Origin of the sequence: Cellvibrio chitinivorans (genome assembly GCF_035117775.1) — a bacterium.
GTDB classification, from domain to species: domain Bacteria; phylum Pseudomonadota; class Gammaproteobacteria; order Pseudomonadales; family Cellvibrionaceae; genus Cellvibrio; species Cellvibrio chitinivorans.
Map to the genome: position 1 here is coordinate 346,030 of NZ_JAYKKN010000002.1, position 115,343 is coordinate 461,372.

At 46.0% G+C, this 115,343-nt stretch carries 94 protein-coding genes and 1 tRNA gene (2 of these 95 only partly in view); 68 read left to right on the top strand and 27 right to left on the bottom strand.

The window, feature by feature from the left end; genetic code table 11:
* The 15 genes from SPL68_RS08245 to SPL68_RS08315 form a co-directional block, all read left to right on the top strand.
* Window positions 1–1,971: the 3' portion of a flagellar hook-basal body complex protein gene (locus tag SPL68_RS08245; protein WP_323814614.1), read on the top strand. Its footprint begins 477 nt before the window's first position; the window shows 1,971 of its 2,448 coding nt (coding positions 478–2,448); the start codon falls outside the window, past its left edge; the stop codon is at window positions 1,969–1,971.
* A 278-nt stretch (window positions 1,972–2,249) separates the two neighbouring features.
* Window positions 2,250–2,993: a flagellar basal-body rod protein FlgF gene (gene flgF, locus SPL68_RS08250; protein WP_323814615.1), complete on the top strand. Its 744-nt coding sequence runs from the start codon at window positions 2,250–2,252 to the stop codon at window positions 2,991–2,993.
* Window positions 2,994–3,069: 76 nt separating this feature from the next.
* Entirely contained in the window at window positions 3,070–3,855 is a 786-nt protein-coding gene (gene flgG / locus SPL68_RS08255) for a flagellar basal-body rod protein FlgG (protein ID WP_323814616.1), read from the top strand.
* A gap of 15 nt (window positions 3,856–3,870) precedes the next feature.
* Window positions 3,871–4,572: a flagellar basal body L-ring protein FlgH gene (gene flgH, locus SPL68_RS08260; RefSeq protein WP_323814617.1), complete on the top strand. Its 702-nt coding sequence runs from the start codon at window positions 3,871–3,873 to the stop codon at window positions 4,570–4,572.
* Between the two features lie 68 nt (window positions 4,573–4,640).
* A complete protein-coding gene (locus SPL68_RS08265; protein ID WP_323814618.1) occupies window positions 4,641–5,744 on the top strand; it encodes a flagellar basal body P-ring protein FlgI in 1,104 nt (367 codons plus the stop codon).
* Window positions 5,745–6,911 (top strand): flagellar assembly peptidoglycan hydrolase FlgJ, encoded by a 1,167-nt coding sequence (gene flgJ / locus SPL68_RS08270; protein ID WP_323814619.1) that lies wholly within the window; start codon window positions 5,745–5,747, stop codon window positions 6,909–6,911. It abuts the gene before it with no gap.
* A 3-nt stretch (window positions 6,912–6,914) separates the two neighbouring features.
* Entirely contained in the window at window positions 6,915–9,683 is a 2,769-nt protein-coding gene (gene flgK, locus SPL68_RS08275) for a flagellar hook-associated protein FlgK (protein WP_323814620.1), read from the top strand.
* Between the two features lie 226 nt (window positions 9,684–9,909).
* Window positions 9,910–11,493, top strand: a complete 1,584-nt coding sequence (gene flgL / locus SPL68_RS08280; protein ID WP_323814621.1) for a flagellar hook-associated protein FlgL — start codon at window positions 9,910–9,912, stop codon at window positions 11,491–11,493.
* A 246-nt stretch (window positions 11,494–11,739) separates the two neighbouring features.
* A complete protein-coding gene (locus SPL68_RS08285; protein ID WP_323814622.1) occupies window positions 11,740–12,066 on the top strand; it encodes a flagellar protein FliT in 327 nt (108 codons plus the stop codon).
* Between the two features lie 206 nt (window positions 12,067–12,272).
* The gene (locus tag SPL68_RS08290) at window positions 12,273–14,018 is read left to right on the top strand and encodes a flagellin N-terminal helical domain-containing protein (RefSeq protein ID WP_323814623.1); all 1,746 of its coding nucleotides are present in this window, start codon (window positions 12,273–12,275) and stop codon (window positions 14,016–14,018) included.
* Between the two features lie 61 nt (window positions 14,019–14,079).
* Window positions 14,080–14,472 (top strand): flagellar protein FlaG, encoded by a 393-nt coding sequence (locus tag SPL68_RS08295; RefSeq protein ID WP_323814624.1) that lies wholly within the window; start codon window positions 14,080–14,082, stop codon window positions 14,470–14,472.
* A 440-nt stretch (window positions 14,473–14,912) separates the two neighbouring features.
* Entirely contained in the window at window positions 14,913–16,688 is a 1,776-nt protein-coding gene (locus SPL68_RS08300; protein ID WP_323814625.1) for a flagellin N-terminal helical domain-containing protein, read from the top strand.
* Between the two features lie 338 nt (window positions 16,689–17,026).
* The gene (locus SPL68_RS08305) at window positions 17,027–19,690 is read left to right on the top strand and encodes a CHASE domain-containing protein (RefSeq protein ID WP_323814626.1); all 2,664 of its coding nucleotides are present in this window, start codon (window positions 17,027–17,029) and stop codon (window positions 19,688–19,690) included.
* 293 nt (window positions 19,691–19,983) lie between these two features.
* Window positions 19,984–22,032 carry a flagellar filament capping protein FliD gene (gene fliD / locus SPL68_RS08310; RefSeq protein ID WP_323814627.1) on the top strand — a complete coding sequence of 683 codons (2,049 nt, stop codon included), beginning with the start codon at window positions 19,984–19,986 and terminating at the stop codon, window positions 22,030–22,032.
* A gap of 130 nt (window positions 22,033–22,162) precedes the next feature.
* Window positions 22,163–22,855 carry an acylneuraminate cytidylyltransferase family protein gene (locus SPL68_RS08315; RefSeq protein WP_323814628.1) on the top strand — a complete coding sequence of 231 codons (693 nt, stop codon included), beginning with the start codon at window positions 22,163–22,165 and terminating at the stop codon, window positions 22,853–22,855.
* An 89-nt stretch (window positions 22,856–22,944) separates the two neighbouring features.
* On the opposite strand, the gene SPL68_RS08320 is transcribed toward SPL68_RS08315, so the two are convergent.
* Entirely contained in the window at window positions 22,945–23,595 is a 651-nt protein-coding gene (locus SPL68_RS08320; RefSeq protein WP_323814629.1) for a hypothetical protein, read from the bottom strand.
* A 273-nt stretch (window positions 23,596–23,868) separates the two neighbouring features.
* On the opposite strand from SPL68_RS08320, the gene SPL68_RS08325 reads away from it, so the two are divergent.
* From SPL68_RS08325 to SPL68_RS08345, 5 genes are all read left to right on the top strand, one after another.
* Entirely contained in the window at window positions 23,869–24,618 is a 750-nt protein-coding gene (locus SPL68_RS08325; protein ID WP_323814961.1) for an electron transfer flavoprotein subunit beta/FixA family protein, read from the top strand.
* Window positions 24,615–25,589: an electron transfer flavoprotein subunit alpha/FixB family protein gene (locus SPL68_RS08330; protein WP_323814630.1), complete on the top strand. Its 975-nt coding sequence runs from the start codon at window positions 24,615–24,617 to the stop codon at window positions 25,587–25,589. Before SPL68_RS08325 ends, SPL68_RS08330 begins: the two co-directional genes overlap by 4 nt.
* A 120-nt stretch (window positions 25,590–25,709) precedes the next feature.
* Window positions 25,710–25,907, top strand: coding sequence for a DUF2788 domain-containing protein (locus SPL68_RS08335; RefSeq protein WP_323814631.1), 198 nt, complete (start codon window positions 25,710–25,712; stop codon window positions 25,905–25,907).
* Window positions 25,908–25,968: 61 nt separating this feature from the next.
* A complete protein-coding gene (locus SPL68_RS08340) occupies window positions 25,969–28,158 on the top strand; it encodes a response regulator (protein ID WP_323814632.1) in 2,190 nt (729 codons plus the stop codon).
* A gap of 168 nt (window positions 28,159–28,326) precedes the next feature.
* Complete coding sequence (locus tag SPL68_RS08345) at window positions 28,327–31,878, top strand: ThuA domain-containing protein (protein WP_323814633.1); 3,552 nt, start codon at window positions 28,327–28,329, stop codon at window positions 31,876–31,878.
* Window positions 31,879–31,945: 67 nt separating this feature from the next.
* Here the strand turns inward: SPL68_RS08345 and SPL68_RS08350 are convergent, their stop codons facing one another.
* Together SPL68_RS08350 and SPL68_RS08355 are read right to left on the bottom strand one after the other, a co-directional pair.
* Complete coding sequence (locus tag SPL68_RS08350; RefSeq protein ID WP_323814634.1) at window positions 31,946–32,371, bottom strand: secondary thiamine-phosphate synthase enzyme YjbQ; 426 nt, start codon at window positions 32,369–32,371, stop codon at window positions 31,946–31,948.
* Window position 32,372: 1 nt separating this feature from the next.
* The gene (locus tag SPL68_RS08355) at window positions 32,373–32,717 is read right to left on the bottom strand and encodes a HopJ type III effector protein (RefSeq protein ID WP_323814635.1); all 345 of its coding nucleotides are present in this window, start codon (window positions 32,715–32,717) and stop codon (window positions 32,373–32,375) included.
* A 157-nt stretch (window positions 32,718–32,874) separates the two neighbouring features.
* Here SPL68_RS08355 and SPL68_RS08360 point away from each other — a divergent pair, with 157 nt between their 5' ends.
* From SPL68_RS08360 to fadA, 5 genes are all read left to right on the top strand, one after another.
* Window positions 32,875–34,572 (top strand): NAD-dependent malic enzyme, encoded by a 1,698-nt coding sequence (locus SPL68_RS08360; RefSeq protein ID WP_323814636.1) that lies wholly within the window; start codon window positions 32,875–32,877, stop codon window positions 34,570–34,572.
* A gap of 429 nt (window positions 34,573–35,001) precedes the next feature.
* Complete coding sequence (locus SPL68_RS08365) at window positions 35,002–35,364, top strand: MmcQ/YjbR family DNA-binding protein (RefSeq protein ID WP_323814637.1); 363 nt, start codon at window positions 35,002–35,004, stop codon at window positions 35,362–35,364.
* A gap of 74 nt (window positions 35,365–35,438) precedes the next feature.
* Window positions 35,439–36,035 (top strand): helix-turn-helix domain-containing protein, encoded by a 597-nt coding sequence (locus SPL68_RS08370; protein WP_323814638.1) that lies wholly within the window; start codon window positions 35,439–35,441, stop codon window positions 36,033–36,035.
* A 122-nt stretch (window positions 36,036–36,157) separates the two neighbouring features.
* Window positions 36,158–38,308: a fatty acid oxidation complex subunit alpha FadB gene (gene fadB / locus SPL68_RS08375; RefSeq protein WP_323814962.1), complete on the top strand. Its 2,151-nt coding sequence runs from the start codon at window positions 36,158–36,160 to the stop codon at window positions 38,306–38,308.
* A 12-nt stretch (window positions 38,309–38,320) separates the two neighbouring features.
* A complete protein-coding gene (gene fadA / locus SPL68_RS08380) occupies window positions 38,321–39,499 on the top strand; it encodes an acetyl-CoA C-acyltransferase FadA (RefSeq protein ID WP_323814639.1) in 1,179 nt (392 codons plus the stop codon).
* A 128-nt stretch (window positions 39,500–39,627) separates the two neighbouring features.
* On the opposite strand, the gene SPL68_RS08385 is transcribed toward fadA, so the two are convergent.
* The 4 genes from SPL68_RS08385 to SPL68_RS08400 form a co-directional block, all read right to left on the bottom strand.
* Window positions 39,628–40,377, bottom strand: a complete 750-nt coding sequence (locus tag SPL68_RS08385; protein WP_323814640.1) for a YciK family oxidoreductase — start codon at window positions 40,375–40,377, stop codon at window positions 39,628–39,630.
* 68 nt (window positions 40,378–40,445) lie between these two features.
* Complete coding sequence (locus SPL68_RS08390) at window positions 40,446–41,114, bottom strand: HAD-IA family hydrolase (protein WP_323814641.1); 669 nt, start codon at window positions 41,112–41,114, stop codon at window positions 40,446–40,448.
* Window positions 41,114–41,818 carry a bifunctional 2-polyprenyl-6-hydroxyphenol methylase/3-demethylubiquinol 3-O-methyltransferase UbiG gene (ubiG, locus tag SPL68_RS08395; RefSeq protein ID WP_323814642.1) on the bottom strand — a complete coding sequence of 235 codons (705 nt, stop codon included), beginning with the start codon at window positions 41,816–41,818 and terminating at the stop codon, window positions 41,114–41,116. The genes SPL68_RS08390 and ubiG overlap by 1 nt, the downstream gene beginning before the upstream one ends.
* A gap of 45 nt (window positions 41,819–41,863) precedes the next feature.
* Window positions 41,864–43,201: a TRZ/ATZ family hydrolase gene (locus SPL68_RS08400; protein WP_323814643.1), complete on the bottom strand. Its 1,338-nt coding sequence runs from the start codon at window positions 43,199–43,201 to the stop codon at window positions 41,864–41,866.
* Window positions 43,202–43,577: 376 nt separating this feature from the next.
* Between SPL68_RS08400 and gyrA the strand changes: the two genes are divergently transcribed.
* The 12 genes from gyrA to ihfB all read left to right on the top strand — a co-directional run bounded on the left by gyrA (window position 43,578) and on the right by ihfB (window position 57,734).
* Entirely contained in the window at window positions 43,578–46,226 is a 2,649-nt protein-coding gene (gyrA, locus tag SPL68_RS08405) for a DNA gyrase subunit A (RefSeq protein ID WP_323814644.1), read from the top strand.
* A 4-nt stretch (window positions 46,227–46,230) separates the two neighbouring features.
* Entirely contained in the window at window positions 46,231–47,340 is a 1,110-nt protein-coding gene (gene pheA, locus SPL68_RS08410) for a prephenate dehydratase (protein WP_323814645.1), read from the top strand.
* A gap of 6 nt (window positions 47,341–47,346) precedes the next feature.
* Complete coding sequence (locus SPL68_RS08415) at window positions 47,347–48,255, top strand: prephenate dehydrogenase/arogenate dehydrogenase family protein (RefSeq protein ID WP_323814646.1); 909 nt, start codon at window positions 47,347–47,349, stop codon at window positions 48,253–48,255.
* A gap of 140 nt (window positions 48,256–48,395) precedes the next feature.
* A complete protein-coding gene (cysD, locus tag SPL68_RS08420; RefSeq protein ID WP_078042741.1) occupies window positions 48,396–49,304 on the top strand; it encodes a sulfate adenylyltransferase subunit CysD in 909 nt (302 codons plus the stop codon).
* 54 nt (window positions 49,305–49,358) lie between these two features.
* Entirely contained in the window at window positions 49,359–50,777 is a 1,419-nt protein-coding gene (gene cysN, locus SPL68_RS08425; protein ID WP_323814647.1) for a sulfate adenylyltransferase subunit CysN, read from the top strand.
* A 171-nt stretch (window positions 50,778–50,948) separates the two neighbouring features.
* Window positions 50,949–51,266, top strand: coding sequence for a ComEA family DNA-binding protein (locus tag SPL68_RS08430; protein ID WP_323814648.1), 318 nt, complete (start codon window positions 50,949–50,951; stop codon window positions 51,264–51,266).
* Window positions 51,267–51,370: 104 nt separating this feature from the next.
* Window positions 51,371–52,072: an orotidine-5'-phosphate decarboxylase gene (gene pyrF, locus SPL68_RS08435; protein ID WP_323814649.1), complete on the top strand. Its 702-nt coding sequence runs from the start codon at window positions 51,371–51,373 to the stop codon at window positions 52,070–52,072.
* A gap of 37 nt (window positions 52,073–52,109) precedes the next feature.
* Window positions 52,110–52,781, top strand: coding sequence for a (d)CMP kinase (cmk, locus tag SPL68_RS08440; protein WP_323814650.1), 672 nt, complete (start codon window positions 52,110–52,112; stop codon window positions 52,779–52,781).
* A 141-nt stretch (window positions 52,782–52,922) separates the two neighbouring features.
* On the top strand, window positions 52,923–53,816 hold the full coding sequence (gene galU, locus SPL68_RS08445; RefSeq protein WP_323814651.1) for a UTP--glucose-1-phosphate uridylyltransferase GalU: 894 nt from the start codon (window positions 52,923–52,925) through the stop codon (window positions 53,814–53,816).
* Window positions 53,817–53,877: 61 nt separating this feature from the next.
* Window positions 53,878–55,296 carry a mannose-1-phosphate guanylyltransferase/mannose-6-phosphate isomerase gene (locus SPL68_RS08450; RefSeq protein WP_323814652.1) on the top strand — a complete coding sequence of 473 codons (1,419 nt, stop codon included), beginning with the start codon at window positions 53,878–53,880 and terminating at the stop codon, window positions 55,294–55,296.
* Window positions 55,297–55,631: 335 nt separating this feature from the next.
* Complete coding sequence (gene rpsA / locus SPL68_RS08455; protein ID WP_323814963.1) at window positions 55,632–57,311, top strand: 30S ribosomal protein S1; 1,680 nt, start codon at window positions 55,632–55,634, stop codon at window positions 57,309–57,311.
* Between the two features lie 129 nt (window positions 57,312–57,440).
* The gene (gene ihfB / locus SPL68_RS08460) at window positions 57,441–57,734 is read left to right on the top strand and encodes an integration host factor subunit beta (protein WP_323814653.1); all 294 of its coding nucleotides are present in this window, start codon (window positions 57,441–57,443) and stop codon (window positions 57,732–57,734) included.
* A gap of 60 nt (window positions 57,735–57,794) precedes the next feature.
* Here the strand turns inward: ihfB and SPL68_RS08465 are convergent, their stop codons facing one another.
* On the bottom strand, window positions 57,795–59,048 hold the full coding sequence (locus tag SPL68_RS08465; RefSeq protein ID WP_323814654.1) for an MraY family glycosyltransferase: 1,254 nt from the start codon (window positions 59,046–59,048) through the stop codon (window positions 57,795–57,797).
* Between the two features lie 180 nt (window positions 59,049–59,228).
* Between SPL68_RS08465 and SPL68_RS08470 the strand changes: the two genes are divergently transcribed.
* Window positions 59,229–60,503 carry an ammonium transporter gene (locus SPL68_RS08470; RefSeq protein ID WP_323814964.1) on the top strand — a complete coding sequence of 425 codons (1,275 nt, stop codon included), beginning with the start codon at window positions 59,229–59,231 and terminating at the stop codon, window positions 60,501–60,503.
* Between the two features lie 78 nt (window positions 60,504–60,581).
* On the opposite strand, the gene rlmB is transcribed toward SPL68_RS08470, so the two are convergent.
* From rlmB to SPL68_RS08500, 6 genes are read right to left on the bottom strand one after another with little or no spacing between them, the layout of a single operon-like run.
* Window positions 60,582–61,355 (bottom strand): 23S rRNA (guanosine(2251)-2'-O)-methyltransferase RlmB, encoded by a 774-nt coding sequence (gene rlmB / locus SPL68_RS08475; RefSeq protein WP_323814655.1) that lies wholly within the window; start codon window positions 61,353–61,355, stop codon window positions 60,582–60,584.
* 36 nt (window positions 61,356–61,391) lie between these two features.
* A complete protein-coding gene (locus SPL68_RS08480) occupies window positions 61,392–62,165 on the bottom strand; it encodes a pyridoxine 5'-phosphate synthase (protein WP_323814656.1) in 774 nt (257 codons plus the stop codon).
* Complete coding sequence (locus SPL68_RS08485) at window positions 62,146–62,805, bottom strand: peptidylprolyl isomerase (RefSeq protein ID WP_323814657.1); 660 nt, start codon at window positions 62,803–62,805, stop codon at window positions 62,146–62,148. The genes SPL68_RS08480 and SPL68_RS08485 overlap by 20 nt, the downstream gene beginning before the upstream one ends.
* 10 nt (window positions 62,806–62,815) lie before the next feature.
* Window positions 62,816–63,475, bottom strand: a complete 660-nt coding sequence (locus SPL68_RS08490; protein WP_323814658.1) for a TIGR04211 family SH3 domain-containing protein — start codon at window positions 63,473–63,475, stop codon at window positions 62,816–62,818.
* A gap of 35 nt (window positions 63,476–63,510) precedes the next feature.
* Window positions 63,511–63,810: a YciI family protein gene (locus SPL68_RS08495; RefSeq protein ID WP_323814659.1), complete on the bottom strand. Its 300-nt coding sequence runs from the start codon at window positions 63,808–63,810 to the stop codon at window positions 63,511–63,513.
* Between the two features lie 49 nt (window positions 63,811–63,859).
* The gene (locus SPL68_RS08500) at window positions 63,860–64,597 is read right to left on the bottom strand and encodes a VC0807 family protein (protein WP_323814660.1); all 738 of its coding nucleotides are present in this window, start codon (window positions 64,595–64,597) and stop codon (window positions 63,860–63,862) included.
* A 71-nt stretch (window positions 64,598–64,668) separates the two neighbouring features.
* On the opposite strand from SPL68_RS08500, the gene SPL68_RS08505 reads away from it, so the two are divergent.
* From SPL68_RS08505 to rluB, 5 genes are all read left to right on the top strand, one after another.
* Window positions 64,669–65,511, top strand: coding sequence for a PHP domain-containing protein (locus tag SPL68_RS08505; protein ID WP_323814661.1), 843 nt, complete (start codon window positions 64,669–64,671; stop codon window positions 65,509–65,511).
* A 23-nt stretch (window positions 65,512–65,534) separates the two neighbouring features.
* A complete protein-coding gene (locus tag SPL68_RS08510) occupies window positions 65,535–66,161 on the top strand; it encodes an L-threonylcarbamoyladenylate synthase (protein ID WP_323814662.1) in 627 nt (208 codons plus the stop codon).
* A gap of 245 nt (window positions 66,162–66,406) precedes the next feature.
* On the top strand, window positions 66,407–67,243 hold the full coding sequence (locus tag SPL68_RS08515; protein WP_323814965.1) for a segregation and condensation protein A: 837 nt from the start codon (window positions 66,407–66,409) through the stop codon (window positions 67,241–67,243).
* Window positions 67,240–68,169 carry an SMC-Scp complex subunit ScpB gene (scpB, locus tag SPL68_RS08520; RefSeq protein ID WP_323814663.1) on the top strand — a complete coding sequence of 310 codons (930 nt, stop codon included), beginning with the start codon at window positions 67,240–67,242 and terminating at the stop codon, window positions 68,167–68,169. The genes SPL68_RS08515 and scpB overlap by 4 nt, the downstream gene beginning before the upstream one ends.
* 14 nt (window positions 68,170–68,183) lie before the next feature.
* Window positions 68,184–69,296 (top strand): 23S rRNA pseudouridine(2605) synthase RluB, encoded by a 1,113-nt coding sequence (gene rluB / locus SPL68_RS08525; RefSeq protein ID WP_323814664.1) that lies wholly within the window; start codon window positions 68,184–68,186, stop codon window positions 69,294–69,296.
* A 67-nt stretch (window positions 69,297–69,363) separates the two neighbouring features.
* Here the strand turns inward: rluB and SPL68_RS08530 are convergent, their stop codons facing one another.
* The 3 genes from SPL68_RS08530 to SPL68_RS08540 form a co-directional block, all read right to left on the bottom strand.
* Complete coding sequence (locus SPL68_RS08530; RefSeq protein WP_323814665.1) at window positions 69,364–70,293, bottom strand: GGDEF domain-containing protein; 930 nt, start codon at window positions 70,291–70,293, stop codon at window positions 69,364–69,366.
* Between the two features lie 295 nt (window positions 70,294–70,588).
* Window positions 70,589–71,986, bottom strand: coding sequence for an ATP-binding protein (locus SPL68_RS08535; protein WP_323814666.1), 1,398 nt, complete (start codon window positions 71,984–71,986; stop codon window positions 70,589–70,591).
* Window positions 71,986–72,693: a response regulator transcription factor gene (locus SPL68_RS08540; protein WP_323814667.1), complete on the bottom strand. Its 708-nt coding sequence runs from the start codon at window positions 72,691–72,693 to the stop codon at window positions 71,986–71,988. The genes SPL68_RS08535 and SPL68_RS08540 overlap by 1 nt, the downstream gene beginning before the upstream one ends.
* A gap of 186 nt (window positions 72,694–72,879) precedes the next feature.
* Between SPL68_RS08540 and SPL68_RS08545 the strand changes: the two genes are divergently transcribed.
* Window positions 72,880–73,383 (top strand): Spy/CpxP family protein refolding chaperone, encoded by a 504-nt coding sequence (locus SPL68_RS08545; protein ID WP_323814668.1) that lies wholly within the window; start codon window positions 72,880–72,882, stop codon window positions 73,381–73,383.
* 161 nt (window positions 73,384–73,544) lie between these two features.
* Window positions 73,545–74,087, top strand: a complete 543-nt coding sequence (locus SPL68_RS08550; protein WP_323814669.1) for a flavodoxin — start codon at window positions 73,545–73,547, stop codon at window positions 74,085–74,087.
* A 67-nt stretch (window positions 74,088–74,154) separates the two neighbouring features.
* Here SPL68_RS08550 and cmoB read toward each other — a convergent pair whose 3' ends face one another.
* Window positions 74,155–75,132, bottom strand: coding sequence for a tRNA 5-methoxyuridine(34)/uridine 5-oxyacetic acid(34) synthase CmoB (cmoB, locus tag SPL68_RS08555; RefSeq protein WP_323814670.1), 978 nt, complete (start codon window positions 75,130–75,132; stop codon window positions 74,155–74,157).
* A gap of 14 nt (window positions 75,133–75,146) precedes the next feature.
* Entirely contained in the window at window positions 75,147–75,881 is a 735-nt protein-coding gene (gene cmoA / locus SPL68_RS08560; protein ID WP_323814671.1) for a carboxy-S-adenosyl-L-methionine synthase CmoA, read from the bottom strand.
* Between the two features lie 192 nt (window positions 75,882–76,073).
* Here cmoA and SPL68_RS08565 point away from each other — a divergent pair, with 192 nt between their 5' ends.
* The 6 genes from SPL68_RS08565 to SPL68_RS08590 all read left to right on the top strand — a co-directional run bounded on the left by SPL68_RS08565 (window position 76,074) and on the right by SPL68_RS08590 (window position 82,987).
* Entirely contained in the window at window positions 76,074–77,858 is a 1,785-nt protein-coding gene (locus SPL68_RS08565) for a bifunctional diguanylate cyclase/phosphodiesterase (RefSeq protein WP_323814672.1), read from the top strand.
* Window positions 77,859–77,942: 84 nt separating this feature from the next.
* Window positions 77,943–79,583, top strand: coding sequence for a response regulator (locus SPL68_RS08570; RefSeq protein ID WP_323814673.1), 1,641 nt, complete (start codon window positions 77,943–77,945; stop codon window positions 79,581–79,583).
* Window positions 79,584–79,588: 5 nt separating this feature from the next.
* Window positions 79,589–80,320, top strand: coding sequence for a sensor histidine kinase (locus SPL68_RS08575; RefSeq protein WP_323814674.1), 732 nt, complete (start codon window positions 79,589–79,591; stop codon window positions 80,318–80,320).
* A gap of 86 nt (window positions 80,321–80,406) precedes the next feature.
* A complete protein-coding gene (locus tag SPL68_RS08580) occupies window positions 80,407–81,291 on the top strand; it encodes an FHA domain-containing protein (protein WP_323814675.1) in 885 nt (294 codons plus the stop codon).
* A gap of 72 nt (window positions 81,292–81,363) precedes the next feature.
* Complete coding sequence (locus SPL68_RS08585) at window positions 81,364–82,677, top strand: DUF5610 domain-containing protein (RefSeq protein ID WP_323814676.1); 1,314 nt, start codon at window positions 81,364–81,366, stop codon at window positions 82,675–82,677.
* 61 nt (window positions 82,678–82,738) lie between these two features.
* On the top strand, window positions 82,739–82,987 hold the full coding sequence (locus tag SPL68_RS08590; RefSeq protein WP_323814677.1) for a glutaredoxin family protein: 249 nt from the start codon (window positions 82,739–82,741) through the stop codon (window positions 82,985–82,987).
* A 7-nt stretch (window positions 82,988–82,994) separates the two neighbouring features.
* Here SPL68_RS08590 and SPL68_RS08595 read toward each other — a convergent pair whose 3' ends face one another.
* A complete protein-coding gene (locus SPL68_RS08595; RefSeq protein ID WP_323814678.1) occupies window positions 82,995–84,230 on the bottom strand; it encodes an EAL and HDOD domain-containing protein in 1,236 nt (411 codons plus the stop codon).
* A 197-nt stretch (window positions 84,231–84,427) separates the two neighbouring features.
* Between SPL68_RS08595 and SPL68_RS08600 the strand changes: the two genes are divergently transcribed.
* Window positions 84,428–85,375, top strand: coding sequence for a chemotaxis protein CheV (locus tag SPL68_RS08600; RefSeq protein ID WP_323814679.1), 948 nt, complete (start codon window positions 84,428–84,430; stop codon window positions 85,373–85,375).
* Window positions 85,376–85,498: 123 nt separating this feature from the next.
* On the opposite strand, the gene SPL68_RS08605 is transcribed toward SPL68_RS08600, so the two are convergent.
* Entirely contained in the window at window positions 85,499–87,454 is a 1,956-nt protein-coding gene (locus SPL68_RS08605; protein WP_323814680.1) for a transglycosylase SLT domain-containing protein, read from the bottom strand.
* Between the two features lie 215 nt (window positions 87,455–87,669).
* Between SPL68_RS08605 and SPL68_RS08610 the strand changes: the two genes are divergently transcribed.
* Window positions 87,670–89,592, top strand: a complete 1,923-nt coding sequence (locus SPL68_RS08610) for an ATP-binding cassette domain-containing protein (RefSeq protein WP_323814681.1) — start codon at window positions 87,670–87,672, stop codon at window positions 89,590–89,592.
* A 31-nt stretch (window positions 89,593–89,623) separates the two neighbouring features.
* Here SPL68_RS08610 and SPL68_RS08615 read toward each other — a convergent pair whose 3' ends face one another.
* Window positions 89,624–90,085 carry a universal stress protein gene (locus SPL68_RS08615; RefSeq protein ID WP_323814682.1) on the bottom strand — a complete coding sequence of 154 codons (462 nt, stop codon included), beginning with the start codon at window positions 90,083–90,085 and terminating at the stop codon, window positions 89,624–89,626.
* Window positions 90,086–90,174: 89 nt separating this feature from the next.
* On the opposite strand from SPL68_RS08615, the gene SPL68_RS08620 reads away from it, so the two are divergent.
* Window positions 90,175–90,672: a hypothetical protein gene (locus SPL68_RS08620; RefSeq protein WP_323814683.1), complete on the top strand. Its 498-nt coding sequence runs from the start codon at window positions 90,175–90,177 to the stop codon at window positions 90,670–90,672.
* Here the strand turns inward: SPL68_RS08620 and SPL68_RS08625 are convergent, their stop codons facing one another.
* A complete protein-coding gene (locus SPL68_RS08625; protein WP_323814684.1) occupies window positions 90,673–91,365 on the bottom strand; it encodes a hypothetical protein in 693 nt (230 codons plus the stop codon).
* Between the two features lie 338 nt (window positions 91,366–91,703).
* Between SPL68_RS08625 and topA the strand changes: the two genes are divergently transcribed.
* The 9 genes from topA (at window position 91,704) to SPL68_RS08670 (ending at window position 103,914) form a co-directional block, all read left to right on the top strand.
* Entirely contained in the window at window positions 91,704–94,325 is a 2,622-nt protein-coding gene (gene topA, locus SPL68_RS08630; protein WP_323814685.1) for a type I DNA topoisomerase, read from the top strand.
* A gap of 70 nt (window positions 94,326–94,395) precedes the next feature.
* Window positions 94,396–94,929 carry a DUF6586 family protein gene (locus SPL68_RS08635; protein WP_323814686.1) on the top strand — a complete coding sequence of 178 codons (534 nt, stop codon included), beginning with the start codon at window positions 94,396–94,398 and terminating at the stop codon, window positions 94,927–94,929.
* Between the two features lie 154 nt (window positions 94,930–95,083).
* Window positions 95,084–95,168: transfer RNA gene (locus SPL68_RS08640), tRNA-Leu, on the top strand.
* A gap of 73 nt (window positions 95,169–95,241) precedes the next feature.
* On the top strand, window positions 95,242–96,555 hold the full coding sequence (gene tig, locus SPL68_RS08645) for a trigger factor (RefSeq protein WP_323814687.1): 1,314 nt from the start codon (window positions 95,242–95,244) through the stop codon (window positions 96,553–96,555).
* 176 nt (window positions 96,556–96,731) lie between these two features.
* The gene (clpP, locus tag SPL68_RS08650) at window positions 96,732–97,370 is read left to right on the top strand and encodes an ATP-dependent Clp endopeptidase proteolytic subunit ClpP (protein ID WP_323814688.1); all 639 of its coding nucleotides are present in this window, start codon (window positions 96,732–96,734) and stop codon (window positions 97,368–97,370) included.
* 129 nt (window positions 97,371–97,499) lie between these two features.
* Window positions 97,500–98,798: an ATP-dependent Clp protease ATP-binding subunit ClpX gene (gene clpX, locus SPL68_RS08655; protein ID WP_323814689.1), complete on the top strand. Its 1,299-nt coding sequence runs from the start codon at window positions 97,500–97,502 to the stop codon at window positions 98,796–98,798.
* A 155-nt stretch (window positions 98,799–98,953) separates the two neighbouring features.
* Complete coding sequence (gene lon / locus SPL68_RS08660; RefSeq protein ID WP_323814690.1) at window positions 98,954–101,371, top strand: endopeptidase La; 2,418 nt, start codon at window positions 98,954–98,956, stop codon at window positions 101,369–101,371.
* 212 nt (window positions 101,372–101,583) lie between these two features.
* Window positions 101,584–101,856: an HU family DNA-binding protein gene (locus SPL68_RS08665; RefSeq protein ID WP_323814691.1), complete on the top strand. Its 273-nt coding sequence runs from the start codon at window positions 101,584–101,586 to the stop codon at window positions 101,854–101,856.
* A gap of 189 nt (window positions 101,857–102,045) precedes the next feature.
* Entirely contained in the window at window positions 102,046–103,914 is a 1,869-nt protein-coding gene (locus SPL68_RS08670; protein WP_323814692.1) for a SurA N-terminal domain-containing protein, read from the top strand.
* Window positions 103,915–103,967: 53 nt separating this feature from the next.
* Here the strand turns inward: SPL68_RS08670 and SPL68_RS08675 are convergent, their stop codons facing one another.
* Window positions 103,968–104,933, bottom strand: coding sequence for a GGDEF domain-containing protein (locus SPL68_RS08675; protein WP_323814693.1), 966 nt, complete (start codon window positions 104,931–104,933; stop codon window positions 103,968–103,970).
* A gap of 14 nt (window positions 104,934–104,947) precedes the next feature.
* Complete coding sequence (locus SPL68_RS08680) at window positions 104,948–105,565, bottom strand: histidine kinase (RefSeq protein WP_323814694.1); 618 nt, start codon at window positions 105,563–105,565, stop codon at window positions 104,948–104,950.
* A 266-nt stretch (window positions 105,566–105,831) separates the two neighbouring features.
* Here SPL68_RS08680 and SPL68_RS08685 point away from each other — a divergent pair, with 266 nt between their 5' ends.
* Genes SPL68_RS08685 through SPL68_RS08700 form a run of 4 tightly spaced genes read left to right on the top strand, consistent with a single transcriptional unit; the run spans window position 105,832 to window position 110,917 of the window.
* Window positions 105,832–107,469 (top strand): peptide ABC transporter substrate-binding protein, encoded by a 1,638-nt coding sequence (locus SPL68_RS08685; protein WP_323814695.1) that lies wholly within the window; start codon window positions 105,832–105,834, stop codon window positions 107,467–107,469.
* A gap of 3 nt (window positions 107,470–107,472) precedes the next feature.
* Entirely contained in the window at window positions 107,473–108,408 is a 936-nt protein-coding gene (locus SPL68_RS08690) for an ABC transporter permease (protein WP_323814696.1), read from the top strand.
* A 2-nt stretch (window positions 108,409–108,410) separates the two neighbouring features.
* A complete protein-coding gene (locus SPL68_RS08695) occupies window positions 108,411–109,301 on the top strand; it encodes an ABC transporter permease (RefSeq protein WP_323814697.1) in 891 nt (296 codons plus the stop codon).
* A 2-nt stretch (window positions 109,302–109,303) separates the two neighbouring features.
* Window positions 109,304–110,917: an ABC transporter ATP-binding protein gene (locus SPL68_RS08700; RefSeq protein ID WP_323814699.1), complete on the top strand. Its 1,614-nt coding sequence runs from the start codon at window positions 109,304–109,306 to the stop codon at window positions 110,915–110,917.
* A gap of 83 nt (window positions 110,918–111,000) precedes the next feature.
* Here SPL68_RS08700 and glgA read toward each other — a convergent pair whose 3' ends face one another.
* Both glgA and glgB read right to left on the bottom strand, forming a co-directional pair.
* Window positions 111,001–112,443, bottom strand: a complete 1,443-nt coding sequence (gene glgA / locus SPL68_RS08705) for a glycogen synthase GlgA (protein WP_323814700.1) — start codon at window positions 112,441–112,443, stop codon at window positions 111,001–111,003.
* Between the two features lie 33 nt (window positions 112,444–112,476).
* On the bottom strand, window positions 112,477–114,684 hold the full coding sequence (glgB, locus tag SPL68_RS08710; protein ID WP_323814701.1) for a 1,4-alpha-glucan branching protein GlgB: 2,208 nt from the start codon (window positions 114,682–114,684) through the stop codon (window positions 112,477–112,479).
* Window positions 114,685–115,062: 378 nt separating this feature from the next.
* Here glgB and glgC point away from each other — a divergent pair, with 378 nt between their 5' ends.
* Window positions 115,063–115,343, top strand: the start of a protein-coding gene (gene glgC / locus SPL68_RS08715) for a glucose-1-phosphate adenylyltransferase (RefSeq protein WP_323814702.1). 985 nt of this gene lie beyond the right edge of the window; only the first 281 of its 1,266 coding nucleotides appear in the window; it begins with the start codon at window positions 115,063–115,065; the stop codon falls past the right edge of the window.

The window sequence follows — 115,343 nt, forward strand, 5'->3', positions numbered from 1 at the left end:
AATTTGGATTCCAATGAATTAGTGCTTGAGTCAACCGGTCAGCGTTTTGACACCAATGGTACCGGTGTTAGCAATGCGATGCTGGGCTTGAAAGAAGCGACTACGTCAACTGTTGATGTTGTCTCAGCAACGGCTTCTGCTGCATCGCCTATCGTGGTTGACCCAGTGCCTGCCGCTGCAACTGTGTTACAACTTTCACGTACGGTGCCAGGAAATGTTACTCCAGAAACTGTTGATATTCCCATCAGTGCTGGAACTTATAACAACCTGACCGCTGTTGCGAATGAAATTAACAACCAAAACTTTAGCAGCCCAGTACCACTGAATGTACAAGCATTTGTTGATACTGATGGTCGTTTGAAAATGCGCGATTTGTCATCCGGTGTTTCTTCGGTGCTAGATATTTCTGTTGTTAGCGGAAGCAATGCGTTAACAACTGCGATAAACAATATCAACAACACAACTGATGTCACTGTAGGTGAGCCTGAAGTGACCAATGATTACGCATCTCATACTCTGGTCATTCAAGGGCCAGATAATGCAGCACCCATCACTTACATAAGTAAATATGGTGCGGGTGCAGATGAAACTGCATCGGAATTAAATTCATTGGCGGGTATCAGTGCAACGGCACGTACCACTGCAACTGTTTTGCGTGAAATTCCTGCAACCGCAACTAGTCCTGCCATACCTTTCACCAATAACACGGGAACTTTTACGATCAATGGTGTAACCCTGACATCATCCACTGTTGCTGATATGACTGAATTGGCTGATGAAATCAATGCGCTCAGTAGCTCGACTCTGTTTGGTATCACTGCAAGTGTGAATGAGTTGACTGGCGATCTTGAAGTGGTTTCTGCAACTGGCCGTGATCTGGAATTTTCATTCGCAGCAGCAGGTGATGCTGTCGGCATCATCGGTGCTCAAGGGGTTTACTCTGCATTAGATACAGTTGCCAATCCAAGCTTGGTTAATAGTGCAGTTAAAGTGGGTGGAGAGGTGACTATCACCATGCAAGAAGGCTACTCAATTGCGAGCAGCCAGCCAACCACGCCGGTTTCTGGTGGGATTTTATTTGGTGCGATTGGTGATCCAACGTTCTTCACTCCAGTTCCAATCAATGCATTTGATCCTAACGATCAAGATACCTTTAACCACGCGACCACTACACCTGTGTACGACAGTTTGGGTAATGTGCATTCAATGCGTCAGTATTTTGTGAAGCAGGCTTACGATCCGGCCGATCCAACCACATCAGCTAACCACTGGAAAATGTACGTACAAATCGATGGGCAAAACGTAGGTGATCCAGATCCAACCTTGCCGTCGCCACAAAATATTGAGCCGACAATGGCATCGTTTGATGTGCACTTCAATCCCGATGGCAGCCTTAATAGCAGCATGACGGATGCAATTTTGATTTCCAACTGGACGCCGATAGGTACTGATGGCGAACCAATAGGCGCACTTGGGCCACTGAACGTACTGCAAGGTGGAACTATTCCCGTTGCTGAGCCTCCTGCTAGCTCCAACTTTCAGATTGATCTTGAGGGCAGTACTCAATTTGGCAGTGTCTTTGCGGTAGAAGAGTTGGATCAAAACGGTTATGCCACTGGTCGTTTAGCGGGATTGGATATCAGCAACACAGGTATTGTGTTTGCACGTTTTACCAACGGTGAAGCGCAAGTATTGGGGCAGGTAGCATTAGCTAACTTTGCCAGTGTGGATGGTTTATCTCCCTCGGGCGATACCATGTGGGCGCAGACCTTTGAGTCTGGTGAGGCGATTGTTGGCGCGCCTGGCTCATCGCAGTTAGGTAATATCACTGCTGGTGCGGTGGAAGAATCCAACGTGGATTTGTCGGAGCAGTTGGTGAATTTGATTATTGCCCAGCGCAACTATCAAGCGAACGCAAAAACCATCGAAACCGCCAATGCGACTACGCAAACTATTCTCAACCTGAGATAAGTTTTCGCGCTCAGTTTCTGAATAAATGACTAAGCGGCAAAGGGCGGAAGCTCTTTGCCGCTTCATAATTTCCTCCGTATTTTTCTCCTCTTTCATGGTCGGACTCTTGCCGCTTGTTGGTAGTGCCTTCTGCTTTTATTCCCTTTAATTTCAATGTCTTAATGATATTTCTCAGATTGGCACTGCTCTTGCAAAACTCCAGATAACGGCAAATCTGCCAAAAAACCAACGCTCACTTTCGTTATGTGAATTCGCGTAGGTAACTCTGGAGAATCATTGTGGACAAAGCGCTTTTTATCGCTATGACCGGCGCCAAGCACAACATGTTGGCACAGGCCAATCGCGCCAATAACCTCGCTAATTTAAGCACCACCGGCTTTCGTGCTGACTTTGAGCAGGCGCGCAGCATGGGTGTTTATTACGGCGATGGTCAGCCAACTCGCGCCTACGCGATGACTGAATCACCACGTGCAGATTTCGCTACGGGGCCGATGATCGCCACCGACAGTCCTTTAGATGTTGCCATTCAAGGTGATGGTTTTTTTGCGGTACAAGCGCCCGATGGCACAGAGGCTTATACCCGCGCCGGTAATTTTATGACGGACGAAACCGGCATGTTGCGTACCGCTAATGGCTTGCCAGTATTGGGTGCTAATGGCCCGATCAATATTCCTGAAAATACCATCGTTCAAGTTGGCTCCGACGGCACTATTTCAATGGTTGGCCAAGGGCAAGGCCCGGAAGCAATGGTGGAAGTAGGGCGCCTGAAGCTCGTCAATCCTGATGTATTAGCTTTGGAAAAAGGTGATGACGGTTTGTTTCGTCAGCGCGATGGGTTGAACGCATTGCCCGCTGCTGAAGTAGTTGTGCGCGGCAATATGTTGGAAGGCAGTAACGTCAATGCGATTGATGAATTCACGCAAATTCTCAGCCTTGCACGCCAATACGAAATGCAAGTGAAAGTGATGAAAACGGCTGAAGAAAACTCGGCAAGTTCTGCTCAGTTATTACAAATGTCTTAGTCGATATTCGCTACAAATTAGCAATCAAATTTTTAACGATTGAGTTATCACCAGTCGTAAACCAGAGGAAAACATCATGCACGCCGCTCTCTATGTCAGTAAAACCGGCTTGTCGGCGCAAGATCGCCAGTTAACCACTATCTCCAATAATTTGGCGAATACCAGCACCATTGGTTTTAAGCGTGATCGCGCAATTTTTGAAGATTTGCTCTATCAAAACCAACGTCAACCCGGTGCTCAGCAAACGCAAGAAACTCAATTGCCATCGGGTTTGCAGTTGGGTGCAGGTGTGCGTGTGGTCGCCACTCAAAAAGAATTTACCCAAGGTACTTTGCAAGTCACCGAACAATCATTGGATGTGGCAATTGACGGTCACGGCTTTCTGCAAGTGTTAATGCCCGATGGCACGCTTGCTTACACCCGTAACGGGCAATTGCAAATAAATGGTGAAGGGCAGTTGGTCAATGCCGACGGTTTTTTTATTGAGCCGGCGATTATCGTTCCCGAAGGCACCACTAAAATTTCCATCGGAAAAACCGGAACAGTTGAAGCTTATACCCCAGGTCAGGTAGACCCACAACAATTGGGTGATATCACACTGGTGGATTTTGTTAATCACTCGGGTCTGCAACCCATCGGCGGAAACTTATTTGTTGAAACAGTTGCAAGCGGTAATCCGGTAGAAGGTACTCCGGGTGAAAACGGCTTGGGTGTTATTCAGCAGGGGATGTTAGAAAACTCCAACGTCGATATCGTAGAAGAAATGGTGAATATGATCACCACTCAACGCGCCTACGAAATGAATTCCAAAGTGGTGTCTACAGCTGACCAAATGCTGCAGTACATCACCCAAAATCTTTAATTGAGTGATTTTATTATGCGCACTCTTAACTCTAAAACATCACTGATTTCGGTATTGAGTTTAATTTTACTCAGCCTCAATTTGAGTGGTTGTTTTTCCAACAAAAAACCAGAGCCAGATGATCCTCGTTATGCGCCTACCATCGCTGCGACTATGCCAATTCCGCAGCGTACAGAAGGCTCTTTGTATCAGGATGCTTACGGACTGAATTTGTTTGATGACCGCAAAGCGCATTTTGTTGGCGATGTGATTACCGTTACCTTGAGTGAGCGTACTGTTTCCAGAAAATCGTCTGGCGTAGCGACAGGCAAAAAAAGCACAGTGGATTTTAATGCCGGGCCACTGTTGGGAGCGAACCCAACGTTTAAAGGACGTGAATTAACAACAACGCTGGAGCAGGATCGCACCTTTGATGGCAGCGCCGACGCGGATCAAAGCAACAGCCTGCAAGGCAACATCACCGTGACAGTGGCAGAAATTTTACCCAACGGAAATTTAATGGTGCGCGGTGAAAAATGGATTACCTTGAATCGCGGTGATGAATTTATTCGTATCAGCGGCATGATTCGCCCGGATGATATAGCGCCGGACAACACTATTCTTTCCACCCGTCTTGCCAATGCAAAAATTTCTTATAGCGGCACAGGCGAGCTGGCAAATTCTTCATCTATGGGTTGGTTGTCACGCTTTTTTAATAGCAGTTTGTGGCCGCTCTAATGTGTTATCAAAACTTGTGATCTACAGATCGCAAGAAAAAATGAAGTTGGATTTAACGAGGTTCTTTTATGCGTAGCATTTATTTTTTAATTATCGCGATTGCATTGCTGGCAAGTTCAGTTGTGCAAGCCGAACGCATTAAAGATATCGCCAGCGTAGCGGGTGTGCGCTCTAACCAATTAGTCGGCTACGGTTTGATTGTTGGCCTTGATGGCACCGGCGACCAAACCACCCAATCGCCTTTTACGATTCAGTCTTTCAATAGCATGTTGAAACAGTTTGGCATTACTGTACCCGAAGGTATGCGTATGCAAATGAAAAACGTTGCGGCGGTAATGATTCAAGCAGAATTGCCCGCATTTGCTAAGCCGGGTCAAACTATTGACGTAACTGTTTCATCCATCAGTAACGCCAAAAGTTTGCGTGGCGGCAGCCTGTTAATGACTCCATTAAAAGGTCTGGATGGAAAAGTTTACGCCATTGCCCAAGGCAATTTAGTGGTCGGTGGGTTAAGCGCATCAGGTAGTGATGGTTCAAAAATCACCGTAAATATTCCCAGCGCCGGGCGCATTCCCAGCGGTGCGATTGTAGAGCGCATGGTGGAAACCAATTTCGCTGGTGGCCAGCCGATTATTTTTAATTTGCACCGCGCCGATTTCACCACTGCAAATGCTTTGGCAAAAAGTGTAAATAATTTATTAGGACCAGATGTTGCGCGCCCGATAGATGCCGTTTCAATCATGGTGAATTCACCAGCAAATCCTGCGCAGCGTGTCGATTTTATTGCGATGCTGGAAAACCTGCAGGTCACTATGGGTGAAGAAGTTGCCAAGGTGATTATCAACTCGCGCACTGGCACCATTGTGGTGGGTAAAAATGTTCGCGTGTCTCCGGTGGCTGTCACACACGGCAGCCTCACTGTATCTGTTGCAGAAAGTTTGACGGTTAGTCAGCCCAACGAATTTGCCGGTGGCCGCACTGTGGTTGTGCCGAGCAGCAATGTGCAAACCGAAGAAGAAAATAACCCCATGTTTAAATTCGCTCCAGGCGCTAATCTCGACGACATTGTTAAGTCGGTCAATAACGTAGGTGCCTCACCAAGCGATTTAATGGCGATTCTTGAAGCGCTCAAACAATCCGGCGCACTTAAAGCTGAATTGGTGGTGATTTAAATGTTACCTATTGATTCTAGTAGTGGCGTTTCGCAGGTTCAGGATTCCTACCTTGATCCCAATTCGCTGAACTCTATTAAAGCGATGGGGCGCGATAAAGACCCGCAAGCTTTAAAAGAAATCGCAAAAAAATTTGAAGGTTTATTCGTACAACAAATGCTTAAAACCATGCGCCAAGCGAATGAAGCTTTTGGTGATGGCAATATGTTTGATAGCCAAACCACACGCTTTCACCGCGATATGCTTGACCAGCAAATGGTTATTAATCTGACTAGCGGAAAGGGCATAGGTTTAGCGGATCACTTTTATCAGCAGATGATGCAGAACTACGGTTCAGGTATGCGCAAAGAACCCGCAGCTGAGTCAACCGAAAATATCGGTGACTTGCCAAATGCGGTTCAGTACCGCCACGCACTTCAAGAGCAAGCAGTTGCGGATAATGCTGAAGCTAATGCGTCCAACATGGATGCTTGGATCGATGATTTCCTGCGCATGAGCGATAACACCCATATGCAGGCAGCATTAGGTGGCGACGAGCAGCCGCAATATGCACAACCGCCTATGTATCCAACCCAATACTCAATGGTGCCAGCGCTTTTGAGCAAACCGCAGGCGATGACGTATCGCGGTGGCCAAAAATCCAGCATCAGCGAAAGTCAGGAAAACTTTGTGATGATGCTCAAGCCACACGCTGAAAAAGCAGCGGCTGAATTGCAAATCAATCCTGATGTATTAATCGCACAGGTTGCGCTGGAAACAGGTTGGGGCAAGCACGTTATTCACGATAAGCAAGGCACTAATAGTTTCAATCTCTTCAACATTAAAGCGACTGGCCAGTGGCAGGGCGATAAAGTGAATGTCTCCACGCTTGAATATCGCGATGGCATTGCCGCCAATGAAAAAGCCGATTTCCGTAAATACACGGATTATGCAGAAAGCTTTTCAGATTATGTGCGTCTGATGAAAAACAATCCGCGTTACCAGCAAGCTCTGGATGCAGGTGCTAATTCATCTGCCTATGCCGATGCCTTGCAGTCGGCTGGTTACGCTACCGATCCGCAATACGCGAAAAAAATTAAACAATTGCTCAATAGTGATTTGTTAAAAAGCTTGGGTGATTTTTCATCTTTATCACTAGCGGCTAGTGGCCGTCAGTTAATGGAGTAATCTATGACAGGCCTTCTTTCAAACGCCATTTCCGGTTTGCAGGCCAGCCAGAATGCTCTGCGTACTGCTGGCCACAATATTTCCAATGCAAACACGGCTGGCTATTCGCGCCAGGAAGTTAATTACGCAACTCGTACAGAACAGAGTATTGGCTCTGGTGGATTTATTGGTTCGGGTGTCTCGACGACTTCAATCGAGCGTGTAGTTAGTGAATTTGTGACCACCCAACTGAGATTGGATACGTCTACCTACAATCAATTAAATACCTACAATATCAATATTGGCAAAGTCGATAAATTACTTGCCGATGTCAGCACCGGTTTGTCCGGTGCATTGCAATCATTTTTCTCTGCAATGCAAAACGGCGCGAACGATCCTGCATCTACACCTGGTCGTCAGTTGATTGTTACCGAAGCACAAAGTTTGAGTAATCGTTTTAATAACTTGTCGCAACGTTTTCAAGATGTTGAAAAGTCCGTAAACAGTGAGGTGCGTACCGTTACAGCACAGGTCAACTCGCTGGCCAGCTCTATCGCCTCACTTAACCAATCTATTGGTGAAATGCGTGCATCGGCCGACGGCAATCAGCCGAATGACTTAATGGATAAACGCGATGAAGCCTTACGTCAATTATCTGAATTGGTTTCTGTACAAGTGGTTAATCAGGGTGATGGCAACGTTAATGTTTTTATTGGCAACGGCCAGCCTTTAGTTGTCGGTATTAAAGCTAGTACTTTTTCTACGACTACCGATGGATCAATCCAACTGACAGATGGTGCTAAAGCGGTTGATGTCACCAATCAAATTTCTGGTGGCCAGCTTGGCGGTTTATTAAGTTTTCGCAAAGAAGTGTTGGCCCCTTCAATGAATGAATTGGGGCGCATTGCCTTGGCAATGTCCGATCAATTTAATACCTTGCAACAGCAGGGGATTGATCTGGATGGTGACTATGGCCAAAACATGTTTCGCGATATTAATGATCCGCAAATTGCAACCAATCGCGTTAAACATGCATCGGGCAATGCACAGCCAAATGATCGCGCGCTCAACGTAACAATTACTGATGTTAATCAGCTCACCACTAGCGATTACAAATTTGAAATAGTTCCCGGCAGTACCAATTATTTGGTTACCCGTCTTTCTGATAACACCATAGTAAAGCAGGGCGCGTTAAATGGTTTTTATCCCACCAGTATTGAATTCGATGGCGTTAGCCTGAATTTAACCGGCGGCTCATTTCAAGGTGGTGACTCATTCACTATCCAACCCACTCACAACGGTGCTGCTGATATTGCCGCGGTTATTCAACGTCCGGAAGATTTGGCATTTGCATCGCCAATTTTAACGGCGAGCAGCACAGGTAACACTGGTAGTGGTTTGATCAGTGCGGGCGAGGTGTTAAATCAGCTTGATGCTAGCGGCAATCGTTTACCGGCGTTTGCAACAGCGGGACAATTGTCGCCACCGATTGTTATTCGCTTCACTTCTGAAACAACTTATGACGTGTTGGACAACACTGATCCAGCTAATCCAAAACCATTATCGCCGCCGCTAAATAACCAAACTTTCATTCCCGGTCAGCTGAATAATGTTTTCTCAACTGACCCGGGTGAAACTCGTGTTAGTGGAATAGGTAGTTTGGTGGGTTTGCCGGATGGGCGTACAGCCTCCATAGTATCTGGAGTTAATGATAAGCAGCCAAATGGCTATTTAGCTGAACAACTTAGTTTTACTTTGGTTGACCCTGTTACCGGCTCGATGACGAATAAAACTTTGTATACCGCATCGGGAGCTTCGGCTGCGCAAACAGCAGCGCAAATAAGTACGATTCCCGGTGTGAATGCAAGTGCGATCACTACTGCAACTATCAGTAATATTGATATTGATTCGACAGATTTTGCAGCTCCACTCCAGTTATCTGTTAATGGTGTAAACCTGCTGGAATACGATGATAGCGTTGCACCTCCTGTGCTCTCATCGACTGTTCCTGATCCATCAGTTGATCTTGTTGCCTTTAATGATTATTTGGCAGAGCGCATCAAAAATAATCCTGAATTACAGTCATTAGGTATTAGTGCGCAGAGCACCACAAATCCATTCACTGGTGCAACTGAATTAAAATTAACAGCAGCATCCGGCGTGAATTTAAATGTTCATTTTGCCGCAAGCACAGCGAATAGCAGCATTAGCGTTGACGATGGATTGGGTAACAACCCGAGTGTTTCTTTAGCTGGGTTAGGGGCGGGGCAGTACAGCACTGTTACTGTCGGCGGGCGAATTGAAATCACCATGGCTGATGGCATTTCACTTAATACCAGCCCGACTAACAGCACATTATTTGGTGATAGCACCAGCGCGAACTTTGCACAATCGTCCTACTTGGGTTATCAAGTTACTTTAAGTGGTCAACCCAAAGCGGGCGATACCTTTACCGTTGGTTTTAATACCAACGGCACGAATGACAATCGCAATGCTTTGGCAATGGTGGCGATGGAAACTGCATCAACCATGCAAGATGGTTCGCTCACCTATGGCGATGCGTACGGCAAGCTGGTGGAAGAGGTGGGAACCAAAAGTAGTCTGTCAAAAATCAACACTGCTGCGAGTAAAAGTTTGCTTGAACAATCACAAACGTTGCGCGACGGAATTTCAGGCGTAAACCTGGATGAAGAAGCGGCGGATTTAATTAAATTCCAACAACTCTACGGCGCAAATGCGCAAGTGATTTCAGTTGCGCGCGAGTTGTTCGATACTCTGCTTAATGCGCTCTAACGTCTTCACATCAAATTGATCTTTAATTTCCCCAAACTCCTCCCTTTGAAAAAGGGAGGCGGGGAGGGATTTAATCTCATCATCTTTTTTGTCGTCCAATTAAAATTGGATCAATTCCTGCATTATTAGCTTATAGGTAATTAAAGTGGCAGTTGTTTGCCGCTTTGCCGGACATACATTTCCGGCTTTTTTATCCGGAATACTAATCCGGAAATAGGAGCTAATCATGCGCGTATCTACATCGCAAATTTACAATATCGCCACGCTCGGTATGCGTCAGGCGCAGGCGGAAGTTGTAAAAACCGAAGAGCAAATCGCGACAGGTAAGCGAGTGTTATCACCAGCGGATGACCCTGTAGCGGCGGCCAATATTTTATTGCTTAATCAAAATATCGCGCGCACTGAACAATACAAAAAGAATGTCGATATCGCCGATAACAGCCTGAGCCTCGAAGAAACGAATTTGCAATCCATTGTTGAGTTGATGCAGCGGATGCGCGAACTGGGCGTAAAAGCGGGTAACACGGCGGTATTAACTGCGGCAGACTATCAATCGCTCGCAGCAGAAGTGGATACGCGTATCAGCGAGCTAATCAATTTGCAAAATACTCGCAACTCATCTGGGCAATATATTTTTGCTGGCTACAAAGGCGATACCCAACCCTTCGTCAGTAATGGCGGCGGCAATTACACTTATATGGGCGATGAGGGCCAATTAAACTTGCAAGCCTCTGGTTCAGTCAGTGTGGCAGTGAGTGATTCAGGCAAAAAATTATTTGTGGATATTCCCAGTAGCCACAACACTTTTATTACTTCTGCCAGCAGTGCGAATCGTGCTGCGCCTGCGGCGGTGATTAGTGTAGGGCAGGTGACTGATCAGGAAGTGTTTGATGCATTTTATCCCGAAGATATGGTTATCACTTTTAACGCACCTTCTGCGGTAGCTGATCCTTCTGCAATACCTCCGCAGCCTGCAGCAGCAAACTACACCATTACTGAGCGTACAACGGGAAAAGTATTAGTAGCTAACGCGCTTTACACCAAAGGCGAAGAAATTGAAATTAATGGTGTGAGTTTAAATATTACCGGCAACCCATCGCCGCCTACATCGGCGACTTTACCGTTTAATTTTGCAACGCCTGTTTCTATACCTGCCGGCACTTCATTTAAAGTCACAGTAAACGGCAGAACGGAAACCTTTACGTTTAATGCTGCCGTTAATAACCAAACTGATTTTGTTACAGCGCTTTCAGCTGCACCTAATACCGGAAAGCTGGGCAATCTCGGTTTAACGGCATCTACCTCGGGTTTCGCATCGGCAAGCGGTGCGAATATTAGTGTGCATAGCGGCACAACAGCGCTGGATTCTGCGATTGGTTTGGCAGTCTCTACCGGCGTGACTTCAACCAATGGTGTAGCGGGGGATTCATTTTTTGTTGAGTCCACCAATAAACAAGGTTTGTTAACGACTTTGTCGCGTTTTAGCGATGCAATGAAAAATGTAAAAGACACCACTGAAAGCAAAGCGGAATTGGCGGAGATGGTGGCTAAAACCATTGTCAATCTGACGAATGCAGAAACCACAATCGTATCCGTTCAGGGTGAGATAGGTGCGCGTCAAAATACTTTGGAAAGCGCGCGGGATTTGAATCTGGATGTCATTCTCTATTCGCAACAGACCCTTTCAAGCCTTGAGGATGTAGATGTAGCCGAGGCAACCATTCGCCTGTCTATGCAGAGCTTGGTTTTGCAGGCATCTCAACAGGGGTTTGCCAAGGTAAGTCAACTGACGCTCTTTTCCTACTTATAACAAGCTTGCTGTTTTGTAATGCCAATCAGCTAAGCGAATCAAATCCTTCCCAGCCTCCCTTTGCTAAAGGGAGGAGCTAGCGCCCCTCTTTGAAAAAGAGGGGTTGGGGGAGATTAAGGCACGTCGTTTTGGCATCTTATTCTGTATTACGGACTAACTTTTGCTACTCTTTAGGTGCGGCCGGGCTTAATGCGACTTGGTTCGCATTTGAAACAACATCTGCTCCACCATCAAAAAGAGTGCTTTATGGACGTAAACCCCTTGCTTGACCCTCTTTCCCGCGCTTTGCAGCAATCCAGAGCCTTATTGTCCCTCGCTCAGGCGGATGACTGGGACTCGTTTGAAATACTCGTCCAACAGCGCCAACAAGGGCTTCTATCCCTTAATGACCTTGAATACCTTCAATCTTTAGCGCAGGCCGATTTGGAAGCCAGTGCCGCGGAAGTCATTCAGGAGATTCAGGCGATTAATAAAGCTTTGTCCGAATTGGCGATTAATAATCGCGACAAAGTGGCGACGGAACTTCGTCAGTCAAACAAAGCCTCAAAAGCGCTTGATGCCTATGGTCAGTAATTTGACGAACGAGCGCTTTTATATAACCAACCGCAATAGATTTTTGCAAAACCTGCCTTAAAAATTTTACTAAAGCCATAAAAAATTTCTAAAGCAACTCCCGGATGTGTCGATAACCTTGTTAGAAGCGCTGATGAGCAAGTGCACACAGTCTTCATCAACAGACAGCAGTGATACTGCAACGACATTAATCCAGGAGATTAATCATGGCTTTAGTAATTAACACCAACGTGGCATCCCTCAATTCACAGCGTCAGTTGATGAGCTCAGGAAATGCACTTGACCGCGCTACCGAACGTTTGTCTTCCGGTAACCGCATTAACTCAGCAAAAGACGACGCTGCTGGTTTGGCAATTGCCAACCGCATGACCTCACAAGTTCGCGGCCTTGACCAAGCAATCCGTAACGCTAACGACGGCGTGTCTATGATCCAAACCGCTGAAGGTGCGCTGCAAGAATCTACTAACATTCTGCAACGCATGCGTGAACTGTCGGTTCAATCTGCAAACGGTATCTACTCAGATTCCGACCGTAAAACTTTGCAGGCAGAAGTAAAACAACTGCAATCAGAATTAACCCGTATTGCTGAAACGACTACCTTCAACGGCCAAAACCTGTTGGATGGTTCAATGGGTACCAAACAACTACAAGTGGGCGCTCAGCAAAACCAAACGATTGATATTTCTATTGGTTCATTTAATGCCAATTCCTTGGGTGGGTCGTCAGGCGATCTTGTCGGTAGCTCTACTACTTTTGCTGCAGTAACTACAGCTGTAACTGGCTTAGTTGCTGGTGCATTAACAGTTAATGACAAGGCAAGCAGTTCGGTCCTCACCGCAACGAATGTTAACAACATGCTGGAGACTTTAAATGCAGACTTCAACAGTGTTGGAGTTTCAGTCGGTACTATTTCTGAGTTTACTGCAGCTAACGTTGGTTCGGGGGTTCTCGTAGCCGGTACAGACTCACTGCAAATAAATGTTGTTGACGGTAATAACAATACTCAAACATTGAATATCACTGGCACCAACAATATGAAAGAGGTTGTTGCCAAAATTAATGAAAGTGCAGGTGGAATTGTCCAAGCGTCATTAAATGATGCAGGAAAGCTTGTGCTAACCGCTCAAAACTCTACCAGTATTACCATTGGGGCAGGCTTAGGTAACGGTGCTACTAATGCGGGTACTGCTGCTACTGCCACTACAGGTTTTTCGTTAGTATTTAATGAAACAGCCGGAAATACTGTAGGTATTAAAGTCGAAGTGGCTACTGCTGTAACATCAAGTGGTCTAAACACAATTAATGATGACGGCTCAATAAAAGGCGGGGCTGTTACAACTGCGAACGCAAACGTTGGTCTTAATAAGGGCGACCTTATTATCAACGGTGTTGAAGTTGGTCCTGTTTCTGGTGGTGCGGCCGCTGACGCCGCAGGCGCTACGACAAAAGCTGAAAATCTAATTGAGGCTATTAATGAAAAGTCATCAGAAACTGGTGTTATTGCTTATGGTTCCAGTACTGGTATCAATTTGAAGTCTGTTGATGGTTCAGAAATATCCATTAAATATGGTGACAATGCAACAGCTACAATGGGAACTGAGATTGGCTTCCTAGAGCGCAACGCCACCGAAGGTGCTGGTTCTGTAGCATCTATCGATATCTCTACCGAAGCAGGCGCACAAAAAGCTATCGGTATTATCGACAAGGCTTTGGAGCAAGTGAACGATACCCGTTCAGAGCTTGGTGCTGCTAACAACCGTTTGGACTTCACTGTATCTAACTTATCTAACATCTCTGAAAAAACCTCAGCTGCTCGTTCACGTATTATGGATGCTGACTTCGCTGCGGAAACTGCTGCACTGAGCCGTTCACAAGTGTTGCAACAAGCGGCTTCAGCGATGCTGGCGCAATCCAACGCTCGACCACAACAAGTGCTGTCACTGTTGAGATAAGGTGATAACAGGTCAGGGTTAGCCGCAAGGCTAGCCCTGAATCGCTTCTAGTGAGGGCTACATGATGAATGAGATCACTAAAGTAACTGCGAACCCGGTACAGATTAAATCTGTATCGGCTTCGTCGTTGGTGGGTGGCGCTCAAGGTCAAAAAACCGGCAATGATTTGCCGCCAATTGCCGAAGCGGCAAAGCCTGTAGCTGTTGATGCCGTCAATTCTCAAGCGGTTCAAGAGAAAGTACAGGCCGCTGTTGCACAAATGAATGACTATATTCAGTCCACCCAGCGCGATTTAAATTTCAGTTACGATGCAGAATCCGGTGAGACCATCGTCAAGGTGTTGGATCGCAATACGCAAGAAGTTATTCGTCAGATTCCGAACGAAATATTTTTGCGTTTGGCTCAGCAGTTGGCGATAGATGATCAAATCAGCCTAATAAATGCACAGGCATGATTTTGTTGTAATTGCCTGTTTTTAATGGCTTTTTTGTCATTTTGTGAGTGTTAAAAAAGAGCAGCTTGGGGCTGCTCTTTTTTTTGCGCGCTGTTTTTGTGTTAATACTTTGCGGTGAAATTAATTTAAAAATTATAAAAATAGTTGCGTATTTTCTGAGCTAATTCTCTCCATTTTTTAATCTCGTTCTGCCGTTTTATTCAGCGCTTTTTTACTGCTGCAAATCTCCGTTTTTTCGGCCGCAAATTTTTTTGGCACGGTCCGTGCAAAAACCCGTTTAGGCGACCCGTATAGAAATCCCGTTGGTTTTATTTCTTACAAGTCTTGCCACGAAGTTCTCACAGACCATGCGATTTTGATTGTCGATGTTTCTGAGCTTCAACTGTCGGCTTGTCACAGATAAATCGCTGTGAACAGGAACAATCATTAGGAGATTTGTTATGCCTTTAATCATTAACACCAATGTCGCTTCCTTGAATTCACAGCGCCAATTGTTGAACTCTGGAAATGCGCTTGATAGAGCTACCGAGCGTTTGTCTTCTGGCCAACGTATTAACTCGGCAAAAGACGACGCCGCAGGCCTCGCCATTTCAAACCGTATGACTTCCCAAATTCGCGGCTTGGATCAAGCGATCCGCAACGCGAACGACGGTGTATCACTCGTACAAACCGCAGAAGGTGCTTTGCAAGAAGTTACCAACATGCTGCAACGCATTCGCGAACTTTCTATTCAATCTGCGAACGGCATTTATAACGATGCCGACCGCAAAACATTGGATGCGGAAGTACAGCAACTGAAAAAAGAGATGGATCGCATCTCTGAAACCACCTCCTTCAACGGCCAAAAACTGCTCGACGGCACCATGAAGGGAACCTTCCTGCAAGTGGGTTCGCAAGCGAATGAAGTGATGGATGTAACCATCGGTTCTTTCTCGACCACCAGCATGGGCGGTTCTTCGGGGGATATTGTTGGGGCAGAGACGACGTCTGCTACCTTGTCCGCTCCTCCAACCATAGATGAATATATCGATGCGTTGAGCAATCTTGATACAGATGGTGACCTGATCGTAAACGGTGTTGAGCTGAGTGCTGTTCCAGCGGCGGCTACAACAACTGTCAACGACATTATGAAAATCTGGAACGCTGACCTGGAAGGTAAGGGTGCTAGCGTGACCACGCTGGTTCAATACACTGCTGCTGGTGCTGGGTCGGGTGTGTTGCGTTCACCGTCCGAGACTTTGACAATTTCATATACTGACGGTGATGGTTTACAGCAAACCTATACTCTGACTGGCACTAACGACATGAAAGAGTTAGTTGCCAAAATTAATGCTGAAACCGCTGTGGAAGCAACCTTAACCGATAGCGGCAAGTTGGTGCTGACCGCGCCAGGCGGAACTGCAATTCGAGTAACAGATTCTTCTACCGCTGGTGGGGCATCCGGTGCTGGCGTAACCACAGCTGTTGATACCAATTTTTCACTTGTATTTAACGATGAAAGTGCTGAAGAGCGTGGTGTGACTATTCAAGCAGGTACCGCATCTGCTGCTGAGTTAGCTGCGATAGGTATTGATGTACAAGATGCTGATGGAAACTTGCTTGGCACCGCGGTTGGTACATCCTCAAATGTATTGCAAGAAGGTGATTTAATTATTAACGGTATCCAGATTGGTAAAATCACCGGTACCGGTACGGCGGCCACTACTTTGGCTGAAACTGTTCGTGTAATAAATCTATCTTCCAATGAAACCGGTGTGGTTGCGTTTGCGGGAGGAACTGGGCAAATCGCTTTACGCTCTGCTAACGGTGAAGAGATTTCTATTAAGTACGGTGATACTGCTACCGTTGCTGATGTTTTGGCCATTACCGGCTTTCAAGAACGCAACGCCACCGAAGGTGTTGGCAGCGTAGCCAGTATTAAGATCGACACCTACGAAGGTGCGCAACGTGCAATCAGCATCGTTGATAAAGCACTGGAGCAGGTAAACGCCACACGTGCAGACTTGGGTGCGGTGAACAACCGTTTGGATTTCACCATGTCCAACCTTGCTAACGTTTCAGAAAAAACTTCAGCTTCTCGCTCGCGCATTACCGATGCCGACTTTGCTGCTGAAACCGCTGCATTAAGCCGCGCGCAAGTGTTGCAACAAGCAGCGCAAGCGATGCTCGCACAGTCAAATGCGCGCCCAGAGCAAGTGTTGCAATTGTTGAGATAAGGTAAATAAATCTCCCCCAGCCCCTCTTTAAAAAGAGGGGAGCTAAAAGCGTCTCTTTAATAAAGAGTGGAGTTCAACGCTCCTTCGAATTAAGAAGAGGAATTTAAGGCTCTTCTTAAATTAAGTCGAAGGGGAGTCCAAAGCTCCTCTTGAAACGAAGGGGAGTTCAAAGCTCCTCCCTTTGAAAAAGGGAGGCGGGGGAGGGATTAAAAACCGCAGCTCTGTCTGCGGTTTTTTTATTTTTTTCGGTGCTATCGGTTTCTCTCGGCTAGTCTATAAATACATCTAATTAAGTGATTTGAGTGTGCTTTACGCATATCAAACATCGAGAGCGCTGCATGGTTACTGGTTTGCCCGATAAATTTTCTCATCCACCAGCAACGGTTATTGCACTGCGAATAGTTTTATTGGCTCTCGCCTATCTAGTGGCTGGGCGATTGTCGCTATTGCTGGCGATTCCACCGGGGTTTGTCTCGGGTTTATTTCTTCCTATGGGTGTCGCCTTGGGTGCGTTATTGATATGGGGTTTACCCATGTCGATTGGCGTTTTTCTTGGCTCGACACTGCTCAACATTTCTATCAACCCAGCTCCGACGATTACATTTCAATCAATTCTTGTAGCAATGGAAATCGCCTGCGCCAGTACCTTGGCGGGTGTTGTTGGCGCCTTGTTAATCCGCCGCTTTGTTGGCTTCCCGAATAGCCTGACGGATGAGCGACAAATTTTTGCGTTTTTCATTCTGGGCGGGCCAGTTGCGACCAGTTTAAGCGCGACTATTGGTGTGATAGTGCTTTATGCCAATGGAATTATCCCGCTCAAACAAATGCTGTACAGCTGGTGGACCTGGTGGATTGGCGATGCCATAGGTGTGCTGATTGCAACACCGCTTATGTGTGTAATTTTTGCCAGGCCGCGCCATTTATGGCGAGGCCGCCGCCTTACGGTTGGTGTGCCATTGATTGTGAGTAGCCTGATTGTGGTTGTTGTGTTTGTTATGTCTAGCAACAATGAACAGCGAAAGTTAAACCGGCAGTTTGAAGAGCAGGCCGGTTTGGTGGCGGGGGCGATTGATAATAATTTGTCGTCGGTGGATTACACTTTATCGACTCTGCGTGGGTTATTTGTCGCTTCGGAAGAGGTAACACGTGCCGAGTTCTCGCATTATGTGAATGAGGTGATCATCAAAAAGCAGGGTATTGCGGGATTGTCGTGGAATCAGCGGGTTTTTCATGCGGATCGCGCGGCTTATGAAGCCAAAATCCGTGCAGAAAGTTCGGGAAGTTTTTCGATCAAAGAAAAAAATGCAGCGGGCGATTTTATTGTTGCGCCAGAGCGCGCCGAGTATCTTTCCATTACCTATGTAGAACCCTGGCAGAAGAATGCAACCATTCTCGGGTTTAATGTTTTTTCTGATGCCACGCGGGAAGAAGCTGCCGCCCGTGCGCGCGATACAGGCCATTTTGCTATGACGCGCCCATTGCATCTGCTGCAGGAAGAAAAGCTGACGCCGGGTGTGGTGATGTTTTGCCCCGTCTATAAAAACCGCTACATGACCAACAGTGTGCTGGAGCGGCGTGACCTCTTGGTAGGTTTTGCTGCGGCAATTGTGCGCACTGACGAGTTGGTCGAGGTGGTGCGTAGTACCTATTCATCGGGTGATTACCAGCTGCGTATTGTTGATATCACCGAAGGTAAGCCGATTATTTTCTATCGTGGTGAAGAGCAGCCAATCCCAGCCTATGCACGCGAACTGATTTTTACCAAAGAGATTCTGGTGGGTGGCCGACAGCTATTGATCAGTATTGGTCCGACTGAAAAATTCCTTACGGAACATGTGAGTTTGCAATCCTGGTTTGTATTGGCCGGTGGTTTGTTGTTTTGTAGCTTGTTGGGTGGGTTTTTATTGCTGATTAGCGGGCGCACGCAGCACATCAGCAATTTGGTTGAACAGCGCACCAAAGAGCTGGCCGCGATTTTGGAAAATGCGGTGGAATCGATTTTGGTGGCGGATGAGCAGGGGGCGATTCAACAGGCTAATCCAGCGGCGGCCAGTTTATTCAAGTATCCGCTTGAGCAGCTGTTTAGCTTGAATATCGCTGATTTGGTACCCGCGTTACGCCACAGTCTGAATGAGTATTCTGAACATTTGGCGACTGCCAATGTGCGCGAAATGCTGGGGCGTTGCAGCGATGGCAATGATTTGGAAATCGAGATGAGTGTAAGCCCGGTCGATATTCAAGAGCGAAAGCTCTTCACATTTATTATTCATGATGCCTCTGCGAAGCGGAGAGTCGAGCGATTAAAAGGTGAGTTTATCTCCACTGTAAGCCATGAGTTACGCACACCTCTGACGTCGATTAAGGGCGCACTCAGCATCGTTCTTAGTGGAAGCCTGGGTGAAATGGCCGATAAGATCCGCGATTTGCTGGTGATTGCCAATACCAATGTGGATCGGTTGGCGCGCTTGGTGAACGATATTCTCGATGTGGACAAACTGGAGTTCGGCAAAGTGCAGCTCAATCTGCGCCAGAGTGTGGTTTATCCGCTAGTGCAACAATCGATTGAGCAGAATCATGGATACGCTGATCGCTACGGCGTAAAACTGCAACTTGAGGTGCCAACTGAGGCGACGATGCAGGCGGTGGCAAATATCGACCCCGACCGCTTTTTGCAGGTTATGGCGAACCTAATCTCCAACGCCATCAAATTTTCCTATCTGGATGGTGTCGTAAGAATAGAAATGCGGTGCGATGAGCACTCCTTGACTATCACGGTTATCGACGAAGGGCAGGGTATCGCCGAGAATTTCCGCGCGCGTATTTTCCAGCGTTTCGCGCAAGTGGATTCGTCGGATACCCGCCGCCGTGATGGCACCGGCTTGGGGTTGAGTATCACCAAAGTGATTATTGAGCGGATGGGCGGCAGCATTGACTACAGCTCAATACTGGGCAAAGGCAGCCGCTTCTTTTTTACTTTGCCGATAGTGCAGTTGGCTAAATAAAAGAGGGTTTTTAATCTCCCCCAGCCCCTCTTTTTCAAAGAGGGGAGTTAGTTCCTCTCTATTAGCAGAACAGGGGGAGCAAAGGGGAGTTCGTTCCTCCCTTTGGCAAAGGGAGGTTAGGAGGGATTTAAATTGATTGGCTTACCCAATTGGCGCGCTTTGTGCTCTACCTAGGTTAAACGGCGTCAATCTCAAAAAAAGCGGCAAAACCGGCTAAAGTTTACCCATTGTTTGCCGCTAACCCTATGAGGTTGAAAACCGGCAAGCGGCAAATTGGGTGTTTGGAGGTATCTATGGCAGTAACCAGCGCTACTAATACGAATGGGTCGATTGGCTCAAGCATTATCAGTTCCTTGGGAACTGGCTCTGGTATTGACAGCAATAAGTTGGCCGATCAGCTCACTGAAGCCAGCACCATGGTGCAATCTCAACGCCTCGACGCTAAAAAAACCTTATTAGAAACCCAAATCTCTGATTACGGCTTACTGCGTAGCTCCTTGGCAAAGCTTGAAACAGCGGCTGCTGCTTTAGGTAGTGCTGATACCTTTAATGCCAAATCATTATCTGTTCCTGATACCAAGTTAATAGGCATCACCAAGCTGGACTCCAAAGCCGCAGCGGGTACTTATCAACTCAAAATTGAACAAATCGCCCAAGCTCAGTCGCTAAGCTCCTCTGTTGAATATGACTCTATGAGTAGCCCAATTGGCAAAGGCACCTTAACTATCCGTTTGGGTGATTGGGATGGGGGCACATTCAATGTTGATTCAAGCAAGACTGGCGGTGAAATCATTATCGATGACACCAACAACTCACTAAGCGGTTTGCGTGATGCGATCAATGCGGCTGATTTGGGTGTTACTGCCAGCATCGTTAGCGATGGCGGTAAGTTCAAATTACTGATGACATCCAGCACTGGCGCCAAAAACGAGATCGAAATTAGCGTAACCGAAGATGCCGGTAGCCCCGGCTTATCGAATTTCGCTTTCAATGGAAGCTCTGGTGGTATGGAGCAACTGCAAGAAGGTTTGGATGCCAAGGTGCGTATTAATGGTTTGTTGGTTAGCCGTGAATCAAACCATATCACCGATATTGTTGAAGGTATGGAGTTCGACCTTTTTGGCGCATCCACCACTGAAACAGTGAGCGTGACCATATCAGAAGACAAATCCACCGCCGAGCAAACTATTCGTGATTTCGTTACTGCTTACAACACCTTTCTCGACGAAGTAAAACTACTAACTGATTTTAATAAAGAACTCGATGACTACGGCAGCTTGAACAAAGATCCGCTGGCGAAAAACTTGATGCAGGGGATTCGCAACGTTCTTACATCCAATATTCCCGGTTTAACCGAAGGGTTTACCAGCTTATCCAACGTGGGAATTCGTACTGAGTTGGATGGTTCTTTGAGCATTCATGAAGAAGACAATTGGGGCTTCCGTGCAGCTATCGACAATAACTTTGAGATGGTGCGTGATCTGTTTGTACCTAAAGCATCGTCTTCGTCAGCTGATATTAGTGTGTCCAAATACACCGCTCGCAGCCAGCCGGGTTCTTATGAGGTAGTGATTACTCAGCAGCCCTCCAAAGGCACCATGACTGCAAATGAACCAGTCGATATGGCAGGTATTGGAACCGGAGGCAAAGACTACAGTTTTATTTTCCAGTTAAACGGGGTTACCTCCAATACCATCAGCTTGCCTGATAAAGCCTATGGTTCCGGTGCTGAATTAGCGACTGAACTGCAAAGTTTGATTAATTTGGACTCGAATTTTAAAGCTGCTAGTGCAACTGTGAATGTTGCATTTGAGGGTGGCAAACTCGTGTTTACATCTGCTTCTTATGGAGCATCCAGTACAGTCGGCTTTTCCAGTGTTAGCGCCGATATGTCGGCCGACATGGGCTTCGGCAACGGTGTGACAGTTTCCTCTGGAACAGATGTCGCCGGTACTGTCGATGGTGTAGAAGCTTTCGGTTCCGGCAATATTCTCTTGCCTGCGATTGGCTCCAAAGCTGAAGGCTTAAGCATGACAGTTGAGCCAGGTGCTACGACTGCAACACTGACGTTTACTCGCGGTTTTGCTGGTTCCATGAGCAGTTTGGTGAACGAATTCCTGAAAACATCCGGCCTGATTTCAGCGCGTGAAGCAACTATTACCAAAGACATTGAGCGTGTCGAAAACGATGAGGACGCATTAACTCGCCGCAGTGAAGCCTATCGTGCCCGATTGATGGCGCAATTCAGCGCAATGGAAACCATAGTGCGTTCGCTGAATAGCACGGGCGACTTCCTTGATGGCATTACGGATCGCTTGCCGTTCACCTCATCTAATAGCTAATCCAATTCAGCCACCTGAACCTGCATTTGATGAAATAAATGACGCAGGCTTAGGTGGCAAATCCCACATACAAAGACTATTTTTTAAGCTTAGCTATACCATTCACGTTCGTTAGGATGTTGGAGGGGTTATGTCTACAGTCTTTGCTCTCATACCCGCACGCGGTGGCTCCAAAGGCATGCCGCAAAAGAACATTGCGCCTTTGGGCGATGTGCCTATGTTGGTTTATACGATCAACGCGGCGCTTAAATCGGAAGTGATCGATAGTGTTTATGTGTCATCCGACGACGATCAAACCCTCTCGGTTGCTCATTATTACGGAGCAGAAAAGTTCAAGCGCGACCCGCATCTGGCGCTTGATGACACCCCCATCGATGATGTGGTGACGGAATTTATCCATCGCATTAAAGCTGCTGAAAAAGACATTATTATCCTGCTTCCTCCCACATCACCTTTGCGAACGGCGGTTCACATTCGCGAGGCTCTGGCCGAGTTCCATGATTTTCCAACCTGCCGTGGGTTAATCAGTGTTTACGAAATTAATAATCAGCTGATCAAAGCTTATGTTGGCGGCGGTGAATATTTGACGCCGGTGACAGGTGCGCATTCGTCCTATATGCGCAGGCAGGATTTACCCTCGCTCTATATGCCTAATAACGCTATTTCGATTTTTAAGGTTGAGGAATTTATGCGTGAGCAGATGATTCCGCGCACTCACGAAGTGCCGTATTTGATGTCGCAAATGGATAGTTTGGATATAGATACGCCGGAAGATTTTGCGTTGGCGGAGGAGTACTTGGCGAACAAACGGGGTTACGGTTAAGCGGTTATCTTCGTGCGAAGAAACATCCTTGTTTCTGATTAAGCTTGCCTAAAAATGCCGCGCTTGTGGCGATGGAACCGTGAACAGGGTTATGGCGCAGGGTTATTCAATTGCTCAGCTTCTTTCTTTAATGCTTCTTCCAGTTCAAGTTGTTCTGCATCGACTTTTTTATTGACGGTATCCGTTACCGCATCAATTGGGTTATCGATAATTTTTTGTGCATCTTCTAATGCCTTTTTCTTTTCATTGATCACTGCACTGGCGGCTTGCGCTTGGTCGTAAGCGGTTTGCAGTTCTGTCGGCAGAGTTGGAATGATTTTTTCTTTGGCGCCTTCTACCTGCTCCGAGACAATATTCGGCACTCCATCTTTAATCAGCATAACCGCCATTTGGTTGGTATCTGCGTTCCACACCATCGCGGCTTTATCGGTAATGGTTTGCACTTGAGCGGGCGCATAACGTGACGCCACGTAAAACAGTGCGCCTTCCTGTTGGATTTCTTGTGCGGTGCGTAACAGCTTCATTGTGGGTTCGTATTTGTCGCCCAGCAGCGATGTCATGCGGTCTTTCACCATTGGCGTTTCAAACAGGTTTACTTCGTTTGGGTCAAAGCCAACCAGTGGTTTAAGAAAAGACCACATCAATTTACTTTGCAGCTGGTTGCCGATCAGAAGTGATGACACGCAAGCAGAAAGGAACAGGCAGATAACCGCGATAGAAAGAATTTTAGTCGTGCGCATAAACAGTCCGATAAACAATCTCGATAGTAAAAACGGGTTAAAAAAGAGGTTGGCAGTGTACGCAAAGCAAATCTTGCCGTACATAAGCTGAATGGGCGCTGGATGGTTATTTTGCGCGCCATTTTAGCGGCTCTCGCCCAAAATGATTGACGATTGATAGAGACCATTTAGTGAATATCCAGTGAATGTGTTTGAATGGTGCCTTCTGGCCGATTGGCTGTATTTGGTTTAAGTAATAACTCAACCTTGAGTTTGTATGACAAGGAATGCGCAGTGAAAGTGTTAGTGGCAATAAAACGTGTGGTAGATCCTGACGTCCGTGTGCGCCCTTTGGCGGATGGCAGTGGAATGGATATCGCCAACGCCAAAATGGTGATTAACCCATTTTGCGAACAGGCGCTCGAAGAGGCTATCCGCCTGAAGGAGCAGGGGCTTGCGACCGAGGTGCTGGTGGTCAGTATCGGTACGCTGGCCGTGCAGGAGCCGCTGCGCCGCGCACTTGCAATGGGAGCTGATCGTGCGCTGCATATCGAAACGGAAGCTTCACTTGAACCCCTGGCGGTTGCCAAGGTTTTGCGCGAAATCATCCGGCAAGAGCAACCGCAGTTGATTCTGCTCGGGCAGCAATCGGCAGATGGCGACCACGCCCAAACTGGTCAAATGTTGGCTGCACTCTGTGGCTATCCTCAAGGCACGTTTGTTTCCCATCTCGAATATCAAGGTGATGAAGTCTGGGCAACTAGCGAGGCAAATGGTTTTGTGCAGACGCTGGCGCTCAAATTGCCCACTGTTATCACCACGGGGTTGCGCCTCAATAGCCCTCGTTCTCCAACCGTGATGAATCTGATCAAGGCGCAGCAAAAGCCTTTAAGTCACATCCCAGCTGCAACACTGGGTTTGGATTTACAGCCGCGCTTGAATGTAATTTCCATTGAGGTGCCTAACTCGCGCCAGCAACTGGTAAAGGTGGCGACGGCGGCTGAATTGGTCGAAAAACTACGGCAGGAGGCCAAGGTGATATGACGCAGATAAACAAATCGCAATTTGACGCGGCCGTGTTGGTTTTGATCGAGCAGGGCACCAATGGTTTTAGCTCGATCAACTTCAAGGTCATGGGCGCGGTTGAACACTTGCGCGAGTTTAAGTCCTTGGCGATAGATCTGCTGGTCGTCGGGCAAAACTCTGCTGACGTGATTGGTGCTGCGGCGCGTATTCCGGGCATTCGGAAAGTATTGGTTGCGCAAGCTGAGAGTTGCGAGCACACAGAAACGCTGGCGCCTTGGCTGGCTAACGTAGCGCGTGATTATGCTTATGTCGTTGTTGGTGCCTCCTCGTTTGGGCGGAATCTGCTGCCGTCGGTAGCGGCGCTGTTGGATATCCAGCCCATAACCGATGTGATCGCAATCGAATCCGCCAATAGCTTTACTCGCCCGATTTATGCCGGCAGTGCGCTTGAGCGGGTACAGTCGAATCAGTCCATCAATCTGCTAAGCATTCGTGCCAGCGCGTTTGATGCGGTGCAGTTGGATGCTGGTGTGTCTGCAGCTGCACCGGTTGTTGCAGTAGCGGTTCCCGAGGCCGAGCCATCGAGCCGATTAATTCGCCGGCAACCACTGGTATCAGAGCGGCCAGAATTGACCTCGGCGCGCATAGTGGTGGCGGGCGGTGGAGGTTTGCAAACGGGTGAGGGCGTCTGCTTGCTTCATCAATTGGCGGATAAGCTGGGAGCCGGAGTTGGTGCCTCGCGTGCAGCGGTTGATGCCGGTTTTATCCCAAGTGATATGCAAGTCGGACAGACTGGCAAAGTGGTTGCGCCTGATTTGTATATCGCAGTGGGGGTATCGGGCGCAGTACAGCATCTGGCAGGGATGCGCGATTCGCGCGTAGTCGTCGCCATCAACAAAGACCCCTATGCGCCAATTTTTCAAGCGGCGGATTATGGTTTGGTAGGCGATCTGTTTGAGGTGGTGCCTCAATTGATTGAGTCTTTATAGCTGTTAATTGAATCCTTAGGGCTGTGGTATTTTGCTTTTTTTCACTGCTTTTTTCGCTAGAATGCCGCCCAATTCATCTTTTCCACTCTTGTCTTACATTTTTATCAGGCTAAATCGACTATGGATCTCGAACAATTTGAAACCTGGGCCATGTATATCTGCGGCGGCGGATTAATTATTTTTATGTTTTTCATTGTGTGGGATCTGGCTAAAAAGTCCAAAGCAGGCCGGTTTGGCACTTTCGTCCTTTTTGGGGTGCTGGGTTTTGCCATTATGGTATTTGTGATTAAAGAAATATTTGTGCACATTCTCGGCTAGTCTTAAGGCAATCGCCGATTTCAAATCTTGATTTCAATCCACCCCACCGACTGGATTAACCATGCTTCATTTTTTTGTCCCAGCCACCAAAGTTCAAAAAGACCGCGCCATCATGCGCGAGACAGATGCGCGTGTTGCCAAGTACAGCCGCCGCGGTTTAATTCTTAACTTTATCGTCTTTGTACTTTGCCTTGCCTTTGGTGATTTTCAGGAAAAAGAACACAATCTGGCGATAGTGTTGGTGACGGGATTATTTCTGGTAACGCTGGTACGCAGCTATTATCTTTTCCGCTTTGATGCGCTCTATGCCCGTGCGCCCACGCGTTGGCGCAATCAATATTTTTTCGCATCCTGTCTTGGCGCCGCATGGTGGAGCGTTATTCTCGTCACCCTGACTTGGGTGCAAGGGATGCGCGATGAAACCTTGGTGATGTGGCTTTATTCGGTCGTGTTTTATTCCAGTGTGGCCAACGTATTTGCTCCTTATCGCCACTTTCTCAGCTTGTATCTGGCCATTGGCCAGCTTCCCGCCGCAGTTACCGCAATCTTGTTAGGCACAGCGGAAGGCGCTTTGTACGGCAGCATTATGGTGGTGTTTTACATCATGCTCAGCCACCAAGGCAAAGTGACATCGCTGGCTTACTGGGAACGATTGGAAGCGCATTACGCGTTGCGTGAACGTGCGCAAGGTTTGGAAAATGAAAAGCGCACATCGCAAGCGCAGATGGAATTGAAAAACGAATTTTTGGTGAATCTCGGGCAGGAAATTCGCTCATCAATTAGCGATGTAATGAGTACGCTTTCGTTGATCGACGACAGTCAGCTGTCCGAACATCACCGCGAATTATTGACCACCGCAAACAAAGCCACCGGGCGCCAAATCGATCTGGTAAATAACGTGGTCGATTTTTCCAAAATTACCACCAAAACTTTGGTGCTGGATGAAGTTGAATTTGATCTTCGTCGCGTGCTCGAAAAGTTTGTGCAGGACTTTACGCTCGATGCGCATCAGCAGGGAATTGAACTCTTTTACAGTTTTGACCCTAACATGCCGCTGCGCGTCAAAGGTGATGTCACGCGCTTGAATCAGATTCTGGCGACCTTGCTCAATCACACGCTGAAGGCGAGCCGAATTGAGCATGTGTATATCGAAGCGCGTTTTCATCAGGAGCAAGATGATTTTGGTGAGCTGCAAGTCATCATCAGCGACAGCGAAAAAAATGTCGCCGGTGAAAATGATGCTGAAGCACACGAGAGCAATCAAAAAGGTATCGGCATCGCCATCTGTAAAGGACTGGCCGCTTGTATGGGTGGCAGTATTCACTTGCGTGAAAACAAAAACCGCGGCAATCGGGTTTTTATCAATATCGCTTTGCAAGTTATTTCCCATGAAGAGCGCCGTTTTGGTTCAGAGCAAAAATTGCGAGGAAAACGTGCACTCTTGGTGGATTTACCCGAACACAACGCCAATGCCTTAGCCGATGAAATTAATGCTTGGGGGATGGCGACTACGATTGTCTCAGGGCAGGAGCAAACCATCGCCAAACTGCGCGAGCAGGCTGCCAATAATTCGCCGTTTGATTTGGTGTTTATTTTTACTCGCTTAAACAGCATGAATGGTTTGGCGATTTCCCAAACAATTACCCAGCATCCTGAAATCGCGGGAGTAAAACAAATTTTGGCGATGGGCATCATGCAAAGTGACAGCCCGGAAATGAAATTGCATCTGCGTGCTCACCCGCAGGTCAGCATTATTGAAAAGCCTATTATGCGCCGTCGTTTGCACGATGTTGCAGTACAAAAATTATTGAATCTCAATGTGGATGAAGATCGTAAATCATCTGAAAAAGAAACACCGGCGCTGGCAATAGTGCCACGGGTGCTGCTGGTCGAGGATCATCGCGTTGATCAAATGGTTATTAGCGCGATGCTCAAAAAATTGGGCTGTTATGTGCAGGTTGTGCAAAACGGTTTAGAGGCAGTGGAGATTGTCGAGCAGGAGCGTTTTGATCTGGTGCTAATGGATTACGACATGAAAGAGCAAGATAGTATTGTAGCCTCAGGTAAAATTCGTAACCACGAACGTGAGACTCATAGCCTGCACCGTTTGCCGATTGTTGCAGTTACCTCAGCGCAGTCAGATGCTGATCAGGCTGTCTATATGGCGGCTGGGATGGATGACCATATCAGCAAGCCGATCCGTTACGATGAGTTAGAATCCCGTTTGCAACGCTGGCTGGAACCTGCATAACAAAACATTAAGCTCGGGAAAAAGCCCGGAAAAACAAAACGCAGGAAAAGAAGCGTTTACAAGCGTAAACCTGCAAGCTCATCAAAAATGCCACTGATACACTCAGTGGCATTTTTATTTTCACTACTATAATTTCTACAAAAATAATCAGTTCATACGGGTGTAACAATGAACAGAACTCATACTGTTATTTCATTTCGGTCTTTAATATTTAATCGAGTATTCTGCTTAATCGCATTGCTTGTCGGTTTGGTTGGTTGTGAACAAAACTCTGAGTCAGTCAGCAATCAAACAGATGCACTGTCATCTGTTGAGCCTCAGTCGATAAAAGGTGCGCACATTCTGGTTTTTAGCAAAACCGCAGGTTGGCGCCATGATTCCATTCCGGCTGGAATCGCTGCTATGCAAAAAATGGCTGCAGAACAGCAATTCACTGTTTTGGCGAGTGAGGATTCCAGCTTATTTAATGATGCCGATCTTAGCCAGTTTAATGCCATCGTTTTTTTAAATACCACGCTCGACATACTTGATGAAAACCAAGAGTTGGCGATGGAACGCTACATTCAGGCGGGCGGTGGTTTCGTCGGCATTCATGCGGCGGCAGATACCGAATGGGAAGGCGATTGGTTTTGGTATCGCAATTTAGTCGGAGCCGTTTTTAAAAATCATCCGAACACACCGAGCAATGTTCAGCAGGCAACCGTAAATTTCACCAATAAAAATCACGCCTCAACAGAAAAACTTCCCGATTCAATCAGCGTTGCGGATGAGTGGTATAACTATCGCGATATCTATGAATTTATTAATGTGGTGGCCAAGGTCGATGAGTCAACTTATCAAGGCGGTGAGCATGATCACGACCATCCCATATCCTGGTATCACGACTATGATGGTGGCCGCGCGTTTTACACGGGAATGGGGCACACCAGCGAATCCTTTTCCAATCCTGATTTGTTGGCACATTTGTTAGGTGGATTAACTTATGCGGTCGGTTTAAATCATAAAGGCGGTGATAAACCACATTTGGATTACACCAAATCCCGCCCTGAACATAATCGGTTTATCAAAAAGACCTTGGTTGAAAATTTGGATGAACCGGTAAAACTGGCGTTTTTCCCGAATGGTGATGCACTTATCGCACTACGCCCTGGAAAATTTCAGCGTATTGATTACAAAACCAGCGCTCTGAGTGATGCGGGAAAAATCACCGTTGCTTACGATAAATATCAGGAGTGGGGTTTGGTTGGGGTCGCTGTCGATCCCGATTTTGAAAAAAATCAATTCATCTACGCTGCTTTTACAACTAAAGACAACGAGGGGAAAATTTATCAGCGCTTATCGCGTTTTAACTGGCGAGATAATCAAGTCGATGCCGCCAGCGAACAACAAATTCTGCAATATCCTATTGATAATAATTGCTGTCATACCGGTGGTGATCTGGAGTTTGGCAACAACGGTGAATTGTTTTTTTCTACGGGCGATAACACCAATCCTCATGATCAGGATGGCTATTCGCCAATCGATTTTCGCCCAGACATGCAAAAGAACGATGACTTGCGTGCGGCGGGCAATACCAATGATTTACGTGGCAAAGTATTGCGTATAAAGCCAAAAGCGGATGGTGGTTATGATATTCCCGCAGGCAATTTGTTTGCCGATGCATCTCAAGGTCGCCCTGAAATTTATGTAATGGGCGCACGCAATCCTTATTCTCTGACTTTCGATAAAAAGACCAACACGCTTTTTTATGGCGATGTCGGACCGGATGCCAGTAATGATTCCGAAGAAAAAGGCTCGCGTGGCTACGATGAAGTCAATCGCGTAACGGCGCCCGGTAATTTTGGTTGGCCGCTTGTGATTGGGCAAAATAAACCTTACAAAATGTTTGATTACATCACCCAAAAAACTGGCCCGTTAGTGGATGTGAATCGCCCCATCAATAACTCACCCAATAATACTGGCGCAAAAGAGTTACCGCCTGCACAGCCGGCTTTTATCGCATACCCCTATGGTGTTTCTGATGTGTTTCCTGAAATGGGAACCGGTGGGCGTACTGCGTTAGTGGCGGATGTATATCACGCACAAGATTATCCTGAATCAGTTAACCGTTACCCTGAGTACTACAACAATAAATTATTTATTCTCGATTTTATGCGCGCCTGGGTGAAAGTGGTGAGTATGGATGAGCAAGGGCGAATCCAAAAAATTGAGCCTTTTGCTCCGCAAATTAGCTATGCATTGCCAATCGATTCACGCTTTGCGCCGGACGGCACTTTGTATGTATTGGAGTATGGTATGTCCTGGTTTACCGGCAACCCGGATGCACGTCTTGCCCGAATTGAATATGTAGGAGCTGGAAATCGTCCGCCTGTTGCTGAAATCTCCTTGAATAAAACCCAATATGGGATTCCCGCAACCGTTTACGCATCGGCGAAAAAATCAGTCGATTTGGATGGTGACAAAATTACTTACGCTTGGACATTGCGCTGTGCCGATTCTGTTTGTGACGAGCAGGCATTAGGCGATGGCGATGAATTGAAATTGGCTCTGGAAAAATCCGGAAAATATAATCTGGATTTGACCGTGACAGATGCTCATAACGCAAAAACAGTCGTAACCAGCGTGCTTGAAATCGGCAATGAGCCTCCAGTGATTGAATTCTCATCCAATCAAAACCAGTCATTCTTTTGGGTTGATACAGAACAATTCAGCTATAGCTTCAACGTTAATGATCAGGAAGATGGTGTGATTTCTGTAGTTGAAAATGCTAATCCATTAGTGACTTTTAATTATGTAAAACCCAAATCGTCATCGACATTAGGGCATCAAGTTGCGGATGTGGCTGAGCAAGCTAAGGCTCTGGTTGATGCAAACAATTGTTTGGGATGTCATAAGATAGACGAAAAAATGGTTGGCCCTGCGTTTCGCGATGTAGCTAAAAAATATCAAAAAGATCCCAAAGCAATTGAATATTTGGTAAACAAACTTGGCAACGGCGGAGCAGGTGTTTGGGGTGAAATGAATATGCCTGCATTCTCTGGTTTGACGGCGGCTGAACGCACTGCTTTGGCGACTTATGTGCTGTCACTAGCGGAAGATCCATCACCTAAGGGGTTGGCATTATCTGGTGTTGTCGAGTTGAAATCGCATCAGAAAAAAATGGCTGTGGTTGCGACAGAGAAGCCCTATACAGTTGACGGGGAAGCCTACATTTTCACCGCAAAATATACCGATAAGGGCGCGAATCGCCTTGCACCAATAACAGTGAGTAAACAGATCAAACTTATTCCGCCGCGTTTGGACTTTGATGGGGTGTTTAACGCTGACTTAGCGACAAAAGAAGCAAAGCCCGATACTTACAATGAAATCAAAACAATCAAGGTTTTGGGTAGCGAAGGTGTTTCAGGTTTTGGTATTGGGCGTTACGACCTAACATCTGTAACTTCCGTCAAAATCGGTGCGCTATTTTTCAAAGAAGCTACGCCGTGGATACTTAAGATTCGCCGCGATAACGCTGAGGGCGAAGTGTTGGCTGAGGGGCTGATATCACCGGCAACATTAAAAACCTACGGCCGAAATAGCATGCCGCTCAAAAATATATTGGCTGAAGCTGCTCCTGAAAAAGAAACATCCGGTTTTGTGGATTTGTATATTCAGGTTGAACCCGAACAAAAAACCACAGCAGAAGTTCGTTTGCAGGATATTAGCTTCGAAAAATAAAGCCTGTTGCACAAGGATGTGTAACAGGCTTTATGAATGACTCTTTCTACTAAGAAGAAATGTAACGCTAAAAGGTTTCACCTTGCAGCGTCACTACAAGTGAGCGGCTGCCACCGTGATTGCGATGCTCGCACAGATAAACACCTTGCCATATCCCCATATTCAAACGTCCGTTTGTAATCGGAATATTCAGGTTTGCCCCTAAAAGACTTGCTTTTAGGTGGGCGGGTAGGTCGTCACTGCCTTCATCGTTATGAAGATAATAAGGCTCATCTTCTGGTGCTATGCGATTAAAATAACTTTCGAAGTCTTTTCGCACCGTAGGATCTGCATTTTCATTAATAGTTAATGACGCAGATGTGTGTTTGATCAGAATATTCAGCAGTCCAACCTTACAGTTTGCAAGCTCGGGTAATTGTCGCAGGATTTCATCGCTAATCAGATGAAATCCGCGTGCGCGTGCTGCAAGACGAAACTCTTTTTGTACCCACATATTATTTGGAACTCAAAGCAGAGCCTTCAAACTGAATTCCGCTCCAACCAAATTGCATAAAGTTGCGAATATTCTGATGATCTTGTGCATCAGGATGTTGCAATACATCAACACGATAATAATCACCAAAACACACCAGTGTTTGAGCCTCAGTGAGGTTATGTAATTTTGCAAAAGAAAAAAGTTTGCAAGAACCAGAGTTTTGACCCGCTTCGTTTTTGAGTGAACCATTCTGAAATGCAGTAGGCGTAAAGTCGTAATTATTTTCAATAAGGGTCATGGTGTCGGCAAACTGAACGCTGTCAGGATTTGAATTAATTCTTTCAATAAATGTATCAATACTCATGTTTATCTCGCGTGATTAAAAGTAGAGGGGGAAAACAATTACGGGTTATTTTACCCTTCGTTGAATCAAATTAATAATTGTTCTTCCTTTGCTGGCCGTTCTACAGCAATTGCGCTATGGTTTGGATTAAATCCGCAGACATTCTCCAGTGATTACCATGGCAAAAAAACGTCCAATTTACATTCCCTTTGCTGGCCCGGCTTTGCTTGAAGCGCCTTTGCTCAACAAGGGCAGTGCATTTACCTTGCGTGAGCGGCAACAATTTAATCTGGAAGGCTTGCTGCCTTATAACATTGAAACAATCGAAGAGCAGGAGGCGCGCGTTTATCAGCAGCTTCGCTCATTTGATTCTGCAATCGATAAACATATTTATCTGCGCAATATTCAGGACACCAATGAAACTGCATATTTCCGGTTGGTAACTGACCATCTCACCGAAATTATGCCACTGATTTACACACCTACAGTCGGTTTGGCTTGCCAGCAATTCTCCAAAATCTATCGGCGCAAACGCGGATTGTTTATTTCTTATCCAGATCGTGACCGCATTGACGATATGCTGCAAAACGCGACCAAACAGAATGTCAAAGTGATTGTGGTGACCGACGGTGAGCGGATACTTGGGCTAGGTGATCAAGGCATCGGCGGTATGGGGATTCCTATCGGCAAGCTCGCGCTCTATACCGCATGTGGTGGCATCAGCCCAGCCTATACACTGCCGGTCACGCTGGATGTCGGCACTAATAACCAGGCGTTGTTGGATGATCCAATGTACATGGGCTGGCGCCACCCCCGTATTACCGGCGAAGAGTATTACGAGTTTGTCGATGAGTTCATTCAGGCGCTCAAGGTGCGCTGGCCGAATGCGCTGCTGCAGTTTGAAGACTTTGCGCAGGATCATGCGACGCCATTGTTAAATCGTTATCGCGATCAGCTCTGCTGTTTTAATGATGATATTCAGGGTACAGCGGCTGTGGCTGTAGGGACTTTGATGGCAGCCTGTAAAGCCAAAGGGGAGCAGTTAAAAGATCAGCGAATCGTATTTGCTGGTGCAGGTTCTGCAGGTTGTGGTATTGCCGATCAGATCGTGAAACAGATGAAAGCAGAAGGTGCTAGTGATGCTGAGGCGCGCAGCCGGATTTTTCTGATTAGTCGCGATGGACTGTTGCAACCAGGTATGCCGGGGTTATTTGATTTCCAAATCCCATTTTGTACGCCTGATGAGGTGGTAAATACTTGGATGTTGACCCATAAACGAGGTGATGGAGCTATCAACCTGCTTGATGTCGTCACTAATGCTCGCCCAACGGTCTTAATTGGCGTGTCCGGTCAGGCGGGATTATTTACCAAAGCCGTAGTTGAAGCCATGCAAGCGCATTGTGAGCGGCCATTGATTCTGCCGCTATCTAATCCAACATCCCAAGCTGAAGCTCAACCGGTCGATATTTTGCGCTGGACCTATGGTAAAGCAATGGTAGCAACGGGCAGTCCATTTCCGCCAGTTGATATGGGGGAGCGGATTTTTGATATCGCCCAATGCAATAACAGTTACATTTTCCCGGGTATTGGCTTGGGTGTGATCACCGCCAAAGCCTCACGTATTACCGACAATATGATGATGACGGCCAGTAAAGCATTGGCCGATTCATCGCCGATTGTACAAACCGGAGCAGGGGCTTTGCTGCCGCCACTGGAGACAATTCGGGAGGTGAGCAAGATCATTGCTAAAGCCGTTATCCTGCAGGCTATTGCTGATGGTGTAGCTCTCCCAATCCCTCATGAGTTGGTTGACGATAAGATCGAAAAGAATTTTTGGCAACCGGAGTATCGTGAATATAGACGCACATCGTTTTAATTCATGTTGGGCGATAAATTTAAGCAATTACTCGCTCTTTATATATATGCTAGGCTCCAAGTGAGAGAGTAAGAAAACGCGACATCTTGATCGGCATGGGCACTGAAAAATCCGTGAAACAAAGCCAAATTGAGGGTGTCAACTGGTCACATTGACCATTTAATGGTCAGGTAAATAAAAATTGATGAATTTCGCGCCATTCTTGCTATCGTTTCTTTAATAGCTGATGCAGAATAGGCGCTAGGTGAGGGAGCGGGGCCGATCTAAAGGTAATAATGAGCACAAGTTGTTTTCTTGTTGCCTATACTTGACAGGCATTGCATGTAGGAATTTGCGACAAGAGCAACATAATTACCTCTGTAATTGCTCGACCTTAACCCTATTTATAGCTTTTTAATCGACCTGAGTTGTTCGATAAAGGACTAAAACATGGATTTTCTTTCCACACAAAAATACCTTTTAACTAAACATCAAGCCAAAGAAATGTTCCCTTCTGGCCCCGATATGGCGGTCTATAAGGTGTGCCACAAAATGTTCGCGACTCTGACGGCAGAAGGTGGTGTGCCACGTGTTAGCCTGAAGTGTGACCCTGATCTTGCATTGCAATTGCGTGAACAATACCCAGCGGTTCGCCCTGGTTTCCAGATGAACAAAAAGCACTGGAACACCATCATTTTGGATAGCTCAATCCCTACTGAGCAAATTCAGCGCATGATTGATCACTCCTATCAGTTGATTGTGGACAATTTGCCAACAGCTGAGCGCGACCAACTGCTTGCCTCCAAAAAGTAAACGTCGCTAAAAGCATCGGGTGTTTACCCGATGCTGATGTTTATCCTGCGTTCTCCTGTTTGTAGGTACCAAGCATGTCGCACGATGCAACTGGTATAGATACATCACCAAACCTTTCGACTTCTCCTCATGAGTCTGCGGATGCTGCTTGCGCTGTCGATACTGCCGTACGTTTAAAGCTGATTCGCGATGTTTTTGGATTCTCCCAGCGTGAGCTTGCCAAGCGGGCAGGGGTTACTAACAGCAGTATTTCGATGATTGAGCAGGGACAGGTCAGCCCAAGTATTCAATCCCTTTCTCGTATTCTTGCGGTTTTTCCAATCTCCTTGACTGACTTTTTTGGTTTTGATCTCGTAAATCAAGTTGATAGTTCGCCGCTGAAAGGTGCAGATTTTGAGGCTGAAGGCAGTGATTCTTATAGCTCCCGGCAGTTAAGTACTTGTGTAGAGCGATTATCAGCAGGGCAATTCACTGTGTTTTGTTTTTCCGTTGTCGATACGGCCGGAGTGATCATTGATGGCTCTGTGAGTTTGACCTTGTTGACAGGAAACCGGTTATTGCAACAAGGGGACCATTTTTATATTCCTGCCCATCAGCTATTTCGGTTTATTAATCTTTCTGAGCGCGATGCTAGCCTGTTTCGCTGTTCGCTTTTTATGCATAAAGGCTAAATGACGCAATTTTTGTGCGTTATTGTCCCCACCATCTGCACTCATTCAAGGCAAGCTCTTCTCAGCCTGCTACACTCAAAGCCAGATTTTCCCTCCTCGTTCCTAACTAGAAAGAGAGATTTATTATGTTTCAAGGAAAAGCCCTAACGGTTTCTCTGCAACCGGATGGTATTGCTGAGCTGACTTTTGATTTACAAGGTGAATCGGTAAACAAATTCAGTTTGCTTGTCGTTTCAGAACTTCAACAGGTGCTCGATCTACTCGAAAAAGCAAAAGATGTGCGTGGCCTGTTGGTTAAAAGTGCTAAGGATGTATTTATCGTCGGCGCCGATATTATGGAATTCGGTGCCGTATTTGCTGAAGGTCCTGAAAAAATTACAGGGCATTTGGCGACTAATAATCAAAACTTTTGTCGCCTTGAGGATTTGCCATTTCCCACCGTTGTGGCCATCAATGGCTTTGCGCTGGGTGGTGGTTTGGAGTTTTGTTTGGCATGCGATTACCGCGTGGCCAGTACCGCTGCCAAAGTGGGCTTGCCTGAAACCAAGCTGGGCATCATCCCCGGCTGGGGTGGTACAGTTCGCTTGCCGCGTGTGGCAGGGCTTGATACTGCGGTTGAATGGATTGCTGCCGGCAAGGAAAACGACGCTGCAACAGCATTGACCGCTCGCGTTATCGATGCGGTTGTAGAACCGGAAAAATTGCGCGATGCAGCGCTGCACTGTTTGCAGCAGTGCATCAGCGGCAAGTTCGATTATCAAGCGCGTCGTGCACAGAAAAAAGCACCGCTGAAATTAAATTTCATCGAATCGATGATGGCATTTGAAACTTCAAAAGCCTTTGTTGGTGGCCAAGCTGGGCGAAATTATCCCGCGCCTGTTTCTGCTATCAAGGCAATGCAAAAAGCAGCGGATAAAGGCCGCGATGAAGCCTTACAAGCCGAAGCTGAAAACTTTGCGAAAATGGCACAAACGCCAGTTGCTCAGTCGCTGGTGGGGATTTTTGTCAACGAACAATTCCTGAGTAAAAAGGCCAAAGGTTGGGAGAAAAAAGCCGACAAAAAAGTCGGGCGCGCTGCCGTTTTAGGGGCTGGAATCATGGGCGGCGGTATTGCCTATCAATCGGCGCTGAAAAGTGTACCGATTAAAATGAAAGACATCGCTCAGAAGGGGATTGATCTTGGTCTCGCGGAAGCCAATAAGTTATTGAGCAAACGTGTCGAACGTAAAAAATTAACTGCGTCAGAAATGGGCGATGTGCTTAATCGCATTGAACCTGCGCTGACTTACGATGGCTTTGATCAGGTAGATATCGTTGTTGAAGCTGTTGTGGAAAACCCCAAAGTCAAAAAAGCGGTTTTGGCCGAGGTGGAGTCCAAGGTCAACAGCGATACCGTGCTGGCATCCAATACTTCAACGATTTCTATCACCTATTTAGCAGAAGGCTTGGCTCGCCCTGAAAACTTCTGCGGCATGCACTTTTTTAACCCTGTGCACATGATGCCTTTGGTAGAAGTTATTCGTGGTGAAAAAACCTCTGACAACGCTATTGCCCGCACAGTTGCTTACGCGAATGCGATGGGTAAGAAGCCGATTGTGGTTAAAGATTGCCCTGGTTTCTTGGTGAACCGTGTGTTGTTCCCCTATCTAGCGGGTTTTGCGATGTTGGTGCGTGACGGCGTAGATTTCCAGCGCATCGATAAGCTCATGGAAACCTGGGGTTGGCCAATGGGGCCTGCTTATTTGCTGGATGTGGTGGGCATAGATACCGCTGTTCATGCTGAAAAAGTGATGGCAAATGGCTTCCCAGATCGCATGCAGCGCGATTTTACCTCCTGCACCGATGCACTTTTTGCTGCTGGCCGTTTAGGGCAGAAAAATGAAAAAGGTTTCTATAACTACGAGCTGGACAAGAAAGGCAAGCCAGCAAAAGTAGCTGCTGCGGAAGTGGCTGACATTCTCAAGCCCACGATTCAGGGCGCAATCGAGATCAGCGATGAAGACATTATTGCGCGCATGATGATCCCTATGGTGACTGAACTGACGCGCTGTCTTGATGAAGGTATTGTAGAAACAGCCTCCGAGGCGGATATGGCGCTTGTTTACGGCACTGGGTTTCCTCCATTCCGCGGCGGCGTGTTCCGCTGGGTCGATTTTATCGGCGCGCAAACATTCTGCGATATGGCAGCAAAATTTGCCGCACTTGGGGCGCTGTATCAAGCGCCAGATAGTCTCAAAGCCAAAGCGGCTAATAATCAAAAATTTTACGGCTAAGGAGATAATCAGATGAGTTTACAACCACGCGACGCCGTCATTGTTGATTATGCCCGCAGTGCTATGGGGCGCTCTAAAAACGGTTGTTTCCGTCACATGCGCGCGGACGATATTTCCGCAGCAATCATCAAAGGCTTGCTTGCACGCAACCCACAACTTGACCCTAATACCATTGATGATTTGCTCTGGGGCTGCGTGATGCAGCGTGAAGAACAGGCCTTTAATGTCGCGCGCAATATTTTATTGCTGGCTGGTTTACCGCACACTATTCCCGCGCAAACCATTAACCGTTTGTGCGGTTCATCCATGTCGGCATTGCATACAGCTACGGTCAATATTCGCGCAGGTCAAGGTGATGTTTATTTGATTGGTGGCGTTGAGCACATGGGGCATTTGCCTATGTATGAATCCGTCAGCATCAACCCTCTGCTGGGGCTTTCGGTAGCCAAGGCCGCAGGCAACATGGGGATGACAGCGGAATATCTCGCACTTTTGCATGGCATTAACCGCCAGCAGATGGATGAGTTCGGTGCTCGTTCACATCAACTTGCGGCTAAAGCACGAGAGCTGGGCAAATTTAGTCGCGAGATCATTCCTGTTGATGGTCATAACGGCGATGGTTTTTTGATATCAGTTGATCAGGATGAAACCATCCGCCCTGAAACCACCGTTGAGGCTTTATCAAAACTACCACCGGTGTTTGATCCTAAAAATGGCATGGTTACAGCCGGCACCTCATCTCAGCTGAGTGACGGGGCATCGGTAATGTTGGTGATGTCGGCTGAGCGCGCTAAATCTTTGGGCTTAAAGCCTATCGCCAAGGTGGTTTCTTTGGGACTTGCGGGTGTTGATCCATCAATCATGGGTTATGGGCCGGTTCCATCCACTGAAAAAGCGTTGAAATCAGCCAGCTTAACAATGGATGACATAGATGCAGTTGAGCTCAACGAGGCTTTCGCCGCTCAGGCATTGCCTGTGTTGAAGGATCTAAAACTGCTGGATGCGATGAACGACAAGGTCAATTTGCACGGCGGCGCCATTGCATTGGGGCACCCTTTTGGTTGTTCCGGCACCCGTATTACCGGTTCATTGTTGACGGTGATGCAGGATCGGGATTTGAATCTAGGTGTTTCAACTATGTGTATTGGTTTAGGGCAGGGAATCACCACTGTGCTGGAGCGATTAAACTGAGTTGCCTTTTAGGTAGTGGGGTGTGGGGGAGGTGGCTAGTCTGTTTCCCTTGGGGGTTATCCCATCTTGCATGTCGCGATTAAGGAGATCATTCGATCTCCTTTTTTGTTGGGCGTGTTTTTCTTTTATTACTGATAATGAAATGACTGTCCGCTGATGCCAATTGAATCATCACTCAATAGATATACATAAGATGGCATTAATGCGTCCGGTGATTTTATTGTTTCGGGATTTTCTGCAGGGTAGGCCGACGCACGCATCGCTGTACGAGTTGCGCCTGGGTTGATGCTGTTGGCTCGAATGTGTGTTGCCTCTTCAAGTTCATCGTGCAAGGTTTGCATCAAATTTTCTGCAGCTGCTTTTGATGCAGCATAAGCGCCCCAAAACGCGCGGCCTTTGAATGCAACGCTGGAGCTGGTGAATATAATGCTTCCATTTTCTGCGCGCTCTAGTAGCGGCAATAAAGCTTGCGTCATCATAAACGGCGAGTTGACGTTGACTTGCATACAGCGCAGCCAGGCGTTGGCGGAATAGTTGCTTAGCGGCGTGCGCTCACCCAAGTCTGCGGCATTAAATAATATGCCATCTAAATGTCCAAAGGTTTCATCGAGTGCATTGCACATATCGAGGTAATCTTTTTCAACTGCACTTTCTAGGTTGAGAGGGTAGATTGCCGGTTGTGGATAGCCTGCAGCTTCGATTTCATCGTAAACCTGTTCCAGTTTGGCCATGGTGCGACCGCAGAGGATGACTGTTGCGCCGCAGGCTGCGAAAGTTTTTGCTGCAGTTTTACCGATTCCGTCTCCTGCACCAGTAACCAGAATAATTTTTTCTTTAAGTGCGTCAGATTTAATAATGTAATCGTTTGGGATTTGCATGGCTTTGTCTTTAGCTTGAATGTGAATTTATTGCAGTAGATTCATTTCTACGAATCAGTGTTGGTTGCTTACAGATATTTCTCAATGATGGGCCAGATTTCATCTGCGTGATTTACGCTGTGGTCGGCATTCCAGGTTGCAGGATCTTCTCCCTCATCAAGATAACCGTAGGTTGCGGCAATAGTGATGCTGCCAGCGTCTCTGCCGCAGTCGATATCGCGCTTATGATCGCCAATAAAAATAATCTCTTGTGGTGTACAACTAAGTTGAGTGCCGGCCAGAAATAATGACTCAGGGTTAGGCTTGGGTGCGCTCACATGATCCGGGCAAATAATACTGGCAGGTGGTGGTTGTATATTCATATCAACCATGAGTGGCAGTGTGTACATGGCGGGCTTGTTGGTGGCGATTCCCCACAAAATATTGTGCGCTGCTAATTGCGCGATCAATTCATTAATACCGGGAAAGGGTTTGGTGTGTACTGAGTGATTTTGCAAATACAGTTCGAGCAAGCGCTGACGTAATGGCTCGAATTGCTCATTGTCTTCGTCGATTGCAAATGCCAATTTGATGAGCGCTTTGGAGCCGTTGGAAACACCGGCGCGAATAGTGTCTGCTGGCAGTGCAGGGCGCCCTTGTTCAACAAGTAGTTGGTTCACAACCACGATAAAATCGGGTGCGGTATCCAATAAGGTTCCATCAAGATCGAACATTACCGCGCGAATAGTTTTGGGCATTAGTTGCTAACCTTTTTTGCGTGCAGAAGATAATTAACACTGACATCGTTCGGATCGAGTTTGTAGTGTTTGGTAAGCGGGTTATAGGTCATGCCGCTTATGCTTTGCAATTCCAGTCCTGCATCGCGCAACCATTTGGCTAGTTCGGAAGGGCGAATGAATTTGCTGTAGTCATGCGTGCCTTTTGGTAGGAGTTTTAAAATATATTCCGCACCGAGAATCGCGAAGGCATAGGCTTTAGGGTTGCGATTAATGGTGGAAAAATAAACATCGCCACCATCTTTTACCAAAGTTGCGCAAGCGCGTACAACGGATGATGGATCTGGCACGTGCTCCAGCATTTCCATACAGGTTACTACATCAAATTCGCCGGGCATTTGCGCGGCTTTTTCTTCTGCGGTGATTTGTTCGTAAGTTAGTTCAACTCCGCTTTCCAGTGCGTGCAAGCGCGCTACTGCAAGCGGGGCTTCGCCCATGTCGATACCTGTTACTGTGGCTCCGCGCTGTGCGAGGGATTCAGCAAGAATACCTCCACCACAACCTACATCGATTAGTTTTTTTTGCGCAACAGGTGAGTGTTCATCAATGAAATTGGCGCGCAGGGGGTTGATGTCGTGCAGAGGTTTGAATTCGCTGTTTTTATCCCACCAGCGACTGGCGAGAGCTTCAAATTTTGCAATTTCGGCAGCGTCGACATTGGCCATATTGTTTCCCATTCCTGTAAAAGTAATCTGTCAATGTGAGATTGTTTAGTGAGCGGCGATTTGTTTACGCCACCAATTGGCTTTGCCTAAAATTTCACGCTCATCCAATGTTTGTAATTGGCGATTGCTAAGTAGCGCCTTGCCCTGTACCCACACATGCGTCACAGCTTGACCTGCGTGGGTGTAAACCAATTGTGAAGCAGGGTTATATAAAGGTTGAGCGCCCAGCCCACTTAAATCAATAGCGGTAATATCGGCGAATTTACCCACTTCAAGGCTGCCGATTTTTTCCTCCATGCCTAATGCTTTAGCGCCATTCAGTGTGGCCATGTGCAATGCAGTGTGTGCATCAACTGCAGCAGCATCGCCTGCAACTGCTTTGGCGAGCAGGGCAGCTGTTTTCAGCTCGCTAAATAAATCCAAATCATTATTGCTCGCTGCTCCATCGGTGCCGAGCGCTACATTAATGCCGGCTTTTTGTAATTTATCGATAGGACAAAAGCCGCTCGCTAATTTCAAATTGGATTCAGGGCAATGAATAACATGCGCTCCGGTTTGCTGCAGGATGTTGATGTCGCTTTCTGCGATTTGCGTCATATGCACACACTGGGTCAGTGATGAGAGTAATCCTAATTCCATTAATCGCTGCGATGGACGCTTGCCGTATTGTTTAAGTGATTCTTCTATCTCAAATGCAGTTTCATGTAGATGAATTTGCACCGGCATGTCCATCTCTTGCGCAAGTACGGCAATTTTTTGTAGTGGTGCATCGGAAACTGTGTAGGGCGCGTGAGGGCCGAAAGCGATGTTGATGTGGTCGCTGCCACGCAGGCTGTCGTGCAGCGCGAGGCCTTTGGTGAAGTAATCATCTGCACCCAACCCCCAAGCAGTTCCGAAATCGAAAATCGGGAAGCTGATTTGGCTGCGCATTTTTGCTTCCAGGCAAACCTGTGCGGCCTGTTCCGGGAAAAAGTACATATCGGCAAAGCAGGTGGTGCCGGATTTAATCATTTCTGCCATGGCGAGCTGGGTGCCATCGCGTACAAATTCCTCGCCCACCCAACGGCTTTCCGTAGGCCAGATGTGATCGTTAAGCCAGGTGTGAAGCGGTTGATCATCGGCGTAGCCGCGCAGCAGGCTCATGGCTGCATGACCGTGAGCGTTGACTAAGCCGGGTATGAGTGCATGGCTATTGAGATTGATGGTTTCGGCGGCAGCAAAACGGCGTTCAGCTTCTTCCTGTGGAATCAGTGCCTCAATTCGGCCTTTGTCGATTGCCAGTGCACAATTTTCCAGTACACGATTCTCTGGCACCACCGGAATGATCCAGCGGGCTTTTATGATCAAGTCTATTGGGCGTGGCTCGGCGGTCGTTGTCAGCATAAGAGATGGCGGAAACTCGGGCATAAAAAGGGCGCACAGTATACTGCAAAGCCCCTTATCGGCGATGGGGGATTTGGCGCCTATCGCCTTGGTGATTGGTTTTTTGTTGGTACTTCGGTTTTTGCCTGTATTTTCATGGTGATAGCGACCGCTCAAGTGCCTATCTGGCAGAAATTGTGCTACCATCGCGCCCCTGAATTAAGCGTTAGATGCATTTTTAGCCAGTCTTTTATTTGGTAGGTAGTAGGGTAGTGGTTTCGCTTTAATTTGATTGGTGCGCAAATCAGGCGCTATCTGTCAGTCATATCGATATCGACCCAGAACCAAACCTTAATATAAGCCCATAGCTTTAATAAGAAAGGAAAGCTGTATTCCCATGGTCGAATTCGCCAAAGAAATATCACCGGTAAGTATTGAAGACGAACTCAAGCAGTCCTACCTTGACTACGCCATGAGCGTAATTGTGGGGCGCGCTTTGCCCGATGTGCGTGACGGCTTAAAGCCAGTGCATCGTCGCGTGCTCTATGCGATGAGCGAACTCAATAACGATTGGAATAAGCCCTACAAAAAATCTGCCCGTGTGGTGGGTGACGTAATCGGTAAATATCACCCTCATGGTGATACCGCTGTGTACGACACTATTGTCCGTATGGCGCAGCCTTTCTCTCTGCGCTACATGTTAGTTGATGGTCAGGGTAACTTCGGTTCGGTCGATGGTGACCGTGCAGCAGCTATGCGTTATACCGAAATCCGCATGGCCAAAATTGCACACGACTTGCTCGCCGATTTAGATAAAGAAACAGTTGATTTCGTACCTAACTACGATGGTACCGAGCAAATCCCGGCAGTAATGCCGACACGCATCCCCAATTTATTGGTGAACGGCTCCTCAGGTATCGCCGTAGGTATGGCGACCAACATTCCGCCGCACAACTTGAAAGAAGTAGTGCAGGGCTGTCTCGAATTGATCAATAACCCGGATATCACCATCGATGAGTTGATGGAGTTTATTCCTGGGCCAGATTTCCCAACTGGAGCCATTATTAATGGTCGCGCAGGTATAGTGCAGGCTTATCGCACTGGCCGCGGCAGTGTCATTATCCGTGCTAAAGCGGAAATTGAACGCGATGAAAAAACCGGCCGTGAGACGATTATTGTTCACGAGATCCCTTATCAGTTGAATAAGGCGCGTTTGATTGAGCGTATTGCCGAGCTGGTAAAAGAAAAGAAAATCGAAGGTATTAGTGAGCTGCGCGACGAGTCCGACAAAGACGGTATGCGTATTGTTATCGAAGTTAAGAAAACCGAATCTGCGGATGTTCTGCTTAACAACCTCTTCGCGCAAACCCAGCTGCAAACTACTTTTGGTGTAAACATCGTTGCGTTGGACGATGGCCAGCCAAAAATCCTCAATCTTAAAGAGCTGCTTGAAGCCTTTGTTAAGCATCGTCGTGAGGTTGTTACTCGTCGTACTGTGTATTTGTTGCGCAAGGCGCGCGAGCGCGGTCATATTTTGGAAGGTTTGGCAGTTGCCATCTCCAATATCGACGAAGTTATCGCACTGATTAAAAACTCAGCCTCTCCCGCAGAAGCAAAAGACAGCTTGATGGGGCGCGGCTGGGATGCAGCTGAGATGGTGCCCTATCTTGAACGCGCCGGTAAAGATGCTTGCCGACCTGAAGACTTGGGTGCTGAGTTTGGTATACGCGATGGTCGCTACTATTTATCTGCTGCGCAGGCCCAGGCGATTCTTGAGCTGCGTCTGCATCGTTTGACCGGCATGGAACACGATAAGCTGCTCGCTGAATACGATGAAAAATTGGTTCAAATTGCCGAATTCCTGGAAATTCTTGGCAATGCTGTTCGCTTGATGGAAGTAATCCGCGAAGAGTTGACTCAGGTTATCAATGACTACGGCGATAATCGTCGCACCGAAATTGTTGCATCTACGCTCGATTTGACCACAGAAGATCTGATCAATGTTGAAGATCGCGTTGTGACCATCTCTCACGGTGGTTACGCGAAGAGTCAGCCGCTGGCCGATTATCAAGCACAGCGTCGCGGCGGCATGGGCAAGTCAGCTACTGCCGTAAAAGATGAAGACTACGTTCAGCACTTATTAATCGCGAGTACACATGACACCGTGTTGCTGTTTACCAACGCAGGTAAAGTGTATTGGTTGAAGGTTTACATGATCCCGGTGGCAGGTCGTCAATCCCGTGGGCGCCCGGTTATTAACTTGTTGCCATCGCTGGAAGAGGGCGAGCGAATTACATCGATCCTCCCAGTGAAATCCTACGACGAAGATAAATTTATCTTTATGACGACGGCTAATGGCACCGTGAAGAAAACAGCGCTGACTCAATTCTCTCGCCAACGCAGTGTTGGTTTGCGTGCAATTGAATTGGATGAGGGAGATACTCTGGTCGGAACAGCTATTACTGATGGTTCTTGCGATGTGGTTCTGTTCTCCAGTTCCGGCAAAGCCGCACGTTTCCGCGAATCACAGGTTCGCGCAATGGGACGCACCTCGCGCGGTGTGCGCGGTATTCGTTTGGCCGAAGGTCAGCGTGTAGTGGGCATGGTAATCCCAATGGAAAATGGCCAGGTTCTCACTGTGAGTGAAAATGGCTACGGCAAGCGTACCGAGGTAGGTGAGTTCCCAGCAAAAGGTCGCGGCTCTCAGGGTGTTATCGGTATGCAAACTACCGATCGTAACGGACAATTAGTGGGTGCGGTACAGGTGTTTGATGGCGAGGAAATCATGCTGATTTCTGATCAAGGCACTATGGTGCGTACACGCGTTGACGAGGTTTCTGTACTTAGCCGTAATACTCAAGGGGTTCGCCTGATCAAGCTGAAAGAGGGCGAGCGTATGCAAGGTCTTGAGCGTATCGAAGAAAGTGCGGATGAAAATGCAAAGCGTGAAGTTGCGCGTGCGGAAGCAGCGGAAGGTGAAGTGCTGGATGATGCCTCAGCTGACGACATTGCAGATGATATCGAAGGCGAATCAAGCGACGAGTAAGTAGATGAGTATTGATCAAACTGAAGCAGAAAAGCTGCTTGCGCTGAGAAATAAAATTGATGCGATTGATGAAGATATCGCTCGATTAATCTCTGCTCGTGCCGAATGTGCACAACAAGTTGCCGATGTTAAAAAAGCCAGTCTGCCGGATGATGCCAAAATCCTGTTTTATCGCCCTGAGCGTGAAGCCCAGGTGTTACGCAAAGCAATGGAGCGTAACAATGGCCCGCTCAGCAACGAAGAAATGGCACGCCTGTTTCGTGAAATTATGTCCGCTTGTTTGGCGCTGGAAAATCCAATCAAGGTGGCGTACCTCGGGCCAGAAGGTACTTTTACCCAGCAAGCTTCGCTAAAGCATTTTGGTCACTCGGCCGTCGTGTTGCCGTTTTCTGCAATCGATGAGGTTTTTCGTGAAGTGGAAGCCGGAGCTGTGAATTACGGTGTGGTTCCAGTTGAGAACTCGACTGAAGGCGTTGTCAACCATACGCTTGATAACTTCATGGGCTCCAATCTGAAAATTTGTGGTGAAGTTGAATTGCGTATTCACCACAACCTGATGGTGTCGGATGTTACCAGCGTTAACAACATCACTCGCATCTATTCTCATTCCCAGTCACTGGCGCAATGCCGTAAATGGCTGGATGCGCATTACCCTAATGCTGAGCGTGTTGCTGTTAGCAGTAATGCTGAGGCGGCCAAGCGTCTCAAGGGTGAGTGGAACGCAGCTGCTATTGCTGGTTCTATGGCGGCAGAGCTCTACGGGTTGAAAATGATCGCCGAAAAAATCGAAGATCAACCGGACAACTCCACACGTTTTTTAATTATCGGTAAACAAGCTGTGCCGCAAAGCGGCGTAGATAAAACCTCTATTGTGGTGGCCACGCGCAATGAGCCGGGTGCGTTACATAAGTTATTGGAGCCGTTCCATCGCCATAATATTGATCTGACTCGCGTGGAAACGCGTCCATCGCGCACAGGAGCATGGACTTACGTGTTTTTTATCGATTTTGCCGGGCATGTCGATGAGCCGTTAATCAGCGATGTGATGAAAGAAGTGGCTGGCCGTTGCGCTGACTTGAAGTTGCTTGGCTCCTACCCCAAAGCGGTATTGTGATTGCTTATGTCCCAACCCTTGATCAATAAATTTGTTGTTGTTGGTATAGGTTTAATTGGCGGTAGTCTTGCGACCGCGTTAAAGCAGCGCAACGCCTGCACCGAAGTTATCGGTATTGCCCGTAAATCTGATACCTGTGTAGATGCTGTAAGTCACGGTGTTGTAGATCGCGCCTACACATCCTTGAGTGAAATTGCGGGTGAGTTGGGCGCTGGAGATATTGTTTTTATCGCTGTCCCAACGCTATCAGTTAAAACCGTTTTGGAAGAGATCAAGCAATACATTCCTGAAACGGTGACCATTACCGATGGCGCAAGTGTGAAGGGTAGTGTGCAGCGCGCAGCTGAAGCTGTGTTTGGCAATGTTCCTCCACAATTTGTACTGGGACATCCAATAGCAGGTTCGGAGAAGAGCGGTGTAACGGCTGCCAATCCTAATTTGTATGAAAACCACCGCGTAATTTTAACCCCACAGGAAAATACGTCTTCCCTGCATGCTGACTTGGTCACTCGTATGTGGCAAACAGTGGGTGCGGAGGTTTTGAACATGTCGGTTGAGGAACATGATCAGGTGCTGGGTGCAACCAGTCATTTGCCTCACGTAATCGCTTACTCGCTGGTTGATACACTTGCCGAGGATATTAAAAATCCTAATATTTTCAGATATGCGGCTGGTGGCTTTCGGGATTTCACACGCATAGCATCGAGCGATCCGGTGATGTGGCATGACATCATGCGTGCCAATAAAGCTGCAATTTTGCAGTCAATGGACTTGTTTATCGATAATCTATCTCGCCTGCGTAGCAGTATCGAGCATGAAGATAGCGACTACTTGTTAAATGTGTTTAGTCGTGCAAAAGAAGCTCGGGATGAGTTCACCTTGATGCTGGCCAAACGTCAGTCTGCACAAAAATAGCCTTATTGTGCGCATCCAAACTTACAGGAATATCCTTAGAAACATTTAATCATTAAACCTTGCGTTCAGGCTCTATATAATCGCTGCCGTTTTTAGGCTCGCGCTATCGCCAACTCCGTAATTAATCTGGTAACTATTGAATGTCAAATTACAACTTGACTCACCTCAAGCAGCTCGAAGCTGAAAGTATTCATATCATCCGTGAAGTGGCCGCTGAATTTGATAAGCCGGTCATGCTTTACTCAGTAGGTAAAGACTCTGCGGTAATGATGCATCTCACTATGAAAGCATTCTTTCCGGGCAAGCCGCCTTTTCCAATGCTGCATGTGGATACCACTTGGAAATTCCGCGAAATGATCGAGTTTCGTGATCAGCGTATAAAAGAGCTTGGATGGGATTTGATTGTTCACATCAATCAAGAAGGTGTGGATATGGGTGTTGGCCCTTTCACTCACGGCAGTGCGAAGCACACTGACATCATGAAAACCCAAGGTTTGAAGCAAGCATTGAACAAATATGGTTTTGATGCTGCTTTTGGTGGTGCTCGTCGCGATGAGGAAAAGTCTCGTGCGAAAGAGCGTGTTTATTCTTTCCGCGATAAGAACCATCGTTGGGATCCTAAGAATCAGCGCCCTGAGCTGTGGAATATTTATAACGGCCGTGTAGATAAAGGCGAAAGTATTCGTGTATTCCCTTTGTCTAACTGGACTGAATTGGATATTTGGCAATATATCCATTTGGAAAATATCCCCATTGTTCCGCTTTATTTTGCTGCAAAACGCCCGGTAGTTGAGCGCGATGGCACCTTGATTATGGTTGATGATGACCGTATGCCAATCGGCCCGAATGATAAAGTCGAAGAAAAAATGGTGCGCTTCCGCACGCTTGGTTGCTATCCGTTAACCGGTGCGGTTGAGTCTGAAGCGACCACCTTGCCGGAAATCATTCAGGAAATGTTGTTGACTACTACCTCTGAGCGTCAAGGCCGTGTCATTGATCACGACAGCTCTGGTTCCATGGAAAAGAAAAAGCAAGAAGGCTATTTCTAATTCCTTATTTCACAACAACGCTTATTACATCTTACTGATTGCAAAGAGACCTATATGAGTCATCAGTCCGAATTAATCGCGCAAGATATCAATGCCTATCTCGCGCAACATGAACAGAAAGAATTGCTGCGTTTTTTAACCTGCGGCAGTGTAGATGATGGAAAAAGCACCCTGATTGGACGTTTATTGCACGATTCAAAAATGATCTATGAAGATCAATTGGATGCAATTCGTTCCGACAGTGTCAAGCACGGAACCACTGGCGAGAAAATCGATTTGGCTTTGTTGGTTGATGGCCTACAAGCTGAGCGCGAACAGGGCATTACTATCGACGTTGCCTATCGCTATTTTTCTACTGCAAAGCGTAAATTTATTATTGCTGATACCCCAGGGCATGAGCAGTACACGCGCAATATGGCGACTGGTGCATCCACCTGTGATCTCGCGATTATTTTGATCGATGCTCGATATGGTGTTGTGACCCAAACGCGTCGCCACAGCTACATCGCATCTTTGCTTGGTATCAAGCATATCGTTGTTGCCGTGAACAAAATGGATTTGATGAATTTTGATCAAGCGGTGTTTGAAAAGATTAAGCAGGATTATTTGAGTTTCTCGGCGAAACTGGGAATGAGCAATGTGATGTTTGTTCCCATTTCTGCATTGGATGGCGATAACGTTGTAAATCGCTCAGAGCGTTCACCTTGGTATCAAGGCCAAACCTTGATGGAAATTTTTGAAACCGTACCTATTTCCGGTGATAAAAACTATTCGGATTTCCGCTTTCCCGTACAGTACGTCAATCGCCCAAACCTCAATTTTCGTGGTTTTTGCGGCAATGTGGCATCGGGTGTTGTTAAGGTTGGCGATGAGGTTCGCGTTCTTCCGTCTGGTAAAACCAGTCATGTTAAATCTATCGTGACCTATGACGGTGAATTACCAGAGGCTTTTTCTGGCCAAGCGGTGACATTAACGCTGACAACAGAAGTAGATGTCAGTCGCGGTGATATGTTGGTTCTGGCAAAAGATTTGGTGCCGCAATCAAACCATCTTAAAGCGCATGTCGTTTGGATGGCTGAAAAATCGGCATCTGCAGGTGGCGAATATCTATTTAAGTTCGCTAGTAAATCAGTGAATGGCGTAATTGAGTCTATTCACTATCGCGTGGATGTGAATACGCAAGAGCATTCATCTGTAACTCAACTGCAATTAAATGATATTGCAGTAGTTGATCTTCTATTAACTCAACCAGTTGTAGCTGACCAATATAATCACAACCGTGCTACTGGCGCATTTATTGTGATTGATCGTCTTACCAATATTACAGTTGGTGCGGGGATGGTTATTGAGCAGTTGGAGCAGAAAGAGACTGCAGCCTCAAATTTCAGTGAGTTTGAGTTGGAGTTAAATGCCTTAATCCGTAAACATTTCCCGCATTGGGGAGCGACGGATTTAAAAGCATTGCTCAAATAAGTTTATAGCTCTTCAAAGTCCCGATTATTCGGGGCTTTTTATTTTGTTTGTAGGAGATATCGCACAATCGATTTGGCAGTTGTCGGCTGGATGACAGCAGGTAATTCATTTTATTCTTCTTGGGTGCGCATAGAAGCGTACGTTTTCTTATAACTTACCAAGGAGCGTTAAATGAAATTTTTCCTTTCTTTTTTATCTTTTGTCATCTTGTCGTTTGGTACTTCCTCTTTAGCATTTTCAGCTGATGTATCTGCAGCCAAACCTTCGGCAGCGAAAGCAGAATCTGTTGCACATCAAGAAGGCATTAATATTAATACTGCAGATGTGCAGGAATTGACCAAGTTAAAAGGTGTGGGCGAAAAGAAGGCAGAGGCGATTGTTGCTTGGCGCAAGGAAAATGGAAACTTTAAAACAGTTGAGCAGCTGTTGGAGGTTAAAGGAATAGGGGAGGCGACTCTCGCCGCAAACCGGGAAAATATCCGCATTTAACATTTTGGCTGCACCTACAGCTGTTAATGAATTTTGCGGTAATTTTTGTTTTAATGAGAGCCCGAGCTTAATGCTCGGGCTTTTCTTTTTATGAGGTTTACAAAATGTCTGCACTGGGTCCACGAATTGTCGTTGCAATGGATTTTGATAATGCTGATCAATGCTTGGCGATGGCAAGGCAACTATCTCCCTCTGATTGTCGCCTTAAGGTCGGCAAAGAGCTTTTTACTGCATGTGGCCCCAAAATAGTTGAGCAATTAATGGTAATGGGGTTTGAGGTTTTTCTCGACCTTAAATTTCACGATATTCCTAATACAACGAGCAAAGCGGTAAAGGCAGCTGCAGAGCTGGGTGTATGGATGGTGAATGTCCACGCATCTGGCGGAGAGCGTATGATGCTTGCCGCGCGCGAGACTTTGGCGCGCCGATCCGGAAAATCTCCATTGTTAATAGCAGTAACCGTTCTTACCAGTATGGAAGCTAATGATTTATCAGGTATTGGTATTGCATGCTCGCCAGAAGAGCAGGTTATGAAACTGGCTACGCTTACTAAAAATTGCGGGCTGGATGGAATAGTCTGTTCTGCTCAAGAGGCGCCTTTAATGCGCTCCGCGTTTGGCAATGATTTTTGTTTAGTGACACCCGGTATTCGCTTAAATACATCACCAGTTGATGATCAGCGTCGCACCTTGACACCTGCAGCTGCGGTTGCAGCTGGTAGTAGCTACTTGGTTATTGGCAGGCCAATAACTCAGGCGTCAAGTCCTGCTGATGTGTGCAAAGCTATTATTGAAACATTGGGTTAGACCCGGCCCTGCACTTTTTATTTTGGATGCTTTTTTAATGAATAACTCCGCCCCAATTGTTATCACCATTGATGGGCCAAGTGGCTCAGGCAAGGGAACGCTTAGTCAAATGTTGGCTCGCCATCTCAACTACCATTTGCTGGATAGTGGTGCGCTTTATCGTCTCGTTGCACTGGCAGCGATTAAAAAAGGAGTCAACTTGGATGATGAGCAAGCCGTAAGTGAGATCGCGCTCACTCTAGATGTCATGTTTAGCCTTGATACTGAACAGTCGGCACAAATTCTGCTTAATGGTGAAAGAGTGACAGACGCAATTCGGATTGAATCAGTTGGTATGGCAGCCTCAAAGGTGGCAGCTTTTACAAAAGTGAGGGCTGCGCTGCTTGAGCGTCAGCGCGCATTTGCGGTTATGCCTGGTTTGGTGGCTGATGGTCGTGACATGGGAACAACAGTATTTCCAGGTGCACAAAAGAAATTATTTTTAACAGCAAGTCCAGAGGCGCGTGCAGATCGCCGCTACAAACAGCTTTCTGCAAAAGGCGAATCTGTAGATTTGGCTGAGTTAGTGAAAGATATTCGCGAGCGAGATGAACGTGACTCAAGTCGCGCAGTATCTCCACTTCGTCCTGCAGATGATGCAGTTGTCATCGATAGTACTTCAATGTCTATCGATGAGGTTTTTACAAAAATGCTTGTAGCAATTTCATAGCTGATTTTTTCATTGACTCTGTAAAAAAATGGTAAATATATTTCGTTAGTTTGCACAAAGTATTTTTATCGCTGCGATTTTAAACATGGACGCATTGGGGATTCCCAATAGTCAAAAAAATAAAACTCAACAGGTGTGATTATGCAAGTTAAAAAAGCTGTAATTCCGGTGGCTGGTCTTGGAACTCGTATGCTGCCCGCTACCAAGGCAATTCCTAAGGAAATGTTGCCTGTGGTTGATAAGCCATTGATTCAATATGTTATTGAGGAGGCAGCTGCAGCGGGGATCAAAGAAATTGTTCTGGTAACTCATGCGAGTAAAAACGCAATCGAAAACCATTTCGATACCAGCTTTGAGTTAGAGGCTCAGCTTGAGTCGCGCCTGAAACGCTCCTTGCTTGCAGAGGTTCGCTCAATTACCCCTGCGGGTCTTACCGTTATATCAGTTCGTCAGGCTGAGGCGAAAGGTTTGGGGCACGCAATCTTGTGCGCTAAATCGGTTGTCGGTGATGAGCCATTTGCTGTTTTGCTGCCGGATGTCATTGTGGATAACGCTGAATGTAACCTCAAACAGGATAATTTGGCTGGAATGACTAAACGCTTTCATGAAACTGGCAATAGTCAGATTTTGGTTGAGCAAGTTCCTCTTAAGCAAGTTGATCAGTATGGTGTTGTTGATTGCTCAGGAGTGGAAATTTCAGCTGGTCAAACCGCAGTGATTAAAGCAATGGTGGAAAAGCCTCCTGTAGATGAGGCGCCTTCAAACATGGCTATTGTTGGTCGCTATGTTCTGTCAAAAACCGTATGGGATTTGTTAGGAAAAACGTTGCCTGGTGCAGGTGGTGAAATTCAATTGACGGATGCTCTTGATAATCTTCTGGAGCAAGAGACTGTAGAAGCGTATCAGTTGGTGGGGCGTAGTCATGATTGCGGGACGAAAATCGGCTATTTGATGGCTAATGTTATTTATGCAGAGCGTCACGCTGACGTAGGTAAAAAGTTTACTGCATTTATGAAAGATCGCTACAAGGCTTAAACGTTGCTGATTATTTTTATCAGCTTTATTGATGTAAAGCTTTGCATTTAAGGAGAGTCAATTGATTATTCCAGTAATTCTTGCCGGTGGTTCAGGGACTCGCTTGTGGCCCTTATCGAGAAAACATTATCCAAAACAATTACTGAAACTGTTTGGTGATAAAACGATGTTGCAGCAAACATTGCTGCGATTAAAAGGTATCTCTGAGTTGGCTCCACCTATTGTTGTTTGTAATGATGAGCATCGATTTATGGTGGCAGAGCAGCTGCACGAAATTGGGCAGAAAAATTCATCAATTATTCTTGAGCCGGTTGCACGAAATACTGCGCCGGCGCTAGCTTTGGCTGCTATTCATGCGCGTACTTTGGCTGAAAATCCCACTCTTTTGGTTCTTTCTGCTGACCATATGATTCGCGATGTTTCCGTATTTCAGTTGGCAGTATCGGATGCAATTAAGGCTGCCGAATCCGGGTATCTTGCTACATTCGGTGTTCAGCCAACATGTCCGGAAACTGGCTATGGATATATCAAAACGTTAAATAATTCCGATTCAAAAAATACAATTTTTTTTCCGGTGACAAAATTTGTAGAGAAGCCGGATCTTGCTACTGCAGAGCAATACCTCGCTGAGGGTTGTTATTACTGGAATAGTGGGATGTTTGTGTTTCAATCTGAGACTTTTTTGCATGAATTGCAGGAGCAGAGCCCTGATGTGGTTGTTGCGGCTGAGCAGGCCAAGATTTGGGCTGTTCAAGACTTGGATTTCATTCGTGTTGATAAAGAAGCTTTCTCTCAAGCGCCAAATATTTCTATTGATTATGCGCTCATGGAAAAGAGTCAGAATGTGGTTTGTGTTCCTCTCGATGCCGGTTGGAGTGATGTAGGAGACTGGAAATCATTTTGGGACCTATCGGACAAGGATGATACTGGCAATAGCTTGATTGGGGACAGTATTGATATTGGGTCAACCAACACGTTGGTTTTTTCCCAAGACAAGTTGGTAGCAACTTTGGGTGTTAATAACCTAATGATCATCAATACTCCGGATGCAGTTTTGATCGCTGACAAGTCTCAGGCGCAACAAGTTAAGTCAATTATCACTCAAATTGAAAAGCAAAATCGCTCTGAGCATTTGCAGCATAGAGAGATTTATCGCCCTTGGGGCTGCTACGATGCCATCGATAATGGCGATCGCTACCAAGTAAATCGTATCAGGGTAAAGCCTGGTGCAAGTTTGTCTCTGCAGGTCCATCACCATAGAGCTGAACACTGGATTGTTGTAAAAGGAACCGCGTTGGTCCAGAAGGGAGAGGAAACAATCTTGCTCTCAGAAAATGAGTCCACCTATATTCCTGTGGGGACCAAGCATCGCCTTAGCAATCCAGGAAAAATCCCCTTAGAGATTGTTGAGGTTCAGTCGGGGCCATACTTGCAGGATGATGATGTCATCCGTTATGAGGATAGCTACGGGCGCTCTTAAGGGTTTTGGATCCACCCTGAAATTTAAACTTTTGATTTATAAAGAATAATTTGTTTTGACGGGGCTCTTTTGGTCCCGTTTTTTTATCTGGAATTGGTGTTGTCTGCTTCTTGCTAGTTAATTGCTAACTTATTGAAAAATATAGGTGATTCTGCTAGCCTTGCGCACCTGCTAATGCTATGGGTGTAAAAGCCCTTCGTTTTAGTAGTGATGAAAACTGTCAAACCCAGCCTGAGGGAGTTTTCATCTCAATTTTAACTGACCCGTGTGACTGGCCATGCGGCAAAAGCCGATCAGCCTAATGATCTGGCTCTTTTATAGGTATCACCATGAGTATGACCGAAAGTTTTGCTGAATTATTTGAAGAAAGCCTGAAAACCGTTGATATGGTTCCAGGTACCATCGTTACTGGTGTAGTTATCGACATCGATAAAGATTGGGTTACTGTACACGCAGGTTTGAAATCTGAAGGTGTTATCCCCGCAGAACAATTCCGTAACGAACTGGGTGAGTTGAATCTCCAGATCGGCGACGAAGTTCAGGTTGCTTTGGAGAGCGTGGAAGATGGTTTCGGTGAGACCAAATTGTCCCGTGAAAAAGCCAAGCGCGCTGAAGCATGGAAAATTCTTGAAGCAGCACATGTTGCTGAAGAAGTTATCAAAGGTGTTATCAATGGTAAGGTCAAGGGTGGTTTCACCGTTGATGTTGCTGGTATCCGCGCCTTCCTTCCAGGTTCTTTGGTTGATGTTCGCCCTGTGCGCGAAACTACTCACCTTGAAGGAAAAGAGCTGGAATTCAAAGTTATCAAGCTCGACCAAAAGCGTAACAACGTAGTTGTTTCTCGTCGTGCTGTTCTTGAGCAAGCTAACTCTGTTGAGCGCGATGAGCTGTTGGCGACCCTGCAAGAAGGTCAAGCTGTTAAAGGTATCGTCAAGAACCTTACCGACTACGGCGCATTCGTTGATTTGGGTGGTGTAGACGGCTTGTTGCACATCACTGATATGGCTTGGAAGCGCATTAAGCATCCAGGTGAGATTGTAAATGTTGGCGATGAAATCGACGTTAAAGTATTGAAGTTTGATCGTGAGCGTAATCGTGTTTCTCTGGGCTTGAAGCAATTGGGTGAAGATCCTTGGATCGCTATCACCAAACGTTACCCAGAAGGTGCTCGCGTTAAAGCAAAAGTAACTAACCTGACTGATTATGGTTGTTTTGCTGAGCTGGAAGAAGGTGTTGAAGGTTTGATCCACGTTTCAGAAATGGATTGGACCAACAAAAACATTCATCCATCCAAAGTAGTTCAGCTGGGTGATGAAATCGAAGTTATGGTTTTGGATATCGACGAAGAGCGCCGTCGTATCTCTCTTGGTCTGAAGCAATGTCAAGAAAATCCATGGGATGCGTTTGCTCGTACCTGTGCGAAAGGCGACAAAATCAGCGGCAAGATCAAGTCAATCACTGACTTCGGTATCTTCATTGGTCTGGATGGCGGTATTGATGGTCTGGTTCACCTGTCAGACATCTCTTGGCATGAGGCAGGCGAAGAAGCTGTACGCAAGTACAAAAAAGGCGATGAACTGGAAACTGTGGTATTGGCCATTGATCCAGAGCGCGAGCGTATTTCTTTGGGTATCAAACAACTGGAAACCGATCCGTTCTCAGAGTATGTATCTGTGAATGATAAAGGGGCGGTTGTTAAAGGTATCGTTAAGGAAGTAGAAGCTAAAGCTGCTATTGTCACCTTGGCTGATGATGTTGAAGCAACTTTGAAGGCTTCTGAGTTGAGCCGTGAGAAAGTTGAAGATGCTCGCAATGTGCTGAAGGCTGGCGATGAAGTTGAAGCTAAGATTATTGCAGTAGATCGCAAAAATCGTAGCATCAGTCTGTCGGTGAAATCTAAAGATGTAGAAGAAGAAAAGACTGCTATGAAAGAACTTTCTAGCAAGCAATCTGATCAAGCTGCTCCTACCACTTTAGGTGACCTGATTAAAGCGCAAATGCAAAGTAAAGAGTAATCTTTATTAAAATTATCGGCCAGCATTCAGTGCTGGCCGATAATTGCTACACTGGGTATTACTGTTGTACGTGTTTGTTTGGTTGTCTGGTTTTACTGCTTGAATGTTTTTAATAACAGAGATCAGGTTATGACAAAGTCAGAATTGATTGAATACATTACTGAAAAACAAAATCAATTAACCATCAAAGATGTTGAAATGTCGGTCAAGCTGTTGCTTGATCATATGTCCGATATTCTGGCGTCCGGAGAGCGTATTGAAATTCGCGGCTTCGGTAGTTTTTCTCTTCATTATCGTGCTCCCCGCACAGGCAGAAACCCCAAGACTGGTGATGCGGTTGTTCTTGAGGGGAAGTATGTTCCTCACTTTAAGCCCGGCAAAGAAATGCGCGACAGGGTAAACGAAAGTATTTCCAAGGTATAAGCTCGGTTTTTTGCATGCATTAAGCTGGAAGGGTAATTAGGTCTGTGCGTGCTTGTTCTTTCAATTGGCCTTCTCTATTTTCCCTGCTTGTAATTTATGCGTTAGAAGCAATAAAGGTGTGTAGACCACGATCATTGCTAAAGCGGGGTTTAACTTATTTGTTGCTACCGCTATAGCTATCGGAAAAAGCCAGAATAAATTAATTGCTGTAATGGATAATGTTGTGAATGTGTGGGATCCAAATCTGGTTGCTACTTTTTGATAAGCGTGTGTTCTATGGGCTTGATGGACTGGCTGCTTGCTGAGAAAGCGATAAGCTAGTGTATAGCTTGCATCCGTAATAAAAACAGCAAGCATGATTAGCCATGCCAGAGTGAGTAAAAGATTCGTTTTGGCGCTGTGAATAATGAATAGTCCGAAAATAAAACCAAGAAAAAGGCTTCCTGAATCTCCCATAAATAGTTTCGCTTTAGGAAAATTCCAAAATAAAAACCCGCATGAACTCGCTGCAATAATGCTGAGTAAATAGGTCTCATCAGAATTGGTCAACAGCATCCAGTAGATGATGCCCATTCCGGCGCAAACACTAATTGCCTCTAATGCCGCCAATCCGTTGATGCCATCCATAAAGTTGTACAGATTTGTAATCCAGGTAGTAAGTAGTATTAAAAATATGGCTGCTAAAAGTTGCATGCCTGTTGGCAATTCAGTATTCATTCCAATTATTAAAGTGCCGCTTGCAGAAAGTAGGGCTTGTGTAATTAGGCGAATTCCAACTTTCAAATTTAGAAGGTCATCGCAGGTACCCAGCAGTGCCATTAGTACTGATAGCAATAACAGCCAGTAAGTTGTTACCGTGATAATAAGTCCAAAGTGCCATGCCAACAGTGAAGAAGCTATGACACCGCAAACCAAGGCTATGCCTCCACCTCGCGGTGTGGGGGTTTGGTGTGAACTGCGATGGTTTGGTGTGTCCAGCAAGCGTTGACCAAGAAAATTAATAATTAGTCGTGACAGGATCAGCGAGGTAAATAGCGCCAAGGCGCAAACAGTTAGCAGGTTAATCAAAGAGGAGCCCTTGGTGAAAGTTTCTGGAAGGATTGTATCGTAATTGTATGTTGATTGGCTTTTAGAGTGATGTGGTAAAAAATGGTGCGCATAAAACTTTAAGGTTTTATTTGTGGGCGCTTTAATTGAAATTTTGTGCTCTTTTTTTGCTATATCGTTGAAATATAAGAAATATAAATTAATGGTGCAAAATATGCTTACGTGCTCACGAAGGCGAAACTCTTCAAAAAATAGGATTTTATGCACCGATATTGCTCACACCTTGTTGGGAATTTGAGTTTATTTTGCGTTGGGTGCAAGTAATAAAATTTTATCGCGCCAAAAAAGAGCGTTTGCTCAATGAGAAAATCCATGAATTCATCATATAAAGGTCATTATGAGGGCAGAATGAAAAAGAAAGATTTAAAACGTTATTCATTGTTGGGGATGTTATTGGCTATTTGGAGTCAGGGTGCACTTGCGCAAGATGCGTCTTTAAATGAGGCCAATACAGCATGGGTTTTGACATCCACAGCTTTAGTTCTTTTCATGACATTGCCAGGCTTGGCATTATTTTATGGTGGCTTGGTTCGTGTAAAAAATATCTTATCGGTGTTGATGCAGTGTTTTGCTATTGCTTGCATAGTGTCAATTCTGTGGCTGATTGCTGGTTATAGCTTGGCTTTTGGCGAGGGTAATGCCTGGATTGGCGATCTCAGCATGCTATTCATGGCGAATATAACTGAGGGGGCTTTGGCAGGGGATATTCCTCTTAGTTTGCATGCTATGTATCAAATGACGTTTGCAATTATTACGCCTGCGCTGATTGTCGGTGCATTTGCTGAACGCATGAAGTTTTCATCTATGCTGATTTTTTCTGCGCTCTGGCTGTTTGCTGTTTATATTCCTGTTTGTCACTGGGTGTGGGCTGGATCTGGCTGGTTATTTGAAAAAGGCTTGTTGGATTTTGCTGGTGGTACTGTTGTGCATATCACAGCAGGAGTGGCTGCTCTCGTGGCTGCGGTTGTGATAGGTAAGCGCAATGGCTTTCCAGTCACGGCTATGCCTCCGCACAATATGACGATGACAGTAACCGGTGCCGGCATGCTCTGGGTTGGTTGGTTTGGTTTTAACGGTGGTAGTGCATTGGCGGCAAATGGCAATGCAGCAATGGCGATTTTAGTTACGCATATATCCGCTGCTGCAGGTGCTCTGGCTTGGATGGTGATTGAGTGGGTGCGCTTCAGAAAACCAAGTGCATTAGGCATTGTTACCGGTATGGTGGCTGGTTTGGGAACTATTACACCAGCATCTGGCTTTGTGGGGCCTGGCGGTGCATTGGTGATTGGTATTGCTGCAGGTGTGATTTGCTTTGTGATGACGCACTTGATAAAGCGCACGTGGAAGATTGATGATTCCTTGGATGTGTTTCCTGTTCATGGTGTTGGCGGTATTTTAGGTACCATTTTGGCTGGGATATTTGCTTCTACACAGTTAGGCGTATTCAGTGGCCAAGGTTTCGCCAGCGGCATTAATACAATGGCAGAACAATTAGGTGTGCAGCTATTAGGGGTTGTGGTTACCTTTGTTTATACCGCTGTTGTAACTTACCTTTTATTGAAAATTACTGGTGTATTTACTTCGGGCTTGCGCGTAACAGCTGAGGAGGAAAGCATTGGTTTGGACATCAGTTTGCATGAAGAGGATGGCTATAAGCTGTAAAGACTGCCAGCGGTTCTTAATAAAAAAATGAGGAGCTTTTGCTCCTCTTTTTTATTTGTGTAAAGCATGTTCAATGATTTATTTAAAGGCGATAAGTGCAGCTGTAACTGCGACATTTAACGATTCCACACCATTATTCATAGGTATGCAGACTTTTTCATTGCATATCTGCATTACTTCGCGTGAAACACCTTCAGACTCATTGCCGAGTACATAGATGCAAGATGCTTTAGGTGTAAATTTTTTTAGTTCAGTTGATGCATGAGAGGATAGGGCACAGACAATTGTCCCTGAGGATTTGAAGTCTGTAAGGGCTTGTGTCAAGTCTTTGCAGCGCAGCAAGGGGGCGCGAAATACCGTTCCAGCGCTGGCCTTAATCACAAGTGGATCAATTTGGGCGTTGCCTTTCTGTGGCAGCAAAATGCCATCAATACTTCCAGCGCATGCAGATCGAATAATCATTCCCAGGTTTTGTGGGTTTTGAACACCGTCGAGAGCTAGAAGGGTGTAATTCTCTTTTGTTTGCTCTGCAAGAAACTCATCATAAAGTTTGTAACCGCGCAATTGTAGATCAGCAGCTACTCCTTGATCTTGCGAAGCATTTTTGGATATGCGCGAGAGCGCTTGGCGGTCATGCTGAACAATTTCAGCGCCTTTCTTTTTTGCTAAAGAAATAATTTCATCAAGTATATCCGCCGATTTATTACTCTTGGCGAGATGCAGTCGATAAATGAGCGTTGCTGGATCTTGTAGTGCTTCAAGCACAGTCTTGCGCCCATACACGGTCATCAGCGAATCAAAGAAACGCTTTTTCTCCAAATATTCTGGGCTGTCATCGCGAGTTTTGTTCATGTGGAATCTTGAGTGGAGTGTTGGGTGAGTTGAAAATTATGCTGTGCAGAGTTTTTTGTATGCGGCTACGGCGTTTGGCATTCCCATAGCGATAGCATCTACAGTTAATGCATGGCCAATCGAGACCTCAAGCAGTGCTGGAACCTGACGAAAATGGGCGAGATTATCCAAGTTTAAATCGTGACCTGCATTAAGGCCTATTCCAATTGACTGGGCGTGAGTGGCGGCTGCGAAGTAGGTACCAAATAGGCTTTGAAAATTTGCATCATTATTTTTATACGCTTCTGCGTAGGGGCCTGTGTACAGTTCAATGCGATCAGCCCCTAATTCTTTGGCGAGACTAATTTGCTCAATGATTGGATCCATAAAAAGGCTGACTCTAACGCCTAAGTCTTGCAGCTCGTGAATTAAAGGACGAAGCTTTTTGCTTGCGATTTTTAAATCAAACCCGTGATCTGAAGTTAATTGATCATTGGAGTCGGGAACCAAAGTGCATTGGTGAGGGCGTACATCCTGAACCAATTTAATGAACCCAGGAAAGCTGCCAATCGACTCTGCGTAAGGGTTTCCCTCAATATTAAATTCAATGTTCGTATGAGATTTTACTAGTTCGCTAAGCTCATAAACATCATGTGGGCGAATGTGGCGTTGATCCGGGCGCGGATGAACCGTTAGTCCATCGGCACCTGCGGCAATACAAATCTCCCCGTGAGCAACTACGTTGGGGTAATTGCCGGGGCGGGAGTTTCTGATTAGCGCAATTTTATTTAAATTGACGCTGAGGGCGGTATCACTGTTGTTGTGACTCATTCATTGGTACCAGAGCATCTTTAAAGCTGGAAGGCTTTGGGGTATTTTGTGATTCGATTAAGGTGTTCAGCTCGCTTGCGTTAATGCGTGTTGCACTTAAAATGCGAACTGCATAGTTGGGCGCCTCAGGAAAAGCTTTAAACATTCCTGTAGGTTCTTTCGCAATTTTTTCAATCACCTCCATTCCTGCAACTACTTTTCCAAATACTGTATAGCCTGGTTTTGTTTCGGTTGCGTTTAGACCGGAGTTGTTTTGAAGGTTAACGTAAAACTGCGCGGTTGCGCTGTCTGGATCACTTTGGCGCGCCATGGCTACGCTTTTATAATCATTTTTTAAGCCATTTGTTGATTCATTAACAATTGGTTTGCGTGTTTCTTTTTCAGCAAAATCAAAAGTCATTCCGCCGCCCTGAACAACAAAGCCTGGAACAATGCGGTGAAATATTGTGCCGTCATAAAACTTTGAATCAACGTACCCAAGAAAGTTTTCTACAGTTTTGGGGGCTGATTTTGGGTAGGTTTCGATAACAACAGTTCCCAAATCTGTTTTTAGTGCCACTAAAGTATTTTCATTTGCTTGGGCAGCGGTATTGAAAATGAGGCTGATGCCGAGAAAAAGACCGATTAGTTTTTGCATCATGATTTTGTCCCTAGCGCCATTCTGACTTGCGTTTGCGACGGCCAAGCCCTTGCAAAAGGAATGACAGAATAACGCCACCCAGAATTAATCCACCTCCATAAACCCAATGATTAAAGCGGTCAGTATTTTTAAGCTTTTCATTCTCAGCTTTAAGTACATCTGCGTGGGTTTGTAATAGTTGGTTGTCTTTGAGCATGCGTTGATGCTCTTCTTCCAGGTTAAATGCAGTTGTTGCTGCTTGGCGCATATCTTCTGTATCTGCCAGCAATTGTTGATGTTCTTGTTGGATTTTTGCGAGCTGCTCTTTCAGTTGAGTGTTTTCAGCTTGCAGCGCGAGAGCGTCGCGTGAAGAGCTGGATAGCCCTGCAAGTTGCAATGCTGCTGTTGGTTTGTCGGTAATGTTTTGGCTGCGCACCCAGCCTTCAGTGCCTTCCGGTGTTACGACTAAAGACCAAAGGTTGTTGTCGCTGCCAGTTTCTTCGCGAATAACATTAAGTTTGGTTCCGCTCGCTACGCCTTGCTGCAAAATATTAGCGAGGGGATTTTTGTCACTGCGTACCGGGATGTAGATAACATCTGAGACATATTTGTCGGCGGCGATACTGGGCACGCTGGCGAGCCATAAGGTGGCGGTAGAGAGCGCGCAACCAAGCAAGAATATTTTTTTCACAATTGCTCCAATCCTTAACAATAAAAAGTAAAAGCTTAAGGTAAAACTTTTTTAAATGGTTTGACGGTTACTTTGGCGTAAACACCGGCAGCGATGTAAGGGTCTCCATCCGCCCATGTTTGCGCTTGTTCTAATGATTCAAATTCTGCGATTACTAGACTGCCGGTAAATCCTGCTTCGCCCGGATCATTATTGTCGATTGCAGGATGGGGGCCAGCAACGAAAAGTTTACCTTCATCGGTTAGCTGTTGCAGGCGTGCAAGATGTGCTGGGCGAGCTTGTTTTCGTTTTTCTAAACTGTTTGAAACATCTTCGCTGATAATTGCGTAAAGCATAGGTTGTTCTCAAATCAAATAAATTATTAATAAAAGTTGTAATAGAACATTAGCCTTCGCTGCCATCGTTGATCACTTCTTCTAATGTCAAATGAGTCAGAAGGCGAATGCTGCGAAAAACGTAAAACAGCGTTCCCATCATAATTAGCATCATAGGGAGAGCAATAACGGGATAGCTCAGTGCGGTCATCTTACCTAACTCCGCATTAAACTCGGCGGTTCCGGGTTGGCTGACCAAAATTATCTTGGCCAAAATGTAATTGAGTGCTGAGGATAAAAAGAACGAACCGGCAATTAAAAGTGATGCGTTGTTTAGTGTCCGCTCAAAGGGCTTTTGAGTGCCGTAGTGTTGCAGTGCATCGTCTACCTTTTGGATTTTTAATACTTTGTCGTTGTAAATAAACGTTTTAACGAGTGGGTAACGGGTTTTAATGGAGATAAGTGTTGCGATACCAAGAAGCCCCGGAATTGCTGCCTCTTTGATCGCAAAATATTTTGGATCCAAATGTAAAAGACTCAAGCCGCCAGTCAGTAATACGCTCACAACGCCAAGAGCAGAAAAAACATTCACTTTTTTGTTGATGAGAAAATCACGCAAGCCATAACTGATGGGAAATGCGAGTGCAATGATTAATCCCCAGGTCGCGCCTAAATATTCGTCCCCGCTGAGCTTGGTCAAAATCAGCGTTGGGATCACAATATTCATCAATAAATTGGCTAAAAAACTTTCCTTTTTTGGCTTGGGTTGGGAATTTGCAGGCTCAAGAGGTGGTTTTTCAGCTAACATGTTCACATTCTTTTCAGCGTTATTGTCGGTCATGACCAATCCTGGTGAGCTATTTATCGTTTGGAGTTCGAGTGATTTTTGATCTGCACTGCCACACACATTTTTCGGATGGGTTACTGAGCCCTGAAGCGGTGGTTGCTCGTGCAAAAGAGCGCGGGGTGTCCGTGCTGGCGATTACGGATCACGATACCATAGCTGCCCTTGGGATTGCACAAAAAGCCGCGTCCGATGTCGGCATCTCTTTGATCACTGGAATAGAATTTTCCAGTCAATGGGGCAGAGGTGGTGTGCATATCGTTGGCTTGGGTGTCGATATTAAATCTCCTGCGCTTATCGAAGCAGTGAAATTTCAGGAAGATGCCCGCAATGCTCGCGCCTTGGCGATTACCGATCGCTTATCCAAAGCTGGATTCCCCGGTGCCTTGCTCGGTGCCCAAGCAATAGCAGGCGAGGGCGCGCTAGGGCGGCCGCACTTTGCACAATATTTGGTTTCCATCGGAGCAGTAAAAAATATTAATGCCGCTTTTAAGAAGTATTTAGGAGCTGGGAAGCCGGCGGATGTGAAATATCAGTGGCCATTAATGGATCAAGTGATTGGCTGGATTCACGCCGCAGGTGGCGTGGCGGTATTAGCACATCCTGCCAAATACGAACTAACGCGAACCAAAATGTGTGCAATGGTTGATTCGTTTGTCGCCGCCGGTGGCGATGCAATCGAGGTAATCAGTGGGTTGCAACCTGCAGCAATGACAGAAGATTTATTGCGTATCGCCAATCAGCGCTCTTTGTATGCTTCCTGTGGATCGGACTTTCATGTACCAGATCAGCCTTGGCAAGAACTGGGTAATTTTGGTTGCTTGCCTACTACAGCAAAACCGGTCTGGGAATTGCTGGGATACGGTCAACAACATTAATAAAATGTATTTAAGGATTCCAAATGGCCCAGTTTTTTCAAATTCACGCCGAAAACCCGCAGCATCGCTTGGTCGTACAAGCGGTTGAGATTATCCGTAAGGGTGGGGTAGTGGTGTACCCAACCGATTCGGCTTATGCGCTGGGTTGTCATATTGGTGATAAGGATGCGCTGGAGCGCATTCGCACCCTGCGTAAACTCGATAAAAATCATAACTTTACGCTGATGTGTAGGGATCTTTCCGAGATTGCCACCTATGCGCGCGTTGATAATCAGGCATTTCGCTTGATCAAGAATCACACTCCAGGGGCGTACACTTTTATTCTTGAGGCGACCGCTGATGTTCCGCGCCGACTGCTTCATCCCAAGCGTAAAACCATCGGTTTGCGTGTACCGGACAATGCGATTGCGCTGGCGTTACTTGAGGAACTGGGTGAGCCCTTAATGACCAGCAGTTTGTTGATGCCGGGTGAAGAGTTCCCCATGACCGATCCTTACGACATTCGCGATACGCTTGAGCACTTTGTTGATCTGGTTATCGATGGCGGTTACTGCGGATTGGAGCCGACTACAGTGATTGATCTAACCGAAGATGTTCCGCAGCTATTGCGTCAAGGGAAAGGTGACTTCTCACCTTTTGATGCTAACTAATTGATCTATAAAGAAATCGCGCAGATGGACTCTATGCTGTCCGATGCCACGTGAAATGGCTATAATGCCGCCCTTGCGTTGCTGCCTACTTAGACCTGCTAGTTAGTGGGCAACGTTTCATTGATACAACCTGTGAGCTAGTTTGCGTGAGCGAAACCCTCGACCCCATCACATCGCCAGAACCTACTGCACCCGATTCTTCGGCAGAGCTTGTTGCCGCAAATGGGGATGCTGTAAGTGGCTCGGTGTCTGACGCTCAGGTTGGCGATGAGCAGACGCAATCATCGCAAAAGGGCCCGCAGCAAGGTGAAATGCCCTTTGCTGTCGTTCACGGCAAAGCCTATACCCAGTTGCCGCAAGATTTATATATTCCACCCGATGCGCTGGAAGTGTTCCTTGAGGCATTTGAAGGCCCGTTAGATTTATTGTTGTATCTAATCCGACGTCAAAACATCGACATTCTCGATATCAACGTCTCTGAAATTACCTCCCAGTACATGGCTTATGTCGATTTGATGGAATCCCATCAATTTGAGTTGGCCGCTGAATACTTGGTGATGGCCGCTATGCTGGCGGAAATTAAATCGCGCATGTTATTGCCGCGCTCGTCGGAAGAGCAGGAAGAAGAGGAAGATCCTCGCGCCTCCTTGATTCGCCGCTTACAGGAATACGAGCGCTTTAAGCAGGCGGCGGTGGATTTGGATCATATTCCGCGCGTATCCCGCGATGTATTTCCGGTTACTGCGGCTGGCCCTGATCGCAGCTTAACGCGACCAGATCCAGATGTAGAATTACAAGAGCTGCTATTGGCCCTGTCGGAAGTGTTGCGCCGAGCAGATATGTTTGAAAGCCATCATGTGTCCAAAGAGAAGCTTTCGACGCGCGAGCGTATGGCGCAGGTGCTGGATAAGTTAGCGCACCAGCAGTTTGTCCCTTTTGTAAGTTTGTTCAAGGTGGAAGAAGGGCGCCTTGGTGTGGTTGTCACCTTTCTTGCGGTGATGGAATTGATCAAAGAATCACTGGTGGAAATTGTTCAAAGCGAATCTTTTGCACCTATTCATGTTAAAGCCAGAACACAATGACAAACGAAATAGATATTTCTGAAGACTCACTAACTGACGATGACCTTGATCAATCAAATGCGATCGGTGATGAAGCTCATTCGTCGCATGATGAAATAGATACAGAAGAACCGGCTACTGTTCCGGTTACGCAAATGCCGGTCGATGCGGCGCAACTGCGTAAAATTATTGAAGGGGCCATTTTGGCAGCTGGCCAGCCAATGACTATCGCCAAAATGCTGGATTTATTTGATCCTGAAGTCGCACCGACTAAAGATGAAATACAGGCCGCATTGGTAGATATTCAAACTGCAAATGCTGAACGTGGATTTGAGCTGAAAGAGGTTGCATCTGGTTGGCGCTTCCAGGTTCGCGATGACCTTGCCCCTTGGGTAAATCGCCTCTGGGAAGAGAAGCCGCAAAAGTATTCGCGTGCGTTGCTTGAGACGCTGGCGTTGGTTGCCTATCGCCAGCCGATTACGCGCGGCGATATCGAAGAAATTCGCGGTGTAGCTGTTAGCTCCCACATTATGAAAACCTTGTTGGAGCGTGATTGGGTAAAAGTAGTGGGGCATCGTGATGTTCCTGGTCGTCCATCGTTGTTTGCTACGACGCGCCAATTTTTGGACTATTTCAATTTAAAAAACCTGGATGAGTTGCCATCGCTCAGTGAAATTCGTGATTTGGATGAGCTAAATCCGGTTTTGGATTTGGGTGAAAGTGGTTTGGGTGAGAAAGACACAGACCCACCTATCCCAGATGAAGATCCACCTGCAGTGAGTGATGAAGTCACTGCTGAGCCAGTGGATACACAAACTGCTTTATATGAAGATGGTTTTGTAGATGGCGAAGAGGCGTTTGTTGACGCGGAGGAGGATGAGGCTGCGGTAGCATCTGACTCAAACGAACTAGACAATCTAGACAATGAAGAACCCCGCAGCGAATAGCTGCTTAAAAATCTATGGTGACGAAAATCAACCGTGATAAATCTGAAAAACCTACCAAGGCTGTGAAGCCAGTAGTTGCTGGTAAAACTAAAGCTACCGATAAAAAAGTAGCTGCAGAAAAACCAGCAAAAAAACCTGCGATGCCTAAGCGCGATCAAGAGCGCTCTACCAAAACGGCTGCAGGAAAATCCACTCAATCTGTTAAAAAAGCGACTCCGTCGGGTGAAAAAGCAGTTACTCCAACATCTTCTGGTGATGAAAAACTACAGAAAGTGCTTGCTCGTGCGGGTATGGGATCTCGTCGTGAAATGGAGCGAGCCATTGAAGCTGGCTTGGTTAAAGTAAACGATAAAATCGCTCAGCTTGGCGATAGAGTTTTACCGCAAGATAAGATTTTTCTTAATGGTCAGCGCGTAGTATTACGCACTGAACTTACGCGCCGCCGGGTAATTTTGTACAACAAGCCAGAAGGCGAAATCTGCTCGCGCTCAGACCCGGAAGGTCGCCCAACTGTTTACGATCATTTGCCTGCGTTAAAAGGCGAGCGTTGGATTTCCGTTGGCCGCTTGGACTTCAACACCAGTGGTTTATTGCTGTTCACGAATGATGGTGAGCTTGCCAACAAACTGATGCACCCATCGTCTGTTATTGATCGTGAATACCTTGTGCGTATTCAAGGTGAAGTAACAGATGATATGCGCACCAATCTGCTTAAAGGTGTTGAGTTGGATGATGGTGTGGCGCGTTTTACCGACATCGTAGATGGTGCAGGCGAGGGTAAAAACCGCTGGTTCTATTGCGTGGTGATGGAAGGTCGTAACCGTGAGGTTCGTCGCTTATGGGAATCGCAAGGCGTAAAAGTAAGCCGTTTGAAACGTGTTCGTTACGCGAATATTTTTATCCCGTCCCATGTGCGTGTTGGTCAATGGACAGATCTTACTGAGCGTGAAATTCAGGATTTGTGTATGACTGCCGGGTTTGATAGCTCAACCTATACCCGCATGATGGACCCTACTCGTGATGAAGTCGCTCAACGCGATCGTCATGACAAAAAATTGCGCGCAGCTTCAGCTGCACCTCGTCGCCATAAGGCTCCCCCGAGAAAGCGCCCGCCAATTGTTGAGTGATAAACTTTTCTTGCGGGCATAAAAAACACGCTCAATGGCGTGTTTTTTTATCTCTAATAAAAGCAAATTATTTTGCTGTTTCTAGAATATCTTCGCTATTGATAACACAGTTTCTGCCGGATTTTTTCGCGACGTAAAGTGCTTTGTCTGCACGCTCAAACAGATCGGCAATCTGTTCTTTTTCATCAACGTGGTGTGTAGCGATACCAATGCTAATGGTCGTGCCTATATTTTTTTCTTTGTAATAAATAACCGTATCGGCGATCTGCTGGCGAATGCGCTCGGCAATAATTTTTGCCCCTTCAGAATCGGTTTTACTTAACAGCACAACAAATTCCTCGCCTCCGTAACGGAAGGTGATATCAGTTGTACGGCAGGCAGATTGAATTGCTTTGGCAATTTCGCAGAGCACTAAGTCCCCGCGTTGATGACCATAGTTATCATTAATTCTTTTGAAAAAGTCGATATCGATCATCAACAGCGACAGATCTTGCTGATGGCGTTCGGCTATTTGTAATTCGCGATGCAAGGCGCTATCCAGAGCGGCGCGATTACCTAGCAGTGTCAATGGGTCGAGCAATGCAAGGCGCATCGCGGTTTGATAGCGAACGGCATTGCGCATGGGGTACACCAAAGACCCTAGCAGAAACTCCAAGGTGATCAGCTCTGTCTCAATAAAGCGCTTGCTGCGGCTGAAAATTATCTCGCCCAGATAGCCTTCATCAGTGGTAAGGCGGTAGTCGCAATGGTGTAAGCACTCTCGCCCGACCTTAAGCTCACCGTTGTTGGTTTTGAAGGTGATACCGGACACATTTACCAAGTGTTGAATATGCTGATAAAACAGGCTCAGGATTTCGCTCGGCTCAAGGCTCATTTGTAATGCTTGTGCGAGACGCGCACGTGCACCGAGCTCCTGTTCGGGGGTTAATGGCATGAGTGGGATGCTGTTTGCGCCATTTGCCTTGTGGGCATTGGTCACCATCGTCATGTCCCGCATATTCTGTACCTGTATATGAATGTTATTAGCGCCTTTTTATGCAATGTGCATTTAGGTGCTGCAACAGGTGTTTAGCGAAATTCATGCCATTTGATAAAAATAAAAATTCAATATATAAAACAATAGGTTATAAGTTTCAGGTGCGGATAAATTTGCGATATCCGTCAGAAAATTAACATTTCAGATTTGCCGCAGCGGAAAGATTTTGCCGCCAGTCAAAAGTTTGTCGATGCCTAAAAAGGTATGCTGTTTGTAACGGGAGGAACTTGAGGCGGGCTTAAAATAGGCGTCTGTACTAGCTTTTGATTTGTGGCAATAAGGTGCTCAGACTGAGACCGCCTTCGGGGCGATTCTCTGCCCAAATGCGACCCTGATGCAAAGATACACTCCGTTGCGCAATTGCCAGCCCTAAGCCATAGCCACCACTCTCACGCGCGCGTGCTTGGTCGGTACGGAAGAAGGGCTGAAAGATATCGTCAAGCGCATCATTAGGAACACCTGGGCCTTGATCCATAATATCGACACGGAAATGTTCTCCGTCGCCGGTTTCGCTTAGTGCAATACAAATCTCAGAGTTGGCGGGTGTGTAAAGCAGAGCGTTACGCAGCGTATTTTCAAACACACCTACCAGCATATTCCCATGAGTGGCGACCAGCGCTTCTTCCAGGGTGCATTTGAAGTAGATATTGATGTTTTTCTCATCGGCATCTGCCTGATAGGTATCTATCAAAGTTTGCATCAAACTAACCAAATCCAATACGTCATCCAGCACCCAGCTGTCTTGCCCTTGAACAGGGAGAGTAAGGATGTCAGTAATAATATCGTTTAAATAATCTGCAGCTTGTTTAATGCGATCCAATTCGTGATCGACAATGCCATTGCTGCGCTGCCGTGCAAGTGCCAGTGCAATTTGCAAGCGTGCCAGCGGTGTGCGTAATTCGTGGGACACATCTTTAATCAAGCGTTTTTGCTCGCGCATCGCTTTTTCAAGGCGTTCAGTCATGTGGTCAAAATCGCGCCCCAGCGCGGCGATTTCATCATTTCGGCCATGAAATTGCTCACTGATACGCACACTCAAATCGCCACGCGCAATTTGGTGCGTAGCTTTTTGAAGTGTATTGATGCTGCGTGTGAAATAACGGGCGAGAAAAAAACAGGCGGAACCGCTTACCAGAACAGATACCAATAACAGAGGCCAAATATTATCCAGAAATAATTCCCAAATAATATCGCGATCCTGCCCTTCATCTCTTCCTGCGGAGATAGTAATCAGTTTGACACTGCTGCCATCGTTTAAGGTGATGTAACGGCCAAACAGTTTGCGATTGCGATCTTGCACCTTATCGAATGGATGTTTGAAGGTAAGGCGTGGTGCAAGAAACATAACGCCGGGCGGAAGAGGGCGATCAAGAAGATCGCGATTTTCTTTGTCGAGAACATAGACGAATGGGGTAGACCAAGCTGGCATCGCACGTAAATCTTGCGTGAGTTGCCGGGTGTTGCGATTAATGGCATTGCCTACAAGTTGGAACAGCAGGCGCTTGGCGGGATCATCATCGCTAGCGCTGCCGCTGTGTTGAAAATTGCCCTCGGGTGTCATATCAAACCAATGCACAACAATATTGGTGCCGATAATGATTGCAACTGTAATCAACCAAAACGTAAAAAAGATTTTTAAATAAAGTCGAGTCATTAATTTACAGCGTCATCATCATTCATGGTCAGCATATAGCCTGCGCCACGCACATTGATGATCAAATCTTTTGATGAGCCGGCCGCGGTAATTTTTTTGCGGATGTTGCTTACATGCACATCGATACTGCGGTCGTATGGAGTCAGTTTGCGATTCAATGCTTGCTCTGTCATATCATCTTTGCTGATCACTTGACCTGCGCGACGGACAAGAATTTCCAATACGCTGAATTCGGTTCCGGTAAGCGGGACTTCATTATTATCCCAAGTGGTTGTGCGAGTCCCCAGGTGGAGCGAAAGCTTGCCTGAGGCCAAACGCTCGATGCTGCTTGGGGTTACTTCTTTTTGCGACGAGCGACGCAAAATAGCGCGAATACGGGCAACCAGTTCGCGCGGATCGCAGGGCTTGGATAGGTAATCATCGGCACCGATTTCCAAGCCGATTACGCGGTCAACTGTATCGCCTTTTGCGGTGAGCATAATCACCGGTGTTTGATTGTGCTGGCGCAGGTTTTTCAGCACATCAAAGCCGTTGCGAACGGGCAGCATGACATCCAGAACAATAGCGGAATAGGGATGCTTGAGCGCAAGCTCAAGTGCTGTTTGGCCGTCGTAGGCGGTATCAACAGCAAAGCCTTCTGTTTGCAGATATTCACTCAGTAATTGACTGAGTTCTTTGTCGTCGTCGATAAGAAGAACTTTAAGCATAGCGGTTTACAGTCCCCTGTAATGGAAGGCGCAGAGTGTGCACCAGCACTGGGTGAGAGTCATGATTCTTTAGGATTCATTAACCAATCTTAACATTATGGCCACCATAATGAATTCACCGGCTCTGATAAGGAGCTTTTGATAAACCCGCTAGTGAAGTATCCAACACCGACTGAGGAATTTGATATGAAATCGAGCAAATTATTCGCTACAGGAATTTTGTTGGTCAGCATGGGCAGTATTGCTATGCCAAGTCTGGCTGGTGAGGGGCGGAAAGACTGCGGTGGTGATATGCGTGCCGCAGGCTGGGCAGGAAAAGATGGTTTTGATGGGCGTGCATTCAGACATGTAGGTAAGGCGCTAGAGTTAACCGATGCGCAAAAAGAGACCTTAAAAGCCCAGCGTGAAACTAACAAAACAGCTCGCCAAGCGCTGCAAGGCAAGGTGATTGATGCACGCGAGGCTTTAATGACTGCCGTTAATTCAGGCGCAAATGATGCAGAGTTGAGCGTTTTAGCGGAAACTTTGGGTAAATTGCAGGCTGAACAAGCATTGGCAGCTGCCAATGCACAAAAAGCGTTTTTGGCAGTGTTAACTGAAGATCAAAAACAAACGCTGGCAGAAATCAAAACCAAGCGTATGGAGCGTAAAGAAAGCCGCAAAGAGGCTCGTAAGTCTGTAGAAAGCTAAGCATCCCCTTTGTCTCCACTCAATACCCCCGGCATGCCGGGGGTATTTGTTTTTGGCCTTTAATGTGGACTTGCTTGAGTTGCCTAATCTTGGGAAAATCCGCGCCTCTTTTTATAAATGCAAATTTATAACCCTTAAATTCTCTGGCTCCCGAGGTTATCGTGGCTCAAATAGGTCTGTTTTTTGGCAGTGACGAAGGCAACACTGAGCGCGTCGCGTATCGTATTCAGCAGCGTTTTGGTGCTGATGTGGTCGATGTTCGCGACATTGCAGATGTGACCCAACTGGATTTTGCCAACTACGATAAAGTGATTCTTGGCATTCCCACTTGGGATTTCGGCCAAATCCAATCCGATTGGGAAGAGTTTTGGGATGATATAGCCGCAGTCGATTTTTCCGGCAAGCAAGTCGCATTGTTTGGTTTGGGTGATCAATTTGGTTATGGCGATTACTTTCTCGATGCCATGGGCATGTTGCACGATGTCATTATTCAAAGCGGGCCAGAAATTGTCGGTCAATGGTCAACCGAAGGTTATGAATATGAAGCATCCAAGGCGGAAATCCCTGGCGCTGGCATGTTTGTAGGTTTGGCACTGGATGAAGATCAACAAGAGAATTTAAGCGCGGATCGTTTGAATCGCTGGTGTACCCAGATCCACGTTGAATTTGGATTGGATACGTCGCTACAAATGCTGGATGATTAATTTGTCTTTGCAACTTTGTGATTAAAAAATTGGGCGCTCAGGCGCCCAATTTTATTTTTACTGCGGGTTAAGCTTCTGCGACAAATACCGCGCGAATCGGAGCCGGATGACCTTCTGCAGTTAATGCAGAATTATCGGGATGTAGAAAATCGGGCAGAGATTGGAAGCGCATCCAATCAGTTGCTCGCTGTTCATCTATAGTGGTCGGGCATACATCTACCACGCGCGGATTGTTGAACCCCATTTTGCGCAACCAAGACAACATAGTGTCGCAGCTGGGTAAAAACCAAACGTTGTTCATTTTCGCGTAGCGATCTTCCGGCACTAATACATCACCCAATTCGCCTTCAATAACCAACGTCTCAAGTACAAGCTGTCCACCGGGGCGCAGCGTGTTTTTTAATTCAAGTAAATGATCCATAGGTGAGCGGCGGTGATAAAAAACACCCATCGAAAAAACCGTATCAAATGCCTGTAGTTTTTCCGGCAAGTCTTCAATGCCGACGGGCAACACATCAATCGGGTGATCTGCGCCGGCAAAATGTTTCACCATATGAAACTGCACGATAAAGCGTGGTGATGGATCAATACCAATTACACGTTTTGCACCAGCGCCCAGCATGCGCCAGCAGTGATAACCATTGCCGCAGCCTACATCGAGAATTAAGCGATCTTTTAATGGAGCGAGGTGAGGCAGTACGCGATCCCACTTCCAATCCGAGCGCCATTCGGTATCTATGTGAATGTCATGAATAAAATAAGGGCCTTTGCGCCAGGGAATTAATTCCTGTAATGCGCTGCGAATATTTGCACGCGTAGCTTCATCGCAATCACTGGTTTGCCCGATTCTCACCTCATCCGCCAGAGCAATTTCGGTGGTCGTCACTTCCGGTAATTTTTCCAGCGATGCTTTCCATCCCGCCAAATCGCCATAGCGTTTTTCCGATAATCCTGCGGCGATTTGTTCAGGTAATTGATCAGCCCAATTAGACAGCGGCGAATCTTTTAATGCAGTTAACAGTGAATCGTAATTAATGCGCGACACAGAGCCATCCAGAATTATTTAATCGCAATCAGCGATGCAAAATTAAAACATTGAAACCAGACATCAACACTATTAAAACCTGCCTGACGCAAGCGTTGGCGATGTGCATCCAGTGTTTCGGGAATTAAATAGTTTTCAATAGCAGTACGTTTTTGGGCAATTTCCAAATCGCTATAGCCATTAGCGCGTTTGAAGTTGTGATGCAATTCGGTCATCAACTGTTGATGCGGTTCATCATCAAAAGCAACTTTTTCAGAAATGATCAGCACGCCGCCAGGATTCAATCCCGCATAAATTGCGCGCAACATATCCAAACGTTCATCGACGGGAATAAATTGCAGGGTAAAGTTAAGCACCACCATAGAGGCGTTGTTTAGCGGAACGTCTTGAATTCTTGCCTCAATCAATTCAACTGGCACTTCACCGCTGTCTGCTTCGACAACCTGTTGGCAGCGAGCGATCATTGCGGCTGAATTATCCACGCCGATAATTTTGCACTCTGCGGCTTGAATGCAATGACGCATAGCCAAGGTCGCAGCTCCTAATGAGCAGCCCAAGTCGTAGCATCGACTATTGGCTTGCGCATAGCGTTCGGCGAGGTTGCCAATCATATTGATAATGGTCGCGTAGCCTGGAACCGAGCGTTTGATCATATCGGGGAAAACATCGACTACGCGCTGATCGAATGCGAAGCGGCCAACTTCCGTCAAAGGGTTGGCATAAATGGTATCGGGATTGGAGTTACTCATGGCGTTGACTAGCATGATGTTGACTAAAAAGCAGCGAAATCATCGCTGCAGGATAAAAAATGCATTGTAACTCTCATTCAGAGTGACAACAAATTCAACTATTCATAAAACTGTCACACTTCCGCAGGAATATGCCGGAATTAGTCATTAGTAGTTACAGCACAGTCACTACACAGTTATTAAGTTGTTCTTATGTCTTTGCAGAGCCAGATATTTACTGAAGCCACACTGCAAAAGGAATTACGCCGCTTGATCGAATTCAAGCTTTTAACCCCAGTGTTTCAACCAATTGTTGCGGTAGAGAACCCGCGCATTATTGGCTATGAGGCATTGATCCGCGGCCCGTCCGATAGCCCTTTACACAAGCCTGATGCACTTTTCGCTGTTGCGCGTGAATGTCGCCACTTGGCAGCGCTGGAATTTGCGTGCAGGGAAGTTTCCTGCGAGCGCTTTGCTGCATTGGATTTGCCGGGCAAGCTCTTTTTAAACATGAGCCCCATCAGCTTCACCGATAGTCAGTATCGCGATGGAGTAACGCGTGAAATTTTGCAGCGTGTTGGATTAAGTGCAGAGCGATTGGTGTTTGAATTGACTGAAAGCCAGCCACTGGATGAGCTGGACTTGCTTAGCGCGGCCTCCGACCATTTTCGCAGGCAAGGATTTGCCGTCGCATTAGATGATTTGGGAGCAGGCTATGCTGGTTTGCGCGTATGGAGTGAATTGTGCCCGGACTACGTAAAGATTGATCGCCATTTTATTTCCGGAATTGATAAAGATCCGGTGAAGCGTGAATTTGTGCGCGCCATGTTGGATATCGCCCATCGTATTGGGCACAAAGCGATTGCAGAAGGCATTGAGACGGAAGCGGAATTCAATACGCTGATCACTATGGGTGTTGAATATGCGCAAGGTTTTTTCATTGCGCGCCCGCAAGCATCCCCAATCATCGAGTTGCCAGACACTATTAATAAAGGTGCATCAAAGTCGGTTCGGCGCTATCAAGACCACTTCACTTCGACCGTTAGGGAAATCGTCATGGATTCGGTTCAGGTAGCACCTGACATGACCGCTGAAGCGGTAGTCAAAATGTTTCGCGCCGATGTGCGTTTAACCTGCGTGCCAGTCGTTGATGGCGATATACCGCTGGGAATGATTAACCGCGTAGAGATTTTGAATATTTTTTCGCGTCGCTTTTCACATGAGTTACACGCGCAGAAACCGATTCGAGAGTTTATTAGTCCGCTATCAATTATTGTTGATGTGTCGACGGATTTAAAAGTGGTTGGACAATTGATCAGTGAAGATCCGGATCAAAATTTAAGCGTGGATTTCATCGTCAGCGAAAATAATACTTATCTTGGTGTTGGCAAAGTGCGTGACCTGTTGCGCGCTATTACGGAAGAAAAGTTGCGCGTTGCTCGCCATAGTAATCCGCTCACTCAATTGCCTGGCAATGTGCCGCTGTATGAGTGGGTTGATCATTTATTGCTACACAAAAAAGAATTTGTGGTTGCCTATTGCGACATCAATCATTTCAAGCCTTTTAATGATGCCTTTGGCTATAGCGCGGGTGATGAAGCCATCGTTTGTTTGAGCCGCATCCTATGCGACTGCGTGGATATGAGTAGTGATTTTATTGGTCATGTCGGCGGCGATGATTTTATTTTGGTTCTGAGCAGCAATGATTGGAGGCAACGTTGCGAGGCAATATTAAACCGCTTTGCCGATGCGAGCCGTCAGTTACTTCCTGTAGAACAGACGGAATATTGGAGTGTTGATAGGCAGGGGCAGCGTCAAAAATATGGGGCTTTAACTCTGGCCATTGGGTGTGTTTCACCCGATCTGGATTTGTGCAAAACCCATCATCAAGTATCACAATTACTTGCAGAGGCAAAACACAGCGCCAAAATGCAAGGCGGCAATAATCTTTTTTATGCATCACCCACCAATAATGAACTTGCCGCAGTTGCCGGCTAAACCAACACTTATCTTCCCTCAATTTCTGTAACAGCCTGAAAATGATCAGCTATTCTTAGTCTAATTTCCTGTGGAGGTAGACGAATGGCTGATCTTGGCTATTACAAGATGCACGCGCTCATTGTTGATGATTTTGAAAATTTTCGCGGCACATTGCACAAAATGCTCATGGACATGGGAATCGGCAATACGGATTCGGTTGCCAGTGGTGAAGAGGCGCTGCGTTTTTGTAAGGCGCGTGCTTATGATGTGATCCTATGTGATAACAATCTGGGTAAGGGGAAAAGCGGTCAGCAGGTGTTGGAAGAGTTGCGCACGACCAATAATCCTTGCTCAGACAGTCTATTTATTCTCGTCTCAGCTGAAAGTAGCAAGGGCACGATTATGGCTGCTTACGATTATGAGCCGGATGCTTATCTTGCCAAACCTATAACTGCCAAAGCGTTGGAACAGCGGCTTGGGCGAATGATTGAGCAGCGAGTAGAGCTGAAAGAAATTTATGCTGCACAGAAAGCTGGCGATGATCAACTGGCGATTCGCTTGTGCAAGGAATTGATTGCTGCTGGTAGCCGTTATGCAAATACCTGCCAGAAATTACTTGGGCAATTATATTTAAACAAAAATGATTGGAAAGCTGCCGAGGCGGTTTATCGCAGTGTGCTTGATGCGCGAGAATTAGAGTGGGCGCAGTTGGGTATGGTGAAAACCAAGCTGGCACAAAATGATTTGTTAGGAGCACAGCAATGGTTAGAGAACATCCTGCAAGCAAATCCGTTATGCATGAAAGCCTATGATTTTCAGGCTGAACTATTTCGGTTAAAAAATGATACAGAAGGCCTTCAAAAAACACTGCAAAAAGCCACTGAGATATCCCCCTTATCTATAGTTCGCCAACAGGCTCTGGGCGATATTGCGCAACAAAATAATGATCTGGTCACTGCGACTAACGCTCTACGGCGAGCTGTCAAGCTTGGCGAAAATTCGTGTTTCGACAAAATCGATGTGCATTCGCTTTTTGCGCAAACCACTATCGACTTGTACTCAATCGATAGTGAATTGGCAAAGCCCTTTGTGCGTGAAGCGATTTCCTGTGTGAATAGCCTTGAAGATAATTTTGGGAAATCCCAACTGCGTAAAGCGGAATCTTTGTTGCTGGAAAGCCAATTGCAAGTCTGCGCAGGCGACCAAAGACGGGCGCAGGACACCTTGGCAAATGCTCGGCTCGTATTGGCAGAAGTGAAGGACGAAGATTCACTTTCGGCGCAAATTGAATTGGTACGTGCTTTACGTCTGCTGGGAAAAACCGACGAAGCGCAAGCACTCTTGAATGATTTGTTAGAGCGCAGTGCAGATAGAGAAGATCAACTGCAGCAATTGGATGTATTACTCGAAGAGCCGCGTAGTGAAAAAAATAAAATCATGGTGGCCGAAATCAATAAAAAAGGTATCGCTCTTTATAATGCCAAAGATTTTGTTGCTGCTGCGGATGCCTTTAAAGCTGCATTGCAGAAACTTCCCAATCACATCGGTCTTAGGTTGAACTATACCCAAGCCATGTTAGATAAGCTGCGCATTCGTTTTGAATCAAATGTGAGCGAAAAAATACAGCAAACCCTGACAAAAACCAGCGCAATCATTTCTCCGAATAATCCGCAGTTTCAGCGCTATCGCCAGTTAAATGATGTCTACACTGGTTTGGTTAAAGCTCATGAGAAAAATAAGTGAGGTTAATGATGAATTCTATTCCTGAAAAAAAAGAAGATGGTCATAGCCCTGAGCATGGACACACGCCTATTGATTTTTCATTTGTGCTGGCATCCAGCGTGCACGACATGAAAAATTCGTTGGGTATGCTATTAAATACACTCTCAGCTATGATGGTAAGTTCACCACCCAAAGATGAAGAGCAGGCGCGTTTTTTCTCAGTTCTTGAATACGAAGCTGCACGCATAAATGGCGAGTTAGTCCAGCTATTGTCGCTCTACCGTATGGATGAAAATACTATGTCGGTAGTGATTGATGCACATCATCTAATCGACACTTTGGAAGAACAAATTGCACGCAATGATACTTTGCTACGCTCACGCAACATCCGGGTAAATATAGAGTGCGATGATGATTTGGTTTGGTATTTTGATTCTGAATTGATTGGCGGTGTATTAAATAATCTGATCGTAAACTGTGCGCGTTACAGTCGCGAGCAATTGCTAATTAAAGTAACTGAAGAAAATGGCTTTTTATGCATTGCAATCGCCGATGATGGACAAGGTTACCCTGACAATATGCTGATGGGCGCTTTGCCGCAAATTCCGGTGTCGTTTAACTCAGGGAATACCCGCTTGGGGCTGCTATTTACACGCAAGGTTTTGGAGCTGCATAAATCAAAAAAAGGCCAAGGCTATATGACCATCGCCAATGGCGGGCCATTAGAGGGAGGGGAGTTAAAGCTTTTCCTACCGTGATGCCTCATCGGCTGAGGTGTTGAAATCACCGGACAGCTATTGCATTATCACGCACCATTTTCGTATTTGCTTCCGGGTCAATTTTTATGCTCAAAATCCGCTTTAAAGATAATAAATACAATGCGGTGTGGTTAGTTGAACCCAAAATTAGTATCGGTCGCTCTGCAACAAATGCATTGGTTATCGATGACCCGCTTGCCAGTGATGTTCATATGGAGGTGCTGGTCGATAACGAACATCTCACTTTACGCAATCTCGTCCCTACACAGCCGGTTTTGGTTAACGGCCAATCTGTGACTGGCGCTTGCGAGCTTAAACCAGACGATCAAATTAGTTTGGGACAGGTTGAGCTAATTGTTATAGATCCAAAGCGCGAAGCCAGAGTGGTTGTCGATGAATCGGCTTCTGCTACCCAAGTGCGCATGCCTAAAACGACAGGTTGGTCATTAAAGGCAAATCATTCCGCGTTTGCTGGTCGTATTTTTCCGCTTAAAGATATCAACATTATTGGTCGTGCAAGCGATTGTGATATCAGCTTGGCTGCTGCACACCTGTCGCGCCGCCATGCGCAATTGAACATTATCGACGGTATGTTATTTGTGAAGGATCTGGATTCTGCCAATGGCACTTTCCTCAATGGAAAGCGCGTGGCTGAAGCGCGAGTAAAGCGGGGCGATGAGCTGCGATTCGATGCGCTGACCTTTGGTGTTCTGGGGCCGACAGATGATATGGCCAAAACCACCGTGCGTAAGGTGCCTTTATCGGCCAAACCGGAAACACTTGAAGCTAAGCCCAAGGTTATCCCGCGCGAAAAAAACATCGCACCAACCCGATCTTCGTCTCCAAATCGCGCGTCTGGTAATCAGCCCAAATATGTTCCGCAAGAGAGCCCCAAGGGCAAGTATGGGTTGTTGTTCTTGGGGGTTATTGCGATTGTGGTTATAACAACCCTGGTATTAACGCGAAAATAAGTATTGAAGAACCCCTGCATCAGGCCGATAACCTGTGGACTATAGACAGCTCTGCTGCACTCAGGTGACTTTATGAACATATCCTCGCTTAACAATTCCGCTCTTAATCCCGCTGGTGCTAACGCTAACCAGAACTCTCCTGTGAGCACGTCAAACTCGGCCGCTCAGGGGAATTCCGCGAAAACTGCTAACCTGACTAACTCGGATTCATCCAGCGTGCAGGATAAGCGCCAAACAGCGCTGCAAATTGTTAACCGCACCCTCACCATGGCGTATGAAAAGATCAGCTCTCGCGGGCAGGCAGCCAGCGCCGAATATGAAACCTTTGAGCCACTGACCGCGGAAAAAGTGGCCGGCAATATTTTGGGTTTCATCGAACGCCGCTTGCAGATGGATGTGGCCGATGGCGCAACTCAAGAGCAGTTGCAGGCTCGTCTTGAAGCTGGTTTATCAGGATTCAAGAAAGGGTTTGCAGAAGCAAGTGAGAAGCTGGAAGCGCTGAGCTTGTTGTCCCCCGAAGTAAAAACCGATATCGGCAAGACTTATGATTTGGTACTTGAAGGAATCGATGAGCTTCGCTCGAAATTTATTCAATCAACTGAAGCTGATACTCCAGAAGCTACTCCATCTACATCCGGCCAAACGGGCGAAACGCTCAAAACCGCAGGTGCCAACAAACCTGCAGCAACATTGGATGTGCCTGATTTCATCCCTGCGGCATCAAGCAGTTACATGGGGTATGGCAATTACGAATACGGGCGCGCACGTGAATTCAGTTTTGAATTGACGACAAAAGAAGGTGATAGGGTCACCATCAAAGCGACATCAAGCGAAGGCTTGGCGGTAGAAGCTGGTCGGGCAGGGCGCGGCAATAATAGCGTCAGCGCGATGAATGCGAGTTATAGCTCTAGCCAGAGTTTTTCGTTATCGATTGAAGGAGAACTAAGCGAAGACGAGTTGAGCGCAATTAATGATTTGCTCGGGCGAGTAAATGATCTTGCGGGTCAATTCTTTGCCGGAAATTTGGATGCAGCCTTCGATCAGGCTATGAATTTGGGCTACGACGCCGAGCAGATCAGTAATTTCTCACTCAATTTGGCGCAGGCTGAAATTCAGCAGGTAACACAGGCGTATCAAGCGTTTGAGCCAAGCAGTGCATCGGGCAATGTTGATAAACAAAACCTGCTGGCCGATCAATTGTTACCGCTGGGTAACTTTATTAAAGACTTGCTGGCGAGCTTGGATCGCGCCTCTGAATTTAGCGAGCCTAAATTACTGTTAGCCAATATGGCCGAAAATGTGACCGGCGAAACCGAAGTTGATCAGGCGCAAGGCCAGCGGTTCCGCGAGTTTGTAGAACAATTATTGGCTCAGGATTTGAGCTGATTTTTCAACGAAATGCGCATCGCCTAACTGGTACACTGCGACTTTTTTGAGGCGATGCGCAATGCAATCCATCTATTTATATTCCACTCTTGGCTGTCATCTGTGTGAGCTAGCCAAAGAAATTGTAATTCCTCTGCTAGACCCTGACTCAATCCAATTGGAAGAGATTGAAATTTCTGAGTCAGATGAGTTGGTCGAGCGTTACGGGGTCAGAATTCCAGTATTAAAATCGCCCAATCATCCCGACGAACTCGGCTGGCCTTTTGATTCAGCTCAAGCTGCGGAATTTCTTGCGCGCATCGGACTTTAAGTGCGATTTAATGTTTGGTCGCCAAACCCAGTGTATTCATAGTTTCCGCAACCCAATGCAGCGACTCCACGTAAATCTCGGCGATAAGGTCGGGGGTTAAACCCAGGTCTGATAGCTGTTGCCAGTCGATATCTTGCCACTGACCTTGTTCATGCGCTTGCACAACCTGCAACACCATTCCTTCCGGTCCTGCATGACTGAGCATCGCTTTGTTCAGTGTTTCACTGAGCGATAAATTACTGAGTAATTCTGCGAGCGGCAAATCGAGAAAAGCATCCAATGTCGATAGTAAACCCACAGTAAAGTAAGTGTCAGGGCGGCTGCGTTGATTCATTTTGGTCGCAATCATTTCACACATGCGCGCGCGGGTTAATGCTGCAACACTGAGCTCATGTGGTTTTCCGCTTAAATTGGATAGTGCCAGCAGATTTACCCAATTTCTCAGTTTATTTAAGCCCAGCAGCATGATTGCTTGCCGCAATGATTCTACATTGCGCGATAACCCAAAAGCTGCTGAATTCACCAAACGCAATAGTTTAAAACTGAGTAAGGTGTCGCGCGCGATCATGCGCTCCACTTGCTCGATAGCGATGTCCGGATCTTGCAGTGCCGATAAGAGTTGCAATACCGATTGTTTGTTTTCAGAAATTTTTCGTCCGGTAATTACTCTCGGTTTGGCTAGAAAATAGCCTTGAAATAAATCAAAACCCAAGGCTTTGCACTGCTCAAACATTTCATAGGTTTCAACTTTTTCTGCAATTAGCGTGATGTTAAATGGCTTCAGGTAATCGATATGCTGCTGCAATTTTTCGGGCGATAAGCTCAATACATCCAGCTTGATGATGTCTGCGTAAGCCACCAAATTTTCACTCTCTGCATCCAGCTCAAAATCATCCAGTGCAATGGTATAGCCCTGTTCGCGCAATTGTTTGAGTGAGTGCAGCATGGAGGCATCCACACGTTGACCTTCAAGCACTTCAATCACGAGCTTTTGACGGCTGAACGGCGGCGGGGCATTGAGTAGGGTGCGAGTAAAATTGACAAAGGCTTTATGATCGCCAACGACTTGCTCAATGGATAATTCGGTAAAGGCATTGAGCAACACTTGCGAGCTTGCGGCATCACCATCGGTCGAGGAGATAAATTTTAAATCGCTATTGCGGCAAAGTAATTCATAAGCAACAACCTGCATATTCCCATCAAAAATAGGCTGGCGGGCGAGTAGAGGGATAGTATCGGTCATGGCATATTGTTTGTAGATTGAGTTCTTTTATTAGCGTGGTCTTAGGAAAGTGTAGTCGCCATTTGTGCGCTTACAATGAGGATGCCCCGATCAGACTGCTTATTCTGCGTGAAATTCCGTTTATCGTTGATTTCCTTCTATAATTAAAGGGTTTTAAGCGTGGTGCCGAATGGCGCCGTCATTATGATGGTACTTGCATGTCCAAATTATTAGACTCAATTGATCAGCGCACCCGTCTGGTGGGGGAAAATCGCCTTGAATTACTGATGTTCCGTTTGGGCGGTCGCCAGTTGTTTGCAATCAATGTATTCAAGGTGCAAGAGGTCGTAAAAATACCTGCCTTGCGCAGCGTGCCACACAGTCATCCGCATATTCGTGGTGTTGCACATTTGCGTGGCCAAACTGTACCGGTGATCGATTTACGTGCAGCTATCGGTATGAGCGAGTTAAAGGATTTGGAAAATGCGAATTTGATTGTGGCTGAATACAATCGCTCGGTTCAGGCATTTTTAATTGGCACAGTTGATCGCATTGTTAACCTCAATTGGGAATCTATTTTGCCTCCGCCTAAAGGTGCAGGGCGCAGCCATTTCTTAACGGCTATTACAAAGGTAGATGAGCAACTGGTAGAAATTCTTGATGTTGAGCGTGTATTAGCTGACATTATTCCTTACAACACCAATGTCTCTGACCGCGTTTTGGATTTTGATTTGGCTGCAGAGGCAAAAAAACGCAAGCTAAAAATACTGCTCGCAGAGGATTCCCCAACTGCTGCAACACAGGTCAAAGAGACTTTGGCTAATATTGGTGTTGAAGTCTTGTCGGTTCAGGATGGCTTGCAGGCATTGACCATGTTGCAGCAGTGGATAGCTGCAGGGCGCAAAGTTAGTGATGAAATTCTGATGCTGGTGACCGATGCAGAAATGCCGGAGATGGATGGTTATAGGCTAACAGCAGAAATTCGTAAAAATCCCGCCATGTCAGATTTGTATGTCGTTCTGCATACATCGCTTAGCGGCAGCTTCAATAAGGCGATGGTAGAGAAGGTGGGATGTAATGACTTCTTATCCAAATTCCAGCCTGATGAGTTGGCTGCTGTCGTACAAAAAAGATTGCGCGACTATCTAATTAAAAAAGTTAGCTAAAAAAGTTAACTAATCAACATTGGCAAACCCAAAATTCACTAAATATAAAACTACGCGCAAATAAAAGGCCGCACTGAATAAATCAGTGCGGCCTTTTCGTTTTTGAATGCAAGCTTGCTTTGGTTAAAGCTGGCGTGTCGCTTCGGCTTTAGTCACAAAGTTTGTCTCTTGTCCTAATCGGTACGCGTAAATCACCGAAAACGCCAGAATATTTTGTACGTATCCGCGCGTTTCTTTGTATGGAATTGTTTCGATCCAAACATCATAGGGAAGCTGCGCGGATTTTTCTTTGTTCATCCACTGCTTAACGCGCGATGGTCCTGCGTTGTATGCGGCAGCAGCTAAAATGCGATTGCCATCAAATACGCCAAGTAAGTGATTTAAATAGCGGCTGCCAAGCGCGATATTTTTTTCTGGAGTGATCAAATCATTCGGCGCAAAGCTCAAACCATTTTTCTGTGCGGTTTGTTTGGCGGTAGATGGCAGCAACTGCATAAGCCCAACTGCGCCAGCGGTGGATTTCGCATCGTGAGAAAAAGCACTTTCTTGACGAGCGACCGCAAATATAAACAGCGGGTTTACCGATGTTTGTTTCGCCGCCTTGGAGACATGTTCTTTATACACAATCGGGAAACGCACTTCCAATTCATCCCAAGATTCTGCCTCTGCCATCACCTGAATGCCGTTGCGATACCAACCTAGTTTTTCTGCCAATCGCCCGGCAATAACCATCTGTTCTGGCGGCATGCGGCGGGTGGTGTAGAAGAATTCGCGGTTCGCAGCACCTAGTTCGCCACGCACAAAAAACTCACGCGCACGCAAAATGCCTGGTGCATTTTCTACTGCGGCAACCTGTTCTTTGGTGAAGGTCATGGGGCGGTCGAGCAGGTGATAATTCACTCCAGTTTTGTCTGCCGCCAAAAAACCATAAAAGCTTCTTGCTGGCGCAACGCTGTTGTAAATCGCCATTGGTGTTTCGCCGTTCACTTCTTTTATCGCAAGTTCTTCCATTGTGCGCGCTTGCCAATAACGCCAGCGTTCGGTTTTACGTGCATCTTCTGGCAATCGCGCAAGCCATTCATTAACTTGCTCCCAGTCTTGTTTGCGCAGCGATTCACGCAGCAGCCATTCAAGTAAATCCACCCGGGTTAAATTGGGCGTAGAGGCAACTAATTTTTCGGCTTCTACTTCATGATCTTGATAAAGCAAACGCAAAGCGATTTGGTATTTCACTTCAATGCGGTCGTTATCATCAAACAATTGTTGCGCATCGTAACTGTGCCAAAGTGTTAAGGCTTCTTTGGCATTGGTACGCGCAAGTTTGCTCAAACCATGCAAAATCACATCTTTCATTTTTGATGATTGCTTGGAGAATTTTCCTGTTTGTTTTAACAGGCGCGGATTCGCATCTACCTGCTGTAATAAAGTCGCCATTGATCTATCTGCAGTTGGCAATAAATTGGTCAAGTAACTGGCCATACCTTTATTACCTGCTTTGATCGCTTTTAAGTGGCGCTCCCAAATTAAATCGGGGGTCATAAATCCGGCTTTTCGCCATTGATCAAATACCGGGTCACAGGCTTTTGATTGCGCTTTTTCAATATTCCAGAGCGGTGCAACATCATTCAGTGCGCTCTTATCTCCTGTCATTAAACGTGCGCGCAAATGCAAACAGGCGAGTTCTGGATCACTCAAGCGCTTATCGTAAAAATGCAAATAATCTGCCCAGCGGTCGCGTTGTGCCAAGGTGCGCAGCCAGCGGTGGGTTAAGCGCTCAGCCAAAAAAGAATCTGGATAGCGCGCAAAAAAACGCTCTACATCTGTCTTAGGTAGAGTGATTAAGCGATCGACAATTTCCTGATATTCAAGATAGGGCAGTAGGGGGTAATCTTGCAGTTGTTTCAACAGGCGGTTGTATTCGCCCATGCTTTTGGCGTTGAGTGCTTTTTGCGCCTGCGCATATTTTTGTCGTTCAACTTGGCGCGCATCGGCGGCGGCTTGTGCAGAAGTCAGGGTGATACTGCCAACGAATACACTGGCACTTAGCGCTACTTGCCAAAGTATTTTTGAAAACCTCATGGGTACCTCAGAGTCTTATCAAACCCGAGCGGGTTGGTTATGCCTTTTTTGTGGGATATGATGCGGCACTTTTTGCGCCTCGTGCGGGCGTATGAATGATGTCGTCGTCATGATAAAAGCCTTGGCAAAGAGCCAAAGTTGCTTTGAGAATACCAGCCCGTCGATGCTTCTGCCAGTATCATTTTCGTTGCAAAACTACCTGAATTATTCCTTCTATGTCTTTGATAAAAATTGAAAAAGCCGAGCTTAGCTACGGCCTGCAAGTACTTCTTGATAAGGTTGATCTGACTATTGAGCGCGGTCAGCGTTTGTGTTTGATCGGGCGCAACGGCACCGGCAAATCGAGCTTATTAAAGGTGATCGACGGTGAAGTTGATTTGGATAAAGGCGAGGTTATTCGTCAAACCGGAATTCGTGTCGCCCGTCTTGAGCAGGATTTGCCAGAAGCAGACGACAAATTGGTGTTTGATGCAGTCGCCGCTGGCGCAAAAGGTGTAGGTGAGCTGCTGGCGGAATATCGTTTGCTCTCACATCTGCCAGAGATCAGTGAAGCGCAGTTGGCGCGCATGACCGAGGTTCAGCATCAAATCGAAGCCAACGATGGCTGGGCTTTGCAGCAAAAGGTGGATGAAATTATCTCCCGCCTTGATTTACCGGCCGAGCGTTATATGCGCGAGTTGTCGGGAGGGTGGCGTCGCCGCGTGGCCTTGGCGCGCGCCTTGGTGCTTGAGCCAGATGTGCTTTTGCTCGATGAGCCGACCAACCATTTGGATATCGCCGCCATTGAATGGCTGGAAAAACAGCTGCTCAATTACAACGGTGCCTTGGTGTTTATCACCCATGACCGCTCGTTACTACAAGCGCTGGCCACCCATATCGCCGAGCTGGATCGCGGCCATCTGCGTTATTGGGCGGGTGATTACGAAAGCTTTTTGGTGTATCGCGAGCAGGCGTTGGCCGATGAAGCGCGCCACAACGAGTTATTTGATAAACGTCTCGCGCAAGAAGAAGTCTGGATTCGTCAGGGGATTAAGGCGCGCCGTACCCGCAATGAAGGACGCGTGCGTGCGCTGAAAGCGTTGCGTGAGGTTCGCTCGCAGCGCAGGGAAGTCGTTGGCAAGGCCAATTTCACTCTGGCGACAGGTGGCGATTCGGGCAAGCTAGTGGCGGATTTGGTCGATGTTTCCTATTCCTGGGGCGATAAAAAAATCGTCAATCAATTTTCATCGCGCATTATGCGCGGCGACAGAATTGGTCTTGTTGGTGCTAATGGCGCCGGTAAAAGTACGTTACTGAAGCTGATTCTGGGCGACTTGCAGCCGCAATCTGGTAGCGTAAAGCTGGGCACCAATTTGGAAGTTGCCTATTTTGATCAGCTTCGGGATCAGTTGGATCTTGATAAAAATGCTGTGGATAACATCGCAGGTGGACGCGAGTTCATCGACATTGACGGCAAATCAAAACATATCTTCTCTTATTTGGCCGATTTTCTTTTTAGCGGCGAGCGCGCCCGCACGCCTTTGCGCGCCTTGTCTGGTGGCGAGCGCAATCGTGTGTTACTGGCAAAATTGTTTAGCAAATCGGCGAATTTGTTGGTGTTGGACGAACCGACCAATGACCTGGATGTAGAAACACTGGAGCTACTGGAGGAAATTCTCACCGAGTACACAGGCACGCTGCTTTTGGTAAGCCATGACCGCGCCTTTTTGAACAACATCGTCTCCAGTGTTATCGCCTTTGAAGGGCGCGGCAATGTGATCGAATATGTGGGTGGCTATGACGATTGGATTCGTCAGGGGGGTAAGTGGACTCAAGCGGATGAGTTACCTGCCGCATCTGCAAGCCCAAGTGTAGTTGAATCCAAAAAAGTTGAGGTGGCAGATGTCACAGCTAAACCCGCAGCCAAAACGAAAAAGCTCAGTTATAAGTTCCAAAAGGAGTTTGATGAGCTTCCGCAAAAAATTGAATCGCTTGAACTCAGATTAAATGAGTTGCAGGAGGAGACGGGCGCTAGCGACTTTTATAGTCAGTCGCCAGCGGTAGTAGAGCAAAAACTGCAAGCCCTTGCCCAAGTCCAGCAGCAACTGGACGACTGCTTTGAGCGCTGGGCTGAACTTGAGGATATGCAGCAGGAATAGTTGGAGTATTGGGCGTAAACACGAAAACCGGCTAATCAATGTCGCCGGTTTGTTTCTTTACCAGAACGGCAAGAACGTCGCAGGTCGCACCGTGCAATACGCTGTTGGGTGTGGAGCCGAGCAATAGCGCAAAACCTTTGCGGCCATGACTGCCAACGACGATCAAGTCTGCCGCTTCCTGTTCGGCAAGATAATGCAGCTCTGCTGCTGGCTGCCCAACAAGGACATGCTGCTGCAAGATTGGATAGTCGGTAGATTTCGCCAGCAATGCCAAATCAGCCTCTGCTTTATGCACTTGCTGCTCCTGAACGCCGCTTAAGTCCACGGGCATATCGCCACCATAAGCAAAGGCGATAGGCTCCAGAACATAGGCTAGTGTCAATTTGGCGTTGCACACTTTGGCGATGGCTGCGGCGCGGCGAATAACGGGCGGGCAATCATCCGAAAGATCTACGCCGACGATAATATGTTGGTAATTGATGGCTTCTGTCATGATTCCTGTCCTCTTCACACCTTGAGTATCGTTTACTTAAGACCTGAATTTAAGAGTAGTTGTTTCCCTGTAAAGTTTTAAGGATTTCAATGAATATCGGCTTTTTTATTATTTTGATTCTGACCTTTGCGCTTATTTTGGGGCCAATCTCTATGCTGCGGCCGAGTCCGGGGCAAAAACGAAAGGAACAGTTGCGCCTTTATGCGAGCAAGCAGGGGCTACGTTTTAGCATGCGCCGCCTGCCAGCACTAAAAACGGATACCGACCAATCAGCTCCGATTCCTGTTTATTATCTCCCACCACCCAAAATGAACGAGGCGCCGGAATGGATTCTTATGCGTACTCACTACGAGCACGAAGGCAATTTTTATCAGGCGTGGGATTGGCAGACCGATGCTCGGCCTACAGATGCTGCCTGTGAACTTCTCAAAACTTATCTGCCACAGCTGCCTGAATCAGTGCCGGCGATTAGCTTTGGCAATATGGGAATGTGTGTCTTTTGGCTGGAAAAAGAGGGGCAGGAAACACTGGAAATGCTGATCAATATGCTCGCTCAGTTAGGTCAGTTAGAGAGCCTGAATAGCTGATTAGGCTATGGGCGCCGCCTCGCGTAAATCGTAGCTCAGCCCGTTGCGCTCGCCATCAATCATCTCGCTCAATTCTTTAATCATCTGCAAGCGACGCGGATCTTGATGCATGGACTCCATTAGCAGTTGCTGGGCGCGGCGATAAAAAGCCAAACGGTCGGTAATGGCGATGGATTTATCACCTTGAGCAATATAGGACATCACCGACACCATTAAATAAGCCCAGCGCAATTCACCCAAATAAGTGTCCAGCTCCACTTCATTAATATCACCCTGAGCTGCTAGTTGGGTAAGCAGGTGCATGGTTTCGTTTAAGTACTGCTGGGTTTTGGCGATCTGGGCATCACTGTCACGTCGATAACTAATATTCTGCCGGTTTTTAGGGTTCAGTAAGTCTTCAGAGTACTGCTCACTTTTTTGGATTGCAGCTTCCAGATGCTCACGATTTTTATCTTCCAGTGCCAGCATCTGATGCTGGAGTGCGATAACCATATCGTTAATGTGTTTGGTGATGGCGCGATTCGGCAGAGTCTGCTCTAGGCAATTGACCAATTCACTCATTTCCTCAGCCCGAATTCGCAAACGGCGCTGCTCCAATCGACGCAAGCGTTGACGCTGCTGAATGCGGTTAAGCAGGCTCACCGCAAAAAGTGTTATTAGCATCAAGAAAATCAGAATCACAATCAGCGTCATGCGAAAAATCTACTGCGTTAAGGTAAGTTGAATTTAATGTTTTTATCCGCTTCTTATCCTTAAGTTTTTATAAAATTAAATATCCTTAAATATCAATTAATTAAATGTCAAAGTTAAAGTAAAAAGAAGGGTGCTGTTTGGTTAAGTTTTGCTTATCAGCCTAAGCTCGTCTATAAGTCTTGCAGGAAATTTTAGCTTGACCCCTTGGGATTCAAGTCTTATATATGCGCACCTTTATCGCAGTTTAACCTGTCTTAGGCTCGATGTTGTAATGGCTTGGCGTATTTTTCTACCCCTTACAACTCTTCCTTCTTTATATAGAGATATTTCTAACCACCATGGGTAAATCCTTAGTTATCGTTGAGTCGCCCGCCAAGGCGAAAACCATTAACAAATATCTGGGCAGCGATTTTGTCGTTAAATCCAGTATTGGCCACATTCGCGATTTGCCTACCAGTGGTGGTGCCAAGCCAATCGATGCCAAAGAGCGCGCCAAACAAGCTGCCGCCACACGCAAGATGTCGCCTGATGAAAAAGCCAAATATCAAGCGCAAAAAAGCAAAGCCCAGCTAATCAACCGCATGGGCATTGACCCGGAGAACGGTTGGGAGGCGCAGTATGAAATTCTCCCAGGCAAAGAAAAGGTTGTGGATGAGCTGAAAAAGCTCGCGGAAAAGGCAGATACTGTCTATCTCGCAACCGACTTGGATAGAGAAGGAGAGGCTATTGCCTGGCACTTGCGCGAAGCAATCGGCGGCGATGAATCACGCTATCGTCGTGTGGTCTTTAACGAAATCACCAAAACTGCAATTCAAAATGCATTTAAAACCCCCGGCCCGATTGATCAAAACCGTGTAGATGCGCAACAAGCACGCCGCTTTTTGGATCGCGTTGTGGGCTACATGGTATCGCCCTTGCTGTGGGAAAAAATCGCACGCGGTTTGTCTGCTGGTCGCGTGCAATCAGTTGCTGTGCGTTTGGTGGTTGAGCGCGAACGAGAAATCCGCGCATTTATCCCGGAAGAGTACTGGACGCTCTCTGCGGACTTGCAAGCTGATAAAAATCAAACCGCCAACTTTGAAGTTAAAAAGCAGGGCGAGGAAGCGTTTAAGCCTGTCAACGAAGCGCAGACCATGTCTGCCGTCAAAGCCTTGCAGGGCGCGGCATTTAAAGTGTTAAGTCGCGAAGACAAACCAACCCAATCAAAACCATCTGCGCCGTTTATTACATCAACTTTGCAGCAAGCTGCCAGTACGCGCTTGGGATTTGGCGTAAAGAAAACCATGATGATGGCACAGCGTTTGTACGAGGCTGGTTACATCACCTATATGCGTACCGACTCAACTAATCTGAGTAAAGAAGCGGTCGATTCTTGTCGTGAATACATTTTGGAAAACTTCGGCAAACGTTACTTGCCTGAGTCGCCAACACTTTATTCGAGCAAAGAGGGTGCACAAGAGGCGCACGAAGCTATACGTCCGTCCAATGTGGCAACCCAACCTAATCAGCTGAGCGGAATGGAGCGGGATGCTGAGCGTTTGTATGGTCTTATCTGGCAGCAGTTTGTAGCCTGCCAAATGACGCCTGCCGAATACACCAGCACCAGTGTAATTGTTGAAGCTGGCGACTACGAGTTGCGCACCCGCGGCCGCGTGATCCGTTTTGATGGTTACACCAAGGTCAGTCCGCAGGTCGCCAAAAAAGATGAAGATGTCGTATTGCCAGACATGAAAGTAGGGCAGGTATTGCCGCTGGTGAAGCTCAATCCCCAACAACACTTTACCAAGCCTGCGGCACGTTATACCGAAGCCAGTTTGGTTAAAGAACTGGAAAAGCGCGCCATTGGTCGCCCATCAACCTACGCATCAATTATTTCTACGATTCAAGAACGTGGCTATGTGCGCCAGGAAAATCGCCGCTTTTACGCAGAAAAAATGGGTGACATAGTAACCGAGCGGTTGGTTGAAAGTTTCGATGACCTTATGGATTACGGTTTTACCGCCAATATGGAAGAGGCACTGGATGTGGTCGCACAAGGCGGCAAAAATTGGCGCTCCCTGCTTGATGAGTTTTATACCGGATTCAGTAAAAAACTGACTTTGGCATCCAGTAGCGCCAAAGGTATGCGAGCCAATGATCCAACTGAAACTGACATCGCCTGCAGTCTTTGTGGTCGTCATATGCAAATCCGTACTGGCAGCACTGGTGTTTTTCTGGGTTGCTCCGGTTATGCGCTACCCCCGAAAGAGCGCTGCAAGCACACTATGAATCTGGTTTCCGGTGATGAGGCCATTGAGGCTGATGCAGATGAAGAGGCGGAATCTCGCCAGCTGCGCGCCAAGCATCGCTGCAAACTGTGTAACTCAGCGATGGATGCCTATTTATTAGATGAAAACCGCAAGCTGCATATTTGTGGCAACAACCCCGATTGCTCTGGTTATGAAGTCGAGCAGGGTACTTATCGCCTTAAAGGTTATGAAGGCCCAACCATCGAGTGCGACAAATGCGGCAGTGAAATGCAACTGAAAACCGGTCGCTTTGGTAAATACTTCGGGTGCACTAATGGCGAGTGCAAAAACACACGCAAACTGCTGAAAAGCGGAGAGGCTGCACCACCGAAAGTTGACCCGATCGTCATGCCCGAACTTCGTTGCGAAAAAGTGGATGATCATTATGTTCTGCGTGATGGTGCTGCAGGTCTATTCCTTGCCGCGAGCCAATTCCCCAAGAACCGTGAAACTCGCGCACCTTTAGTGGAAGAGCTTTTGCCTTACAAAGATCAAATCGATCCCAAATATCACTTTTTGCTATCCGCCCCGGTTGCTGACCCAGAAGGCAATAAGGCTATCATTCGCTTTAGCCGCAAAGCCAAAGAGCAGTACGTGCAAACCGAGGTTAACGGCAAGGCGACTGGCTGGAAGGCTTTTTACGATGCTGGCAAATGGAAAATACAAAAATAGTTCCACTCCATAGTGATCGGCTCACCAGTAACAATGAGTCGATCACTCAACTTTTCCCATCGAAACAACTATGGCTGTTAATCATCTCCCTCTGGTTAATCAGAAAATGGCTTTCGCTAATGCCATTTTGCAAAGGCTTGATATCTCCGACAGTGAATTAAGCTCAAAACAAAAACTTGAACAGCAGGCACTTAAAGATGCGGTTATCTTTCATTTGATAACGGCGCTACATTTTTATCTAAGAGAGATTGCAGAGAATTGCAGGATTAAAAACTTAATTCAGATTAATTCAATCGAAGATTTGATGGGTGCTTTAAGTCAGGCAGATAGAGCCTCATCCGAAGCGGAAGAGCTAAGTAATCTCTCCCAAACTGCCGATAGTTGGCTGTCATATCTATTGCAGTATCAGAATCAATTGCTCAAATCACCTGAAAAACCTAAAGAGAAGAAATCCTTTGGGCAAGATAACCTTATTGAGCTGGTTGAGGTGTTTGAATCAGACATCAATAATTGCCCTGAGCTAACAACTCAGTTATTGACATCATGGTTCGATAGCTTTCGTGCATTAATTATGCGCCAACGCGAAACTAGCGCAGAGTTTTGATAAAAAGTTTGAACCTGCAGAATGACTGTGGCACAATCAGCACCCTTCGCGCGGCTGGCTCGCTGATTTTTATAAAAAGCATTAAAAATCAACAAGTTATTGCGCGATAAATTTAAGTCAGTATCTTACGAATCATAATTCGAAGATTATCCAAGCGGACGTGGTGAAATTGGTAGACACACCAGGTTTAGGTTCTGGCGCCGCAAGGTGTGAGAGTTCGAGTCTCTCCGTCCGCACCATATTCCCCAGTATTCTGTGCTTCAGGGTACTTGATCAACTGCAACACACTTTCAGTTATTTCACGAGGCATATATGCAGGTTTCACTCGAAACGACTTCTGGATTGGGGCGCCGTTTAACCGTTGGCGTACCCGCAGAGCAAGTAGAAAACGAAGTTGAAAATCGCTTGAAGCAAGCGGCTCGCAACGTCAGCATCAAAGGCTTCCGCAAGGGCAAAGTGCCAATGTCTGTGGTTAAGCAACGTTTTGGTGCTGGTATTCGCCAAGAAGTTGTAGGTGATGTTATCAGTCGTTCTTTCTATGCTGCCGTACAAAAAGAAAATGTGAAGCCCGCTGGTCAACCTGCAATTCAGCCAAAGCAGCTAGTTGCCGGTAAGGATCTCGAATACACAGCCACTTTTGAAGTCTATCCAACTGTTGCATTGAGTGATTTATCTGTATTTGAACTCACCAAATATAAAGCTGAAGTAACTGAAGCTGATGTAGACAATATGGTTGAGGTGCTTCGTAAGCATCAAGCAACTTGGAGCCAGGTGGATCGCGCAGCAACTGATGGCGATCAAGTGAATATCAATTTCCTTGGCACCAAAGATGGCGTTGAATTTGCTGGTGGAAAAGCAGAAAACCACAACTTGGTACTTGGTTCCAAGTCTATGATTCCCGGTTTTGAAGAGGGTATCGTTGGTCTGAAAGCAGGCGAAGAAAAAGTTATCTCTGTAACCTTCCCTGAAGATTATCAAGCTGAGGAATTGAAAGGTGCTGCAGTTCAATTCGCCATCACTGTTAACAGTGTGTCTGAAGCGCAATTGCCAGAACTGAAAAAAGAATTCTTCCAAAAGTTTGGCGTTGAAAAAGGCGGTGAGAAGCAATTCCGCAAAGAAGTAAAAGCCAATATGGATCGCGAGCTGGCCAATGCCCTGAAGGCAAAAGTAAAAGGTCAGGTTATGGATGCATTGATTGCATCTCACACCACTGATGTACCTAAAGCACTGATCGCAAATGAAATTCAAGTGCTTCGCAACCAAATGTTGCAACGCTTCGGTGGTCAGCAACAAAACTTTGATGTGAAAACTTTGTTGCCAGACACAATGTTCCAAGATGAGGCTTCTCGTCGCGTAACCTTGGGGTTAATCGTTGGTGAAATTGTAAAATCAGCCAAGATCAAGCCTGATGCTAAGCGCGTAAAAGCAATGATCGAAGAAATCGCGTCTACCTATCAGGAGCCACAAGAGGTTGTTGATTACTACAGTGGTAATCAAGAGCTGATGGCTGGCGTAGAATCAGCAGTTCTTGAAGATCAGGTTGTTGATCACATTTTGTCACAAGCCAGGGTTTCAGAAGTAGAAACAAACTACGACGAAATCATCAAGGCAAACGCTCAGCGTTAATCGTTTAAAAAAGCCGCAAAACGTTTGTTTTGCGGCTTTCCTCTTTCTAAAACCCCTCCGAAACACCTCATTTGACTGGCATATAATCCCATCACGGGTTAAGCTCTCTAGTGTCAAAACACCATTGTTTTCAATATTGGCGACGCTATCAGCCCGCTTAAGGACAAAAAAGAAAGATGTCATACCAACATATAAACTCTCAGTTTCCTCTGGTAAATAGTGGCCTCGTCCCGATTGTTATTGAGCAAACGGCAAGAGGAGAGCGTTCATTTGATATTTATTCGCGCCTACTGAAAGAGCGCGTGATATTTCTGGTTGGTCCGGTTGAGGACTATATGGCAAATTTGGTGGTTGCTCAGCTGCTTTTTTTGGAAGCTGAAAACCCCGATAAAGATATTCATTTATATATCAATTCCCCAGGTGGCTCAGTTACGGCTGGTATGTCGATTTATGACACCATGCAATTTATCAAGCCAGATGTAAGCACTATGTGCATTGGTCAGGCGTGCAGTATGGGGGCATTTTTGTTAAATGCTGGCACCAAAGGTAAGCGCTTCTGCTTACCAAACTCTCGCGTCATGATTCATCAGCCAAGCGGTGGTGCTCAAGGTCAGGCGTCTGATATTCATATTCAAGCGCAAGAGATTTTAAAAATTCGTTCGCGTCTTAATGAATTAATGGCATTTCATTCAGGGCAACCAATCGAGAAAATTGAAGTGGATACTGAGCGCGACAATTTTATGTCGGCACAGCAGGCTAAAGATTACGGCTTAATCGATGAAGTAATCGAAAAGCGTGTGCAACCTGCTAAATAGTATTAGCTTGTTGAAATAGTGCGGGCTAAAGATCAATTTTATTAAAGCGAGTTCAAATATTGACTAGGCAATTAAAATTGAGTGACTTGGTCCTGACATTGTTATAGAAATTTAGATGGAGTGGGTTCAATGACAGATCACACCAATGACACTGGCGATAAAAACGGAAAGCTGTTGTATTGCTCTTTCTGTGGCAAAAGCCAACATGAGGTTCGCAAACTAATTGCTGGCCCATCAGTTTTTATTTGTGATGAATGTGTTGATCTTTGTAATGACATTATCCGTGAAGAGATTCAGGAAAATGCCACAGAAGGCAACTCAGAAAAGCTTCCCAAGCCACACGAAATATCTGCAATTCTTGATCAATATGTTATCGGTCAAAAGCGAGCCAAAAAAGTATTGGCGGTTGCTGTTTATAACCACTACAAGCGTTTGCGTTTTGGTGAGAAAGGCGGAAAAGATAAAGAATCTGTAGAGCTTGGCAAAAGTAATATTCTACTTGTCGGTCCAACTGGTAGCGGTAAAACCTTATTGGCTGAGACATTGGCAAGATTGCTTGATGTGCCATTCACTATCGCTGATGCAACAACTCTCACTGAGGCGGGATATGTAGGTGAAGATGTTGAAAATATCATTCAAAAATTGCTACAAAAATGCGATTACGATGTAGAAAAAGCCCAGCAGGGCATAGTTTACATTGATGAAATTGACAAAATTTCACGCAAATCTGACAACCCTTCGATTACTCGTGATGTTTCAGGTGAAGGTGTACAGCAGGCACTGTTAAAGCTGATTGAAGGGACTGTTGCATCAGTTCCTCCGCAGGGTGGACGCAAGCATCCTCAACAAGAATTTTTGCAGGTAGACACATCAAATATTTTATTCATCTGTGGCGGTGCTTTTGCTGGTTTAGACAAGGTTATTCGTGATCGCTCAGAGAAAGGCGGTATCGGCTTTGGCGCCGAAGTGAAGAGCAAAGATGACAAACGCAATTTCGGTCAAACCCTGCAAGATTTGGAGCCAGAAGATTTGGTGCGTTACGGTCTTATTCCGGAGTTTGTTGGCCGTTTGCCGGTGATTGCAACTCTTGATGAATTAGATAAAGCTGCGTTAATTCAAATCTTGACCGAGCCTCGCAATGCGCTGACCAAACAGTATGCGCGACTGTTTGAAATGGAAGGTGTGCAGATAGACTTCCGTAGTGATGCTTTGGATGCGGTAGCCGAGCGAGCATTAGAGCGCAAAACTGGTGCTCGTGGTTTGCGATCCATCATGGAAGCAGTTTTACTGGATACTATGTACAAGATCCCATCCGAAGAAAATGTGGTAAAAGTTGTTGTGGATGAGTCTGTGATTAAGGGAGAGGCAGAGCCTTTGCTTGTGTATGAAAATGCTGATAAGCCCGCAAAAACCGCATCGGAAGAATGATTGGAGGCTCAGTCTTCATCAAGTTGAACAAAAAGAGTGCTAAATTGCACTCTTTTTGTTTTTTATAGAGTGATAACTTGTAATTCGTCGTCGCAGACCCCAATCTGGTTTTAATGGCAAGGTAATTGTTGCCCTTTTGATATAGAGAGGAACCAATGGTCGCTGAAACTCTTCAAGAATCCCACATCACTGAAATTCCATTACTGCCTTTACGCGATGTAGTTGTTTACCCCCATATGGTTACGCCTTTATTTGTGGGGCGCGGCAAATCAATTGAAGCACTTGAGCGGGCAATGGCTAGCGACAAGCAGGTTTTGTTGGTTGCACAAAAAAATCCACAACAAGATGAACCTCAAGCAGATGATCTATACGGAATAGGCACTATTGCTTCTATCCTTCAGTTATTAAAACTCCCCGATGGAACAGTAAAGGTACTAATTGAGGGGAGGGAGAGAGCTGGTATCGTCTCTATTGAAGAGGCTGATGGTTTCTTTAAGGCTGCCGTGGATGTGATTGATAGCCCAATAATAGAATCAGCGGAAGCTCGTGCCTTGGTGGCCAATGCGATTGGTCAATTTGAGCAATACGTAAATCTTAGTAAGAAAGTACCTGTTGAAGTTATCACCTCACTATCTGGTATCGACGAGCCTGGCCGCTTGGCGGACACCATAGCTGCGCATATGTCGCTTGACCTACCCAAAAAGCAATCCATTTTGGAAATGGCTGATATTCATGAGCGTATTGAGCATCTCTTGGATTTAATGGATGCTGAAGTGGACTTATTTCATGTCGAGAAAAAAATTCGTGGTCGCGTCAAAAAGCAAATGGAAAAAAGTCAGCGCGAGTACTATTTGAACGAGCAAATCAAAGCCATTCAAAAAGAGCTTGGCGAACTGGGAGAAGAAGTTAGCGAAGCTGACGAGCTCGAAAAGAAAATTGTTGCCGCCTCAATGCCTAAAGATGCAGAAGAAAAAGCTCGAACAGAGTTAAACAAATTAAAGATGATGTCACCAATGTCTGCAGAGGCATCCGTATTACGCGCCTACATCGACTGGATGATCAAAGTGCCTTGGAGCAAAAGAAGCAAGGTGCGACATGATTTGGGTAGAGCAGAAGATATTCTTAACAAGGATCATTTTGGGCTTGAAGAAGTTAAAGAGCGAATTCTTGAGTATCTTGCTGTCCAGCAACGCGTGAAAAAAATAAAAGGACCGATTCTTTGCTTGGTTGGGCCTCCAGGTGTGGGGAAAACATCTTTAGGTGAATCTATTGCCAAGGCTACTAACAGAGAATTTGTACGTATGGCGTTGGGAGGGGTTCGTGACGAAGCGGAAATCCGCGGGCATAGAAGAACCTACATCGGTTCTCTGCCTGGAAAACTTATTCAAAAAATGGCGAAAGTAGGAGTGCGAAATCCGCTCTTTTTGTTGGATGAAATCGACAAGATGGGCATGGATAATCGCGGAGACCCAGCATCAGCCTTGCTCGAAGTGCTAGACCCTGAACAAAATAGCCATTTTAGTGATCATTATCTTGAAGTTGATTATGACCTTTCAGATGTGATGTTTGTGTGCACATCTAATTCAATGAATATTCCTGGTCCGTTGCTGGATCGCATGGAAGTAATTCGTATCCCTGGTTATACGGAAGACGAAAAGTTAAATATCGCGCAGCGTTATTTAATTCCAAAGCAAATGAAAGCAAACGGCCTGAAAGAAAGTGAAATATCGATAGCCCCAGAGGCGATTCGCGACATTATTCGTTATTACACCCGCGAGGCTGGAGTTAGAGGGTTAGAGCGAGAAGTGGCAAAAATTTGCCGTAAAGTTGTGACGTTACATGTTAAGGGTAAGGCTGGCTCTGGTCAGATTGATGCAGCGTCTTTGGAAAGCTTGCTAGGTGTTCGCAAGTTTGATTTCGGTAAGGTGGATAGCAAAGACCAAATCGGGCAGGTAACAGGCCTTGCTTGGACCCAAGTTGGGGGAGAGTTATTAACTATTGAGTCTACGGCAGTGGCAGGTAAGGGGCGTATTATCAAAACCGGCTCACTAGGCGATGTTATGCAGGAGTCTATCCAAGCTGCTCTTACTGTTGTGCGTTCGCGTGGGCAGGCGCTAGGTATTGCTCCAGATCATCACGAGAAAGTTGACATTCATATCCACGTTCCTGAAGGGGCAACACCAAAAGATGGCCCGAGTGCGGGGATTGCAATGTGTACAGCATTGGTGTCTGTGCAAACATCTATTCCGGTGAGAGCTGATGTTGCAATGACTGGAGAGATAACTTTGCGCGGAGAAGTTTTGCGTATTGGAGGCTTAAAAGAGAAGCTACTGGCAGCTCACCGAGGTGGAATCAAAACAGTCATTATTCCAGCTGAAAATGAGCGCGATTTAAAAGAGATCCCAGATAACATTAAGGCAGATCTAAGTATTAAGCCCGTAAAATGGATTGATGAGGTTCTGGCAATTGCATTGCAATCCAGCCCCAAGCCCTTAAGCGATGAAGAATATAGGGCGCTGGAGAAGGCTGCGCAAAAGACTACTGAAGCTGAAAATCGCCTTAGCACTCACTAATGCTTATCGTGATCTACTTCAATATTTTGTAGTGCTTGCCTGTTTAATGATCAGAAATAATGGGGTTTTATGTAAAGCTGCAAGCTTTCCTTGACCCTCTGAAACTCTGTTGGTATAAATCGCAATTCATTTGCTGCGCAGATTAAGGCAAATTAAAAGCAACGTTAATATGCTCTGTGCGTTTAGAAATAAATAATCAAAAGGGGTTAAGTGTGAACAAAACTGAACTGATTGAAGCCATTGCCGCATCTGCGGATATTCCTAAAGCTGCTGCCGGACGTGCTTTGGATGCAGTCGTTGACAGCATCACTGGCGCTCTTAAAGATGGTGACTCTGTAGTTTTGGTGGGTTTTGGTACTTTTGCTGTGAAAGAGCGTGCTGCACGTACTGGCCGTAACCCTCAGACTGGTGCAGAAATCAAAATTGCTGCAGCTAAAGTTCCTGGCTTCAAACCAGGTAAAGCATTGAAAGATGCTGTTAACTAATAGGTTATTTTCAGAACTTACCCTGAAGATAAATATGTAAAAGGCGCATCTAGGTGCGCTTTTTTTTTAGTCGCTATATGCTTTTCGAAAAAAGTGATAGCTCAGTCAAACATCGAATAATTAAGTATTAAGCTGTCTGCTTGTGTTATTTATCTACGCGAGACATCTTCATCCTGCTAGGAGTAAAAAATGTTACAACACCTCAGAGACAATTCCAGAGGCGTTATCTCTTTTATTTTGATTGGCTTTTTGGTGATCATTTTTGCACTTACGGGTGTTGAAGCATTATTCAACTGGGATACATCTGCAAATCAGGCAGCTAAAGTAAATGGCGAAACAGTTACTGAGATGGATGTTGCCAGAGCAATAGGGATGCAAAAACAGCAGATGCTGAACGCTTACGGCGATCAAGTCCCTGCCGAATTTCTTAGTGATGAGTATTTGCGCAAGCCAGTAATAGATAACCTTGTTCAGCGTATGGTGTTGTCTCAAGCTGCTGAGAAATCAGGTATGGCTGTTGGGCAAACCTATCTTAGCGAGCAAATTGCAAGCGCCCCTCAATTCAAAAATGAGACTGGTGCGTTTGATAATAATCGATATCAACAAGTGTTGCGTAATATGGGCTATACACATAGCACCTATACAAAAATTTTATCTGATGAGATTGTAATTAATCAGTTACAGGCAGGAATAAGTGCAACTGCATTTGCAACACCAAGTCAACTTGATGAAATAGTTGCGCTGAGTTTCCAATCACGTGATCTAGGATATGCCATTTTACCTGTGGTAAAAGTACGTGAATCAATTCAAATTGATCCTTCCGAAATTCAAGCCTATTACGATGCAAATCAGCAAATGTTCACAAGTGAAGAGCAAATTGCTGTCGATTACATCAGTCTGAGCGTTCAAGACCTCATGAGTAAGGTGCCTGTAACTGAAGAGCAGGTGCGCAAACAATATGATCAAAATCAAACAAACTTTGTTGCTTCGCCAGAGCGCCAAGCAGCACATATTCTTATCGAAAATAATGATGAGAATAAAATTAAATCAGTTGCCGACAAATTAGCTGCAGGTGATGATTTTGCAGCCATTGCAAAAGAGTTCTCAGACGATCTGGGTAGTAAAGAGCAAGGTGGTGATCTCGGATTTTCTAAAGGTGATGCATTTCCTACTGAGTTTGAGGCAGCACTTGCAACACTAAAGGTGGGCGAAGTCTCTGCTACAGTTAAAACTGATGCCGGCACTCACTTTATTAAGCTTCTATCCGAGAAAGGATCCGAACCACCTTCATTCGAAGAGCAAAAAGCTAGCATCGAAGAGCAATTAAAACGTGCCGAAGCAGAAGCACAATTCGTTGCACAATTAGAAAGACTTCGTGAAGAGTCCTACAATGCTGATAGTTTGCAAGAGGTGGCTCAGTCATTAGGCCTTGAAGCCATGAACTCAGGTCTTTTTGAGCGTAGTAAAGGAAAAGGCTTGATGGCGAACCCCAAAGTAGTTACAGCTGCATTTTCTGCTGATGTACTGCAAGATGGTAATAGCAGCGAGGTAATTGAAATTGACTCAAGCAACGTGCTTGTGCTGAAAAAGACTGATTACAAGGCAAGCCAAGTCAAACCGATTGCTGATGTTCAGGATCAAATTACCAACACCCTGAAAGATCAAAAAGCAAAGGCACTCTTGGATGAACAGGCACAAAAACTCATAGCTGACTTGAAATCTGGAGGCTCTTTTTCTGAGTTAAGTGCTGCAGCGGGCATAGAATACAAAGAGGTTAAAGCAGTAACACGCAACACTGCTGACATTGACCCAGATGTGCTGCGTCATGCATTTAACATGGTGAAACCAGCATCTGACAGCCCTACATTTGACAAAGTTATGACGGCTAATGGTGATGTAGCGATAGTGGCTGTTGCTGCAGTAACTTCAGGAAGCAGTGACAATGTAACGCCAGAGCAAAAAAATGCCATCACTGCGCAGTTGGGTAATATTTATGGCAGCAATGATTTTTCAAGTTATAGACAATTTTTAAAAGACGCAGCTGATATTGATGAATAACAGCGCCAAAATAAAAAAGGCTCCTACGGAGCCTTTTTTATTTCTAATGCTTTTTACGAAAACAAAGTACAGCAATTTCTGCCATTTTCTTTCGATTTATAAAGTGCATGATCAGCTTTTTCTATCCAAGCTCTATGATCATGTATTTCATTATCCAGCTCAGCAACACCCAGACTAACAGTAAAGTTAATCTCATGGCCTTCTGCAAAAATGGTTAGTTTTTCAATTGCTTCACGCAAGCGTTCTGCGAATACACAAGCACCATCGCCATTGGTATTGGTTAGAATAATTCCAAATTCTTCGCCGCCGTAACGACCAGCTACATCCAAATCGCGCACTTGCTCTTTGATTGCTCGACTCACCCCTCGAATGGCTTCATCTCCGATGGTGTGGCCAAACTTATCATTGATCTTTTTGAAATGGTCTATATCCAGCATGATTAAGCTGGAGGACTGCTCATAGCGATCGTAGCGCCGAAACTCTTTTATTAAGCGATATTCCCAGTACCCACGATTGAACAGGCCGGTTAAGTGATCGGTACGGCTGAGAGTTTGTAATTGCTTATTGGCTTGCTGCTGCGCAATTTTATTTACTGCAGAATCGGTAACATCATAAATTATCAAACAAATATGACTTACGGCACCTTTGGTATCGACAAGTGGAATAATTGTACTGTTTTGGTACATATATTCAGCTGTACCAGTGATGGGGCGATAATGAGGGAAGCGAAACAAATACGGGCGCTGCTCCCAAGTGGTAAAAACGGTATTTTGCAATATGAATACGGGTTGGGATTTGTGTCTGAACCACTGCTCAGAAAGTTCAGGAAATACTTCAAATAAGGTTTTATTGAGTACATCCTCTGGCGCCTTACCGCTGTGGTTTTGCATAAAACTGTTCCAGATTTCTATTTTGTAATCTGGAGTCATAACCACTAGACCAACATCGATGTGCTGGAGAATGTCCATTTGCCAATGAACATTTTTTAATATTCCACTGAGATCTTCACTAATTACCATTGTGAGTGTTCAGCCTAATCAAGGAGGTAGTTAAGTTTTTCGGTTAATCCAGAAATAGAGTGCTCAGCAATTACGAGCAGTAAATCACAGTTAATTTTGTGATTTTCAATCGCGTAGCTGATCTCTACCACAAGTGCCTGATTCCATTTCATTGTGTTATTTTGGAGCAGGTCTGCGATGTTGCAGTGCTGCCCCAATAGCATTGGCGGGCCAAAACTAAAGTGTGTGTCCAGCTGCTCAGCCAAACCTCGCAAGCACGCGCCATTTAATATGTTGGCAGTATCCATAAGCAGCTCATATTGTGCTTGCTCATTTTCGATACGCTCATACTTAAGTAGTTTGGCTAAGTCATCAAAGTCAGTTTCATGGAAAATCAGCATTGCTTCACCTGCAATGCCGCCACCAATAAAACCTTGGCACACACCATGCACTATGTCATCAGGATTGTCGCGATTCAAAGATTGTAGCGCCATCGCAATATCAGTGGGATTGAGAACGCTGACATGGGGGATAGAGAGCACCACAAACACATCCAGCAGGCGAGCCAAGTGGGCCCCGGCTTGCCCCATTGCAACGTTGGTGATTTCCTGAAGGCAGTCGCGCTGATCTTCGGTAAGTAAATAGTCCTGCATAGTTGAGATCTTAATTGAGCCGATATCGGGATATGTGTACATGAAGCTTAGCATCTATTCGTGTTGCTGCAGGAGTGGGCGCCGGATCTCATCTATCGGACAGCCAATTTGTGCCAATCATCCGGATATGCTCCTCTCTGTATCACTTAGGGCTATGAGGGAGGCTGTTGCTGTTTTATAAATTGAAGTGTACTAACATGCGGAAATTGTTTGGTATTTAAAGGCTTCTTGATTGGCCCCAGCAGGAACCGATAGCGAGGAAATTAATGATTTTAGTTGCACCAAAAAAAACGCAATTATTTCTGGTATTCATTTGTTTCATGATTGCAGCCTGCGAGCGCAAGACATTGGTGGATATTGGTTCTGAGCAACAAATACTCTATTACGGGAATGGTACCGATATAACAGGGGTTGATCCTCATGGAACTAATGGCTTGCCAGAACAGAGGGTAATGTTGTCTCTGTATGAAGGATTGGTTGCCAAAGATCCTAAGACATTGGAAATTGTTCCAGCGGTGGCGGATCACTGGGAAGTTTCTGAAGATAATATGAGCTATCTTTTCCATATTAGGGAAAATGCAAAATGGTCAAATGGCGATCCTGTTACTGCACATGATTTCGTAAATAGCTGGCTGCGAGGATTAATGCCCGCATTGGGCAACGAAACTGTTACAGCATTATTTGTCTTCAAAAATGCCGAGAAGTATTACAACAAGGAAATTGCAGATATATCCCTTCTTGGTTTTAAAGCTGTGGACGATCACCATTTAAAAATTGAGTTAGAAAATCCCACCCCGTATTTTTTACAACTGCTCGATTATTTGGCCTTGTTTCCAGTTCATACCGATAATATAAAAAAATTTGGTGCCCTAGATGATCCTGCAAATCCTTGGTCAAAGCCTGAGAATTTTGTAGGAAACGGTGCATTTACGTTAGATGATTGGATTCCGGGGCGTTCTTTGATCGTCAAAAAGAATCCCTATTATTGGGACAAAGATAAAGTGCGGCTAAACGAAATTCACTTCATGCCAATTGAGCAGTTATTGGTTGAGGAACGCATGTTTAAAGCGGGGCATTTGCATCGTACTGAATGGATGCCGTACGCAAAAATGCCTGCATATCGAGCCAATAATGATCCTCAGTATAACCACTATCCCTATATAGCCACTTACTTTTATGGCCTAAATGTCACCAAGCCTCCATTTGATGACGTGCGTGTGCGCAAAGCTTTGGCTTATTCAGTTGATAGAGAAACTTTGGTAGCAAGTGTGACAAACGGTGTACAAAATGCTACAGGGGCATTAACGCCACCAAACACGCTCGGCTACACATCCAGGGCACAAATAACGTTTAATGTTGAAATGGCTCGCCAACTTCTTGCTGATGCTGGATATCCAGATGGGAAAAATTTTCCGGTTACCGAACTCACCTATAACAACTCCGAAGATCACCGGAAGATTGCAGAAGCAATTCAACAAATGTGGAAAAAAAATCTGAATATTAATGTGAAATTGAAAAACCAAGAATGGAAAGTATATTTATATGAAGTCAAAAATTTAAATTACAACATTGCCCGCTTAGCGTGGGTGGGGGATTACATAGATCCAAATACATTTTTAGAAATGCTTACCAGCACTAGCGGCGACAACAAAACTGGATGGAAAAATAAAAGATACGATAATTTGATTCGAAAGGCCGCCACTCTTTCCAATAAAGAAGAGCGATATGAAGTTTTTCAGCAAGCAGAATCACTTTTGCTGGATGAAGTCCCAATTATTCCGCTCTACAACTACACAACCAATAATCTTATTTCAACACAGCTAAAGGGGTACCACCAAAACATATTGGATTATTACTCCTACAAACATCTGTATCTTGAACCTAATTCAACCAAGGCAGAATAATCTATGCTGTTGTTTATTATTAAGCGAATATTGCAAGCAATTCCCGTTTTATTATTAGTTGCGACCGTTACTTTTTTTATGGTTAGAGCTGCACCGGGTGGGCCATTTGATAAAGATCGTGCGATTCCACCAGAGGTCATGACTCAGCTTAATAAACGCTATCACCTTGATGATCCTTTGTGGCAGCAATATGTCGATTACATGGGGAATTTGATTCAAGGTGATTTTGGGCCGTCATTCAAATACGCAAGCCACTCAGTTACGGAATTGATTGCTGCAGGTTTACCGCCCACTCTAGAGCTATCGCTGTATGCAATTCTTTTCGCGCTTGTTGTTGGTTTGCCTACCGGTATTTTGGCTGCGATAAAACAAAATACTTTTTTTGATTATGCACCTATGTCTACTGCAATGATTGGCATTTGTATGCCGACCTTTGTGTTAGGCCCGATATTATTATTGATATTTGGAATTTGGCTTCAGTGGCTACCGGTTGCAGGCTGGGGACAAATACCCGGTGATAAAGTCCTACCATCCGTCACCTTGGGTTCAGTATATGCAGCCTATATAGCGCGCATTACTCGCGGTGGAATGCTGGAAGTCCTCTCGCAAGATTATATTCGCACCGCACGCGCGAAGGGTTTATCGACATTACGCATTGTTTTTGTTCATGCATTGCGCGGCGGCATAACTCCTGTCATTTCATTCTTGGGGCCAGCAATTGCCGGATTGCTTGCAGGTTCCTTTGTTGTTGAATCAATTTTTCAGGTTCCAGGCTTGGGGCGATTTTATGTGATGGCAGCATTTAATCGTGATTACACCATGATTCTTGGCTGCACCATTTTCTTCGCTTTCCTTATTATTGTTTTCAATTTGCTCGCAGATATTGTGCAAGTTTGGCTAAATCCAAGATTGCGACAAGAGTTGGAGGCAAGAGGTTAATTATGACTGATATAACCAACACAGCTGATTTTTCCCATCTTGAAAAAGGGCGGTCGCTCACCCAGGACGCAATTATTCGTTTGCGTAAAAATAAAATGGCGATGATTAGTATGTACTTTTTATTGCTACTTATTGTCGTTGCCGTATTGACCCCTTGGATTGCACCTTTCTCCTACGAGGAGCAAAACCTCGCACTTGGCGCATCTGCACCTTCTGCCCAACATTGGTTGGGTACTGATATTCTTGGGCGAGATCAATTAACTCGTATTATGTATGGCAGCCAAATTTCGTTAGCAGTGGGATTCATCGCAACTTCCGTTGCATTAACTATTGGCGTTCTATGGGGAGCAATTGCCGGATTTGTTGGTGGCAAAGTGGACTCTATTCTGATGCGAATTGTTGATGGCCTTTATGCATTACCATTTACCATTTTTATTATTTTACTCACCGTAGTTTTTGGTAGTAGTTTGCTTTTGTTATTTTTAGCAATAGGCGCGGTTGAATGGTTGACTATGGCCCGAATTGTTCGAGGGCAAGTGTTAACAATCAAAAAACAGGAGTTCGTAGAAGCTGCTGTTTCTATGGGGCTGTCGCCGTGGAGAATTATTACCCGGCATTTAATTCCTAATGTTCTTGGCCCCGTTATTGTTTATACAACCTTGACGATCCCCAGTGTTATTTTGCTTGAATCCTTCCTCAGTTTTTTAGGTCTTGGTGTTCAACCACCTGCAAGCTCGTGGGGATCACTTATCTCTAGCGGTGTTGAAACTATGGAAGAGTATCCCTGGCTACTTATCTTCCCCGGTTTGGTGTTAACCATGACGTTGTTTTCGCTCAATTTCCTTGGCGACGGATTGCGCGATGCCTTAGACCCCAAAGCATCCAAGGATTAATTATGTCAAATCAGCCGTTATTGTCCGTAAAAAATTTGCGCATAGTTTTCAATACCCGCAATGGTAAAACCCAAGCTGTGCACAATTTAAGTTTCTCGCTAAATGCAGGCGAAGTCTTGGGTATTGTGGGTGAGTCCGGGTCTGGAAAGTCTGTTGCTTGTTACTCTTTATTAGGGCTGATTCCAACTCCTCCTGGGAAAATTGAATCCGGTGAGGCACTTTTTTATAGCAAAGACTTACTAGGGATGAGCGAGGCTGAGCTGCATGAAATTCGTGGCAATAAAATCGCCATGATCTTTCAAGACCCGATGACATCTTTAAATCCTTACATGCGCATCGCTGATCAATTAACCGAAGTTCTAATACACCATAAACTGGCGGATAAAAAAACGGCACGCGAACGTGCTATTGCTGCACTGACTGAAGTTGGAATACGTGAGCCTGAGAAACGTATTGATCAGTACCCTCATGAATTTTCAGGTGGGATGCGCCAGCGCGTAATGATTGCAATGGCGCTATTGTCCGAACCAGAAATTTTAATTGCAGATGAGCCTACTACCGCACTGGATGTAACAGTACAGGCGCAGATTCTTGAGCTGATCAAACAACTGCAAAAAAATCGGAAACTTGCTGTTATTTTTATCACACACGATTTAGGCGTGGCCGCGCAAATGGCCGACCATGTACTAGTGATGGAAAAAGGAATATTGGTAGAAGAGGGAAGGGCAGCTGAAGTTTTCAAGCAGCCACGCCACCCTTACACACAAAAATTATTGAGTGCAGTTTTAACTACAGCTAAACCTTTACCGAGCGCAGCAAAAATTGATGAAATGCCTTTAGTTGAAATTAAACAGCTTAAAGTTGGATTTCCATCTTACATAGGGCGCTTTTTCAATCGCAAAAAACATTATGCCAGAGGTGTTGAAGAGATAAGTCTCAACATAAAGCGCGGTGAAATTGTAGGTTTGGTCGGAGAGTCTGGCTCCGGAAAATCCACACTAGGTAGAAGCATTATTCGACTTGTTGGTGCTCAGTCAGGTCAAATTCTTTTTGATGGATCGGACTTACTTTCAATACCTGAAGCCGGTTTTCAAAAGCTCCGCCGCGATGTACAAATGATATTTCAGGATCCGTATGCATCCTTAAATCCTCGCATGACGGTATTTGATACATTGGCAGAGCCGATGTTAGTTCACGGTATGGCAACCAAAGAATCTGTGTTGGAGAAAGTAAATGTATTGATGGATGAAGTTGGCCTAGACAGGCGTTTTATTCGCAAGTATCCGCATGAGTTTTCTGGCGGGCAGCGTCAACGTATTGCTATTGCACGTGCTATTGCATTGAAGCCTAAGCTCATTATTGCTGATGAGCCTGTATCTGCACTTGATGTAACCATTCGCGCTCAAATACTCGCCTTGTTGCTTGAGTTAACTCAAAAACATAATTTAACGATGTTGTTTATTTCACACGATATGTCAGTCGTGCGCTACCTATGTGATCGTGTTGTGGTTATGCAGCAGGGAAAATTAGTAGAAGAGGGTGAAACAGAACAGGTGTTTTCAGCACCGCAGCAGGAATACACCCGCCAACTTTTAGCCGCGATTCCTCATCTATAAATGTCTCACTATAAAAAACGGGGCTGAATAATGGAAATTATTCAGCCCCGTTTTTTTATGCCGAGTGTAGGCATATTTTTTAATCAAACGATTTTATTGTAAACCTCAAGATATTCTTTAGCGCTTGAATCCCACGAAAAGTCTTGCCCCATTGCATTCAGCTGCAGTTTTTTCCAATAAGCTGGGGTTTGATAAGCCGCCAATGCGCGCTCAATTGCAGCAAATAAACTTTCTGGCAAGGTTTCTCTGAATACAAACCCATTCCCTGTTACATCAATATCATCTAGCGGTGATTCAGATACGGTATCGCGCAACCCTCCAACTGCATTAACAACCGGCAAGGTACCATAACGCAAGCTGTACATTTGATTTAAGCCGCAGGGTTCAAAGATTGATGGCATTAAAAAAATGTCACTACCTGCTTCAATCTGATGCGCCAGCCTTTCGTTATAGCCCACTGTTAGTGCAACTTTTTGCGGATATTTCTGAGCAATATGCTCAAAAGCCTCTTCATAATGTGTCATGCCGCTGCCCAATATTGCTAGCTGACAATCTAATGAAAGTAGCTGGTCAATTTGAGCAAGAATCAAATCTACGCCTTTTTGCTCAACAAGCCGCCCAATAAACCCTAACAGTGGGATTTTGGGGTTTAATTCGAGCCCGAGTTCTTGCTGTAAGGCGAGTTTATTTTTGAGCTTATTGCCTAATGTACGCCGATTGTAATTGGCAACAATGTGAGGGTCGGCACCGGGGTTCCATTCATCGCAATCGATACCGTTCAGTATCCCGGTCAGCGCGTCATTGCGGTAGCGCAGCAAACCATCCAAACCGTAACCGAACTCAGGGCTTTGTATTTCTTGTGCATAACTTGGGCTAACGGTAGTTATGTAATCTGCAAATGCTAAACCGCCTTTAATAAAGGACATGTGCCCATAAAATTCAATTCGTTCATGGTGCCAAAACGCTTCTGGCAAGTTCAGTTCGGAAAACTCCTGATAAGAAAAAAGCCCTCGATAGGCTAGATTATGAATGGTGAATACACTTGCAATATGCTGGCTATGAAGTGACAAGAGTGCGGGAATCAAACCAGTTTGCCAATCATTGCAGTGCACAACATCAGGTTGCCAATCCAAATTGATTTGATTTAATGCAATTAACTCAGCAGTTTTGCAGAACCAATAAAAACGCTTGTGATTGTCAAACCAATCAGTTCCATCTGGGCCACAGTAAGGATTTCCTTCACGCTCAGAAAACTCGGGAATATCAACGAGCCAAACACTCACCCGCGTACCGGGTAAGCGAGTTTGTTTGATTGCAATTGTTTTTCCATCGATCTCAAATTGAGCTATTTGTTTGAGCCCAATAGCAGATGCTTTTTCCAGTACGCTGGCATAAGCAGGAAGCAAAATTTTTACATCGTGCCCCAGTTTTAACAGCGCGCGTGGCAAACTTGCCGACACATCTGCAAGACCGCCAGTTTTAATCAGCGGATAAACTTCACTGGTTGCAAATAAAATTTTCTGCATAAGTGATCCTTCGTATTACTAATTAAAAACGAATTAAGCTAATTTTAAAATCAATGCGCCCAAGGGCGGCAGATTAATTTCCAATGATTGTCCATGGTTCATCCAAGGCACAGGTTGTGAGTAAATAGGGTTGGCATTACCCCAGTTACTGCCACCATAAAAACCTGAATCAGAATTGAGAATTTCATGATAGGCGCCTGCTGCTGGCACTCCAATACGATAATTGCTGCGAGTAACGGGTGTGAAATTCAAAATCACGATGGTGAATTCGCTATCGCTTTTACGCATATAACTGACAATCGATTGCGTGCTGTCATGGCAGTCAATCCATTCGAATCCATCGCCACGGAAATTACGTTGATAGAGAGAAGGGATGCTGGTGTAGCAATGATTGAGATCTTTCACCAGTGTTTGCAGTCCGCGGTGCGGTTCGTAATCCAGCAGGTGCCAATCCAGTGCACGGCTTTGCGCCCATTCGCTCCACTGTGCAAATTCGCTGCCCATAAATAACAATTTTGTTCCGGGGTAAGTATAGAGATAGGTGTAAAGCAAGCGAAGATTAGCGAACTTTTGCCAATCATCTCCGGGCATTTTATTGATCATGCTGCCTTTGCCGTGCACAACTTCATCGTGCGAGAAGGGCAACATAAAGTTTTCAGTGAACGCGTACATCATGCCAAAGGTTAATTGGTTGTGATGATATTGGCGATGAATTGGATCTTTGCTCATGTAGCCAAGCGAGTCATGCATCCAACCCATATTCCATTTCATTGAAAAGCCGAGACCACCCACCCAAGTGGGACGAGTCACTTGCGGCCATGCGGTCGATTCTTCCGCAATCACTAATGCGCCAGGATGTTGCCCGTGGCAAATTTCATTGAGTTTTTGCAGAAAACTCATCGCCTCCAGATTTTCATTTCCTCCGTGGATATTCGGAACCCATTCGCCGGCATTGCGCGAATAATCCAAGTGCAGCATTGAGGCAACCGCATCCACACGTAAACCATCTAGATGAAACTCTTTTAACCAATAAAGTGCATTGGCTAATAAAAAGTTGCGAACTTCGTTGCGACCATAGTTGTAAATCAACGTGCCCCAATCGCGATGTTCACCCAAGCGCGGGTCTTCATGTTCATAGAGCGCGGAGCCATCGAAACGGGCGAGGGCATGAGCATCTTTTGGAAAGTGGGCAGGAACCCAATCCAAAATAATGCCGATATCATGACGATGAAGATAATCTACAAAATAACGGAAATCGTCGGGCGTGCCAAAGCGACTCGTAGGTGCGTAATATCCCGTAGTTTGATAGCCCCAAGAGTCGTCTAGCGGATGTTCGCTCACCGGCATGATTTCGATATGAGTGAAGCCGAGTGGTTTTACATAATCGACAATTTGATGTGCCAGCTCGCGATAGTTTATGAATTCGCCTTCCCAGCCACGTCGCCATGAGCCGAGGTGCATTTCATAAACTGACAAAGGAGCAGCCTGCCAATCCCAATGCGCGCGTTTGTTCATCCAATCGCCGTCTTGCCATTCATATTGCGATGGCGCTTTCACAATTGAGCTGGTGAGTGGGCGCATTTCAAACGCCTGCCCATAAGGGTCGGATTTCAGAAACACTGCACCGGTAGCGCGGTTGCGGATCTCGAACTTATATAAAGCTTCAGCTTTGACGCCGGGAATAAATACTTCCCACAGACCACTACCGCCGCGCACTCGCAAAGGATGTTGGCGACCGTCCCAATCATTGAAGTCGCCAACAACACTGATGCGCTCGGCATTGGGCGCCCAAGTGGCAAATAAAACTCCTTCAATGTCATCTACTGTGCGTGGGTGCGCGCCCAAATGTTGATAGATGTTCCAATGCTGCCCTTCGGCAAACAGGTGCATATCAATATCGCCCAATTGTGGTGCAAAAGAGTAGGGGTCAAACTCCGTGTGCTGATTATTGTGGCGGTCATACCACTGGACTAAATAGTGTTCGGGTAGGTTTTTGGCCAAACCGTACCATTCAAAAAAATCGGTGCCTTCGATTCGGGTCAGCGCAAGTAGTTGATCATTTACTAGTAAGGAGGCACTGCGTGCACCGGGTAAATAAACGCGAACAAAGGTATCTGCTGTCGTTGTGGTTTTCCCCTCCAAAGGGTGACGTCCAAGTACTTCAAAAGGATCATGGTGAGTAGCGGTAACAATGCGCAACATCTCATGGGATAAGGGATTGTCCTGTTTCACATTCAGCATTCAATTGATTCCTAAGTAATTATTCTGGCGTCAAATTTAACAAATCAATGATTATGCCCGATTTCGGGCTACATAAAATTGTCATACGGCCAAGCTCTACTAGCTTAGCTGTTGAAGCTCATTTTTCTTGCACCATTTTTTTGCAAAAAAATCGGCCTCATAAAACACATTTGCAGATTCGGTGCCAAATTTGTAACTACACTTGGTTTTGCATTTAAAACGAGCAGCTTCAAGTTGCGCAAATGCACCATAAACTGTTTGTGTTTCACTTGAGTTTTTTGTGTATCACTTTATTGGCACTGATATTGCTCCAGCTCAAGTATATCTGTAACACAATGTTCATCGTTCAGACACAATAGCCATAAGGAATACGTATTAATGAGTACACCATCTTCGGGTCGTTTTGTTAGTCGCCTTACGCGAGAAACCTTGGCAGTAATTCTTGCAGGTGGGCGTGGATCACGATTGCATCAACTAACAGACTGGCGTGCAAAACCAGCAGTACATTTCGGTGGCAAATTCCGCATTATCGATTTCCCTCTCTCTAACTGTGTTAACTCTGGCATTCGCCGTATCAGCGTATTAACCCAATACAAATCACACTCTCTGGATCGCCATGTGCAACGCGGATGGGGCTTTTTAGGTGGAGAGCTTGGCGA

Coding starts and splice junctions, on each gene's coding strand:
- flgG (WP_323814616.1), top strand. CDS start 3,070: ATGCACGCCGCTCTCTATGTCAGTAAAACCGGCTTGTCGGCGCAAGAT.
- flgH (WP_323814617.1), top strand. CDS start 3,871: ATGCGCACTCTTAACTCTAAAACATCACTGATTTCGGTATTGAGTTTA.
- SPL68_RS08265 (WP_323814618.1), top strand. CDS start 4,641: ATGCGTAGCATTTATTTTTTAATTATCGCGATTGCATTGCTGGCAAGT.
- flgJ (WP_323814619.1), top strand. CDS start 5,745: ATGTTACCTATTGATTCTAGTAGTGGCGTTTCGCAGGTTCAGGATTCC.
- flgK (WP_323814620.1), top strand. CDS start 6,915: ATGACAGGCCTTCTTTCAAACGCCATTTCCGGTTTGCAGGCCAGCCAG.
- flgL (WP_323814621.1), top strand. CDS start 9,910: ATGCGCGTATCTACATCGCAAATTTACAATATCGCCACGCTCGGTATG.
- SPL68_RS08285 (WP_323814622.1), top strand. CDS start 11,740: ATGGACGTAAACCCCTTGCTTGACCCTCTTTCCCGCGCTTTGCAGCAA.
- SPL68_RS08290 (WP_323814623.1), top strand. CDS start 12,273: ATGGCTTTAGTAATTAACACCAACGTGGCATCCCTCAATTCACAGCGT.
- SPL68_RS08295 (WP_323814624.1), top strand. CDS start 14,080: ATGATGAATGAGATCACTAAAGTAACTGCGAACCCGGTACAGATTAAA.
- SPL68_RS08300 (WP_323814625.1), top strand. CDS start 14,913: ATGCCTTTAATCATTAACACCAATGTCGCTTCCTTGAATTCACAGCGC.
- SPL68_RS08305 (WP_323814626.1), top strand. CDS start 17,027: ATGGTTACTGGTTTGCCCGATAAATTTTCTCATCCACCAGCAACGGTT.
- fliD (WP_323814627.1), top strand. CDS start 19,984: ATGGCAGTAACCAGCGCTACTAATACGAATGGGTCGATTGGCTCAAGC.
- SPL68_RS08315 (WP_323814628.1), top strand. CDS start 22,163: ATGTCTACAGTCTTTGCTCTCATACCCGCACGCGGTGGCTCCAAAGGC.
- SPL68_RS08320 (WP_323814629.1), bottom strand. CDS start 23,595: ATGCGCACGACTAAAATTCTTTCTATCGCGGTTATCTGCCTGTTCCTT.
- SPL68_RS08330 (WP_323814630.1), top strand. CDS start 24,615: ATGACGCAGATAAACAAATCGCAATTTGACGCGGCCGTGTTGGTTTTG.
- SPL68_RS08335 (WP_323814631.1), top strand. CDS start 25,710: ATGGATCTCGAACAATTTGAAACCTGGGCCATGTATATCTGCGGCGGC.
- SPL68_RS08340 (WP_323814632.1), top strand. CDS start 25,969: ATGCTTCATTTTTTTGTCCCAGCCACCAAAGTTCAAAAAGACCGCGCC.
- SPL68_RS08345 (WP_323814633.1), top strand. CDS start 28,327: ATGAACAGAACTCATACTGTTATTTCATTTCGGTCTTTAATATTTAAT.
- SPL68_RS08350 (WP_323814634.1), bottom strand. CDS start 32,371: ATGTGGGTACAAAAAGAGTTTCGTCTTGCAGCACGCGCACGCGGATTT.
- SPL68_RS08355 (WP_323814635.1), bottom strand. CDS start 32,717: ATGAGTATTGATACATTTATTGAAAGAATTAATTCAAATCCTGACAGC.
- SPL68_RS08360 (WP_323814636.1), top strand. CDS start 32,875: ATGGCAAAAAAACGTCCAATTTACATTCCCTTTGCTGGCCCGGCTTTG.
- SPL68_RS08365 (WP_323814637.1), top strand. CDS start 35,002: ATGGATTTTCTTTCCACACAAAAATACCTTTTAACTAAACATCAAGCC.
- SPL68_RS08370 (WP_323814638.1), top strand. CDS start 35,439: ATGTCGCACGATGCAACTGGTATAGATACATCACCAAACCTTTCGACT.
- fadA (WP_323814639.1), top strand. CDS start 38,321: ATGAGTTTACAACCACGCGACGCCGTCATTGTTGATTATGCCCGCAGT.
- SPL68_RS08385 (WP_323814640.1), bottom strand. CDS start 40,377: ATGCAAATCCCAAACGATTACATTATTAAATCTGACGCACTTAAAGAA.
- SPL68_RS08390 (WP_323814641.1), bottom strand. CDS start 41,114: ATGCCCAAAACTATTCGCGCGGTAATGTTCGATCTTGATGGAACCTTA.
- ubiG (WP_323814642.1), bottom strand. CDS start 41,818: ATGGCCAATGTCGACGCTGCCGAAATTGCAAAATTTGAAGCTCTCGCC.
- SPL68_RS08400 (WP_323814643.1), bottom strand. CDS start 43,201: ATGCTGACAACGACCGCCGAGCCACGCCCAATAGACTTGATCATAAAA.
- gyrA (WP_323814644.1), top strand. CDS start 43,578: ATGGTCGAATTCGCCAAAGAAATATCACCGGTAAGTATTGAAGACGAA.
- pheA (WP_323814645.1), top strand. CDS start 46,231: ATGAGTATTGATCAAACTGAAGCAGAAAAGCTGCTTGCGCTGAGAAAT.
- SPL68_RS08415 (WP_323814646.1), top strand. CDS start 47,347: ATGTCCCAACCCTTGATCAATAAATTTGTTGTTGTTGGTATAGGTTTA.
- cysD (WP_078042741.1), top strand. CDS start 48,396: ATGTCAAATTACAACTTGACTCACCTCAAGCAGCTCGAAGCTGAAAGT.
- cysN (WP_323814647.1), top strand. CDS start 49,359: ATGAGTCATCAGTCCGAATTAATCGCGCAAGATATCAATGCCTATCTC.
- SPL68_RS08430 (WP_323814648.1), top strand. CDS start 50,949: ATGAAATTTTTCCTTTCTTTTTTATCTTTTGTCATCTTGTCGTTTGGT.
- pyrF (WP_323814649.1), top strand. CDS start 51,371: ATGTCTGCACTGGGTCCACGAATTGTCGTTGCAATGGATTTTGATAAT.
- cmk (WP_323814650.1), top strand. CDS start 52,110: ATGAATAACTCCGCCCCAATTGTTATCACCATTGATGGGCCAAGTGGC.
- galU (WP_323814651.1), top strand. CDS start 52,923: ATGCAAGTTAAAAAAGCTGTAATTCCGGTGGCTGGTCTTGGAACTCGT.
- rpsA (WP_323814963.1), top strand. CDS start 55,632: ATGACCGAAAGTTTTGCTGAATTATTTGAAGAAAGCCTGAAAACCGTT.
- ihfB (WP_323814653.1), top strand. CDS start 57,441: ATGACAAAGTCAGAATTGATTGAATACATTACTGAAAAACAAAATCAA.
- SPL68_RS08470 (WP_323814964.1), top strand. CDS start 59,229: ATGTTATTGGCTATTTGGAGTCAGGGTGCACTTGCGCAAGATGCGTCT.
- rlmB (WP_323814655.1), bottom strand. CDS start 61,355: ATGAACAAAACTCGCGATGACAGCCCAGAATATTTGGAGAAAAAGCGT.
- SPL68_RS08480 (WP_323814656.1), bottom strand. CDS start 62,165: ATGAGTCACAACAACAGTGATACCGCCCTCAGCGTCAATTTAAATAAA.
- SPL68_RS08485 (WP_323814657.1), bottom strand. CDS start 62,805: ATGATGCAAAAACTAATCGGTCTTTTTCTCGGCATCAGCCTCATTTTC.
- SPL68_RS08495 (WP_323814659.1), bottom strand. CDS start 63,810: ATGCTTTACGCAATTATCAGCGAAGATGTTTCAAACAGTTTAGAAAAA.
- SPL68_RS08500 (WP_323814660.1), bottom strand. CDS start 64,597: ATGTTAGCTGAAAAACCACCTCTTGAGCCTGCAAATTCCCAACCCAAG.
- SPL68_RS08510 (WP_323814662.1), top strand. CDS start 65,535: ATGGCCCAGTTTTTTCAAATTCACGCCGAAAACCCGCAGCATCGCTTG.
- scpB (WP_323814663.1), top strand. CDS start 67,240: ATGACAAACGAAATAGATATTTCTGAAGACTCACTAACTGACGATGAC.
- rluB (WP_323814664.1), top strand. CDS start 68,184: ATGGTGACGAAAATCAACCGTGATAAATCTGAAAAACCTACCAAGGCT.
- SPL68_RS08530 (WP_323814665.1), bottom strand. CDS start 70,293: ATGCGGGACATGACGATGGTGACCAATGCCCACAAGGCAAATGGCGCA.
- SPL68_RS08535 (WP_323814666.1), bottom strand. CDS start 71,986: ATGACTCGACTTTATTTAAAAATCTTTTTTACGTTTTGGTTGATTACA.
- SPL68_RS08540 (WP_323814667.1), bottom strand. CDS start 72,693: ATGCTTAAAGTTCTTCTTATCGACGACGACAAAGAACTCAGTCAATTA.
- SPL68_RS08545 (WP_323814668.1), top strand. CDS start 72,880: ATGAAATCGAGCAAATTATTCGCTACAGGAATTTTGTTGGTCAGCATG.
- cmoA (WP_323814671.1), bottom strand. CDS start 75,881: ATGAGTAACTCCAATCCCGATACCATTTATGCCAACCCTTTGACGGAA.
- SPL68_RS08565 (WP_323814672.1), top strand. CDS start 76,074: ATGTCTTTGCAGAGCCAGATATTTACTGAAGCCACACTGCAAAAGGAA.
- SPL68_RS08570 (WP_323814673.1), top strand. CDS start 77,943: ATGGCTGATCTTGGCTATTACAAGATGCACGCGCTCATTGTTGATGAT.
- SPL68_RS08575 (WP_323814674.1), top strand. CDS start 79,589: ATGATGAATTCTATTCCTGAAAAAAAAGAAGATGGTCATAGCCCTGAG.
- SPL68_RS08580 (WP_323814675.1), top strand. CDS start 80,407: ATGCTCAAAATCCGCTTTAAAGATAATAAATACAATGCGGTGTGGTTA.
- SPL68_RS08585 (WP_323814676.1), top strand. CDS start 81,364: ATGAACATATCCTCGCTTAACAATTCCGCTCTTAATCCCGCTGGTGCT.
- SPL68_RS08590 (WP_323814677.1), top strand. CDS start 82,739: ATGCAATCCATCTATTTATATTCCACTCTTGGCTGTCATCTGTGTGAG.
- SPL68_RS08595 (WP_323814678.1), bottom strand. CDS start 84,230: ATGACCGATACTATCCCTCTACTCGCCCGCCAGCCTATTTTTGATGGG.
- SPL68_RS08600 (WP_323814679.1), top strand. CDS start 84,428: ATGTCCAAATTATTAGACTCAATTGATCAGCGCACCCGTCTGGTGGGG.
- SPL68_RS08605 (WP_323814680.1), bottom strand. CDS start 87,454: ATGAGGTTTTCAAAAATACTTTGGCAAGTAGCGCTAAGTGCCAGTGTA.
- SPL68_RS08610 (WP_323814681.1), top strand. CDS start 87,670: ATGTCTTTGATAAAAATTGAAAAAGCCGAGCTTAGCTACGGCCTGCAA.
- SPL68_RS08615 (WP_323814682.1), bottom strand. CDS start 90,085: ATGACAGAAGCCATCAATTACCAACATATTATCGTCGGCGTAGATCTT.
- SPL68_RS08620 (WP_323814683.1), top strand. CDS start 90,175: ATGAATATCGGCTTTTTTATTATTTTGATTCTGACCTTTGCGCTTATT.
- SPL68_RS08625 (WP_323814684.1), bottom strand. CDS start 91,365: ATGACGCTGATTGTGATTCTGATTTTCTTGATGCTAATAACACTTTTT.
- topA (WP_323814685.1), top strand. CDS start 91,704: ATGGGTAAATCCTTAGTTATCGTTGAGTCGCCCGCCAAGGCGAAAACC.
- SPL68_RS08635 (WP_323814686.1), top strand. CDS start 94,396: ATGGCTGTTAATCATCTCCCTCTGGTTAATCAGAAAATGGCTTTCGCT.
- tig (WP_323814687.1), top strand. CDS start 95,242: ATGCAGGTTTCACTCGAAACGACTTCTGGATTGGGGCGCCGTTTAACC.
- clpP (WP_323814688.1), top strand. CDS start 96,732: ATGTCATACCAACATATAAACTCTCAGTTTCCTCTGGTAAATAGTGGC.
- clpX (WP_323814689.1), top strand. CDS start 97,500: ATGACAGATCACACCAATGACACTGGCGATAAAAACGGAAAGCTGTTG.
- lon (WP_323814690.1), top strand. CDS start 98,954: ATGGTCGCTGAAACTCTTCAAGAATCCCACATCACTGAAATTCCATTA.
- SPL68_RS08670 (WP_323814692.1), top strand. CDS start 102,046: ATGTTACAACACCTCAGAGACAATTCCAGAGGCGTTATCTCTTTTATT.
- SPL68_RS08675 (WP_323814693.1), bottom strand. CDS start 104,933: ATGGTAATTAGTGAAGATCTCAGTGGAATATTAAAAAATGTTCATTGG.
- SPL68_RS08680 (WP_323814694.1), bottom strand. CDS start 105,565: ATGCAGGACTATTTACTTACCGAAGATCAGCGCGACTGCCTTCAGGAA.
- SPL68_RS08685 (WP_323814695.1), top strand. CDS start 105,832: ATGATTTTAGTTGCACCAAAAAAAACGCAATTATTTCTGGTATTCATT.
- SPL68_RS08690 (WP_323814696.1), top strand. CDS start 107,473: ATGCTGTTGTTTATTATTAAGCGAATATTGCAAGCAATTCCCGTTTTA.
- SPL68_RS08695 (WP_323814697.1), top strand. CDS start 108,411: ATGACTGATATAACCAACACAGCTGATTTTTCCCATCTTGAAAAAGGG.
- SPL68_RS08700 (WP_323814699.1), top strand. CDS start 109,304: ATGTCAAATCAGCCGTTATTGTCCGTAAAAAATTTGCGCATAGTTTTC.
- glgA (WP_323814700.1), bottom strand. CDS start 112,443: ATGCAGAAAATTTTATTTGCAACCAGTGAAGTTTATCCGCTGATTAAA.
- glgB (WP_323814701.1), bottom strand. CDS start 114,684: ATGCTGAATGTGAAACAGGACAATCCCTTATCCCATGAGATGTTGCGC.